Raw genomic sequence first — 113797 nt, 5'->3', positions numbered from 1 at the left:
TCGTGTCCCGGACGCGCTGCAACGCTCTCGCGTTGCGGCGCAGAGCCGGGACCCACGTTGCTCGAAAATCCTCTCCGAGGCATGGGCCCCGGCTTTGCATCGCATCGCCGAAGGGGGCGCTGCGCTGCGTCCGGGGCACGAAAGCCGCATCTTCAAAGCCGTATCCAGGTGCACGCATGGCTTCGCATTCTCGCGGCTTGTTTCGCCCGAGCCTTGCTCAACTCATCGCCCCTTCTTGGCCAAAGGGCGCAGGGAAGGCCGGGCGCCGGMGGCACCCGCAAGTCCGTGCGCKAYRGAARTGCACACGGKTTGGACCACAGGTGTTGCCGGTCGCCCGGCCTTCCCTGCGCGGATGGTTTTAACGGTGTCCTTCGTGCTCTCCCCGGGGAGCGATGCACTATTGCCCCCGTCGCCATGCGGATCGCTGATGCGCGCGCCCGGTCGGGCCGCCACATCACCGCAAGACTTGACGCACAGACCCCGGGCGTCAGGACCACACGACTTCTCCGTCCGCGGACGGTCCCGCCGGAGCGTCCGGGGCTGGCGCGTGCTCACCCCTGACGTCAACGAGGCCGCTGTTACTGCGCCGTGTCGTACCGCGTCGCGTAAGGCTCACGGTTGCCCGCCCTGCCATCACGCATCCCGCGCCGACGCTGCCGCGTCCACCGCMRCCCGGCCCGCRTCTCGTGACGGTCGCGAACGCCCCTTTGGCAGGGCCGAGGTGAGGCGTGTATGCCATAAATCCGAAATTCGGAAAAGGAAWATRTTTTTGCGGCGAGGGATTGACGRGGTGTTTTGCCCGACGGGTCGGGGGTGGTAGCCGCGCGCGGCGCGAGGGCGTAGGGCAGGGCTCTCAACCATACCGTCATTGCGAGGAGCTCTTGCGACGAAGCAGTCCAGACGGTCTGTGCGGACGCATCTCTGGATTGATTCGCTACGCTCGCAATGACGGAGAGGAGCCGGCGATCGTGATGCGGCGAGCCGCAAAGCGCAGTAGAATCCAGTTCAGACTCCTTCTCGTCCCGCAAGCTCTTGAAGAAGAACAAAATGTCCTCCTTAGCTACACTGGATCTTCCAGCCGGAAAAATAGGCTTCGCGGGATTTCCTCGCGGTTACGACGACGAGCCGCGAGACGCCTTCCGTGTCGAGCTGCCCGGACGTCCGATGATGTTCGGAGAGTGGCGGCCGAAGTTTGCGCCAAACGGCAACGAATTCGATGTTGAGATCGTCAGCTTCGGATACTTAGACAAAGGGCACTTGGGAAGCGCAAATCCGGCACACAGAGGGGCGCTTTCGATCTCAGACGGCGAGATACTTCGAGGCTTGATACGCGCGCTTTTCGCTGGTCAGACCGCTAATCCATCCGTTGTGCCGTTCACGAGCACCAAGGGACAGTTTCTTGGGGAAGTCCATCTTGTCCCGGGATGGCTTCTAAATACGCCATGACAGCAAAAATCAGCATTCAGCCAACGCGAGAGAGTTACTGATATGACCTTTGCCGACGGCTCGGCGATCAGCGGTTTGGCGAACTTCCTCTGGAAGGATAGCACGACTGGTGCCGCGGCAGACGTGACGTTTGCCTATCAAGCGGGAGGGGCGGCCAAGGCTGGGCTGCTGCCGGTTGTTGCGGATGGCGCATTCGGTGGCTGGGATCATCTCCGGTCTGCCGCAGGGCAGGACCACGGGCACGCGCCCGATGCGGCGCCGCCCCTTGACGTCGATCATCTGCTGTTCAATGCGATGAACCACCATGATTGGCACGTCTAAATGAGCCGTCGCTTGCGCTACGGTGTGCAAGCTTCATCTGGTTGTCCGGCGTCGTCGGCCTTTGGCGAGGCGCTGGTGGAGCGGCAGCGCGCGATTCTTCACCGAACGACGCCTTGATCCCGCGGCCTACGCCGACTGCGCCATCCGTCGCGTGCGATAGGCCTGCGGCGACATCAGGGTGAGCTTGCGAAAGGCCTTGCGGAAGCTGCTTTCGTCTTCATAGCCGGCCGCGCGCGCGATGGTCTTGATCGGCTGCGCGGTCGTCTCCAGCAGCGTGCGCGCGTGCTCGACGCGGCGACGGGTGATGAAGGCCTGCGGCGGCTCGCGCGTGAGCTCCTGAAACTTCCGGTTCAACGTGCGTTCGCTCAATCCGAGCGCGCCGGCGAGGCGCTTGACCGTCATCGGGCTCCTGCCGGTGCGGCGAACCAGCAGGTCGGCTCTGGTCAGCAGCGGGTCCTGCGAGAGCAGGTAGCCGACGGGCATGAAGATCGATTGGGTGCGCTGCGCCGTGTCGATGACGACATAGTCGGCGCAAAGTTTTGCGACCGCCTTGCCCTCGACCAGCTCGATCAGCTTGAGCAGAAGGTCGACCCACGACATCGGTCCGGCCGCGCAGACGATGCGGTCGGCCATGGTGATGACGGCGTCGGCGGCGAGATCGATCGTGGGATGTCGTTGCCGAAGCTCGCTTTGCAGCCACCAGGTGATGGTCGCGCGGCGGTTGTCGAGCAGGCCGGCGCCGGCCAGCAGGAAGACGCCGCTGCAAAATGCGCCGATCAGCCGGCCGTTGGCATGCTGCTGCCGGAGCCAGGCGCCGGCGCGCGCATATTGCGGTTGCAGCCGCTCCGCCGTGACATGATCGACGAGGCTGCCGGGGACAATGATCGCGTCGCAGCCGCCGCGCTTGCCGATCGCGCCATCGACCGCGAGCATCTGGCCGCCACCCGCGCGCACGGGCCTGCCGTCGAGCGAAAGCGTCTGCCAGGTGAAGCGGCATTTCGCGCCGCTCTGCTGCATCACGTGATTGGAGAGCGACAGGATGTCCGCGATCCCGGCCACCGACGAATGCATGCAGCCTTCCAGCGCCAGAATTGCTAGCTTCATGACATCTCCAGACCAATGCGGCGGATGATATCCCATCCGCGTCGGCGCCGCGTGGCGGATATTGCCCGATCTCTGTCTTATCCGCCACTGCCGGGCGGGCGGCATCCGATCCAATCTCCCGCCGTCGCCACACCACATGATTGGAGAGAACCATGCCTTACGTCACGATTTCCACCGTCCGCGGCATCCTCGACGCCGCGCAGAAGAAGCTGCTGCTCGAACGCGTCACCGACCTGCTGGTCGAGGTCGAAGGGCAGGGCAATCCCGATTTCCGCCGCAACGTCTGGGTCAGGATCGAGGAACAGGAGCCGTCGCACTGGTCGCTCGGCGGCATGCTGCCGACGCCGGAGATCATCGCCGGCACGTTCGGACCGATCGGGGCGGACGGCGTGAGGGTGGCACGGTCGAAGCCGTAGCAGCGCCTGGCGGGGCGGATCAGCCGAAGGCGTGGTCCGCCACTGCCTGCGCTCGACCGATCACGTTGCCGTCCCGCAAGGCCATTTCCATTGCGTTGCACAATCGCGACGTTGGCCGCCGCGCGCAGCATTGAGGTTGGCGCGACGAGCACCATATGCCCTGCAAGGGAGTCCTTGCCGTGCAGACCAAAAAGGCCGCCCTCGTTGCGGCGATTGGCGTCGTGGCTTTGATCTTCTGCCTTCCCGGCTCAGCGGAGGAGAGCGGCCGTCTTGCATTGACCGTCACGATTGACGGAGCCATCGGCCCTGCGTCGGCCAGCTACGTGAAGGAGGCACTGGCCAAGGCGAGCGAACGCCGCGCCGAGGTCGTGCTTCTGAGAATGAATACGCCCGGCGGTCTCAATTCCAGCATGCGCGAGATCATCGCGGATGTGCTCGCTTCGCCCATTCCCGTCATCGGTTACGTCGCTCCCTCCGGCGCCCATGCGGCGAGTGCGGGGACCTATATCCTCTATGCGACCCACATCGCGGCGATGGCGCCGGGCACCAATATCGGTGCGGCGACGCCGGTGCAGATTGGTGGACCGCTGCCGGGTCTGCCGGGCGGCACCCCCGACAAGGGCGGCAAGGACAAGAAGGACGGCGACCAGCAAAGCGAGTCCAAGGAGCAGCCCAAGGAACAGCCCAAGGATGCGATGACGGCAAAGGCGACCAATGATGCGGTCGCTTTCATCCGCAGCCTTGCGGAGCTGCGCAACCGCAATGCGGACTGGGCCGAGAAGGCGGTCCGCGAGGCTGCCACGCTCTCCGCCAATGCCGCGCTACAGGCCCATGCCATCGATCTCGTCGCGCGCGATCAGGCTGAATTGCTGAGAGAGATCGATGGCCGTGTGGTCGAGGTTGCCGGCGGCAAGACGCAACGCCTGGCGACGAAGGATGCCGTCGTCGAAGTCGTCGACCCCGGATGGATATCCCGTTTCCTGGCGGTCATCACCGATCCGAACGTGGCGTTCATTCTCCTGATGGTCGGCATCTACGGCCTGATCTTCGAGTTCATGTCTCCCGGTGCGGTCGCCCCGGGAGTCGTCGGCGCGATCTGCCTGCTGGTCGGCCTCTATGCACTCAATCTGCTACCGATCAACTATGCCGGCCTCGCCCTCATGTTGATCGGCATCGTGCTGCTCACCGTCGAAGCCTTCAATCCGACCGTGGTGATTGGTCTCGGCGGGATCATCGCGTTCCTGCTCGGCGCTCTGATGCTGTTCAGGGGCGAGGCGCCCGGCTACCACCTGTCATGGTGGGTGATCGGCACCACTGCGGCTGTGTTCATCGGCTTTGGGCTTGTCGTGCTTGGATCGCTTCGGCGCGCCGGCAATGCTCCCGCACGGGTCGGCGCGCAGGCGATGCGAGGCTTGCCTGCCGAGATTCTCGACTGGAACGGAACCGAAGGTCATGTCTTCGCCCATGGCGAGCGCTGGCAGGCGCAGGGCGCCGAAACCTTCAAGCCCGGAGACATGGCCGAGGTCGCCAACGTCGTCGACTTGACGCTGCTGATAAGGCGCGCGCCGGCCCGGACCGGCGAAGGAGGACCATCATGATGCTGGAATATCTGACCTATGCGGCACTCGCGCTGCTCGTCATCGTATTTCTATCCCAGGCCATTCGAATCCTGCGCGAATACGAGCGTGGCGTCATCTTTACGCTCGGCCGCTTCACGGGCGTGAAGGGCCCGGGCCTCATCATCCTCATTCCGGTCGTGCAGCAGCTCGTCAAGGTTGACCTGCGGGTGATGGTGCAGGTCGTGCCGCCCCAGGACGTGATTTCGCGGGACAACGTGTCCGTCAAGGTCAACGCCGTTCTGTACTTTCGCATCGTCGATCCCGAACGCGCCATCATCAAGGTCGGCGATTACATGGCCGCGACCAGCCAGCTCGCCCAGACGACGCTGCGCTCGGTGCTCGGCAAGCATGAGCTCGACGAGATGCTCGCCGAGCGCGACAGGCTGAACGCCGACATCCAGGAGATCCTCGACAAGCAGACCGACATCTGGGGCATCAAGGTCACCGGCATCGAGATCAAGGACATCGATCTCAACGAAACCATGGTGCGCGCCATCGCCAAGCAGGCCGAGGCGGAGCGGTTGCGGCGCGCCAAGGTCATCAATGCGATGGGCGAGCAGCAGGCGGCCGAAAAGCTCGTCGAGGCCGGCCGGATCCTCGCGCAGGAGCCGCAGGCGATGCAGCTGCGTTACTTCGCGGCTCTGCACGACATCGCCGGAGAACGGTCGTCGACCATCGTGTTTCCGCTGCCGACCGGCCTGCTCGATCATTTCCTGCCGCGGCGTGACAATTCGTAGCCGGGAGGTTCTGCGCTCTCAAATAAAAAAGGCGCCCCTCGCGGAGCGCCTTTTGCTTGTCGCATACAGTTCGAGCAGCTTAGCCCGAATAGTACATGTCGAACTCGATCGGGTGTGGGGTCATTTCGAAGCGCTCGACTTCGGTCATCTTCAGCTCGATGTAGCTGTCGATGAAGTCGTCGTCGAACACGCCGCCGGCCTTCAGGAAGGCGCGGTCCTTGTCGAGGTTTTCGAGCGCCTCGCGAAGCGAGCCGCACACCGTCGGGATCTGCTTCAGCTCTTCCTTCGGCAGATCGTAGAGGTCCTTGTCCATCGCCGGACCCGGATCGATCTTGTTCTTGATGCCGTCGAGGCCGGCCATCAGCATCGCGGCGAAGCCGAGATAGGGATTGGCGAGCGGATCGGGGAAGCGCACCTCGACACGCTTGGCCTTCGGCGAAGCGGTGTAGGGGATGCGGCAGGAGGCCGAGCGGTTGCGCGCGGAGTAGGCGAGCAGCACGGGGGCCTCATAGCCCGGGACCAGGCGCTTGTAGGAGTTGGTCGACGGGTTGGTGAAGGCGTTGATCGCCTTGGCGTGCTTGATGATGCCGCCGATGTAGTGGAGGCAGGTCTCCGACAGGTCGGCGTACTTGTTGCCGGCGAACACCGGCTTGCCGTCCTTCCAGATCGACTGGTGCACGTGCATGCCCGAGCCGTTGTCGCCATAGACCGGCTTCGGCATGAAGGTGGCGGTCTTGCCGTAGATGTGGGCGACCTGGTGGATGCAGTATTTGTAGATCTGCAGATGGTCGGCCATCAGCGTCAGCGTGTCGAACTTCATGCCGAGCTCGTGCTGGGCGGAGGCGACCTCGTGGTGATGCTTCTCGACCTTGACGCCCATCTTGGCCATGGCGCCGAGCATCTCCGAACGCATGTCCTGCACGGAATCCTGCGGCGGGACCGGGAAGTAGCCGCCCTTGGTGCGGACGCGGTGGCCGAGATTGCCGCCTTCATATTCGGTGTCGGAGTTGGTCGGCAGCTCCGAGGAGTCGAGCCTGAAGCCGGTGTTGTAGGGGCTGGAGGAGAAGCGCACGTCGTCGAACACGAAGAACTCGGCTTCGGGACCGACGAAGACGGTGTCGCCCACGCCCATCGACTTCACCATCGCCTCGGCCTTCTTGGCGATGCCGCGGGGGTCGCGGTTGTAGGGCTCGCCCGTGGTCGGCTCGAGCACGTCGCAGGTGATGACCATGGTGGTCTCGGCGAAGAACGGATCGATCGTCGCGGTCACCGGATCGGGCATCAGGCACATGTCGGACTCGTTGATCGCCTTCCAGCCGGCGATCGAGGAGCCGTCGAACATCGTCCCTTCGGCGAAAATGTCGTCATCGATCATGCCGACGTCGAACGTCACGTGCTGCCACTTGCCGCGCGGATCGGTGAAGCGCAGGTCGACGTATTTGACGTCGTTGTCCTTGATCGATTTCAGGACGTCTTTGGCGGTCTTCATGCATACCCCTTTTGGCTCTGCGGGTCGGTTTCCAGATGAGCAAAATTATTCTCGCTTTTCGGCGAGTTTTGCGCGACCGCACAAACGAAATCAGGCCGCCGAAGCAGCCTTATTTCCTGTCAGAGTGTCGCAAAATGCGGGATAGCACCCGGCTCAGATAGCGTCCAGCCCGGATTCGCCGGTCCGGATGCGGATCGCCTCTTCGATGTTGGAGACGAAAATCTTGCCGTCGCCGATGCGGCCGGTCTGTGCGGCCCGCCGGATCGCGTCGATGGCACGCTCGACCAGATCGTCGCCGATCACGATCTCGATCTTCACCTTGGGCAGGAAATCCACGATGTATTCTGCGCCGCGGTACAGCTCGGCATGGCCCTTCTGGCGGCCGAAACCCTTGGCCTCCGTCACGGTGATGCCCTGAAGGCCGACTTCCTGAAGCGCTTCCTTCACCTCGTCGAGCTTGAACGGCTTGATGATGGCTTCGATTTTCTTCACTGCGCGCCTCCCGGCCTTTCGATCAAATAGCAACGTCTTCGTCAGGATGCGCTTTTATCACGCACGAACTTGTCTTCGCTGTACCGGGATGCCTGACCAACCCGGCGGCGGCCGGCCACACCCTCATGAAATGCCAGTGAGCACGACGAACCGAAGTGGCTTCCTCGAAAGCAGGGTCTATGCCAAGTTGCAAATACCCTGATTATTGGAGCGTTATCAGCCTATTAACGAGCATCTCTGATAGGTGGTGCCGACCGGCCCAAAATACCGAAGACTACGAAATAGGCAAACGGTCAATGTGTGTGCAGGTATCTCTTCCGTGTATGGGATCGGCATGGAAGATGCCTCTCGAACAGGCGTTTGTACCAGGGAAGTGGCATGGAAGTACTGACCAACGCTGAAATGCAGCGGGCCGACCAGCTCAGCATCGCGGCCGGCACGCCCGGCTTCAAGCTGATGCTGAGCGCCGGGCAGGCGGTCGCTGAGGCCGCCAACGCGCTGGTGGAGGAGGGCCCGATCCTGATCGTGGCCGGTCCGGGCAACAATGGCGGCGACGGTTTTGTCGCAGCCGCCGAACTCGCCGCCCAGGGCCGCGAGGTGTCGGTGATCCTGATGTGCGAGCGCGATCAGCTCCAGGGCGATGCCGCCTCCGCGGCGCGCGGCTGGAAGCATCCGGTGCTCCCGTTCAATCCGCAGGCGATCGGGAGGCCGGCGCTGATCATCGACGCATTGTTCGGCGCGGGCTTGAGCCGGCCCGTCGACGGCGAGGCGCGCGAGATGATCGCGGCGATCAACGCCAACGGCGCGCCGGTGCTCGCCGTCGACCTGCCGAGCGGGATCAACGGCACCAGCGCAGCCGTGATGGGCGTGGCGGTGAACGCCACCGAGACCGTCACCTTCTTCCGCAAGAAGCCGGCGCATCTGCTGCTGCCGGGGCGGGTGCATTGCGGCGCCGTCCGCGTCGCCGACATCGGCATTGACGCCCAGGTGCTGGACGAGATCGGGCCGCGGATCTTCGAGAACGATCCGGATTTCTGGAGCGCAGCCTTTCCGGTGCCCCGGATCGACGGCCATAAATACGCGCGAGGCCACGTGCTGGCCGTCTCGGGCGACGCGGCTGCCACCGGCGCGGCGCGGCTCGCCGCGCGCGGTGCGCTGCGCGCCGGCGCCGGCCTGGTGACGCTGGCGAGCCCGCGCGATGCGCTCGCGATCAACGCAAGCGCGTTGACCGCGGTGATGGTCCGTCCCGTCGATACCGCGGTCGAGTTCGCCGAGCTCCTCGGCGACAAGCGCTACAACACCTGCATGATCGGCCCCGGCGCGGGCATCGGCGAGCGGACCTGCGACTTTGTCCACACCGCGCTCACGGCACAGCGGCATCTGGTGCTCGATGCCGATGCGCTGACGAGCTTTGCCGCAAACCCCGAGCGCCTGTTTGAATCGATCAAGTCCTCGCACGACAATGCGGTGGTGCTGACGCCGCATGAGGGCGAGTTTCCGCGGCTGTTCTCCGATCTCAGCAACAAGCATCCCGGCCGCTCCAAGCTCGAGCGCGTTCGCGCCGCCGCCGAACGTTCCGGCGCCGTGGTGCTGCTGAAGGGGCCGGATACCACCATCGCCGCGCCCGACGGCCGCGCCACCATCGCCGCCAACGCGCCGCCCTGGCTGGCCACAGCCGGTGCCGGCGACGTGCTCTCCGGCGTCATCGCAGGGCTTTTGGCGCAGGGTGTGCCGGCGTTCGAAGCCGCCAGCATCGGCGTGTGGATGCACGGCGAGGCGGCAAGCGAGGCGGGGCCGGGGCTGATCGCGGAAGATCTCACCGAGACCCTGCCGGCCGTGCACCGGCGGATTTATGGTGCGCTGGGGATCGAGTACTGAGCACTTGCTTCACGTGCGCCACGTAGGGTGGGCAAAGCGAAGCGTGCCCACCATGCCTACCAACGTCAGGAAAATGGTGGGCACGGCGCGAAGAGCGCCTTTGCCCACCCTACAGAGCGGAGCGCTCACTCCACCGCGTACCAGCGCACCAGCCGCGGCGCGGCCCAGTCGGTCACGACGGATTCGATCAGCCATCGCCCGGGCGAGGTTGCGGCGAACGCGATGCGCTGGGTCTGGCCGGGCTCGATCGCGAGCGTGTCGAGCCAGTAGGGCTTCCAGCCATCGTCGAGCCGGTCGAGCAGGCGGAAATGGTGGGCGTGCAGGTGGAAGACGGTGGTGACGGGGGCGGGGTTCTTCAGGGCCAGTACGACGGTGCGGCCGGTCTTGGCGCGGAAAGCCGGTTCGGAGGCGGTGGAGAAATTTGCCGGCCGTGTCCAAGCGGCGTCGGGTGCGCCGAGCGCGACATCGAACCGCAGGGCGCCTCTCAGATCGAGCTTCTCTGGCAGGTCGTTCGAAGGGAGCGGTGGTGGGGGCAACAGCGGTGCGCGCCGTTCTCGATTGCCTGAGATCGTCAGGCTCCCGACCCGGCGTGCCGCTTTGCCGTCATGCAGAACGAACGCTGCCGAGGTGGTGGTATCCACGAAGGCGTCGGCACGGGCGCCGGGGGCCAACACCAGGGCACCGTTGCGCGCCGGGAACGGCTCGGCCGGCTGGCCGTCCAGCGCCATCATCTGGACCTCGTGGTTATCCAATTTGATCGCCAGAACAGAACGTTGCGAGCCGTTGATGAAGCGTAGCCGCAGCCGCTCATTGGCCGCGGCTGAGAGTTCGAATGAAGTCTGCCCGTTGATTGTATAAAGCGGGGTCGTGTCCTTCGGGTCCTGGCCCGGGGGAAGCGCGGTCCCATCGGGCCGCAGGCGCCATTCCTCGATCAAGAGGACCACGTCACGATCGACGGCGACCCGGTTGGTCTCGGCGGCGATGACCGGAAGCGGGCGCGCGGGCTGCTTCTGACCATCCTCGAAGAGCCGAAAGTCGGCCAGCAGGGTTCCCGCGTAGGGTACTGAAATAATTGATGTTTCGGTCGCGTCGGGCGCCGTCGGCGCGCGTCCCCGCAACGGGTCGGCGGCGGCCGGGCCATTGAGGCCGTACCAGGCTGGCGCAAGCGGCACAGGCAGGTCGTTCCGGAAGACCACTTCGCAGCGGTCAAAACGCTTGAGACGGACGTCGCCGAGATGGCTTACGGCGGCCAGCTCCCAGATTGGTGTGGCCGGCTGCCCCGGCCTGAGAGCCAGCGTGGCCGGCCTGGCTTGAAGGGCGAGCTGGGCGGTCACGAGCGGGCCTGCGCCGCCCGCCATCAACCCGGCGGCAGAGGCTCCAAGGCCGGCCAGAACCTCACGCCGAGTCGGGTCAAAAATCCGCAGTTTCATGGCTCGATCCGGACCATGCCGCGCTGGATAAGTCCAGCCGTCGTGCCTACGTCAAGCGTGCCTCCAGGCGGCCATTTTTTTGCTGCGAACAGTCAGGCACATGCTATAAGCCCGGCCGCCCGCAGCATCGCGGCCGGTCTTGATGCAAATTCACGCGGGCGTGGCGGAACTGGTAGACGCGCTGGATTTAGGTTCCAGTGACGAAAGTTGTGGGGGTTCGAGTCCCTCCGCCCGCACCAAGCGCTTTCAGCGTTTGCACGGATTACCGAAGGGCCTGCTCCGCACGGATGTTTTTCCGTCTGGAGCCGGGTCTGATGAACCCACCGGCGCAAGGGCATTGGCCTCGCGCGCCGGACCGATTGATGACAGCGTCCCGACGCATGCGTGCCGGGGCCGAACGAGAAGAAGATTGGACGCCATGCAGGTCACAGAAACCCTCTCGGAAGGTTTGAAGCACGAGTTCAAGATCAGCGTTCCCGCGTCTGATCTGGACGCCAAGGCCGGCGCCAAGCTCGTCGACCTCAAGGACAAGGTGCGCATCAACGGCTTCCGTCCCGGCAAGGTGCCGGTCGGCCACCTGAAGAAGGTCTATGGCCGCTCGGTGATGGCCGAGACCATCGACCAGACCATCCGCGACACCAACACGCAGCTGTTCTCCGAGCGCGGCTTCCGCCTCGCGACCGAGCCGAAGATCACGATGCCGACCGAGCAGAGCGAGGTCGAGGAGCTGCTTTCGGGCAAGACCGATCTGACCTACACGGTCGCGATCGAGGTGGTGCCGTCGATTGCGCTCGCCGACTTCAAGAGTTTCCAGGTCGAGAAGCCGGTCGCGGACGTCTCCGACGCCGATGTCGACGAGGCGATCAAGCGCATTGCCGATTCGAACCGCGGCTATGCCGCGAAGGCCGAGGGCGCCAAGGCCGAATCCGGCGACCGCGTCACCATCAGCTTCAAGGGCACCATCAACGGCGAAGCCTTCGAGGGCGGCGCCGGCGAAGGCATCCAGGTCGTGATCGGCTCCAACACCTTCATCCCCGGCTTCGAGGAGCAGCTCACCGGTATCGGCGCGGGCGAGACCCGCACGCTGAAGGTCGCGTTCCCGAAGAACTACATGAACGACAAGCTCGCCGGCCAGCCGGCCGAGTTCGAGACCACCGCGACGCTGATCGAGGCGCCGCAGGACGTCGCGATCGACGACGAGTTCGCCAAGACGCTCGGCCTCGAATCGCTGGACAAGCTGAAGGAAGCCGCGCGCGAGCGTCTGGTCGCCGAGTTCGCGACCGCGACGCGCCAGCGCGTCAAGCGCACGCTGCTCGACCGCCTCGACGAGGCGCATCGCTTCGAGGCGCCGCCGTCGCTGGTCGACGAGGAGTTCAATCTGATGTGGAACTCGGTCAAGGCCGAGATGGACTCCGCCGGCAAGACCTTCGCCGACGAGGACACCACCGAGGATGCCGCGAAGGAGGAGTACCGCAAGATCGCCGACCGCCGCGTGCGGCTCGGCCTCGTGCTGTCGGAGATCGGCGAGAAGAACAAGATCACCGTGACCGACGACGAGGTCGGCCGCGCCGTGATCGAGCGGGCCCGCCAGATGCCGGGCCGCGAGAAGGAAGTCTGGGACTATTACCGCAGCAATGCCCAGGCGCTGGCCCAGCTTCGTGCACCGATCTACGAGGACAAGGTCGTCGACTTCATCCTCGAGCTCGCCAACGTGACCGAGAAGAAGGTTTCGCGCGAGGACCTCTACAAGGACGAGGAGGCGGAAAAGACCGCCGCCTGAAGGCATTGAGAAAGCCTTCTATTAAGGATGATCTGCCTAAGAAGCCCAGCTAGCCAGGTGGCCGGCTGGGCCAGTTCGCGCGAATCAGATTCAACTGCCGCGTGGATTAAGCGTTAATTCGGTCCGCACTTGTCTGGCGCGAATTGGGCTATATCTGTCGGTACACCCTGTACCCAAAAGTCTTCTATCAAAGTCCTGCATCACGGGCGTCCATCGGCCTTCCGGCAAACCCAGCCAAGAAATTGGCAGCCAGGACCGGCAATGTCCGCCTCCGAAAACCCTAGGTGACTCATGCGCGATCCGGTTGAAACCTACATGAACCTCGTGCCCATGGTGGTCGAGCAGACCAACCGTGGCGAGCGCGCCTACGACATCTTCTCGCGCCTGTTGAAGGAACGCATCATCTTCCTGACCGGGCCGGTCGAGGACGGCATGTCGACGCTGGTCGTCGCGCAGCTCCTGTTCCTCGAGGCGGAAAATCCGAAGAAGGAAATCTCGATGTACATCAACTCGCCGGGCGGCGTGGTGACGTCGGGCCTTGCGATCTACGACACCATGCAGTTCATCCGCCCGCCGGTGTCGACGCTGTGCACGGGGCAGGCCGCCTCGATGGGCTCGCTGCTGCTCGCCGCCGGCGAGAAGGACATGCGCTTCTCGCTGCCGAACGCGCGCATCATGGTGCACCAGCCTTCCGGCGGCTTTCAGGGCCAGGCCACCGACATCATGCTGCACGCCCAGGAAATCCTGAACCTGAAGAAGCGGCTCAACGAGATCTACGTCAAGCACACCGGCCAGACCTACAAGGCGATCGAGGACGCGCTGGAACGCGACAAGTTCCTGACCGCGTCCGACGCCAAGGAGTTCGGCCTCGTCGACAAGGTCATCGACAAGCGCGCCGAGGAACCGGCAGCGAAGCCCCAATAACGCGACCGGGGCAGCAACGTCGCTCCTGGGGTACCTCTTGGGGATTCCCTGGGGATCGGCAAGGCGCGACGTTGACGTTAACGGCGCACTTCGCACGGGCGCAAAATGCAATTTTGCGCCCCGCGGCAGGCAGAAAGTTCCGCTTTCGTGCTTGTTTTTCGTGGCAATCCAGCAACGCCGGGGTGATTTCGATCACTTCGCCCGTGCCAAGACGTGAAATCACGGTATTGTCACGGGTAGCCGGCGGCCCCCCGATTAGCGAATTCTTGATAGTCGGGTGACAGCATGGTTGGCTACGATTGATCGGCTAAGATCGCGGAGAATCGAGTGACCGTGATTCGCACGGGATGTAACGCGTAGGGTCTTTTTTGGTACGGAATTTGCTCTATTTGAACCTTGTGCCGGCCGCGTGCCGGAATGGGGCGATCGAGCGGACGAGATCGAACCGCGGACGGAGACATGAATGAGTAAAGTCGGCACGAGCGACTCCAAGAACACGCTGTATTGCTCGTTCTGCGGCAAGAGCCAGCACGAAGTCCGTAAACTGATCGCGGGTCCCACGGTCTTCATTTGCGACGAGTGCGTCGAGCTCTGCATGGACATCATCCGCGAGGAAAACAAATCCTCGCTGGTCAAGTCGCGCGACGGCATTCCGACGCCGAAGGAAATCTGCAAGGTCCTGGACGATTACGTGATCGGCCAGAGCCATGCCAAGAAGGTCCTGTCGGTCGCGGTGCACAACCACTACAAGCGCCTCAACCACCAGACCAAGCACAACGACGTCGAGCTCGCGAAGTCGAACATCCTGCTGATCGGTCCGACCGGCTCGGGCAAGACGCTGCTCGCGCAGACGCTCGCCCGCATCCTGGACGTGCCGTTCACGATGGCGGACGCGACGACGCTGACCGAAGCCGGCTATGTCGGCGAGGACGTCGAGAACATCATCCTGAAGCTGCTCCAGGCCGCCGACTACAACGTCGAGCGCGCTCAGCGCGGCATCGTCTATATCGACGAAATCGACAAGATCAGCCGCAAGTCCGACAACCCCTCGATCACGCGCGACGTGTCGGGTGAGGGCGTGCAGCAGGCGCTGTTGAAGATCATGGAAGGCACGGTGGCTTCGGTCCCGCCGCAGGGCGGCCGCAAGCATCCGCAGCAGGAGTTCCTGCAGGTGGATACCACCAACATCCTGTTCATCTGCGGCGGTGCCTTCTCGGGCCTCGAGAAGATCATCTCGGCGCGCGGACGTTCGACCTCGATCGGTTTCGCCGCTCAGGTGCTGGCGCCGGAAGATCGCCGCACCGGCGAGATCTTCCGTCACGTCGAGCCCGAGGATCTCTTGAAGTACGGCCTGATCCCCGAGTTCGTCGGCCGCCTGCCGGTGGTCGCGACGCTGGAGGATCTCGACGAGACCTCGCTCAAGAAGATCCTGGTCGAGCCGAAGAACGCGCTGGTGAAGCAGTATCAGCGCCTGTTCGAGATGGAGAACATCGAGCTGACCTTCGCCGACGAGGCGCTTGGCGCGGTCGCCCGCAAGGCGATCGAGCGCAAGACCGGCGCACGTGGCCTGCGTTCGATCCTCGAGGCGATCCTGCTCGAGACCATGTTCGACCTTCCGGGCCTCGAAGGTGTGGAAGAAGTCGTGATCTCGCGCGAAGTGGTGGAAGGCACGGCCCGTCCGCTCTACATCTACGCCGATCGCTCGGATCGCGCGGTCGAGAACGCCAGCGCCTGAACCACGGCGCTGGGGGCTCAAATCGTCCTGTCAGAATGACGGCTGCGGATTGTATTTCCGCAGCCGGTGTTGCGTCGCTTATCCGCGTGCGTAAGCGCCTGATGGCGCGCGTTTTTCAATGACTTGACACCCCCCCGGTCGATAGCCACCTAATGTCGGCGGCGAGCGAAAATTCTCTTCAAAGATTCGCCTCAGTTCCGATCCGGCAAGCCCGGTCCAACCTACCAATGGTAGACCGGTTTTGTGGATCACCTCGGCACCTTGTGGCGGTTGCGCATGAGCATGGCGGGCTGCGTGCAAGGGGGCAAAGCAAAAGGAAAAGGCCATGACTAATCCCAAACCCAGGCCAACCATCGTCCATGGCGAAACGCACGCTTATCCCGTGTTGCCGCTGCGCGATATCGTCGTCTTCCCGCACATGATCGTGCCGCTCTTCGTTGGCCGCGAGAAGTCGATCCGCGCGCTCGAAGAGGTGATGAAGAACGATGCGCTGATCATGCTCGCGACGCAGAAGAACGCGTCCGACGATGATCCGGCGCCCGATGCCATTTACGAGACCGGTACGCTTGCCAGCGTGCTCCAGCTCTTGAAGCTTCCCGACGGCACCGTGAAGGTGCTGGTCGAAGGGCTCGAGCGTGCGCGCGTGCAGAAGTACACCGATCGCGCCGACTATTATGAAGCGACCGCGATTGCGCTCGCCGACACCGATGCGAAGTCGGTCGAGGCCGAGGCCATGGCGCGCTCGGTCGTGTCCGACTTCGAGAGCTATGTGAAGCTCAACAAGAAGATCTCGGCCGAGGTCGTCGGCGTCGTGCAGGCGATCACCGATTTCGCCAAGCTCGCCGACACGGTCGCCTCGCATCTCGCCGTCAAGATCGCCGACCGGCAGGGCATCCTGGAGACGCTGTCGGTCACGCAGCGCCTGGAGAAGGTGCTCGGCCTGATGGAGAGCGAGATCTCGGTGCTCCAGGTCGAGAAGCGCATCCGCTCGCGCGTCAAGCGCCAGATGGAGAAGACCCAGCGCGAGTATTATCTCAACGAGCAGATGAAGGCGATCCAGAAGGAACTCGGCGACGACGACGGTCGCGACGAGCTCGCCGATCTCGAGGAGAAGATCTCCAAGACCAAGCTCAGCAAGGAAGCGCGCGAGAAGGCGCAGCACGAGCTGAAGAAGCTGCGCCAGATGTCGCCGATGTCCGCGGAAGCGACGGTGGTGCGCAACTATCTGGATTGGCTGTTGTCGATCCCGTGGAACAAGAAGTCCAAGGTGAAGAAGGATCTGGAAGCCGCCCAGGCGGTGCTGGATGCCGATCACTACGGGCTGGAAAAGGTCAAGGACCGTATCGTCGAGTATCTCGCGGTGCAGTCGCGCGCCAACAAGCTGACCGGACCGATCCTGTGCCTCGTCGGGCCTCCCGGCGTCGGCAAGACCTCGCTCGGCAAGTCGATCGCGAAGGCGACGGGGCGCGAATTCGTGCGCGTCTCGCTCGGCGGCGTGCGCGACGAGGCCGAGATCCGCGGTCACCGCCGCACCTATATCGGCTCGATGCCCGGCAAGATCATCCAGTCGATGCGCAAGGCGAAGTCGTCCAATCCGCTGTTCCTGCTGGACGAGATCGACAAGATGGGCGCCGATTTCCGCGGCGACCCGTCCTCGGCGCTGCTCGAGGTCCTGGACCCCGAGCAGAACGGGACCTTCAACGACCACTATCTCGAGGTCGACTACGATCTCTCCAACGTGATGTTCATCACGACCGCGAATACGCTCAATATTCCGGGCCCGCTGATGGACCGCATGGAGATCATCCGGATCGCGGGCTACACCGAGAACGAGAAGGTCGAGATCGCGCGCAAGCACCTCATCCCGAACGCGGTGTCCAAGCACGGCCTGGACTCCAAGGAGTTCTCGATCGACGACGACGCGCTGCTGCTGTTGATCCGCCGCTACACCCGCGAAGCGGGCGTGCGTAACCTGGAGCGTGAGCTTTCGACACTCGCCCGCAAGGCGGTGAAGGAGCTGATGATCTCCAAGAAGAAGTCGGTCAAGGTCACCGAGAAGACTCTCGAAGAGTTTCTGGGCGTGCCGAAGTACCGCTTCGGCGAGATCGAGAGCGAGCCGCAGGTCGGCATCGTCACCGGCCTTGCCTGGACCGATGTCGGCGGCGAGCTCTTGACCATCGAAGGCGTCATGATGCCGGGCAAGGGCAAGATGACGGTCACCGGCAATCTGCGCGACGTGATGAAGGAATCGATCTCGGCGGCGGCGTCCTACGTCCGCTCGCGCGCGATCGTCTACGGCATCGAGCCGCCGCTGTTCGACCGGCGCGACATCCACGTGCACGTGCCGGAGGGCGCAACCCCGAAGGACGGTCCGTCCGCGGGCGTGGCGATGGCCACCGCGATCATCTCGGTCATGACCGGCATCCCGGTCCGCCATGATGTCGCGATGACCGGCGAGATCACGCTGCGCGGCCGCGTGCTGCCGATCGGCGGCCTGAAGGAGAAGCTGCTGGCTGCCGCCCGCGGCGGCATCAAGACGGTGCTGATCCCCGAGGACAACGCCAAGGATCTCACGGAGATTTCCGATGCGATCAAGGGCGGCATGGAGATCATCCCGGTCTCCCGTCTCGACGACGTCGTCGCCAAGGCGCTGGTGAAGAAGCCGGTGCCGATCGTCTGGGAAGAGGACACCAAGGTGACGGTGAAGCCGGACGGCGACGAAGCCGCCGGCGGCCTGACCGCTCACTAAGCTCCATCGAAAGATGATAAAACGGCGCCTTCGGGCGCCGTTTTTGTTTTGGGGGACGAGGGCCATGCAGATCGACGGACAATGTCATTGCGGGCAGGTCACCTACGCCGCCGAGATCGACCCCGAGGCCGTCTCGATCTGCCATTGCCGGGACTGCCAGACCCTCACCGGATCGCCGTTTCGGGTGACGGCGGTCTGTTCCGGTGCCGACGTCCGGCTGACCGGCGGAACGCCAAAGATCTACGGCAAGCGTGGCGACAATGGCCGGATGCGCTTCCAGCATTTTTGCGCCGACTGCGGTTCCCCGCTGTTCACCAGCGGCGAGGGCGACCAGGCCGACGATTGGGGCATCCGCTGGGGCTCAATCCGCCAGCGCGACGCGCTGCGGCCGAGCCGCCAGATCTGGTGCCAGTCGGCGGCGGTGTGGATCGACGCGGTGCCGGGGCTGCCGGGGCGGCCGGGGGATTGAGACCGGAGGATTGACGTTCCGTACTTGCCCGCACGGGGCGGGTGGGGATAAAGAGGCGGCGAGGGCGATTAGCTCAGCTGGTTAGAGCATCTCGTTTACACCGAGAGGGTCCGCGGTTCGAATCCGTGATCGCCCACCATTCCCAGAGACATGTCGGCTTGGCGACCTGCGCGCCCGGCTGAATGCGGCAGAGCTGGACGCTACCGGCATGGGGCAATCCGGCCATGTTTGTCATCGAGGACGAATTACATGCCGAGCCGCAAGGTCAATTTCAGACGCGTCAGCAGGCCGTCGCAGAGTTGCGGCGACTAGCTGCGATTCCCTGGGACGAAGAGCCCAATTGTGCGCCGTGCACCAATTGGCGCAATTGTGGTCGCCGATATGAGTTGATCGAGTACGATGACAGTGTCAGGCCCTGGGCCGAGCTGTCCCGTACGCTCCTCCTTGAGATTTCTGCTGCTGGCGTGCAGTGGGTTACCGAGACGTAGAATAGCAGCGATCAAGAGGCCCCGATGCAACAGCCAAGCGGACACGAGCAGAACGCCGACCAGATCGCCTATTGGAACGGCCCGGGCGGGCAGCGCTGGGCCGATCGCCACGGGGCGCAGGAGCGGCTGCTCGGGCCGATCGCCGACGCTCTGCTCGACCGCGCCAAGCCGAAGCCGGGCGAGCGCGTGATCGACGTCGGCTGCGGCTCGGGTGCGACCACATTCGCGTTCGCGAAGGCGGTGGCGCCGAACGGTTTTGCGCTCGGCCTCGACGTCTCCGACCCGATGCTGTCGCAGGCGCGTGCGCTGGCGCCGAAAGATCTGCCGCTGGATTTCGTGCTGGCGGATGCGACGGTGCATCCGTTCGAGCCGGCAAGCTTTGACCTGCTGGCCTCACGCTTCGGCGTGATGTTCTTTGCCGATCCGATCGCGTCCTTCACCAACCTTCGTCGCGCGCTAAAACCGTCGGGACGGCTGGCATTTGCCTGCTGGCGCGAGCCGAAGGAAAATCCCTGGATGATGGCGCCGCTGATGGCGGTCTACAAGCACGTGCCGAAAATGCCGCCGGTCGGGCCGGAGGAGCCGGGCCCGTTCGCCTTCGCATCCGAAGAGCGTGTGACGCGCATCCTGAAAGGGGCGGGCTTCGTCGACGTGGCGATGGAGCCGCACAATCTCGCGATGGATGTCGCCATCGGCGGCGGGCTCGAGGCGGCGGTCGACGGTGCCTTGCAGATCGGCCCGGCCAGCCGCGCACTCCAGGGCCATCCACCGGAAACCTATGAAGCCGCAAAAGCCTCGATCCGCGAGATGCTCGCGCCGTTCCTGAAGGGGCAGAGCGTGGCGTTGCAGGGTGCGATCTGGATCGTGACGGCGAAGGCGGCGTAGGTGCGGCTGTTCATACATCGCCACATACTCAGTGTCGTCCCGGCGAAGGCCGGGACCCATACCCCCACGGAGCGGTTGTAGCGCAACGCCGACAACCACGAGTCTTCGCCAAACGATGTTCTGTGGTTATGGGTCCCGGCCTTCGCCGGGACGACATCTCAAGATTGGGCGGCACCGAAGACTCCTCACACCACATCATCCGGCGCCAGCGCGCAGCCATTGTCGGGATGCGTTTCCACCTGAAGCGTGGTGTGGCCGATGCGGAATGATGCTTTCAGCGCCTGCGCCGTCTCCATCAGAAAATCGTCGCCGGCGCTGCCGGGCATGACGAGGTGACAGGTCAGCGCCGTTTCGGTGGTCGAGATCGGCCAGACGTGGAGATCGTGGATCCCTGAGACGCCCGGTCGCGCCAGCAGAAACGCCCTGATCGCGGCGAGGTCGGTGCCCTTTGGTGCTGCCGCCATCGACATGTCGATGGAGCCGCGCAGCAGGCTGGTGGTGCTCCAGAGGATGGTGGCGCAGATGACGAGGCTGGTGACGGGATCGAGCCAGAGCCAGCCGGTCCAGATGATCAGCGCCGCCGAGACCACGACGCCGAGCGACACGGCGGCGTCGGCCGCCATGTGCAGGTAAGCGCCCTCGATGTTGATGTCGTCCTTGCGTCCGCGCGCGAACAGCAGGGCGGTGAAGCCGTTGACGAGGATGCCGATGCCGGCGACCACCATCACGGTGACGCCCGCGACCGGCTCGGGCTCGCGCAGCCGCAGGATTGCCTCCCAGCCGATCGCGCCGGTCGCGACCAGCAGGAACACCGCGTTCGCGAGCGCCGCCAGGATGGTGGATGCGCGCAGGCCGTAGGTGAAGCGGCCGCTCGGTGCCCGCCTGGCCGCGATCGATGCGCCCCAGGCCACGACCAGGCCGAGCACATCGGACAGGTTATGGCCGGCATCGGCAAGCAGCGCGGTGGAGTTGCCGATATAGCCGTAAATGGCTTCGGCTACGACCAGCGCGATGTTGAGCGAAATGCCGATCGCGAATGCCCTGCCGAAATCGGCGGGCGCATGGACATGCGCGTGGCCAAGACCATGATCGTGGCCATGATCGTGACTATGGGCATGGCTGTGGTCGTGACCATGGCCATGATCATCCGCGTGGCCGCCATGATCATGGTGGTGGCCGTGATGGTCGTGCCCGCCCACCGCTAGCGCTCCCCGGAAGCTGCCAAATCAGGCCGCATTGTAGGCGTTTCGCGCGCTCCGTCACGCCGGAACAGCATATAGAGCGCCGGCAGCACCAGCAGCGTCAGCACGGTCGAGGAGATGATGCCGCCGATCACGACGGTCGCAAGCGGCCGCTGCACCTCGGCGCCGGCGCCGGTGGCGAGCGCCATCGGCACGAAACCGAGGGAGGCGACCAGCGCGGTCATCAGCACCGGGCGCAGGCGGGTCAGCGCGCCCTCGCGCACGGCATCGGCCATGGGCCGGCCCTCGCTGCGCAGCCGCTCGATGAAGGCGATGATGACGAGCCCGTTGAGCACGGCGACGCCGGACAGCGCGATGAAGCCGACGCCGGCGCTGATCGACAGCGGGATGCCGCGCAGCAGCAGCGCCGCGACCCCGCCGGTCAGTGCCAGCGGCACGCCGGAGAACACCAGAGCCGCGTCGGCCACCGATCCCATGCTCATGAACAGCAGCAGGAACACCAGCAGCAGCGCCACCGGCACCACGATCGTGAGCCGCTTGGTCGCGGACACCAATTGCTCGAACTGTCCGCCCCAGCCGATCCAGTAGCCCGGCGGCAGCTTGACCTTCTCTGCGACGGCCTCCTGGGCCTCGGCGACGAAGGAGCGCAGGTCACGTCCGCGGACATTGGCCATCACCACCACCCGGCGCTTGCCGTTCTCGCGGCTGATCTGGTTGGGGCCGGGCGCGATCTCGATCGCGGCGACGGAGGACAATGGGACGTAGCGCAGCGTTGGACTCGCGGTCCCCGGCCATGCGGTCTTGGTGACGGCCGCCGTGTCCTCGCCCGGCGGCAGCGGGATCGGCAGCGACTTGATCGCATCCGGGTTGGCGCGCAGGCTTTCCGGCAGGCGCACGACGATGTCGAAGCGGCGATCGCCCTCGAACAGCTTTCCGACCGGTTTGCCCCCGATCGCGATCTCGACGAGGTTTTGCACCTCACTGAGGCTGAGGCCGTAACGCGACAGCGCCTGGCGGTCGAGCTTCACCGTGAGGATCGGCAGGCCGGCGATCTGCTCGGTCTTGACGTCGGCGGCGCCTTCGATGCCGCGAACGACGCCGTGGACCTGCTGGGCGATGCCCGCGAGCACGTCGAGATCGTCGCCGAAGATCTTGACGCCGACATCACTGCGGATGCCGGCGATGAGCTCGTTGAACCGCATCTGGATCGGCTGGGTCATGCCATAGGCGGTGCCGGGCAGGGTGTTGGCGGTACGTTCGAGCTCGGCGACCACTTCGTCCTTCGGCCTCGCAGGATCTGGCCATTCCTCGCGCGGCTTCAGCGTGACATAGGTGTCGGCCACGTTCGGCGGCATCGGGTCGTTGGCGATCTCGGCGGTGCCGACCTTGGAGAAGATGGTCGCCACCTCCGGAACCTGCTTGATGGCCTTCTCCAGCCGAAGCTGCATGTCGACGCTCTGGGTGAGGCTGGTGCCGGGAATCCGGATGGTCTCGATGGTGATGTCGCCTTCGTCGAGGCTCGGAATGAATTCGCCGCCCATGCGGGTTGCGGCGAACAGGCTCCCGGCGACGATCAGGACGGCGCAAGCTGCGACGCTGCCGCGGTAGCGGATGGCGCGGTCGAGCAGGGGGACGTAGAGCCGCTTGGCGGCGCGCATGAAGATGTTCTCCGTCTCCGAGACCTTGCCGGTGACGAGGATCGCGACAGCGGCCGGGACAAAAGTCACCGACAGCAATGCGGCGCCCGCCAGCGCCATCAGCACGGTGAGCGCCATCGGGGTGAACATCTTGCCCTCGGTCCCCGTCAGGGTCAGGACCGGGAGATAGACGACGGCAATGATGAGCGTGCCGAACAGGCTCGGCTTGATGACCTCGCTGGCGCCCGCGAGGATGGTCTGCATCCGCTCATCCGGCGAGAGCAGGCGCCCGCGCCGGTGCTGCTCGGCGGCGAGCAGCCTGAGGCAGTTCTCGACGATGATGACGGCGCCATCGATGATGATGCCGAAATCGATCGCCCCCAGGCTCATCAGATTGGCGCTGACCTTGCTCCCGACCATGCCTGATATCGTGAACAGCATGGAGAGGGGAATGACGCAGGCGGTGATCAGCGCGGCGCGGATGTTGCCGAGAATCAGGAACAGCACCGCAATCACCAGCGCCGCGCCCTCGACGAGGTTCTTCTCGACCGTCTGGATGGTCGCTTCCACCAGATGCGTGCGGTCGTAGACCGCTTTCGCGATCACGCCCTCGGGAAGCGATTTCGCGATATCCTTGAGCCTTGCGGCCACGCGCTGGGCCACGGTGCGGCTGTTCTCGCCGATCAGCAGCATGGCCGTGCCGAGCACGGTCTCCTTGCCGTTCGCCGACGCCGCGCCCGTGCGGAGGTCCTGGCCCTCCTGCACGTCGGCGACGTCGCGGACGCGCACCGGCACGCCGCCGCGCGAGCCGATCACGATATCCTTGATGTCCTGGATATTGGCGACCTGGCCGGGGGCGCGGACGAGATATTGCTCGCCGTTGCGCTCGATATAACCGGCGCCGACATTGGCGTTGTTGGCGGCAAGCGCCGTCATGATGTCGCGGAAGCCGAGCCGGTAGGCCATCAGCCGGCCGGGGATCGGCAGGACGTGGAATTGCCGCTCGTAGCCGCCGATCGAGTTGACCTCGATCACGCCGGGAATGGTGCGGAGCTGCGGCTTGATGATCCAGTCCTGGATGGTCCGCAGCTCGGTCGGGGTGAAATCGGCCCCGGTCGCCGATTTCGCGCCGGGCCTGGCTTCGACGGAATAGACGTAGATCTCGCCGAGGCCGGTCGAGATCGGCCCCATCGCGACCTCGGTGCCTGCAGGCAGCTGGTCGCGGGCCTGCTGGATGCGTTCGTTGACGAGCTGGCGCGCGAAATAGATGTCGGTGCCGTCCTGGAACACGACGGTGACCTGGCTCAGGCCGTAGCGCGAGATCGAGCGGGTGTAGTCGAGCTTCGGCAGGCCGCCCATCGCAGTCTCGATCGGGAAGGTGATGCGCTGCTCGGCTTCGAGCGGCGACAGGCCGGGTGCGCGGGTGTTGATCTGGACCTGGACGTTGGTGACGTCGGGCACGGCGTCGATCGGCAGGCGCGTGAAATTCCAGGCGCCGAAGGCGCCGGCTGCGAGCGCGAACAGGATCACGAGCCATCGTTGACGAATGGACGCGGCGAGGATGCGCTCAATCATGATCGGCGTCTCCCTTGCCCATCTCCGCCTTGACCACAAAGCTGTTCTCCGCGACGTAGCGCTCGCCGGCCGCAAGCCCCGCGCGGATCTCCACGAAGGTCGGGTCGGCATCGCCAAGCTCGACCGGGCGCGCCTCGATCTTGTCGCCGTCCTCGCGGACGAACACGATGGTCCTGTTCTCCAGCGTCTGGATCGCGCTCCTGCGCACGGCAACGGCAACGTTGCGTGCGGTCAGGATCAGCCGCGCGGTGACGAACAGGCCGGGGCGGAGCCGGCCGTCGGGATTTTGCAGCACGACGCGCGCGAGCGCGGTCTGGGTCTCGCTACTGCCGATCGGCGCCATATAGGAGATCGTGCCCTTGATCTCGCCGCGGCCGTCGTCGGGATCGATCAGCACCTCGTCACTGATGCGAACACGCCTGAGATCCTGGCGGTAGATCGAGAGGTCGACCCAGATGCTCGAGAGATCGGCGACCACGAAGGCCGGCTTCTGCTCGGAGGCATATTCGCCGAGCGAGATCTGGCGGTCGATGATGGTGCCGCCGATCGGCGCCTTGAGCTCGTAAACGGTGAGGCTCTGGTTGCTCTCGATCGCGGCGAGCAGCTCGTCCTTGCCGACCTTGTCGCCGATCCGCTTCAGGATCGACTTGGCGACGCCCGGAAAGCGCGGCGTCACCTGCACCACGGCTTCCTGGTTGGCGCGCAAGATGCCGTTGAAGGCGAGCGTGTCGGTCAGGGTGGCGCTCGCAGCCTCCGCCAGCGTCACGCCTGCCGCGGCGAGCTTGACGTCGGAGATGCGGATGCGATCGGCGCCGTGCTCGTCCTGCTCGACGTGGTCGTTCGGCTTCTCCGGCTTCTTGTCCGCGGCATGCTCGGATGGCGCAACGCGGGCCGGCGCCAACATCGCGTAACCGTAGGCGCCGAGTGCGGCCGTGACGATCGCCACGAGGATGGTGGAGGATGTCTTCATCTTGCGCCCTCCCGGGCGAGCGAGAATGGATTGCCGACAAGGCCTTCGATGGTGGCGACACCTGCGTGGAAGTTCTGGAGCGCCTCCTGCTCGCGCAGCCGGGCCTGAGCGACGCTCGCCTGGGCATCGAGCACTTCGAGCAGGGTGAAGCGGCCCTGGCCGTAGCCCTGCGAAATCGCCTCGGCCGCCTCCTGTGCCTTCGGAATCGCGGTCTCGCGCAATACCGCGAGCTCGCGCAGCGAGCCCTGGAGCGAGTCGTAGGCGCGCCCGGCGATCACGATCAGCGTGTTGCGGTTGGCCTCGCGCTCGGCCCTGGTCTTGGCCAGGCTTTCCTGCGCCGAGAGGATGTTGCCCTGGTTCCGGTCGAACACGGGAATCGGGACCGAGACTGTGAGGCGCACCGCGTCGTCATTGGTCTCGTTGAAATGGCGCCAGCCGGCCGCGATCCGCACATCCGGATAAGGCTTGAGCCGGGCCAGCAACAGCTCGGCATTGCGCTGGGCGTAGACGGCGGTCCAGCGCACCAATTGCGGATTGGCATCGATGGCGGCGACCACCGCCTGGAAGGAGGGCGGCCGTCCGGTGGTGTCGAGCCGGCCGGAGACCTCTCCGAATTTCGCCGCTGGATCGCCCATCAGCACCGCCAGCTCGCGCCGGGCACTCGCCAGCGTCGCCTTGAGGCGTTCGCGATCGGCCTTGACCAGCGCGGAGGCGACCTCGGCGCGGCCGGTTTCGGCCGGCGAGGAGGCGCCGGCCTCGACCCGGCGGCGCAGCAGCGGCGTCAGCCGGTCGATCGCGGCGATCTGCTCTTCCATGATCTGGATTCTGCGCTGCGCGCCGAGCACGCTCAGGAAGGCGATAGCGGTTTCCGACAGCACCTCGAGCCGGATCGCCTTGCGCTGGATCGCGGCGACCTCGATGCCGGCTTCGCCCGCCGCGATCCGCGCGTCGCGCTTGCCGAAGAGCTCGAAGGCCTGGCTGATCTGAAGCGTGGTTTCAGCCGATTTGGTGCCGCGGTAGATGCCGGACCCGAACGAATTGTCCTGTTCGTACGACAGTTCCGGATTGAGCAGAGCGCCCGCCTGGATGCGTTGACCCGTGGCGATGCCGACATCGCGCTCCGCTGCCGTCAGGCGCGGGCTCGCGGCGAGCGCGCGCGAGAGCGCAGCGCGCATCGTCAGCGTTTGGGCGTGTGAAGCCAGCACCAGGGGTGGGCCGATGAGAATAGCCAGCGCGCACGCGATGCGCGCAGCTAGTCGCCTGCAAAACATGAACAGAACCTGTGAAGGAGAACCGATGGGCGCGATGGGGCGCGCCCGGCTGATCCGTTCAGGTCAGGTGCTTGGGGGGCGGGGAGTCCGTATCGGGCGCGATGCCGACAAGGGCGGGCTGCCGATGTGGAATCGGCGTGGCAACGATGTCGGCCGCGGCGTCGGGCTGCACCGGCAGTGCGACGGCGACGGAGAAGCAGCCGTGGCAGTGGTGGCCGGCGAACGCCTTGTGATCGCCATGGCCGGTCGAACCGTCGTCGAGGATCGAGGCGATCTCCGAGCCGCCGGACGGGGAGGTGACATCGATGTCGTGAGCGCCATGCAGCGCACCCGACAGGAGGTACATCACCGCGACGAGCACAGCCACCAGCCCACGCCAGTTGCGCGGATGGCGAAGTCTCGAAGGCCGTCGGTTCGGAAGCACGAAATCATTCTCGCTATCGGTCCGGCTGGCCTAGCATGACGGCGGGAACAGTGTCGACCTGCAATAGTGTAACGTGTGGGGAACTCAACGTCGCAGCCTTGCGTCCCCGCGCGACTGCGACCAACTCGCAACACACCGCGGCCTCATTCGGCGGCCTCCGAAATCCGCTCAGGCACGATCGCGTCATCGGCCGAGCGCAGCCCGAACCCTTTCACCAGTCCGAAGATCGCGGGGATCACGATCAGCGTCAACAAAGTCGATGAAATCATGCCCCCGATCATCGGGACCGCGATGCGCTGCATGATCTCGGATCCCGTGCCGGTGCTCCACATGATCGGCAGCAGGCCGGCCATGATCGCGACCACCGTCATCATCTTCGGGCGAACGCGTTCCACGGCGCCGTGCATGATTGCGTCGCGCAGTTCGACGCGAGTCACGGCGCGGCCCGCCAGGGCACAGCGCGCGCGGGTCTCGGCCAGCGCCTGGTTGAGGTAGATCAGCATCACCACGCCGGTCTCGGCGGCCACGCCCGCGAGCGCGATGAAGCCGACAGCGACCGCGACCGACAGGTTGAAGCCGAGCCACCACATCAGCCACAGCCCGCCGACCAGGGCGAACGGCAACGAGAGCATGACGATCAGGGTTTCGGTGATCGAGCGGAAGTTGAGGTAGAGTAGCAGGAAGATGATCAGCAGCGTCACCGGAACCACGATTTTCAGCCGTGCGGTGGCGCGCTCCAGATACTCGTACTGTCCGCTCCAGACCACATAATAGCCCGGCGGGAACTGGATGCTGGCCTGCACCGCGCGCTGCGCATCGGCGACGTAGCCGCCGAGGTCGCGATCGCGAATGTCGACATAGATGTAGGTCGCGAGCTGTCCGTTCTCGGTTCGGATCGAGCTCGGTCCGCGTGCTGGGGTGACGGTGGCGACCTCGCCGAGGGGAACGGCACCGCCGCCCGGCATCGGGACCAGGATGTCGCTGGCGATTGCCTTCGGATTGTCGCGCAGATCGCGCGGATAGCGCATGTTGACGGTGAAGCGCTGGCGGCCCTCGACGGTCGTCGTCACCGTCTGGCCGCCGAGCGCCGTCGCGATCGTATCCTGTACGTCCTGCACCATGACGCCGTAGCGCGACAACGCCTCGCGGTCCGGCGTGATCTCGAGGTAGTAGCCGCCGAGGCCGCGCTCGGCGTAAGCCGAGGAGGTGCCGGGCACCGCTTTGAGCACCGGCTCGATTTGCCGGGCAAGCTTGTCGATGCCAGCAAGGTCGGGGCCGATGACCTTGACGCCGACGGGGGTGCGGATGCCGGTCGAGAGCATGTCGATGCGCGCCTTGATCGGCATGGTCCAGGCGTTGGAGACGCCGGGAAACTGCAGCGCCTTGTCCATTTCCGCGATCAGGCTGTCGACGGTCACGCCCGCACGCCACTCTTGCTTCGGCTTGAGGTTGACGATGGTCTCGAACATCTCCGACGGCGCCGGATCGGTCGCGGTGGATGCACGGCCGGCCTTGCCGTAGACCGAGGCGACCTCGGGAAACGAGTGGATGATGCGATCCTGGGTCTGCATCAGCTCGGCGGCCTTGGTCACGGAAATGCCGGGCAGGGTGGTCGGCATGTAGAGCAGGGTGCCTTCGTTGAGGTTCGGCATGAACTCGGTGCCGAGCTGCCGTGCCGGCCAGACCGAGCCGGCGAGCACGCCGAGGGCAAGCAGGATCACCAGGGTCTTGGCGCGCAGCACGCCTGATATCACCGGGCGATAAATCCAGATCAGGAAGCGGTTGATCGGATTCCTGTGTTCCGGGATGATCCTGCCGCGGACGAAGATCACCATCAGCGCCGGCACCAGCGTGACCGACAATAGCGCCGCCGCCGCCATCGCAAACGTCTTGGTGAAGGCGAGCGGGCTGAACAGCCGTCCCTCCTGCGATTCCAGCGTGAAGATCGGCATGAACGAGACGGTGATGATCAGCAGGCTGAAGAACAGCGCCGGGCCGACTTCCGATGCTGCCTCGATCAGGATCGCGACCCGCGAGCGGCCGGGTTCCGCCCGCTCGAGATGCTTGTGCGCGTTCTCGATCATGACGATCGCGGCGTCGATCATGGCGCCGATCGCAATCGCGATGCCGCCGAGACTCATGATGTTGGAGCCGATCCCGAGCAGCTTCATGGCCCCGAAGGCCATCAGCACCCCGACCGGCAGCATCAGGATCGCCACCAAAGCGCTACGGACGTGGAGAAGAAACACGATGCAGACCAGCGCGACCACGACGCTTTCCTCGAACAGGGTGTGCTTGAGGGTGTCGATGGCTGCGTAGATCAGGTTCGAGCGGTCGTATACCGGCACGATCTCGACCGATTTCGGCAAGCTGGAGGCGATCTCCTTGAACCGCTTCTTGACGTTCTCGATGACGTCGAGCGCATTGACGCCGAAGCGCTGCAGCACGATGCCGCTCGCGACCTCGCCTTCGCCGTTGAGCTCGGTGGTGCCGCGGCGTTCGTCGGGCCCGAGTTCGACCCGGGCGACGTCCCGCAGCAGAACCGGCGTGCCGTTGCTCGTCTTCAGCACGATGTTGCCGAGGTCGTTGATGGACTTGATGTAGCCCTTTCCACGGATCACGTACTCGAACTCGGAGAGCTCTACGGTCCGCCCGCCGACGTCGGCGTTGCTGGCGCGGATCGCGTCCCGCATCTTCTGCATGGTGATGCCGAGGTCGCGCATCCGCTGCGGATCGAGGATCACGTTGTACTGCTTGACGAAGCCGCCGACGCTCGCCACCTCGGCGACGCCTTCGGCCTTGGCCAGCGCGAACTTCAGATTCCAATCCTGGATCGTACGCGTGTCGGCGAGATTCAATTCCTTCGACATGACGGCGTACTGGTAGACCCAGCCGACGCCGGTCGCGTCGGGGCCGATCGTCGGCGTGACCCCGGCGGGCAGCCGCGACGAAGCTCCGTTGAGGAATTCCAGCACGCGCGAGCGCGCCCAGTAGATGTCGGTGCCGTCCTCGAAGATGACGTAGACGAAGGAGACGCCGAAGAAGGAGAACCCGCGAACGACCTTCGACTTCGGCACCGTCAGCATCGCCGTGGTGAGTGGGTAGGTCACCTGGTCCTCGATGACCTGCGGTGCCTGGCCGGGATACTCCGTGTAGACGATGACCTGGGTGTCGGAGAGGTCCGGAATGGCGTCGAGCGGCAGATGGACAAGCGCGTAGATGCCGGCCGCCGCGGCGAAACCGGCGCCGAACAGCACCAGCAGCAGATTGCGGGCCGACCAGGCGATCAGGCGGGCGATCATTGCTGGGCTCCTTCGGCAAAACCCTTGAGCGCCGCCTTCAGGTTGCTCTCCGCGTCGATCAGGAAGTTGGCGGACACGACGACGCGCTCGCCATCGGCGACACCCTGCCTGACCTCCACGTATCCCGAGCCGCGATGGCCGGTCTTGACCTCGCGCGGCTCGAACCGGCCCTCTCCTTTGTCGACGAAGACGGCCTGCCGACTGCCGGTATCCATCACCGCGCTCTCTGGGACGGTCAGGACCGGCTCGCCCGTCCCGGTGTCGATCTCGGCGTCGACGTACATGTCGTGCAGCAGCGCGAGGTCTGGGTTCGGCAATTCGACGCGGATGCGCGCGGTTCGGGTCTCCTTGTTGATCTCGGGATAGATCACTTCGACCTTCCCCGAGAATTCGTGGCCCGGAAAACTCCGGGCCCGCACGGTAGCCAACTGACCTTTGGAGATCATGCCCAGATCGCGTTCCGCTACGTCGATCAACGCCCACATCACCGAGTGATCCGCGATCCGGAACAGCACGCCGCCCGGCTGCACGCGCATTCCCTCGATCGCGCTACGCTCCAGGACGATGCCATCGCGTGGCGCAGTCCACTCGACGGAGGTCGGCACGTTCCGGCTTTTCTCGATCGCCGCTATGGCGGCCTCCGGTACGTCGAGGTTGATCAGTCGCTGACGGGAACCGCGGCCGTAGGTCTGGTCACCGCCCGTCGTCTTGGACGTGATGGTGGCGAGATATTCGGCGGCCGCCGACACGACGGCGGGGCTGTAGACCTCCATCAAAGGCTGCCCCTTCACGACGTGGGAGCCGGTCGTCACGTTGGCGACTTTCAGGATGAAGCTTTCGGACCGCATCGAGATGACGGAGACTCGCCGCTCGTCGAGTTGAATGACGCCGGGGGCACGGACCCTCGTGCGGATCGTGCGGAGCGCAGCGGGCTCGGACCTGACGCCCGTACGCTGGATCCTGCCCGGAGATAGCCGGACGGAACCGTCGTCACTATCGTCGCCTTCGTAGACAGGGATATAGTCCATCCCCATGGAGTCCTTCTTCGGCACCGGCGAGGTGTCCGGCAGACCCATTGGGTTGCGGTAGTATTTGACCTTGCGATCGCCCCTGGCCTCGGCCGCAGCCATCACCGCGGGCTGCTCGGGCTCATCAAAGCTTATGTCCGCGCCCGCAGGCACGGCACGATAGTCGCGGCCGTCCGCCGTCTTCTTCGATGTCAGCGAATAGAGCGGCTTGCCGTCCGGGTCCTGATAATAGATGGGCGTGCCCGTATCCGCGGCGTTCGCGGCGGATACGAATTGGCCGACGTCGGGCTGTGGCCGCAGGACGCCGGCGGCGAACAGCGCGAGACCTGCCGCTGCGACGATCGCAGCGGCAGTGCCGATGAGGCGAGTGCGGGTCATTTCTCGGCCGTGACGACGAGCTTGTTTTCGACCGTGCCGGTCTCGCCCTGCACCTTGGCACCGAGCGAGAGCTGCCAGCGCCCGGCCATGCCGAAGGTGGCCTTGAAACGGTAGGTGCCGGGTTCGGTGCCGGGCATCGGCGTGACCTTGGTGGCCATCTCCTGCATGCCGTCGGGCGCCATGTCGAGCCGGCTGGCGAAGATCACCGCATCGGGCACCGCCTTGCCGTTAGTCTTGTTGACCAGTCGCACCGTCACGATGCGATCGGCGCCGGCCTTGACGGTCGGCTGCACGAGCTGGAATTCGTAGTTCTTGATTTCGGCGCGTGCGGAGGTCGCAAACGCGGCGGCGATCAGCGCGGCCATGGCGGCGCGCGCGGCGTTGGACGTTTTCATGATTTCAATTCCTCGATTGGTCTGATGGTGCCGCCGGAGCCACACACGAAAATCCGGGATGCAGCGAGGCGGCAGGTAATGGTGCGCGATTGCGGCGCGCACGATCATCAGGCGCGTGAGCGCCGATCAGACGAGGGTTCGAGGGGGATGGTCGGGGGGCTTTGCGCCGAGGCCGTCGGTCAAGAGATCATCGCTCAGCGCGAGCGAATTGTGCCGGGCGTGACGCTCGATCAACGCCATGGCGCCGGACGGTGCGGGGAGAGAGATGCTGAGCAGGCACAGCGCCACGAACGGGCACGACCCGCAATCCTTGATCCCGGCGTCGCCCGGGCAGCAGGGCATGTCGTCAGCCATGGCCTGAGCGTCATCCGACATGGTTTGCAAGTCGCCGGACATCGCCGGGGTGTCGTCCGACTTCGCCAGCACGTCGTCATGCTGAGCGGCGCCCGAAGCAGGTCCGGTAAGCACGGGGGTTGCCAGCGGTGCGAGCAAGAGCCCGGACGCGACCAGCAGCATCACCACAGCATTGGCAAACCGTTTCAGGAGCATCTGCCATTGTCGCACGTCATGGCGGAGCCCGCAAACCGGGCCGCTATCACGATTTGGCCAGGGGCGGGATATCACCGGCTTGCTCCGGGAGAGAGATCGTTAACGACGAGCAAATCGCCGGCGCTAAAAGCCTCGAGACGGCGCGATCGAGGATTTGGGTCCGCCCACGTAGCGCGTCGTTGGCGCGCCAATATCGCGCGGTGCGGACATCGCGGGTGAGATGCCCGGTTCGGCCGCAGCGAAGGAATCGCGCGTGGGACGTTGGGCGATGACGGTATGATACGACCCGGGGCCGACCTCGCTCGGCCAGTATCGCCGATCGGAAATCGTCACGCCCGCATTGGCGGTTGCCGACATCGCCACCAGCGATGCGAGCAAGGAAAATGCAAGAACGGGCTTGGTGAATCGTCTGGTCATTGTCTGCTCCATGTTCGTCGAAGCGCGCTCCGCGCGGGCTTCTGAAAACGAGTTCGGAGCCTTTCGTCATCGGGTTACATTCTCACGCCGAGGTGAAGCGAGACCGCCGCGATGGTTTGGGTCGCGGCGGTCGAGTAGCGCAGGAAAGACGAGGCGATGGAAATCAGTCCCGCCTTGCAACGAGAGCAGCCAACGCTTTCAGGCCACGATGGATGCTGATCTTGACGTTCGATTCCGACATGCCATAGCGCGTCGCGGTCTCGGACACGCTCTTGCCTTCGAGCTTTACGGCCTCGATCGCCAGCCGCATCCGCCTTGGAAGCCGGTCGAGCAATGTAGCCATGTCGCGCGTGCCCTCGATGGTAACTTGATCATCGGCGGCCATGAGCTCGGGATGTTCGTCGATCGGCACCTCGCGTGCTGACACCCCGCCTCGGCGAAGGTGGTCGATGAGCTTGTAGCGCGCGATGGCATGAAGCCAGGGTGTGAACAGGGCATCGGCATCGTAGGTGTGACGCTTGAGGTGAATGGCCAGCAGAGTTTCCTGCACCAGATCCTCCGCTTCCTCGGCGCCACGCCTGGCCATCGCCAGCTTGCGCTTGTAGTAGGCGCGCAGACGCGGAGCCAGCCTGGAGAGAAGGGTCCGGTAGGCGGCCGGGTCGCCATTCCGGCTGCGCAGCATCAAGGCCTTGAGCTCGGCTTCCTGGGATGCAGTCATGCCTTGCCGACCTCCAGGCGGAGGTGCGGGTCGCGGCCGTGACGGCACGCGACGTCAAGCGTCGTCATGATGTAATTTCCTCGATCGAATCTGATGGAGCCGTCGGGACGGCACGAGACAGCGCGCGCCGCCTTCAGCCGCGCGTCGCCGGTCAGGCGCGGATGCGCCGATCAGACGAGGATTCGAGGAGGATGGTCTGGCGGATTGGCGCCCAGTCCGTCGATCCGGAGGTCATCGCTTACGGCGGGCGCATGTCGCAGCGAATTGCGGGCGATCAGTGATGCGGCGCCGGAAGGAACTGGCGGAGAGATGCTCAGCAGGCACAACGCAAGGACAGGGCAGGACTGGCAATCCTTGCTCTGGTCCGGGCAGCACGGCATGGCCATCGCGCCGTCGTCCATCGCCACCGCGGCGGATGTGTTCTGCGCGGCGGCAGGCGCAGCCAGCGGCGCGGTGGCCAGGGAGACCATCACGAGGACCGCAAGCAGACAGCGAAGGGCGTATGCAATTTTCACGACGTGGTTCTCGCACAGGCGATCCCGCCTGGAAAGGCAAGGAACTTCACGAGATCGCCATCGTTGCGGGCTCGTGGTAAGATCGCACGCCCGAGAGGAGCCTGGAATGTCTGAAGAGACGTGCTGCTCACACGACGCGTGCTGCGAGAAGGCCGCCAAACCCCGGGTGGAGGAAGTCGCCACGTCGGGCTGCGCCGACTGCTGCTCGGCAGGCGTTCCGGTCTTCGACGGGCTTGATCCACGATACAAGCGCGTATTGTGGACCGTCATCGCCATCAACGCGGCGATGTTCGTAACCGAAATGGCGGCGGGCCATCTGGCCGGCTCGCAGGCTCTCAAGGCCGACGCTCTCGACTTCCTGGCCGATACAGTCACCTACGGCTTGAGCCTTTCGGTCATCGGCGCGAGCCTCAAGACACGGGCCACCGCCGCACTGTTCAAGGGGTTGTCGCTTAGCGCGATGGCAGCCTGGGTGTTCGGATCAACGGTCTATCAGACCCTGATCCTGGGGCTTCCCCGTGCGGAGCTGATGGGAGCGATGAGCTTGGCCGCGCTGGCGGCGAATCTGACTTCGGTTCTCTTGCTCGCGCGCTACAAGGACGGCGACGCCAACGTGCGGTCGGTATGGCTCTGCTCGCGCAACGACGCGGTCGGCAACGTCATCGTGATGATTGCTGCCGTTGGCGTGTTCGGTACCGGGACGGCATGGCCTGATCTGGCCGTTGCCGCGGCGATGGCGGGAATCTTCCTCACTTCATCGCTGCAAATCCTGCGGCAAGCGTGGGCGGAGTATCGCGGCGGCCAAGCTGCTGCGACCGCCTGAGGGGAGGCCAGTCCCGGGCGCAATTGAGACGCGGAAAGGCCCCAGCCCGGGGCTGACCGGCTGAGGCCTTTTGTGCTCACAATCTCATCCTTGGGACTTGAACGTCCAACGTGCCTATTGCTGGATCGTTCCGTTGACGGCAGCGATTATTTCGCGTGTCGCCGGGGGTCCCTACGCCTTCTCCTCCCAGATCATGGCAAGGTGCACGATCGTCTGCACCGCCTTCTCCATGTCCTGACGGCTGACCCATTCGAGCCGCGAGTGGAAGGCGTGCTCGCCGGCAAAGATGTTGGGGCAGGGCAGGCCCATGAACGACAGGCGCGAGCCGTCGGTGCCGCCGCGGATCGCGGTGCGCATCGGGCGCAGCCCGGCGCGGCGGATCGCTTCGATGGCGTATTCGAGGATGTGCGGGTGACGGTCGATCACCTGCTTCATGTTGCGGTACTGCTCCCGCACGTCGAACTTGTAGGTCGAGCGCGGATAGTCCTTCATCACGTCCTTGACGATGCCCTCGAGCAGGACCTCCTTCTCCTTCAACCCTTCCTCGGTGAAGTCGCGCACGATGAAGGCGAGCGTCGCCTGCTCCAGCGCACCGGTGATGCCGATCGGATGCAGGAAGCCCTGCTTGCCCGAGGTCGTCTCGGGCGAGCAGCCTTCCTTGGGCAGGCGCTCGACGATCGCGGCTGCGATCTTGATCGCGTGCTCCATCTTGCCCTTGGCATAGCCGGGATGGGCGCTGACGCCGTGGATGGTGATGGTGGCGCCGTCGGCCGAGAAGGTCTCGTCCTCGACACTGCCGGCACTCTCGCCGTCCATGGTGTAGCCGAAATCCGCGCCCAGCTTCTTCAGGTCGACATTGTCGACGCCGCGGCCGATTTCCTCGTCGGGCGTGAACAGGATCTTGATGGTGCCGTGCTTCACGTCGGGATTGTTGATGAAGAAATGCGCGGCATCCATGATCTCGGCGACGCCGGCCTTGTTGTCGGCGCCCAGCAGCGTGGTGCCGTCGGTGGTGATGATGTCGTTGCCGATCTGGTTCTTCAGCGCGGGGTGCTCGGCGAAGCGGATCACCTGGCTGGTATCGCCCGGCAAGGTGATGTCGCCGCCGCGATAGTTCTTCACGACCTGTGGCTTGACGTTCTTGCCGGTCAAGTCGGGCGAGGTGTCCATGTGCGAGCAGAAGCAGATCACCGGCACCTTCTTAGGTGTGTTGGCCGGGATCGTTCCATAGACGTAGCCGTAATCGTCGAGATGGGCGTCCGCGACGCCCATGGCTTTCAGCTCGGCGGCGAGCACGCGGCCGAGGTCTTTCTGCTTTTCGGTCGAAGGCGAGGCCGGGGATTCCGGATCGGACTGGGTGTCGATGGTGACGTAGCGCAGGAAGCGCTCGGTCACGGTGTGCGCGAAGGTGAGGGAGGACATTTCTGGTCAAACCGCCGGGGTCAGGGGAAGTAGGCGATATACCAGAAAGCGGGCGGCGTTGCGGCCGGAACGACGTCGGATCAGGCTTAATGAAACGTAGCGGCCATAGCGTTTTCGAGCGAAGTGGATCCCGGTTCGCATAAAGAAAACGCGTCCAAACAAGAATCTAGAGCCCCGTTCCGATGCAATCGGAACGGAAATGGCTCTAGATCGCCTCCTTGAGCTCCTTGACCGGGCGGAACGAGACCTTCTTGCTGGCCTTGATATGGATCGGCTCGCCAGTGGCGGGATTGCGACCGGTGCGGGCGGCGCGCTTGCGGACCTGGAGGATGCCGAGACCCACGATTCGGACGCGGTCGCCTTTCTTCAGGTGTCTTGCGATCAGATCGACCATGTCGGTGAGGACGGCCTCGGCATGCTTCTTCGAGAGGTCCTGGCTTTCCGCGATATCCGCGGCGAGATGTTTGAGGGTGATGGTGGCGGGAGCGGCTGCCTTCTTTGCCATGTCTGGCCTCCTCGATTGTCCAATGGCAGGGAATCCCTGGAAAAGTCGAGAAGCGTGAGGGGATTCTCTAAGTCCTGGCAGGCCTAGACGATTCGGGCGCAGGCTGACTACGCCGCGGTTCCATCTGGACGCAGGTCATCGACCGCCGCCGCAATGGGCGTCGAAGAGTTCGGGCTAAGGCTATGAAGGGATTGCCAAAATGGCGCGAGAGACGGGGCTCGAACCCGCGACCTCCGGCGTGACAGGCCGGCGCTCTAACCAACTGAGCTACTCCCGCGTGCTGCGTAAACGCTCGCGGAACGAGGGGGGACTTAAAGGGGGGACATGTTGAAGTCAAGGACGTTGCGCTTCGCCAGGGCGTCTCGGCTAAGTATTGCTCAGGAAAACGAAAAGGCCGCCCGGAGGCGGCCATCGATCTGCCCGGAACAGGGCCCGTCAGCGAATCTCGGACGTGCCCGCGCTGGTGACCACCACCGGCTTGCCGGCCTTGATCACATGGGTCGACTGGGCGGTCTGGCTGTAATCGGCATTGGTGCGGGCCGCGATCCCGAAGCCGGCCACCGCAATGCCGGCCACCAGCGCCACCACCACGATCTTCAGGTGGGTCGCACGATCAGCAGAGTGAATGGAGTGGTTCATCTGAGCCTCCCGACGGGCTTTGCCGCCGTCTATGGCTCTTCTTCTAAGGACCGACTGTTTCCGGATGGTTTCGCGGGTTCCGCAAAATGGTTTCATTAATGCGCCCGGTTGGTTTCGCCGGGCTTGCGGCGCGGCGCCGCCCTCAGGCGGCCGCCCGGCCGATATCGTCCCGGATCGACCGCGCGGCCCAGACGAACAGCAGGGCGCCCAGCGTGGTCGTGACCGCCGCCGAGAGCAGCGAGTAGCGCACGGCATCAGTGCCAAAACTGCCCTTCAGGGCGTCGTTGACCATGCCCACCGCGAGCGGGCCGACGCCCTGGCCGAAGCAGGTGGCGGTCAGCGCGATCAGGGCGGAGGCCAGCGCCCGCATGCTGGGCTTTGCCACGGTCTGCGCGATCGCGAAGATCGGCCCGAGATGGAAGCCGACCAGGAACGAGGTCAGCGCGAGCATCGCGACCATCATCGCGAAATCCTGCGTCAGCATGCACAGCGCGAACACCGGGCCGGCGAGGCCAGAGGTGATCGCGGGCGCCCACAGCTTCCACCGGTCGTCGCGGCGGCTCACTTGCGCCACCACGAAGCCGCCGAGCAGGGTGCCGGCCATGCCGGCCAGCCCCTTGAAGGTGCCGGCATAGGTGCCGATCTCGGCGCTCGACAGATGGTGCACGCGCGCGAGGAACGGCGGGATCCAGGCCGCGGTGGCGTAGTTCGTGTAGGTCGTGAGGCAGAAGCCGATCAGCACGATGATGAAGCTCCGCTGCGAGGCCAGGAAGCGCAGCGTCGGCCCGAGCGGCTCGGGCACGAAGCTCTCCTGCATCGCGCCGCGCTTCGGCTCGGAGATCGTCAGCCACAGCACCAGGGCAAGCAGGATGCCGGGCAGGCCGGCGACATAGAACGCCATCCGCCAGCCATAGTGCTGATTGACGTAGCCGCCGACGAAATAGCCGAGGAAGACGCCGAGATAGGTGCCGATGGCGTAGATGCCGAGCGCGCGCGGGCGCTCGTTCTTGGCAAAGAGGTCGGCGACGATCGACTGCGAGGCTGGCGAGCCCGCGGATTCGCCGATGCCGACGCCGATTCTGGCCAGCGCCAGCGAGGTCACGCTCGAGGCCATGCCGCACAGCGCCGTCATCGCGCTCCAGAACGCCAGGGCCACGGCCACGATGTTGCGCCGGTTGAGCCGGTCGGCGACGCGCGCGATGGGGATGCCGAGCAGCGAATAGAACAGCGCGAAGCCGAAGCCCGCGAGCAGGCCCATCATGGTGTCGCTGAGCTGAAACTCCTTCTTGATCGGCTCGATCAGGACGTTGAAGATGGTGCGGTCGAGGAAATTCAGCGCGTAGATGATGGTGAGCAGGCCCAGCACGTAATAGCGCCGCGCCGACGGCGTTGCCGCAGCAGTCGTTTGCACCGACATTTGTGACGTCACATCGACCATCGCTTCCCCCAATTAGTCTTTGTTATCGTTGTCGGTCCAGCCCTGATTGGAGCTGGCTGCTTCACGCGTCGCGGATGTAATTCCCCGCTTCGAATTCGACCGGCGCTGCGCTTGCGTCGAACGAGACGCCGATCGGGTCGCGGTCTGCGGCCATCGCCTCGAGCTGGTCGCCCAGCATGCGCCGGATCATCAGGATGCCGCGGTCGCTCTGGCCGAAATGCTCCTCGGAATGAATGGTCGTCGGGCCCTGGCCGACCTGGGCCTCGTAATCGCCCGGGAATTGCTGGTGCTCTTCCTCGGTCATGTCCCACCAGAATTTTCCGTTGAACTTGGAGCGCATGCGGCCGATGTCGCCGGCATTCTTGACGCGGCCGGCGACGTAGATGCGGAACGAGGTGTCGTCGATCGGCAGCGTCCAGCCGATCGACTCGACACGGGCGAATTGCGCCACACGCGGGTTCGGCACCACGCGCAAGGTCGGCAGGGCGGCTTCGGTGACGCGGTAGAATACCTTGCCGTCGTCCTGCCTGCGGATCGAGCGCACGGCGATCCCGCGCGGCGTCCTGTCGAACGTCACCTCCGGCATCGAGGCCATCATGTTGGTGAATTGCGGCCCCGAGAACGAGCCGTGCAGCACCGGCACGTGATAGGGATCGACCACGTTCTCGAAATGCTGGAGCCAGTTGCAGGGGATGATCGCAGGGCCGCCGCCGCCGATCGAGGAATCGTCGGCTTCGACGAACTCGCCGTCGTCCATGGTCTCCAGGCATTGGTAAGCCGGCAGGACGGGGCGTTTCTCGGCCGGCCCCATATAGGCGAAGATCAACCCGTAGCGCTCTTCGACCGGATACCAGGGCTGGCGCACCTTGTCCTTGAACTGGCCGCCGTCGGGCTCGCAGGGCTGCTCCAGGCAGTGACCCTCGGTGTCGAACTTCCAGCCGTGATAGCAGCAGCGGATGCCATCCTCCTCGACCTTGCCGTAATAGAGCGTGGTGCCGCGGTGGCRGCAGCGGGCGTGCAAAAGGCCAACGCGGCCGTGCTTGTCGCGGAACAGGATGAGATCCTCGCCGAGCGCGCGCACTTTCTTCGGTGTGTCGGTGGCGTCACCGGCGAGGCCGACCGGATGCCAGTAGCGGCGGAGCAGCTCGCCCATCGGTGTGCCGCGCACGACCGAGGTGAGCTCGGTGCGCGTATGTGCCGGCTTCATCGCATAGGCCGTACCGAGATCGCGATCCCGCTGAGTGATGCTCATGCTGGTCCTCCCGCCGCCAGGCCTCGTGGGCCGGGTCGTTCTTGATGATTGGATCCAGTCAAATGCCGATCGATGACAATGTCAACGACTTTCCAAGTGCCTCTTAATCGCATTTCGATGCGGCTGGGGGAGGTTGCGCTACCAACACTTGGCACGCCTCGGCTTTCTTGGCAGAGGTGGATCATGAGCCAGACATCGAGCAGGGACGGGCGCGCGTCGTCCGATGCGGACGAAAGTCACTCGCCGGCGCCGATCACCGAGATGCTGTCGTCGCGGTTGATGGTGCTGGCCAATCTGCTCAAGCGCGGCGCGATCCTGCGCTACAAGCGTCTTGCCGGGTTGTCCTCGGTCGAGTTCGGTCTCGTCGCCTCGCTCGGCCGGCGGCCGCCGATGAGCGTGGCGCGGCTCGCCGAAGCGGTCGGCCAGGACAAGGGCCAGATCAGCCGCGCGCTTGCGGAACTCGTGTCGCGCAAGCTGATCGCGAAATCGGCGAACCCAAAAGACAGCCGCGAGGTGCTGGTCTCGCTGACGCCTGCGGGCCTTGCCGCCCATGATGCGATCGTTGCCGGCGCGCAGGAGCGCAATCGGCGTCTGCTGGAACATTTGAGCCAGGAAGAATTCGAAACATTGCTCGCGCAGATCGAGCAGCTCACGGCGACCGCCGCCGAGATGCTCGAAGCAGAGAAAATTCCGCGCTGATCTCTCAGCAATGTTCTGAAATGTTGGATCGCTTCTAAGAGTCTCTCTAAGAAGTTTTCAATTAGCGAAATCGCGTTCCCTCACGTAAGCGTCAGCGCTGCGCAGGCCGTCACGGGACTGACGGCGTGACGCAATAAATACGCAGTTTTGGGGTGCGCGTTGAACAGTCTTGGAATGCTGCGGTCGGCCGTGTTGGCGACCGCATCCGCTTGGGTCTTGATGCCGCAAGCGTCGTTCGCACAATCTTCGCCGCAATCCGGCGCGACGAACCTGCCGCCGGTGACGGTCGCCGCGCCGGAACAACGCCGCCGCGCAGCCACGACCGCGCCGCGCCGTGCGCAGCGCTCGGCACAGAGCGCCAACAGCCAGAAGCCGCAGCCGCAGCGCAACGTCGGCTTCGTCGAGACGCCGCGCGGCCCGGTGCACGGCTACGTCGCCAATCGCAGCTCGTCGGGCACCAAGACCAACACGCCGATCATGGAGACGCCGCAGTCGGTGTCGGTGATCGGCGCCGAGCAGATCCGCGACCAGAAGCCCAACAAGCTCGACGAGGTTCTGCGCTACGCCGCCGGCGTGCGCGCCGGCACCTTCGGCGTAGACACGCGCAACGACTGGTGGCTGATCCGCGGCTTCAAGTCCGACGACATCGGACTGTTCCTCGACGGCATGCAGCTGTTCTACACGTCCTATGCGAGTTGGAAGCTCCAGCCATTCAACATGGAGCGCGTCGAGGTGCTGCGCGGTCCATCCGCGGTGCTCTACGGCGGATCGAGCCCGAGCGGCATCGTCAACGTCATCAGCAAGCTGCCGCCGGCCGAGCCGATCCGCTACATCGAGACCGGCGTCAACAATTTCGGCAACGCCTATGTCGGCTTCGATGTCGGTGGTCCAGTCGCGACACAGCCCGAAAACGGCAAGCTGTTCTACCGCGTCGTCGGCCAGGTCCAGAACGGCCCCACCCAGGTCAACTTCACGCCCGACAACAACTACTTCATCGCGCCGTCGGTGACCTGGAAGCCGGATGCCGACACGACGTTCACGGTGCTGGCCTCTGCTTCCCGGCAGGAAACCCGCGGCATCAACTTCCTGCCCTATCAGGGCACGGTGACCAACGCTCCGTTCGGCAAGATCCCGACCAGCTTTTTCACCGGCGATCCCAGCGTCGACAAGTTCACGCGCGAGCAAGAGATGCTCGGTTACCAGTTCGAGCGAAATCTCACCGACGATTTGACGTTCCGGCAGAATGCGCGCTTCGCCCATGTCGACGTGACCTATCGCGGTTACGTCGGCAACAATTGGGGCGACGTCAACACCGCCACTCTCAATCGCTACAATTGGTATGCGAAGAACACCGCCAATCAGGCCGATCTCGACAACCAGCTGGAGTACCGCTTCGACACTGGTCCGGTGAAGCACACGATGCTGTTCGGGGTGGATCTGAAGGGCTATCAGATCGACGACTACGAGCTTTTCGGCTTCGGCGTCCCCTCGATCAACGTCCTGAATCCGGTGTACGGTCTAAACGACATTCCGTTCGGCGGCGATCCGTTCCGAAACTTTCTCATTACGCAGAAGCAGGCCGGCACCTATCTCCAGGATCAGATGAAGCTCGGCAACTTCACGCTGGTGCTGAGCGGCCGCAACGATTGGGTCGAGACCACCCAGGAGAACCGCTCCACCGGAGCCACGGTCGGCAGCCGCGACGACAGCAAGTTCAGCGGGCGCGCCGGGCTGATCTACAATTTCGACAACGGCATCGCGCCCTACGTCTCCTATTCGACGAGCTACAATCCGATCATCGGCCTGAACGCCCAGAACCAACTGTTTCTGCCGGAGACCGGCAAGCAGGCCGAAATCGGTGTGAAGGTCGCGCCAAAGGGGTTCGACGGCTATTTCACCGTTTCGGCCTTCGACTTGGTTCGTCAAAATGTGGCGACGACGGCGCCGGGCATAGTCCCGGTACTGCAGAACCAGACCGGCGAGGTGACCTCGCGCGGCATCGAGCTCGAAGCGGTGGCCAACGCCACCAAGGAGCTGAAACTGATCGGTTCCTTCACCGCCTATCATCTCTTCACCAGCAAGGACCTCGATCCGGCGCTGGTCGGCAAGACGCCGACCAACACGCCTGAGCTGCTGGTCTCGGGCTGGGCGGACTACACGTTCAAGGACGGGCCGCTCGAAGGATTTGGGTTCGGCGGCGGCGTGCGCTACGTCGGCTCGTCCTGGGCGGACGCTGCGAACACGCTCGAAGTTCCCGCGGTCGTGCTCGGCGATCTCGTGCTCCACTACGAATGGCAGAACTGGCGCACGGCAATCAACGTGATCAACCTGACCGACAAGATCTACGTCGCGAGCTGCGCGGCGGCCTCGTCCTGCTTCTACGGCGATCGCCGGCGCGTCACCGCCAGCGTCTCCTACAAATGGTGAGGCAAATGATGAGGAGAGGCGAGGGAGGACAAGCGTGAAGGCGCGCACGGTCAGGCTCTGGTCGGTGGTCCACACCTGGACCAGCCTGATCTCGACCGTCTTCCTGCTTTTGCTCTGCCTGACCGGCCTGCCGCTGGTCTTCCATCACGAGATCGATGAGCTCCTGGGCTATGCCCCCCAGCCCGAAGCTCATGCGAGCGCGGCGCGCGCGACGCCTCAGCAAGTCGCCAACGCCGCGCTCGCCGCCGATCCCGACGAGCCCGGGATCGTGACGGCCTTCACCAACAGTGCTGTCGACGGGTTCCCGGACAACGCGACCGTCCGCGCCTTCGACGCCGTCTCGGCCAAGCTGCTCGGGCCGGTCGGTGTCGGGCCGATGCTGATCGTGCTCAAGCTGCACACCGACATGTTCGCCGGCCAGGCCGGAAAGCTGTTTCTTGGCGGGATGGGACTGCTGTTCGCCGTCGCAATCGTCTCCGGCGTCGTGCTGTACTGGCCGTTCACCCGCCGCCTGCGCTTTGCCACCATTCGCGATCACGCCTCGCGCCGCGTGATCTGGCTCGACTGGCACAATCTGATCGGCGTGGTGACGGTGGCCTGGGCGCTGGTGGTCGGGCTCACCGGCGTCGTCAACACCTGGGCCGAACTGATGCTCAACCGGTGGAAGGCGACCGAGCTCGCCAGCATGGTCGCGCCCTATGCCGGCAAGCCGCCGCCGTCGCAGCTCGCCTCGCTCGACGGCGTCGTTGCGCGCGCCAAGACGGCGGCGCCCGGCATGGAGATCGCCTTCATCGCGTTTCCGGGCACGCCGTTCACGTCCTCGCACCACTTCGCCGCCTTCATGCGCGGCGATACGGCCCTGACGTCGCGGCTCTTGAAGCCGGTGCTGCTCGACGGCGAGACCGGGGAGGTCGCCGACAGCCGGGCGCTTCCGGTCTATCTCCAGGCGCTGCTGATCTCGCAGCCGCTGCATTTCGGCGACTACGGCGGCATGCCGCTGAAGCTGATCTGGGCCGCACTCGACGTGCTCACGATGGTCGTGATCGGCAGCGGCCTCTATCTCTGGCTGGTGCGGCGGCGGAAGCGGATGCCCGCCCGTCATGACGCATTCGCCAGACGAGCCCCGGTCCCGTCGTGATGCATGGCTCCCGGGACAGCTCGCGCCTGTGGATACGTGTCTTTGCTGCACCTATCCTGCTCGCGGCTGTGACCGTCACCGGTCTCATGGCCGCACTGCTCTGGGGGCCGGTCGGCCAATATGTCGCCTGGGTGACGGTGGGGGCTCCCGTGCTGGTGATCGCCGGGGTCTGGGTGCGCCGCCGCACCAAAAAAACGCAGCAATTTGGCCGGACGCTCCACGGCAAGTAGTTGCCGGGACCTGTGCGCGGCAATCTCAGAGCGGCTGCCGTGCAAAACTGCGGCCACTCTTGCTGGGTTTGGCGATCTGCTCCATACCAGCGCGGGGTGATTCCGGGATTTCCGCCGTTCGGGGAGCGGTAAAGGGCCTAAAAAGAGCGTGTCTTGCGCCCATTGGTGCACTGCGCTAAGGCTCAGAATAATTCCAAATCGGACGAATCCGTGGCTGTCCCGAGGCTGCGGGAAAAAGGGCTCGTCAATGAGCGGCATTCTACAGAACTATCTTCCACTCGTCGTCTTTATAGGGGTAGCGGGCCTCATCGGCCTGGTGCTGCTGATCGCGCCCTTCATCGTCGCGTTCCAGCAACCCGACCCGGAAAAACTCTCGGCGTATGAGTGCGGCTTCAACGCCTTCGACGACGCCCGCATGAAGTTCGACGTCCGCTTCTACCTGGTCGCCATCCTCTTCATCATCTTCGACCTCGAGGTGGCGTTCCTGTTTCCCTGGGCGGTGGCGTTCGGCAAGCTTGGCGCGACCGGCTTCTGGTCCATGGTGGTGTTCCTCGCCGTGCTGACGGTCGGGTTCGCCTATGAATGGAAGAAAGGGGCACTGGAATGGGATTGAACCCTGCACCGTCCGCCGGTCCGGTCATCACGCCGGCCCCCAAGGGCATCCTGGATCCGTCGACCGGCAAGCCGGTCGGGGCCAATGATCCGTTCTTCCTCGAGGTCAATTCGGAGCTGTCCGACAAGGGCTTCTTCGTCGCGGCGACCGACGACCTCATCACCTGGGCGCGCACCGGCTCGCTGATGTGGATGACCTTCGGTCTCGCCTGCTGCGCGGTCGAGATGATGCAGGTGTCGATGCCGCGCTACGACGTCGAGCGTTTCGGCTTCGCGCCGCGGGCCTCGCCGCGCCAGTCCGACGTGATGATCGTGGCGGGAACGCTCACCAACAAGATGGCGCCGGCGCTGCGCAAGGTCTACGACCAGATGCCCGAGCCGCGCTACGTCATCTCGATGGGCTCCTGCGCCAACGGCGGCGGCTACTATCACTATTCCTACTCGGTCGTGCGTGGCTGCGACCGTATCGTGCCGATCGATATCTACGTGCCGGGCTGCCCGCCCACCGCGGAAGCGCTGCTCTACGGCGTGCTGCTGCTTCAGAAGAAGATCCGGCGCACCGGCACCATCGAACGCTAAGGTTTTACGTCATGGACGATGGCAAGCTCGACGCCCTTGGGCAAACGATCGTTGGCGCGCTTCCGGGCGCCGCCACCGGTCATTCGGTCGCCTTCAATCAGCTCACGGTGGATGTCGAGGCCGCCAGGATCGTCGAGGTCGTCAAGTACCTTCGCGACGATCCGAATTGCCGCTTCATCAACTTCACCGACATCACGGCAGTCGATTATCCGGACCGCGAGAAGCGTTTCGACGTGATCTATCACTTCCTGTCGCCGACGCTGAACGCGCGAATCCGGCTCAGGGCCCAGGCCGACGAGACCACGCAGGTGCCGTCGCTGATCGAGGTGTTTCCCGGCGCCGACTGGTTCGAGCGCGAGGCCTACGATCTCTACGGCGTCTTCTTCGTCGGTCATCCCGACATGCGCCGCATCCTCACCGATTACGGTTTCGAGGGGCATCCGCTGCGCAAGGATTTCCCGACCACCGGTTTCGTCGAGGTCCGCTACGACGACCAGGAGAAGCGGGTGGTGTACGAGCCGGTGCGGCTCAACCAGGAATTCCGCAAGTTCGACTTTTTGTCGCCGTGGGAGGGAGCCGACTATCCGGTCCTTCCGGGTGATGAAAAAGCAGGGCCGAAGGTCTGATCATGAACGAGCAACCCGAACAGCTTCGCAATTTCACCATCAACTTCGGGCCGCAGCATCCGGCCGCGCACGGCGTGCTGCGTCTGGTGCTGGAGCTCGACGGTGAAGTCGTCGCCCGTGTCGACCCGCATATCGGCCTGCTTCACCGCGGCACCGAAAAGCTGATCGAGCAGAAGACCTATCTCCAGGCGATCCCTTATTTCGACCGGCTCGACTACGTCGCGCCGATGAACCAGGAGCACGCCTTCTGCCTCGCCGCCGAAAAGCTGCTCGGCATCGAGGTGCCGCGCCGCGGCCAGCTGATCCGCGTGCTTTATTGCGAGATCGGCCGCATCCTGTCGCATCTGCTCAACGTCACCACGCAGGCGATGGACGTCGGCGCGCTGACCCCGCCGCTGTGGGGTTTTGAAGAGCGCGAAAAGCTGATGGTGTTCTACGAGCGCGCCTCCGGCAGCCGCATGCATGCGGCCTTCTTCCGCGTCGGCGGCGTGCATCAGGACCTGCCGCAGAAGCTGGTCGACGACATCGAGGCCTGGTGCGATCCGTTCCTGAAGGTGGTGGAGGACCTCGACCGCCTGCTCACCGCCAACCGCATCTTCAAGCAGCGCAACGTCGATATCGGCGTGGTGCCGCTGAAGGAAGCCTGGGAGTGGGGCTTCTCGGGCGTCATGGTGCGCGGCTCCGGCGCGGCCTGGGACCTGCGCAAGTCGCAGCCCTATGAATGCTACGCCGAGATGGATTTCGACATCCCGATCGGCAAGAACGGCGACTGCTACGATCGCTACCTGATCCGCATGGAAGAAATGCGCCAGTCGGTGCGCATCATGAAGCAGTGCATCCAGAAACTGAACGCGCCTGACGGCAAGGGCCCCGTCGTGGTCGAGGACAACAAGGTCGCGCCGCCCCGCCGCGGCGAGATGAAGCGCTCGATGGAAGCGCTGATCCACCACTTCAAGCTCTATACCGAGGGCGTCCGCGTGCCGGCCGGCGAGGTCTATGCCGCGGTCGAGGCGCCGAAGGGCGAGTTCGGCGTCTATCTCGTCTCCGACGGCACCAACAAGCCCTACAAGTGCAAGATCCGCGCGCCGGGTTTCGCCCACCTCCAGGCCATGGATCACATCTGCCGCGGGCATCTGCTCGCCGACGTCTCGGCGATCCTGGGTTCGCTCGACATCGTGTTCGGAGAGGTCGATCGGTGATGGCGCAGGCGCCAATCCAGTTTGACCGTGCCTCGGGGGCCCTTGAAGGGGCCAACCTGTGGGAGCGGACGGCTGCCTTGGCGCTGGTGACGGGATCGAAGATCTCGTCGCATTTTTCGCACATGGGCTACATCGCCTGCGCCAACCTGCTGCGGAAAACGCTGCCCGAGCGCAACATCGCGATCAAGCTCAACCCGGACGCGGTGTTCGAATTTCCCTACGGCGACGGCTATTGGAGCAAGCTGCTCAACCGCTCCTACAACTACGAGGACGAGCTGGAGCTCCTGTTCGCCGACTCCATCGACGTCGACTACACGCTGCTCGATTGCGGCGCCAATTACGGCTACTGGTCGGTGCTGGTCTCGAGCAAGCCGTTCGGCTCGCACAAGGCGATCGCGATCGAGCCGTCGGGGCAGAACCATCCGAAGCTCGCCAACAACGCGCGCATCAACGGCAACCGCTTCGAGACCATGAAATGTGCGATCGGCGCATCGCGTGGCACCGCGCGGCTGTCCGGGACCAAGCACGAGGCCTTCAGCATCGCCGGCGACGCGTCGGCGGGCGGCGAGGACGTGCCGGTCATCGCGCTCGATAACCTCATCGACGACGGCAAGGTCGCAAGCGCCGGCAAATATTTGATCAAGCTCGACGTCGAGGGCGTCGAGATCGAGGCGATCAAGGGCGGCGCCCGGCTGCTCGAGGCCGACAGCGTCGTCATGTGCGAGGAGCACGGCAGCGATCGCAGCCACGCGGTGTCGCGCTTCATCCTCGAACAGACCCCGCTGAAGCTGATCGTCTATGATCCCAGCACCAGGCGTATGGAAACGGTGACCGAGCTGTCGATCCTCGATCGCATCAAGGTCTCCACCCACGTCGGCTACAATGTTTTCGGCACCGCAAGCGCATTCTGGCAGGACAGGATCAATGCCCTGAATGCGAAAACCGCGCGCCGCATGCAGTGAGAGATTGAAGAGATGTCCGTCCGCCGATTAGCACCGAAGGAAGTCCAGCCCGCGAGCTTTGCGTTCACGGACGAGAACCTCGCGTTCGCCAAGCAGCAGATCGCGAAATATCCTGCCGGCCGCCAGGCCTCGGCCGTGATCGCGATCCTCTGGCGGGCGCAGGAGCAGCACGAGGGCTGGGTGTCGGAAGCCGCGATCCGCGTCATCGCCGACATGCTCGACATGCCCTATATCCGCGTGCTCGAGGTCGCGACCTTCTACACGATGTTCCAGCTCGCCCCCGTCGGCAAGAAGGCCCATGTCCAGGTCTGCGGCACCACGCCGTGCCGCCTGCGCGGCGCCGAGGAGCTGATCCACGTCTGCGAGCACCGCATCCACCACGATCCCTTCCATCTCTCCAAGGACGGCAATTTCAGCTGGGAAGAGGTGGAGTGCCTCGGTGCCTGCGTGAACGCGCCGATGGTGCTGATCGGCAAGGACACCTATGAGGACCTGACCAAGGAGAGCTTTGGCAAGGTGCTCGACGGCTTTGCCTCCGGCAATCCGCCCAAGCCCGGTCCCCAGAATGGCCGCCAGTTCTCGGCGCCGACGGGCGGACCGACCACGCTGAAGGAGACCACCTGATGCGTGATCTCTCGCAGCCGGCAGTGCAGGGGAACGGTGCCATGAAGAAGTGGGGCTTCATCGCGATGCATGCCGCCGTGGCGGCCACGTTCATCTTCCTGCTGCAGCGTTTCGGCCTGAACGCGTCGCTGGAATCCAGTCTGCTCTGGGCGCTGACTTTCGCCGTCTGCGCCGCCGGGCTTGCCTACAAGCAAGCCAACCGTTGATCGGAAAGCACTGATATGCTCGAGGACAAGGACCGCATCTTCAAGAACCTCTACGGCCTCCACGACTGGGGGCTCGAGGGCGCGCGGCGTCGCGGTGCCTGGGACGGCACCAAGGCCATCATCGACAAGGGCCGCGACTGGATCATCAACGAGATGAAGGCCTCCGGCCTGCGCGGCCGCGGCGGCGCCGGCTTCCCGACCGGCCTGAAATGGTCGTTCATGCCGAAGGAATCGACCGACGGCCGGCCGAGCTACCTCGTCGTCAACGCCGACGAGTCCGAGCCCGGCACCTGCAAGGATCGCGAGATCATGCGGCACGATCCGCATCTCCTGATCGAAGGCTGCCTGATCGCGAGCTGCGCGATGAATGCGCATGCCTGCTACATCTATGTCCGCGGCGAGTTCATCCGCGAGCGCGAGCACCTCCAGGCCGCGATCGACCAGGCCTATGAGGCCAAGCTGGTCGGCAAGGACAATATCAACGGCTGGCCGTTCGACATCTACGTCGCGCACGGCGCCGGCGCCTATATCTGCGGCGAGGAAACCGCGCTGCTCGAAAGCCTCGAGGGCAAGAAGGGCCAGCCGCGGCTGAAGCCGCCGTTCCCGGCCAATGTCGGCCTGTTCGGCTGCCCGACCACCGTCAACAACGTCGAGTCGATCGCGGTTGCCCCGGACATTCTCCGTCGTGGTGCAGCCTGGTTCGCCGGCATCGGCCGTCCGAACAATGTCGGCACAAAACTGTTCTGCATCTCCGGCCATGTCGAGCGGCCCTGCAACGTCGAAGAAGCCATGGGCATTCCGTTCCGTGAGCTGATCGAGAAGCATTGCGGCGGCATCCGCGGTGGCTGGGACAACCTCAAGGCCGTGATCCCCGGCGGCTCCTCGGTGCGCATGGTGCCGGCCGAGCAGATCATCGATACGCCGATGGATTTCGACTCGTTGAGCAAGCTGCGCTCGGGCCTCGGCACCGCGGCCGTGATCGTGATGGACAAGTCGACCGACCTGATCCGCGCCATCGCCCGCATCTCCTATTTCTACAAGCATGAGAGCTGCGGCCAGTGCACGCCGTGCCGCGAGGGCACGGGCTGGATGTGGCGCGTCTTGACCCGCATGGCCGACGGCCGCGCCCACAAGCGCGAGATCGACATGCTGCTGGAGGTCACGAAACAGGTCGAAGGCCACACCATCTGCGCGCTCGGCGACGCAGCCGCCTGGCCGATCCAGGGCCTGATCGCGCATTTCCGTCATGAGATCGAAGCGCGCATCGACCAGTATTCGCACAAGTCTGACATCGACGATATCGGCGTCCGCGATCCCGTGAACATGGTCGCGGCGGAGTAGGAAGAATGACCAAGCTCATCATCGACGGCAAAGAGATCGATGTCCCGCCGGAGTACACGCTGCTCCAGGCGTGCGAGGCGGCCGGCGCCGAGATTCCGCGCTTCTGCTATCATGAACGGCTGTCGATCGCCGGTAATTGCCGGATGTGCCTCGTCGAAGTGAAGGGCGGCCCGAAGCCGGTCGCGAGCTGCGCCTGGGGCGTGCGCGATTGCCGTCCGGGCCCCAAGGGCGAGCCGCCGGAAATCTCCACCCGTTCGCCGATGGTGAAGAAGGCGCGCGAAGGCGTGATGGAATTCCTGCTCATCAACCATCCGCTGGACTGCCCGATCTGCGATCAGGGCGGCGAGTGCGACCTCCAGGACCAGGCGATGGGCTATGGTGTCGACACCAGCCGCTTCGCCGAGAACAAGCGCGCGGTCGAGGACAAATATCTCGGCGCGCTGGTCAAGACCTCGATGAACCGCTGCATCCAGTGCACGCGCTGCGTCCGCTTCTCGGCGGAGGTCGCCGGCGCGCCTGAGATGGGCGCGACCGGCCGCGGCGAGGACATGGAGATCACGACCTATCTCCAGCACGCGCTGACGTCGGAATTGCAGGGCAACCTCGTCGACATCTGCCCGGTCGGCGCGCTGACCTCGAAGCCCTATGCCTTCGCCGCGCGTCCCTGGGAGCTCGGCAAGACCCAGTCGGTCGACGTGATGGACGGCATCGGCTCGGCGATCCGCGTCGACACCCGCGGCCGCGAGGTGATGCGCGTGCTGCCGCGCATCAACGAGGCCGTGAACGAGGAGTGGATCTCGGACAAGACCCGCCATGTCGTCGACGGCCTGCGGACCCAGCGCCTCGACCGGCCCTACATCCGTGAAGCCGGCAAGCTGCGGGCTGCGAGCTGGCCGGAGGCCTTCGCCGCGATCGCTGCGAAAGCGGCACGCACCGACGGCAAGCGGATCGGCGCGATCGCGGGCGATCTCGCCGGCGTCGAGGAGATGTTCGCGCTGAAGGACCTGCTCGCCAAATACGGCTCGAGCAATCTGGCAGTGCAGGGCGGCGACGCCTTCGATCCCGCGCTCGGCCGCGGCTCCTACATCTTCAATCCGACGCTGGTGGGCGTCGAGCAGGCCGATGCGCTGCTGATCATCGGCGCCAATCCGCGGAAAGAGGCGGCCGTGTTCAACGCCCGCATCCGCAAGCGCTGGCGCGCCGGCGGCTTCAAGGTCGGCGTGATCGGCGCCAAGGCCGATCTCACTTATGACTACGACCATCTCGGCGCGGGCACCGAGACGCTCAGCGAGCTCGCGGCCGGCAAGCACTCCTTCATGGACGTGCTGAAGAACGCCAAGCACCCGATCATCCTGGTCGGCGCGGGCGCGGCCTCGCGTCACGACGGCGCCGCCATTCTCGCCAGCGCCGCCAAGCTCGCGCTCGATGTCGGCGCGGTCAAGGACGGCTGGAACGGTTTTGCCGTGCTGCACGAGACCGCCTCGCGCGTCGGCGCGCTCGATATCGGCTTTGTCGCCGGTCAGGGAGGGCTGAACGCGGCCCAGATGACCACGTTCGGTACCCTGGACCTGCTGATCCTGCTCGGCGCCGACGAGATCAAGGCGCCGGACGGCACCTTCGTCGTCTATATCGGCACCCATGGCGACCGCGGCGCGCATCGCGCCGACGTGATCCTGCCGGCGGCCGCCTATACCGAGAAGTCCGCGATCTACGTCAACACCGAGGGCCGCGTGCAGATGACGGGACGTGCCGCATTCCCGCCGGGCGAGGCCCGCGAGGACTGGGCGATCGTCCGCGCGCTGTCGGAGGCACTCGGCAAGAAGCTCGGCTACGACTCGCTCGCAGCCCTGCGCCAGGCGATCTTCAAGGCGKTCCCGCATCTGATCCGTCTCGACCAGATCGAGGCCGGCTCCGCCGACCAGATCAAGAAGCTGGCGGGGAAGGGCGGCACGCCGGAGAAGGCGCCGTTCAAGCCGCTGGTCGAGGACTTCTATTTGACCAACCCAATCGCGCGTGCGTCTGCCGTGATGGCGGAGTGCTCGCGGCTTGCCTCCGGGCAGATGCTGACCGCAGCGGAGTGAGCTGATGGAATTCTTCGAAAGCGCATTCTGGACGGGGTTCCTCTGGCCGCTGATCATCATGGTCGCGGAGAGCGTCCTGGTGCTCGTCGTCCTGCTGGTCGCGATCGCCTACATCCTGCTCGCCGACCGCAAGATCTGGGCGGCGGTGCAGATCCGGCGCGGCCCGAACGTGGTCGGTCCCTGGGGCCTGCTGCAGTCCTTCGCCGACCTTTTGAAGTTCGTGTTGAAGGAGCCGATCATTCCGGCCGGCGCCAACAAGGGCGTCTTCCTGCTGGCGCCGCTGGTGTCCTGCGTGCTCGCGCTCGCGGCATGGGCGGTGATCCCGACCAATCTCGGCTGGGTGATCTCCGACATCAATGTCGGCGTCCTCTTCATCTTCGCGATCTCGTCGCTGTCGATCTACGGCATCATCATGGCCGGCTGGTCGTCGAACTCGAAATACCCGTTCCTGGCCGCGCTGCGCTCGGCGGCGCAGATGGTGTCCTACGAGGTCTCGATCGGCTTCGTCATCATCACCGTGCTGCTCTGCGCCGGCACGCTGAACCTGTCGGCGGTGGTCGAGGCCCAGCATGCGCGCGGCCTTGCCAGCCTGATCGGGCTGCCGCAGCTCACCGTCCTGAACTGGTATGTGTGGCCGCTGTTCCCGATGTTCGTCATCTTCTACGTCTCGGCGCTGGCGGAAACCAACCGTCCGCCGTTCGACCTTGTCGAAGCGGAGTCCGAGCTCGTCGCCGGCTTCATGGTCGAGTACGGCTCGACGCCGTATCTGCTGTTCATGCTCGGCGAGTATGTCGCCATCGTCACGATGTGCGCGCTGGCGACGATCCTGTTCCTCGGCGGCTGGCTGCCGCCGGTGGACCTACCGCCCTTCAACTGGGTGCCGGGGATCATCTGGTTCTCGCTCAAAGTCTTCTTCATGTTCTTCCTGTTCGCGATGGCGAAGGCGATCGTGCCCCGCTACCGCTACGACCAACTGATGCGGCTCGGCTGGAAGGTGTTCCTGCCGCTGTCGCTGGCGATGGTGGTCGTGGTGGCCGGTGTGCTGCACTTCGCCGGCATCGCGCCGAAGTGAGGGCCGTCATGGGTATCAACATCAACGCCACCGCACGCTCGCTTCTGCTGTCGGAATTCGTCTCGGCGTTCTTCCTCGCCATGCGTTATTTCTTCCAGCCCAAGCCGACGCTGAACTATCCGTTCGAGAAGGGCCCGATCTCGCCGCGCTTCCGCGGCGAGCATGCGCTGCGCCGCTATCCGAACGGCGAAGAGCGCTGCATCGCCTGCAAGCTGTGCGAAGCGGTCTGCCCGGCGCAGGCCATCACCATCGAGGCCGGCCCGCGCCGCAACGACGGCACCCGCCGCACCGTGCGCTACGACATCGACATGGTGAAGTGCATCTATTGCGGCCTCTGCCAGGAGGCCTGCCCGGTCGACGCCATCGTCGAAGGTCCGAACTTCGAGTTCGCGACCGAGACCCGCGAGGAACTGTTCTATGACAAGGCCAAGCTGCTCGCCAACGGCGACCGCTGGGAACGCGAGATCGCGAAGGCGATCGAGCTCGACGCGCCGTACCGGTGAGATGAGAGCATGATCCTTCCCGCGCTGTTCTTCTATCTGTTCGCCGGCGTCTGCGTCGCCTCGGCGGTGATGGTGATTGTCTCGCGCAATCCCGTGCACTCCGTGCTGTATCTGATCCTGGCCTTCGTCAACGCCTCCGGCCTGTTCGTGCTGATGGGCGCCGAGTTCCTGGCGATGATCCTGATCGTCGTCTATGTCGGCGCCGTCGCGGTGCTGTTCCTGTTCGTGATCATGATGCTCGACGTCGACTTCCTCGAGCTGCGCGAGGGCTTCATCGAGTACCTGCCGGTCGGTCTCGTGATCGGCGGCATCTTCATGTTCGAGCTGCTGCTCACCGTCGGCTTCTGGGTCATCAACCCCGGTGTCGCCAAGACCATCACGGCGGCGATCCCGACCAATGTCTCGAACACCGAGGCGCTCGGGCTCGTGCTCTATACAAAGTACATCCACTACTTCCAGCTCGCCGGCATGGTGCTGCTGGTCGCGATGATCGGCGCCATCGTGCTGACGCTGCGCCACAAGGCGAACGTGAAGCGGCAGGACATCAACGTTCAGAACGCGCGCACGCCGGAGATGGCGATGGCGATGCGCAAGGTGGCGCCGGGGCAGGGGCTCTCGGACGCCGACGCGGCGGAGTGGGTGAAATGACGATCGGGCTCGGACATTATCTGGCGGTCGGCGCGATCCTGTTCACGCTCGGCATCCTCGGCATCTTCCTGAACCGCAAGAACATCATCGTCATATTGATGTCGATCGAGCTGATCCTGCTCTCGGTCAACATCAACTTCGTGGCGTTCTCGACCTTCCTCGGCGACATCGTCGGCCAGGTCTTCGCGCTGCTGGTGCTGACGGTCGCGGCTGCCGAAGCTGCGATCGGTCTCGCCATCCTGGTGGTCTATTTCCGCAACCGCGGCTCGATCGCGGTTGAGGACGTCAATCTGATGAAGGGTTAACCCGGCTATGGTTCAGGCAATTGTCTTTCTGCCTCTGCTGGGCGCCATTCTTGCTGGCCTGATCTCGCTGTTCGGCGCGCATGCCCGCAACCCCTCAGGCGACACGGTCGAGCATCATGATGACGCGCACGGCCATGGCGACGCCCATGCGGCCGCCGCCCATGACGATCACGGCCACGACGATCATGGCCATGACGACCACCACGTCTCCGAGCCGGCAGCGGCGGGCTCGCGCGCGGCCGAGCTGATCACGACGGCATTGCTGTTCGTGTCGGCGGCGCTGTCCTGGATGACGCTGGTCGACGTCGGTTTCATGCACCACGACGCCCGGGTCCAGCTCTTGCCGTGGATCTTCTCCGGCGACCTCCAGGTCTACTGGGCGCTGCGGGTCGACACGCTCACCGCGGTGATGCTGGTGGTGGTGACGACCGTGTCCTCGCTCGTGCACCTCTATTCCATCGGCTACATGGACGAGGATCCGTACCGGCCGCGCTTCTTCGGCTATCTCTCGCTGTTCACCTTCGCCATGCTGATGCTGGTGACCGCGGACAACCTCGTGCAGCTGTTCTTCGGCTGGGAGGGCGTCGGTCTCGCCAGCTACCTGCTGATCGGGTTCTGGTATCAGAAGCCGTCGGCGAACGCGGCGGCGATCAAGGCCTTCGTGGTCAACCGCGTCGGCGATTTCGGCTTCGCGCTCGGCATCTTCGCGATCTTCGCCCTCGTCGGCTCGACCGATTTCGAGACGATCTTCCATGCCGCGCCGGACCTCACCGGCAAGACCATCGACTTCCTCGGCTGGCACGCCAATGCGTTGACCCTGACCTGCCTGCTGCTGTTCATGGGCGCGATGGGCAAGTCGGCGCAGTTCCTGCTGCACACCTGGTTGCCGGACGCGATGGAAGGCCCGACCCCGGTCTCGGCGCTGATCCATGCCGCGACCATGGTCACCGCCGGCGTGTTCATGGTGGCGCGCCTGTCGCCGCTGTTCGAGCTCGCACCGAACGCGCAGGCCGTCGTGATGTTCTTCGGCGCGACCACGGCGTTCTTCGCCGCGACCATCGGCCTCGTCCAGAACGACATCAAGCGCATCGTCGCCTATTCGACCTGTTCGCAGCTCGGCTACATGTTCGTGGCGATGGGAGCGGGGGCCTATTCGGTCGGCATGTTCCACCTGTTCACCCACGCCTTCTTCAAGGCGCTGCTGTTCTTGGGCTCCGGCTCGGTGATCTACGCGATGCACCACGAGCAGGACATCCGCAACATGGGCGGCCTCTGGCGCAAGATCCCCTACACCTATGCGGTGATGGTGGTCGGCACGCTGGCGTTGACCGGCTTCCCGCTCACCGCCGGCTATTTCTCCAAGGACGCGATCATCGAGTCAGCCTATGCGTCGCACAATCCGTTCGCGACCTACGGCTTCCTGATGACGGTCGTCGCCGCCGGCCTGACCTCGTTCTACTCCTGGCGCCTGATCTTCAAGACCTTCCACGGCGAGCCGCATGACGAGCAACACTACGAGGCGGCGCATGAGGCCCCGGTCTGGATGCTGATCCCGATCGGCGTGCTCGCGGTCGGCTCCATCGTCGCCGGTTTCCCGTTCAAGGAGCTGTTCGCCGGCCACGGCGTCGAGGAGTTCTTCCGCGACTCCGTGAAGATGAACCCGCACATCATCGAGGAGATGCACCACATCCCCGAGACCATCGCGCTCCTGCCGACGGTGATGATGGTGCTGGGCTTCCTCGTCTCGTACCTGTTCTACATCCGGCGGCCTTACCTGCCGGTCGAGCTCGCGCAGACCCAGCCGGGGCTGTACCAGTTCCTGCTCAACAAATGGTACTTCGACGAGCTCTACGACATCATCTTCGTCCGTCCGGCGAAGTGGATCGGCTATCAGCTCTGGAAGAAGGGCGACGGCTTCGTCATCKACGGCTTCGGTCCCGACGGCGTCTCGGCCCGCGTGCTGGACGTCACCCGCAACGTCGTCAAGATCCAGACCGGCTATCTCTATCACTACGCATTCGCCATGCTGATCGGCGCCGCCGGCCTGATCACCTGGTTCATGTTCGGCTTTGGAGGCCAGTAAATGACGACCTGGCCCATTCTATCCGTCACGACGTTCCTGCCGCTGGTCGGCGCGCTGATCGTCTATCTCAGCCGCGGCGATGACGAGGCCTCGCGGCGCAACTCGTGCTGGATCGCGCTGTGGACCACGCTGATCACCTTCGCGGTGTCGGTGCTCCTGGTCATGCGCTTCGATCCGTCCAACGCCGACTTCCAGTTCGTCGAGAAGGCGAACTGGCTCGCTACCGGCATCACCTACCACATGGGCGTGGACGGCATTTCGCTGCCGCTGGTGATCTTGACCACCGCCATCATGCCGTTCTGCATCATCGCGAGCTGGAAGTCGGTCACGAACCGCGTTCGCGAATACATGATGGCGTTCCTGATCCTGGAAACGCTGATGATCGGTACCTTTTCGGCGCTCGATCTCGTGCTGTTCTACCTGTTCTTCGAGGGCGGCCTGATCCCGATGTTCCTGATCATCGGCGTCTGGGGCGGCCCGCGCCGGGTCTACGCGTCCTTCAAGTTCTTCCTCTACACGCTGCTCGGCTCGGTCCTGATGCTGCTCGCCATCATGGCGCTGTACTGGAACGGCGGCACCACCGACATCCCGACCCTGATGCACACGGCCGTGCCGCGGTCGTTGCAGACCTGGGCGTGGCTGGCCTTCTTCGCCTCGTTCGCGGTGAAGATGCCGATGTGGCCGGTGCACACCTGGCTCCCCGACGCCCACGTCGAGGCGCCGACCGCGGGCTCGGTGGTCCTTGCCGCGATCCTCTTGAAGATGGGCGGCTACGGCTTCCTGCGCTTCTCGCTGCCGATGTTCCCGCTGGCCTCGCATGACTTCGCGCCGCTGATCTTCACGCTCTCGGCCATCGCCATCATCTACACCTCGCTGGTGGCCTTGATGCAGGAGGACATGAAGAAGCTGATCGCGTACTCGTCGGTCGCGCACATGGGCTTCGTCACCATGGGCATCTTCGCCGGCACCATGCAGGGCGTCGCCGGCGGCATGTTCCAGATGATCTCGCACGGCATCGTTTCCGGCGCGCTGTTCCTCTGCGTCGGCATCGTCTACGACCGCCTGCACACCCGCGAGATCGCGGCCTATGGCGGCCTCGTCAACCGGATGCCGCTCTATGCGCTGACCTTCATGGTCTTCACCATGGCCAATGTCGGCCTGCCCGGAACGAGCGGCTTCGTCGGCGAGTTCATGACGCTGCTCGGCACCTTCAAGGTCTCGATCCCGACCGCGTTCTTCGCCACCTTCGGCGTGATCCTGTCGGCCGGCTACGCGCTGTGGCTCTACCGCAAGGTCGTGTTCGGGGCGCTGGTCAAGCCGTCGCTGGCGAGCATGAAGGATCTCACCTTCCGGGAGTGCCTGACGCTGTTCCCGCTGATCGCCTTGACGATCCTGTTCGGCGTCTATCCGAAGCCGGTGCTCGACATGTCGGCCGCCTCGGTCCAGCAACTCGTCAACAACTACAACACCGCTGTGACGGCCGTGAAGGCCGCCGCACTGCTCCAGTGAGCGGGCAGGTCAGGATATCGCCATGAGCTTTGAGACTGCAGGTTATCAACTGGCGCCGGTGTTGCCCGAGCTCGTGCTCGCGGTCGGCGCCATGGCGCTCCTGATGCTGGGCGCCTATCGCGGGCAGGAGACGACCAAGACGGTCACCTCGCTCGCGGTCCTGCTCCTGGTCGTGGTCGGGGTGCTGGTCTACCTCCAGCCCGCGGGCAAGCAGGTGACCTTCGGCGGCAGCTTCATCGTCGACGATTTCGCGCGCTTCATGAAGATCCTGGCCCTGATCGGCTCGGCGGTGACGCTGGTGCTGTCGACCGAGTTCCTGTCCGATCCGTCGCGCCGTATCTTCGAATACGCGATCCTGGTGCTGCTCTCGACGCTCGGCATGATGGTGCTGATCTCGGCCGGCGATCTGATCTCGCTCTATCTCGGCCTCGAGCTGATGTCGCTCGCGCTCTACGTCGTGGCGTCCTCGAACCGCGACAACGCCAAGTCGACCGAAGCCGGTCTGAAGTATTTCGTGCTGGGCGCGCTGTCCTCCGGCATGCTGCTCTACGGCTCGTCGCTGGTCTACGGCTTCACCGGCACGGTCTCCTTCGCCGGCATCGCGGCGGCCGCGACGGCCGCCAATGTCGGCCTGGTGTTCGGCCTGGTGTTCCTGCTCGCCGGCCTCTGCTTCAAGGTCTCGGCGGTGCCGTTCCACATGTGGACGCCCGACGTCTACGAGGGCGCCCCGACGCCGGTCACCGCCTTCTTCGCCTCGGCCCCGAAGGTCGCCGCACTCGCCGTGTTCACCCGCGTCACGCTCACCGCATTCCCCGGTATCGTCTCGCAGTGGCAGCAGATCCTGGTGTTCGTGGCGATCGCCTCGATGGTGCTCGGCTCCTTCGCCGCGATCGGCCAGAGCAACATCAAGCGCCTGATGGCCTATTCCTCGATCGGCCATATGGGCTTTGCCCTGGTCGGCCTCGCCTCCGGCACGGTTGAGGGCGCGCAGGGCGTGCTGATGTACATCGTGATCTATGTCGCGATGACGCTCGGCTCGTTCTCGATCATCCTGGCCATGAAGCGCAACGGCCAGGCGGTCGAGCGGATCAGCGATTTCGCAGGGCTCTCGCGCACCAACCCGCTGCTCGCCTTCATGTTCGCGATGCTGCTGTTCTCGCTCGCCGGCATTCCGCCGCTCGCGGGCTTTTTCGCCAAATGGTACGTCTTCGTCGCCGCCATCAAGGCCAATCTGTTCACGCTCGCGGTGATCGGCGTGCTCTCCAGCGTGGTGGGCGCCTACTACTATCTCACCATCGTCAAGACGATGTATTTCGACGAGCCGGCCGGCCAGGTCGATCCGGTGCGCATCGAGGTGCGGACGGTGCTGGCGGTCGCAGGCCTTTTCAACATCCTCTTCGCGCTGTTCGCGGGCCCGGTGGTGAGCGTCGCCTCCGCCGCGGCAAAGTCACTGTTTTAGGATGGGGTTCGCGCTCGGTCCTCGCGCTCTATCGGCGGGCTACAAGCTCGCAGCCTTCGAACGGACCGGCTCGACCAATACCGAGGCGATCGAAAGCGCTCGCGCCGGCGAGCGCGGCCCGATCTGGTTCGTGACGTCGGAGCAGACGGCCGGCCGCGGCCGGCGCCAGCGCCCATGGATCGCGCCGCCCGGCAATCTGGCCGCCAGCGTCCTCGAAATCGTCGACGTCGCGCCTGCGGTTGCCGCCACGATCGGCTTTGCGGCCGGGCTGGCGGAGGAAGCCGCGCTTGAGAAGGTCAGCCTCGAGGCCGCGCTGCGGCTCGGTCCGAGCAGGCCCCGATACGCCCTGAAATGGCCGAATGACGTCCTCGCCAATGGCAGGAAGCTCGTCGGCATCGGGCTCGAGGCCGAAGCCGTCGGCGACCGTCTTGCCGTCGTCGTCGGCATCGGCACCAACGTCGTGGCTGCGCCTGAGGGCATGCCGACGCCCGCGGTGTCGCTCGCCGCGCTTGGCGTCCAGATCAGCGCGGAAGAGCTGTTTTCGGCGCTGTCTGACGCCTGGGTGGAATTCCGCGGCATCTGGGACAATGGTCGCGGCTTTGCCGAGATCCGCAAGTTGTGGCTGGCGCGTGCCGCCGGTCTTGGCGAGAGGGTCGCGATCAACACGGGAACGAAGACGCTCGAAGGCATTTTCGACACGATCGACGACACCGGTTGCCTGATCGTCCGCACCACTGACGGCCGACGCCTGCCGGTGGCGGCCGGCGAGGTGTTCTTTGGCTCGGCCGCCTCCGTGGGAGCTGCGTGATGGCGAAACCTGACGAATTGGTGTTTGCGCCGCTCGGCGGTGTCGGCGAGATCGGCATGAACCTGTCGATCTATGGCCTCGGCAACCGCCAGCAGCGGGCCTGGCTCGCGATCGATCTCGGCGTGTCCTTCGGCGACGAGGAGCATCTGCCGGGCATCGACCTGATCATGCCGGACATCAGCTTCCTGGAGAAGGAACGCAAGAACCTGATGGGGCTGGTGCTGACCCACGCCCATGAGGACCATTTTGGCGCCATCATCGACCTCTGGCCGAGGCTGAAATGCCCGATCTATGCGACGCAGTTCAGCGCCGCATTGTTCGAGGCCAAATGCGCCGCCGAGCGCAACGCGCCGAAGATCCCGGTGACGGTGGTGCCCTCGGGCGGACGCGTCGATATCGGCCCGTTCAACGTCGAGTTCATCCCGGTGGCGCATTCGATTCCGGAATCGCATGCGCTGGCGATCCACACCGAGGTCGGCACGGTGCTGCACACCGGCGACTGGAAGATCGACCCGACCCCGATCATCGGCCGCCCGACCGACGAAAAGCGGCTGCGCGAGTTGGGCGAGGAGGGCGTGCTCGCCCTGATCGGCGATTCCACCAATGCGGTCCGCGACGGCCGCTCGCCCTCGGAGGCCGAGGTCGCCAAGACCATCATCGAACTGGTCAAGGCCGCCAAGGGCCGCGTCGCGGTCACGACCTTTGCCTCCAACGTCGCACGCATCAAGGCCGTTGCCGATGCCGCGAAGGCCGCGGACCGCGAGGTGGTCGTGGTCGGCCGCGCCATGGAGCGGGTGACGCAGGTCGCGCGCGAGACCGGTTTCCTCGACGGCGTGCAGAATTTCCGCTCGCCGGAGGTCTACGGCCATCTCCCGCAGGACAAGGTGCTGGCGCTGTGCACCGGCAGCCAGGGCGAGGCCCGCGCGGCACTGGCGCGGATCGCCAATGACGATCATCCCGAGATCACGCTCAACCGCGGCGACAGCGTGATCTTCTCCTCGCGCACCATTCCCGGCAACGAGAAGGCCGTCGGCTCGATCATCAACAATCTGATCCTGCAGGGCGTCGAGGTCATCACCGACCGCACCCATCTGGTCCACGTCTCCGGCCATCCGCGCCGCGACGAGCTGCGCGACATGATCGCCTGGACCAGGCCGCAGCTCCTGATCCCCGTCCATGGCGAGGCGCTGCACCTGCACGAGCATGCCAAGCTCGCACGCGCGGCCGGCGTGCCGCGCGTCCTGGTGGTTCGCAACGGCGACCTGATCAAGCTCGGCCCGGGCGATCCCGGCATCATTGGCGAATTGCCCTCCGGCCGGCTCTACAAGGACGGCACCATCCTGGAGGATTCCAAGTCGCGCGCGGTGGTCGAGCGGCGCCGGATGGCGTTTTCCGGCTGCGCCTTCGTGGCCATCGCCATGACCGAGCAGGGCGAGCTGGCCGACGATCCCGAGGTCGATCTCGTCGGCATTCCCGACAAGAACAGGGAGGGGGAGCCCTTCGACGACCTCGTCTTCGACGCCGTGGTAACGACCGTCGAGGGCCTGCCAAAGGCGCGCCGGCGCGATCCGGACGCGCTGGCCGAGTCGGTGCGACGCGCCGTCCGGGCCGTGATCAACGAACATTGGGGCAAAAAGCCCCCCTGTCTGGTACATGTCCTGACAGTATAATTGAGGCATGGTCTTTTCGGAAAACCGCTTCGCGCTTTTCCGGATCATGCCCTGAGGGAGAAGAACGATGCTGGGCCGGCTGAACCATGTCGCGATCGCGACCAAGGATGCCGTCAAGGCTGCAAAAATCTACGGCGCGGCGTTTGGCGCCCAGATTTCCGAGGCCGTGGCGCTGCCCGAGCATGGCGTCACCACCGTGTTCGCGACGCTGCCCAACACCAAGATCGAGTTCATCGAGCCGCTCGGCGAGGGCTCGCCGATCGCAAAGTTCCTCGAGCGCAATGCCGATGGCGGCATCCATCATGTCTGCTACGAGGTGGTCGACATCATCGCCTCGCGCGACACGCTGGTGAAGGAGGGCGCGCGGGTGCTCGGTGACGGCGTGCCGAAGATCGGCGCCCACGGCAAGCCGGTGCTGTTCCTGCACCCGAAGGACTTTTCGGGCGCCCTGGTCGAAATCGAGCAGGCGTAAGGCCGGACCATGGCCATCCAGATATCGACCGCGATCGCGATCTACTTCGTCATCTGGTGGATCGCGCTGTTTCTGACGCTGCCGTTCGGCGTGCGCAGCCAGCACGAGGACGGCGTCGGCGCACCCGGCACCGACCCCGGCGCGCCGATCCTGACCCGGATGGGACCCAAGCTGATCTGGACCACGATCATCTCGGCGGTCATCTACGGGCTCGGCATGATCGCCTATCAGGCCGGCTACCTTTCGATCGAGCGCCTGTCGAAGCTGATGGGAATGCCGTTTTAGATTTTCATAGTTGCGTAGTTGTTTTGGGGGGACGGATGACTTTTCAAAGGATCGTCGTTGCGCTCTTGGTGCTGATCGTCGCCGGCCTCGGTGCCATCGGCTATTTTGAGTGGAAGATGGCCGTGCAGGTGCGGACGCTGAAGGCGTTCGTCGAGGGCTACGTCTTCAACGAGGCCGTGATGGCCTGCGAGCAGGCCAAGAGCTCGACGCCGTTCAAGTGGAACGGCGGCAAGAGCACCTCGGTGATCGGGCTGAACTCGGTCAAGCTGGACAAATACAACGTCAGCGCCAGCTACACGCTGGTAGCGGACAGCGTTTATTGTGATTACGATCCGATCAAAAGAAAGGCCGAGATCGGCTCGAGCTTCCTGGAGCGGGAGTAACGATCCGGCCATGCCAAGCATGGGATGGGATCGTCATGACCGAGGGGCGGGGGGACTACCGGATTCTGCATGAGGCGGCCTTGCGGGACTATCTCGCAGGCGTTCCGGACCTTAAGGCGCTGTACGGCGCGGAGCCGGCCGCCTGGTCGATCACCGAGGTCGGCGACGGCAATCTCAATCTGGTCTTCATCGTCAAGGGCGCAAGCGGCGGCGTCGCCGTGAAGCAGGCGCTGCCTTACGTCCGCCTCGTCGGCGAGAGCTGGCCGCTGCCACTGTCGCGGGCCCACTACGAATATCTGTCCCTGTCGAAGCAGGCCCAGCTCGCACCCGGCCTGGTACCGGCGGTGCTGCATCACAACGATGCGCTGGCGCTGACGGTGATGGAGCTGCTCGAGCCCCACATCATCATGCGCAAGGGGCTGGTCGCGGCAACGCAATATCCGCGCTTCGCGGGCGACATCACCACCTTCATGGCGCGGACGCTGTTCTTCACCTCCGACCTCGCGCTGTCCGCGGCCGAGAAGAAGGATGGCATCGCAGCCTTCGCCGGCAACCATGCGCTCTGCAAGATCACGGAAGACCTGATCTTCACCGATCCCTACCGCATCGCCGAGCAGAACCGCTGGACCGTGCCATACCTCGACGGGTTGGCCGCGAGCCTGCGCGAGGACATGGAGCTGCATGTCGCGATCTCCCGCCTGAAGCTGAAATTCATGGCAAGCCCGGAAGCGCTGCTCCACGGCGACCTCCACACCGGCTCTATCATGGTGACTGAGAGCCAGACGCGGGTGATCGACCCGGAATTCGCATTCTATGGCCCGATGGGGTTCGACGTCGGCGCCGTGCTGGCCAACCTCCTGATGGCCTATTTTGCCTCCGCCGGCCACGAGCGCTCGCCGGGCGAGCGGGCTGCGTTCGAGGGCTGGATGCTGGAGACGGTCGAGCAGGTCTGGACCGAGTTCGCCGGAAAATTCCTCGACCTCTGGCGCGCCAGTGCTTCGGGGGATGCCTATCCGGCCTCACTCTTCGCCGGCGAGAAGGGCGCCGCCCGCCTTGAGGCGGAGCGGCAGGCCTATATGCAGCGTCTCTTCACCGACACCGTCGGCTTCGCCGCCGCAAAAACCATCCGCCGCATCTTCGGTCTCGCCCACAACATCGATTTCGAGCTGATCGAGGATCCGAAGAAGCGGGCGACCAGCGAAGCCCGCGCGGTGCGGCTGGCGAGGGCGATGATGGTGGAGACGGGGGCGTTTCGGACGATCGCTGACGTCACCGGCGCCGCGCGAAAGCTGCGCGATTGGATGCCGGAGTTTGCGAACGGCTAGAGGCCGATGCGCTTCAATAAAGCCGCATCGGCAGCAGGACGCCGTCAGTGCCGGCCAGCAGACCCCAGGTCTCGTTGGCCGCGACCTCGAACTCCCGGATCTGGACCGTGCCGCCCTCGACCTTGAGGGTGACCTTGTACTTGCCGGGCGGCAGATCGATCTTTTGGCTGTCCGGTATGTCGGATGCGGCGGAGTCGGACTGTGCCAGTTTCTCGCCGGCGTGCGCCGCCAGCTTGATGGTCTGGTCGGCGACGGTGATGACCGCCCCCTCGTCCGACTTGTTGCCGAGCATCAGCCTTGCCTGGCTCGGCCTCGGCAGGAGGCCGCAATCCGCGATACCCGGCTTGCGCAGCGAAAGTTCGGCGATTGTCCTGTCGTTCTGACGGGAAAGCCGGAGCAGGACCGGTCCACGGGTCGTCGTGAAGGTGATCACGGCCCGGTCTGGTTCGACCACCGTCTCGATCCAGCCACGCTTGCCGAGCTCGGTGCGATAGAAGCCGAGCACCGCCGCGAGATCGCGCGGGGTCTCGGCGTAGACCGACGTGATGAACGGCGAATTCTTCGCCGTAGCGATGCTCCAACTCTCTGGCAGTGGCAGACCGGTGCCCTGGGAAACCCTGGCTTCGAAACCCGCACCTGCGCCCCGTGCGACCGCTCCGACGGGGATGCTGAGCAGTCGTTCGGCGAAATTATCCGGAGTGTCATGGCCCCGGACCGCCCACCACGTTTCGTCAAGATAGTCGTTCACGCCGGTGGTGCGACTCCAGCTGAACCGGATGCTGTCCGCCTCGCTGTACCGGCCGAGGCTGGCCGCGACCGGGCTTGCCAGCACAGCTGCGGCGGCGACCAGACCGCCGATAAGCAAAGCACCTAGCGTTCGGCTTTTCATGTCCGGATTCCCATCTCGACGAGATCACTGGGCTGAAGGCCCTTGTCCTGAGCTTGGTCGCATCGATCACGCCGGACGTTCACCGCTCGTAGATCGTTGTTTCCGCTTCCGATTCTCGACGGGTTGAGGGGCTCGCCGCGAACTACGGCTTCACCTGAGGGCTCGCCCCCCGGGGCGGGCGTCTCGAACGAAGTGTTGCAAGGAACTGCGGCATCCAAGGCGAAAAGAGGAGCTTGCACTCGACGTGCCGCGAGTGGTCAACTCCGTGACTGGAATATGCCTGCAGTGCCGGAGGGGACATGATGTTCAGGATTGTGGCGATCGTCGCTGGGTTGGGACTGGCGCTCGCCGGATCAGTGGAGGCTCAGACACCGCGCAAGGGCGGGACCATCCGCATGACGGCGCCTTATGGTTCCAGTTTCACAAGTTTGGACATTCACACCACTCAGCGCGCCCAGGACGAGATCTACGCCAAGGCCCTGCATCGGTCGCTCTACATTTGGGACTCCGCTGAGGGCAAGCCGGTTCCGGAACTTGCCAAGGAGGTCATCGTCTCGGGCGGCGGTCTCGTCTACACCTTCAAGCTGCGCGACGACGCCTATTTCCACCACGGCCGCAAGATGACGGCCGACGACGTCATCTGGTCCTACAACCGCATCATGGACGGCACCAAGGCCTATCCCGGCGCGCGCTTTGTCCGCGTGATCGAGGGCGCGGCCGCGGTCGAGAAGGGCCAGGCCAAGGACATCTCCGGCCTGAAGAAGATCGACGACTTCACCATCGAGATGAAGCTGACCGAGAAGGTCGATCCGGGCTTCTACTTCTTCAACGCGCTGACGTCGATCTATCCCGCCGACGAGGCCACCAAGGAGAGCTTCATTCAGAAGCCGATCGGTCTTGGTCCATTCAAATTCGTCGAGCACGTGCCGGGATCGCGCATCGTTCTGGAGCGGTGGGACCGGTTCTACAAGCCGGGCAAGCCCTACGCCGACAAGATCATCGTGTCGGTCATGGGCGAGGCCGCGGCACGCGATGTCGCCTTCCGCAACAAGGAGATCGACACCTCGGTGCTGGGACCTGCCCAGTATGTCGCCTATCAGGCCGATGCCGATCTCAAGGGCACCATCGTCGAAGTCGCCGAGGTCTTCACGCGGTACATGGGGATGAATCCGGCGTTCAAGCCGTTCGCCGACAAGCGCGTTCGGCAGGCGATCAACTATGCGATCGATACCGATCTGATCATCAACAAGCTGGTCAAGGGCAAGGCGTATCGTGCCACCAGCTGGCTGCCGCTGACGTCTCCCCTCTACGACAAGACCATGAAGCCCTATGCCTTCGATCCCGCCAAGGCGAAGCAGCTGCTCGCGGACGCCGGCTATCCCACCGGCTTCGAATTCGAATGGACCACCAGCCAGAACGAAAGCTGGGGCTTGCCGATCGTCACGGCCGTCATCCCGATGCTGGACAGGGTGGGCATCAAGGCGAAGGTCAAGCAGGTCGAGACCGCGGTGCTGGCGGAGGTGGTTCGCAGCGGCGACTACCAGGCCTTTGTCTATTCCCAGGCGACCGGGCCGGATCCCCAGGCCGCCCTCAAATGCTTCCACTCGTCGACGCCGCAATCAGCCTGCAACTACATGAACTTCAAGAATGCGGACTTCGACAAGCTAATGGACGAGGCCGGGCAGGCCGACGATGCCGCAAAGCGCGGCCAACTGCTGCAAAAGGCCAATGCGCTGCTCTATGAGGAAGCCCCGGTCTGGTTCTTCAACTACAACAAGGCGGTCATGGCGGTGCAGCCATGGCTCAAGGGGATCCAGTTGAACGCGACGGAGCTGACCCATCAGAACGTCGAAGACCTCTGGGTCGACGAGACCTCGCCCGCGAAGTGACACGCGCTCTCGCGCTCCCTCCATCGCGACGATCGGTGGGGGGAGAGAGGAAAAGCCTGGATGCTCTCGTTCCTGCTCCGCCGTCTCCTGCAAACCGTTCCGACCGTGCTTGCTGTCGTGCTGCTGGTCTTTGCGTTGTTCAGCGTCGTTCCGGGCAGCATCGTCTCGACCATGAGCGACGATGCCGATCCGCAGGTCGAGGCGCGCATGAAGAAGCAGCTCGGCCTCGACGAGCCCGTCTACATGCGTTTCGGGTCCTACATCGCCAAGCTCGCGACCGGTGATTTCGGGACGTCGTTCCGGACCCGCGAGCCGGTCACTGCCATGATCGCCAAACGGGCATGGCCGACGCTGCAACTGATATTCGCAGCCATGGCGTTTGCGATTGCGATCGGCGTCCCCCTCGGATTCGTCGCGGCGCTGCAGCCGGGCAGCATCATCGATACGGCCTCGATGGTCGTGGCGGTGTCGGGCCTTTCAATGGCCAAGTTCTGGCTCGGGCTGCTGTTGATGTACCTGTTCGCGTTGAAACTCGGCTGGCTGCCGAGTTTTGGCTATGGCGATGGCAGCCTCAAATATCTGATCCTGCCGGCCGTGACACTCGGCGTCTCGCCGATGGCGCTGCTGGCCCGGACGACGCGCGCCGCAGTCCTCGAGATCATGACCGCCGATTTTGTCCGCACGGCGCGCTCGAAGGGCATGAGCGAGACCCGGGTCGTGAAGTGGCACGTGACGCGCAATGCGCTCGTCCTGATTCTCACGACAACCGGCCTGCAATTCGGCGCGTTGATGGGACAGGCGGTCGTCGTCGAGAAATTGTTCTCCTGGCCGGGCATCGGCTCGCTGCTGGTCGACAGTGTCCTGCAGCGCGACATTCCCGCCGTCCAGGGCTCCATTCTTGTGGTGGTGATGTTCTTTCTTGCGATCAATTTGCTGATCGATCTGCTCTACGGCGTGATCGATCCCCGGATCAGATACGCATGAAGCTCCGTGCCAATCTCATCATCGGCGGGGGGTTGTTCGCGCTTGCGGTCCTTGTCGGCCTGCTCGCGCCCTGGCTGGCGCATACCGATCCCGTCCTGGACGCCAACCTGATGAATGCGGAAGAGCCACCGAGCTGGACCTGGTGGTTCGGGACCGACGGGCAGGGCCGCGACATCTATTCCCGCGTCGTGTACGGCGCGCGCGTCTCGCTGACGGTCGGCATCGTCTCGCAGCTCATCAACAGCGTCATCGGCGTGGCCCTGGGCCTGAGCGCCGGCTATTGGGGCGGCTGGTGGGACGATGTCGTCAACGGGCTGACCAATCTCATGCTCGCGATCCCCTCGCTGATCTTCGCCTTGGCCATCATGGCGGTGCTTGGACCCGGGCTGACGAGCCTGCTCATCGCACTCGGGCTGACCAACTGGTCGTTCACGTGCCGGATCGCACGGGCGTCGGCGCTGTCGCTCAAGAGCCAGGGCTATGTGCAGGCCGCAACCGTACTCGGCTACGGAGATTTGCGCATCATGATCACGCAGCTGCTGCCGAACATGCTCGGACCCATCATCGTCATCGGCACGCTGGGCATGGGCAGCGCGGTCCTGTCGGAAGCTGCATTGTCGTTCCTCGGCCTCGGCGTCCGCCCGCCTTTTCCAAGCTGGGGCAGCATGCTGTCCGAGGCCCGCGACCAGATCACGACGGCGCCGTGGCTCTCGGTCTTTCCCGGCCTCGCCATTTTSCTGACGGTGCTCGGCCTCAATTTGCTCGGCGACGGCCTGCGCGACATTCTCGATCCGCAATCGCGGAGCCGGCGCACATGACGGGCTCGCCGCTGATCGAAGTCGAGGATTTGCGCATCGATCTCGACGACGGCGCGAGGCGGGTCGCGGCGGCGGAGGGCATTTCGTTCCGGATCGATCGTGGCGAGACATTCGGGCTCGTCGGCGAATCCGGCTGCGGCAAGAGCATCACCGCACTCGCTTTGATCGGCCTGTTGCGGCAGCCGCTCTCGATCGGCGGCGGCGTCATCCGGTTTGAGGGGCAGGAGATCCAGCACCTTTCCGCGGCCAGGCAGCGGGAGTTGCGCGGCAACCGCATCGCCATGATCTTCCAGGAGCCGATGACGGCGCTGAACCCGGTCTCGCCGGTGGGCCGGCAGATCGCCGAGATGTTCGTGCTGCACAAGGGCAAGAGCTGGCGGGACGCAGACCGGCTGGCGGTCGAGGCGCTGGCGAGCGTCCGCGTCCCCGCACCCGAGCGCCGGGTGAAGGATTACCCGCACCAGCTGTCGGGCGGCATGCGTCAACGCGTGATGATCGCCATCGCGCTGGCATGCGGTCCGGATCTTCTGATCGCCGACGAGCCGACGACCGCGCTCGACGTGACCGTGCAGGCCGAAATCATCGAGCTGATGCGCAATCTATGCGCCGAGCGAGGAACGGCCATTTTGATGATCAGCCACGATCTCGGCCTGGTCGCCAATGTCTGTCGTCGCGTCGCCGTCATGTATGCCGGCCGTATTGTGGAGGAGCGCGGTTCGGCGGATATCTTCCGGGCGCCCTCGCATCCCTATACGCAAGGGCTGGTCGACTCGCTGCCGCGGCTGGGCAGCCGCGCCGCGCTCGGCCGTACCCGGCTCAAGGAGATCGCGGGTGTCGTCCCGGCCATCACGAGCTTCCCGGATGGCTGCAGGTTCAATCCGCGTTGCGCGCAGGCGACCGATATCTGCCGGGCAGTCGCGCCGGAGACGACATGGCTGGACGCGGGCGGTCTGGTGAGGTGTCACCACCATGCATGAACCGCAGGGGAGGCCGGACGACGTCATTCTCAGTGTCGAGGATCTCGCGGTGCATTTTCCGCTAGGCGGCGGCTTGCTGGGCCGCGAGCGGCGGCTGCTCCGTGCCGTCGATGGTGTCGACCTCACGCTGAAGCGCGGCGAATGTCTCGGCCTCGTCGGCGAGTCCGGCTCCGGCAAATCGACGGTCGCATTGTCGATTCTTGGCCTCTTGACGCCGACGCGCGGCCGCATCGTGCTGGACGGGCAGGTGGTGACCAACAGGCAATCCGGCGACCGAAAGTCGCTGGCCCGCACCGTGCAGATCGTCTTTCAGGATCCCTACGCCTCGCTTAATCCCCGCCAGACCGTCCGCCGCACGCTGGAAGATCCCCTGCGTGTGCATGGCGTGACGGCAAAGAGCGAGATCGAGGACCGCGTGGTGGTCATGCTGCGGCATGTGGGTCTGCGGCCCGAACAGGCCGACCGCTATCCGCATGAATTCTCCGGCGGCCAGCGCCAGCGTATCGGCATTGCGCGTGCCCTGATCCTCAATCCAAAGATCGTCATCTGCGACGAACCGGTGTCGGCGCTCGATGTCTCGATTCGCGCCCAGATCATCAATTTGCTGCTGGAATTGAAGGAGACGCTCGGCCTCTCCTACATCATGATCAGCCACGACCTCGGCGTCGTCGAACACATGAGCGACCGGGTCGCCGTGATGTATCTCGGCCGCATCGTGGAGAATGGCGACTGGCGCGAGATCTTCGAACGTCCGGCGCACCCCTATACGCAAGCCCTCATCGCCGCGATCCCCGATCCGCTGCGCCATGCACCGCTCGCCACGACAGGGGGCGACCTTCCCAATCCGCTCGATCCGCCGGATGGATGTGCGTTCAGCCCGCGCTGCCGCTATGCTGAAGCCGTGTGCCGCCAGGAGCCTGGGCCGGCGCTCGAAACGCGGGCCGACGGGCACGCGGTGCGATGCTGGCGGGCTGACGAGATTCGTCACGCGTAGTCATCGAACTCGCTCAATGCACCGTGGCGAAGTGGCGCGCCATTAATCCCCGGCGCGTCGGCTTCGATGACCCCGCCTCCTCGCAAAGCAATTTTGCCATTACTTTATTCGCTACGTTTTGCTACTGGCCCGGTTGAGCGGGTGGACTGGGCCAATCGGACCGCAGGTTGTTTGGGTTATTCCGATCGAATAGATCCTGCCTTAGGAGACCGCTCGGCCGAGGCCCAATCGAAGGCGGGAGTCTTCCGGCTTCGTAGGCTGGCGAGACGATGCCGCTCGGCCGGACGACGCAATGGGCAGGATAGCTTACATACTGACAGTAAACTACAGCACTTGCCCGTTGAGGACTGGCAGCGAAGAGTCCAACCACTAGAGATATTGGCAACGCGATTGATCGCTTCATCGTTCTGCTCCCATACCGCCGCACTCTCATAATTAGTCTACAACTCTCTTAGCTAGATCCAATACGAACGGTAGTCCGAGTCCCATCGATCACCCACAGGCTTGCGATGCTATAGAAGCGCGGCGGCCTAACAAAGTTTTGGGATAAGCCTCCGACACGCGTCCAGCGATACCGTCATGCACAGAGCATCTGGATCATTACTACTTGCCTTCGTTTTTATTCTATTTGCTCCGCAAGTGCGGGCGCAGCAAATTCCGGCCGAAACGATTCAGGGAATGCTTCCGGCCCTACCGGCGGGGGCTCGCGCCATGCTTCACGCTCGCCTCAACTTCCGATAGTGCCGACCAGACGAGGGCGGCGGTGATTGGCGAGCGAGCTCTCGGCCGGCAGGGCGCGCAGCCAGTCGCGGAAGCTGACGATCTCGGGGCAATCTGCGGTGCCTTCAGGCGCGATCAGCCAATCGCCGAGGCCTGGTCCCTCATTGAGCCGGTCGAAGCGATAGCCCGGATGGTGGCCGAGACCGCGGGCGATGAGCAGGTCAACCTTGCCCTCGACCAATTCGTGCAGGCCGGCGGGCTGCAGCACCCGCAAACCGATGTCCGCATGCGCGCCGCGAAACTCTGCCAATCCGAGGCGGCGCAGATCGCAGCTGCCATGGACGCCCAATTGCAGCAGCACCGCGCCCGCCGGTTTCAATTGCGAGGTCGCATCCGCAATATGGCGAAAGCCATCGGATACCCCGGGCAGATAGGCCTGACCGGCCGCGGTGAGAATGAGTTGCTTATGCAGCCGCTCGAATAGCTGCACGCCGAGGCGCGCTTCGAGCGCTTTCACCTGCTGCCCCACGGCCGCAGGCGTCACATGCAGCTCGTGCGCGGCCAGCTTGAAGCTGAGATGCCGGGCGGCGGCCTCAAATGCGCGGAGCGCGTTGAGAGGTGGAAGGGTGTAGGTCATTGCAGTGCAGTTTGACACCGATGGGCCGTGGCCTTGCAATAGATTTTCTTGCGCTGAACCGCAGGAATGATGCTTTGCGAAGCAGTGATGCCGCCGGATACGGTCAGCCTGCAATCCGGAGAAACCCCATGCCGCGCCGAATCGATCATCTCGTCATTTGCGTCCACGATCTGGAACAGGCTGCGCTGGATTGGCAGACGCTGGGCTTCAACCTCACGCCGACCGGTGTGCACCCATTCGGAACAAGCAACCGCCTTGCGCAGTTCGCCGACAATTTTCTGGAGTTGCTGGCCGTCACCGACGATGCGTTGGTTCCTCCGGCCGCGCCGGGCCGCTTCAGCTTCGCGGCTCACAACCGCGATTTTCTTAGCCGCGCCGAAGGAATGTCGTTGCTGGCCTTGCACAGCACCGACGCCCATGCCGATGCAGCGCGCTTCAGGGCCGATGGCATCGGGACCTCCGCTCCGTTCGATTTCGGCCGTGACGCGGTGCTCCCGGGCGGAGACACGGCGCGCGTCGCGTTTTCGCTGGCCTTTGCCACCGATCCCGCCATGCCCGGGATCGCGTTCTTCACCTGCCAGCAGCGTCACCCCCCGGAACTGTTCTGGAAGGCGCAGTATCAGCGTCATCCCAACGGCGCCCTCCGCGTGGTCGAGGTGGTGATGTCGGTCGCGGAGCCGGCGGCGCATCGCGATTTTCTCGAGCGCCTCACGGAAGGTGCGGCCGAACTTGCGCCCGGGCGGCTGACGATTGGTGAGCGCTGCGATCAGATCACCTTGCTTGACCCGTCCGAGTTGGCGCGCCGGTTGCCGGGCCTCGCGAACAGCGCTTCGCCGCGCTTTTGCGCGGCGCGTCTGGCGGTCGCTGATCTGGATGCGACGAGGCGAACGCTGCAACATCATGGCGTCGGCTTCGAGATGACCGGTGCCATGCTGTTGGTACCACCCGCCACCGTGCATGGTGTGGCGCTCGAATTCGTCGAACAGGAGGCAAACTGACATGGCTCACATTGCCAGCCACAATCCCGCAACGGTCCACCCTCCCGCCGGCGGTTACAGCATGGGACTTGAACTAAGCCAGCATCGCCGCCTGCTGTTCATCAGCGGTCAGGTGCCTGAAAGATCCGACGGCACCGTGCCCGAAGGTTTTGACGCGCAATGCGAGCAGGCCTGGCGCAACGTGATCGAGGTGCTCGCCGCCGCTGGCCTTGGCGTCGAGCATCTGGTCAAGGTCACCACGTTCCTGACTGACCGGAATCAGGTCGTGACCAACCGCACCATTCGCGGCACGGTGCTCGGCGGACATCGGCCGGCGCTGACGGTCGTGGTCGTTGAGACCGTTGACAGCAAATGGCTGCTGGAGATCGAGGCGATCGCCGCGGCATGAAACCGGCTTCGCCGGCTTTGCAATGGGGCAACTATTTCAGGTGTCCAATGGTTGAGACCGTCCATCCCTTTTACGAGTCGCATCGCGGTGCAATGGAGGCCGCCATGCGCCATCGCCTCGACTTGGCCGAAGTGATGTTACGCGAGCGCGCGCAGCTATCCGAGATTGACGGGATCAGGCGGGATGTGATGGACGAATTCGAGATCGTGCTCACCCAAATGCCCTATGTCGGAGGTGCGACAAGCCGCATGAGCGACTTCTTCATGCGTCTCATGGGTTTCATGACCATCAGCCGGGTGCTGCGCCGACACGGCGTGCCGCTGTCCGTGATCGGAGAGATCGAGCGGGAAACCTACAAGGCGCAATTGCTGACCGTATCAGAAGCGGAACGTCTCGCCGCGGGGCGTCAATTCATGTCGTTGGAAAATCAGGCTTTGCTGCGCGAGCAGGCGACGCAAAGCGCCTCGGAAAGCCATCAGACAGAGTTTCCCGAGGATTTCGTCTACGATTTCGTCGAGCCGGGCCGAGGTGACGACTTTGAATTCGGCATCAACTACAAGGCTTGCGGCTTTTGCAAATTCGCGGCCCGCCATGGCGACAAGGACATCCTGCCGAACATCTGCGGGCTCGATTTCGACGCCTATGCGACGCGAGGCATCCGCCTGGAGAGGACACAAACGCTGGCGGGCGGCGCGAGCCACTGCAATTTCCGGTTCTCGCGGCTCCCGTCGGATTAGGTCGCCTCCGTCTCCACATCGTCATTGCGAGCGCAGCGAAGCAATCCAGGATCTCATCCGCGGTGGCAGTGTGGTTTGCTTCGCTGCGCTCGCGATCCGCAAAAGGTCGTCATGGCCGGGACAAGCCCGGCCATGACGGCACGCCAATCTACTCCGCCGCCTTCTCCCTCAGTCGCTGCGCGTAGACGTTGATGACGAGCGCCGCCAGCAGGATCAGGCCGCGGATCAGGATCTTCAGGAAACTGTCGATGTTGACGTGGTCGAGGCCGTTATTCAGGACACCGAGAACGAAAAGCCCGACGATGGTGTTGCCGATGCCACCGCGGCCGCCGAACAGGCTGGTGCCGCCGACCACGACCGCGGCGATGGAATCGAGCAGATAGGTGTCGAACTCGTTCTGCTGCGCGCTGCCGAAATGGGCGACCCCCAGCATGCCGCCGATGCCGGAGCAGACCGCCGAGATCACCATGACGGCGCCGAGGATGAGCTTGACGTTGAGGCCCGAATATTCGGCCGCCTCGCGATTGCCGCCAACCATGTAGACGTAGCGGCCGAAGCGGGTGTAGGTCAGCACCAGATGGCCGCCGAGCAGCATGACGGCTGCGACGATGACGATCCATGGGATGCCGCCGATCGATCCCGAGCCGAGCGTCGTGATCAGGCTCGGCACCTTGTAGGCGATCTGGCCGCGCACCAGCAGCGCCGAGATGCCGGCCGCAATCTGCATCATCGCCAAGGTCATGATGAAGGAGGGGATGCCGATCACGGTCAGCCCCAGCGCGTTGACGAGGCCGAGCAGGGCGCAAAGCAGGATGGCCAGCACGATCGCGACAGCGCCGGGCAGGGGCACATTGGCGATGTTGACGTAGGACTCTTGCAGGGTGAAGTAGGCGACCGCGATGCCGGTGACGTTGGCGATGCTGGCGATCGAGAGGTCGATCTCCGCGCAGAGGATCACGAAGGTGAGGCCGACGGCGATGATGCCGGTGACCGACACCTGGGTCAGGATGTTGCCGAGATTGTCCAGCGTGGCGAAGGAGGGGCTGGCAAGAGCGAAGAAGGCGGACAGGAAGATCAGTGTCAGGAACGGCGCGATGTTGCGCATCTGCGAGCGCAGGAAGGGCGCAACGCCACGCGGCCGCCGACCCGCCGCCAAAGCCGTCTCACTGCTCGCCATGGTGCTTCTCCGTCACGCCGCTTCCAGCAGGCGGTCCTTGCTGACCGGCTCGTTCGAAAATTCCCGCACCACCGCGCCGCGCTTGAGCACGAGGATGCGGTCGGCCAGCGACAGCACCGTTTCCGGCTCGGTCGACAGCACGATGATGGCGAGCCCCCTGGCGCGGAGGTCGCGGACGATGTTGATGACGTCGTTCTTGGCGCCGACATCCATGCCGCGGGTCGGCTCGCACAGCACCAGCAGCTTTGGCGGATAGGTCAGCCATTTTGCGAGCGCGACCTTCTGCTGGTTGCCGCCGGAGAGCATGCCGAGGTCGAGGCCGACCACCGGCGGCCTGATCTGCAACTGTTCGACCTGCCGCTTGGCGATGTCGCGCTCCTGCGCCGGCTTGAGCAGCAGGGCCGAGATGCGGTCCAAAATGCTGATCGAGATGTTCTTGTAGACCGGCTCCTGGTGGAACAGCATGGCGCGCCGGCTCTCCGGGACCAGCGCCACGCCGGCGCGCCGTGCCGCCGCCGTGCTCGCAAAGGTTCTTGCCCTGCCGTCGACGGCCAGCGTGCCGCCGTCCGGCTTCAGCTTGCCGAACAGGACGCGGGACAGTTCCTGCTGGCCGCAGCCCATGAAACCGTAGATGCCGAGCACCTCGCCGGCGCGGGCCTCGAAGGAGATGTCCTTCAGGCTGCGGGCCAGCGAAAGCTGATCAACTTTCAGCACCACCGAGCTCTCGCTCGGCCGCGGCAGCATGAGGTCATCCGTGTAGCTGTGCTCGAGCGCTTCGCCGGCGCGGCCGATCATGGCCTCGATCAGCGCGCCCTTGCTGGTGGCCGATGCCGTGGTCTCGGCGACCTTCCGCCCGTTGCGGAACACCGTCACGGTGTCGGATACAAGCAGGATGTCCTCGATGAAATGTGAGATGAAGACGATGCTGGTGCCTTGCTCGCGCAAGCGTCGGAGTGTGGAAAAGAGCCGCTCGACCTCGGGCGGAGAGAGCGCGGAGGTCGGCTCGTCCAGGATGACGATGCGCGCGCCGGAGAACAGCACGCGCGCGATCTCGATCAACTGCTGGAGCCCGATCGGGAGATCGCCGAGCCGCGACATCGGATCGACGTCGATGCCGAAACGGGCGAGCTGCTCGCCGGCCTCCCGCGCCATGCGCCGCCATTGCACCAGACCAAGCCGGTTGGTCGGCTGGTTGCCCAGGAACACGTTCTCGGCGACCGTCAGGTCGGGCGCGACAGAGAGCTCCTGATGCACCATGGCGATGCCGGCGGCGTGCGCATCGCGCGCCGAGCGGAAATGCGTCTCCTGTCCGTCGATCAGGAAACGGCCGGAGAATTCGGTGTGCACGCCGGCGATGATCTTCATCAGCGTGCTTTTTCCGGCGCCGTTCTCGCCGACGAGACCATGGATCTCGCCGGGAAGAAGCGCGAAGTCGACACCACGAAGCGCTTCGACGCCGCCGAAGCTCTTCGTGATGCCCTGGAGTTCCAGGATGGGCGAACGGACCTCAGGCATGGAGCCTCAGATCAGGAAATGATCCTGCATCCACTGCATTCCGGCGGCGTTGGCCTTGGTCACGACCGGGCCGTCGGTGACGACGTTCTTGGGGATGCCCTGTCCGCTCTTCTCGCCGCCGACCACGGCGGAAACGCCCGCGATGATCGCGCCGCCATGGATGCGGCAGGACGGATTGCGCACGGTCGCGAACATGCGCCCCTCGCTCACCGCCTGGATCGCCGGGGGCATGGCGTCGACGCCGCCGATCAGGATGTTGGTGCGGCCTCGCGCCTTCATGATGTTGGCGGCGGCGAGCGCCATGTCGTCATTGTGGAAGAACGCGGCGTCGATCTGCGGATATTTGGTCAGGTAGGTCTCCCAGAGCCGCGCGGTCTTGGAGACGTCCCAGTCGGCGGGCTGGGTGTCGAGCACCTCGATGCCGGGGAATTGCTTGACGACGTTGTTGAAGCCTTTCGCACGTCCCTGCGCGCCGGTATGGCCGAGCGCACCTTGCGTCATGATGATCTTGCCCTTGCCGCCCATCGCGTTGCACAGCGCCTGCGTCACCGAAGCGCCCATGAACTCGTTGTCGGGAGCGAGGAAAGAGTGGACGTTGATCTGGTCGAGCGGCGCGATCAACGTGTCCATGTCGATCACGGGCGTGCCGGCGTCGATCATCTTCTGCACGGGCTGGGTGAGGGTGCCGATGCCGAACGCCTGGATCGCGACGAAATCCCATTTCTGCGAGGCCATGTTGTCGATCGCCGCGCGCTGCTTGACCGCATCGAGCTGGCCGTCGAACCAGGTCACCTCGACATTGAACAGCTTGCCCCAGAATTCCGCGGCCTGCTTGCCCTGCGCGCACCAGGTCGCCTGGAGGCCCGCATTGGAGAACGCCGCCTTCAGCGGCTTCTCGGATCGTCCGACCTCGGCTGCCAATGCGGGGTTTATGCCCATGCTGCCGAGGATGGCAGTTGCGGCGCCGGCGGTCGCTGCCGCCTGAAGAAGATCGCGCCTCGTCGTCGAGAAATCTTTCGTCCCGGACATCGCTCGCTCCCATAAATTTTTCGTCGGCGCGTCATTGATTGCGCGACCGATGCGGAAAGTCTCTCACAATCGAGAAGTTCACGCCACCCAATCTGCAATCACGCGGGAAATCGCCGCGGGCCGCGTTGGTGCAGCGCAAAGCGTCAGGCCGGAATGCCGGCGAAGGCGTCGATATCGGCGAGCAGTCGATCCCAAGCGCGCGCGAGCTCCGGCGACCATTCATCTCCGAGGAGATCGCGCAGCGTATCCCTGATGACGGCGAAGAAGGCGATGAACAGGTCGCGCGGCGTGCCATAGCCATCGTGCGAGGCGGCTTCGCAGGCGATCAGCCGGAAATGCCCGCGACGCTCGCCTGCGAAGTCGAGGATCGCCTCGACCGTGAGCGCGAGCATTGATCCCTTCACGAGATCGCTGCCTTGCGAGCGGAACATCGCCTGGGTTTCGGGATGCTCTCTGAACAGACGTTGGTAAATGTGCGGCGTGAGATCCGTGCAGCGCGCCGCCGCGAGTTCAAAACTCTGTTCGATCGGATTGGAGGAGGGATTCATCGGCGTTGTCGCCACGCGCGCAAAAAAAGAGCGGGGCCCTAGCCCCGCTCGAAAATTGTGTCGACCCTATTATCCCCGATTCTAAGATTTGCTCTTGATTGACGGGGCGACGCTGCGTTTTGCGCGCCAGGGGCTCCTCCCGAGACTTGGACCACCAGACTTCGACCTCGCGGCGAGCCTGAGCAAGAGGGATGCTAGATCAACTTTTCTCACTTGTCATCATTTTCGGCAACGATTGTTCAAAATTAGAGCAGCTGACGAAATGATCGGGCTGCTTACCGTGTAACTATATGACAAATATAAGAAATCTGTGGAAAGCCGAGGCGGTTCGGCTGCCTCAAATGCCGGATGTCCTCCCGGGTGGGGCGCCCCGAGCACAGTTTTCCGGTCATTTGTTCCGGGCCAAGAAGGCGGCGGAACGGACCTCGACTCAGCCCCGGCGCGGTGTTTAGTTAGCAGACGAACGAACGGTTCGGCGGATGCGCGCAAGGCTGCAAAAATTCCTACCCATCGTCCTGCTCGCCCTGGTGATGCAGGTGCTGGCGCCGATTGCCGCCTGCCTCGCGGCGGGCCAGACCGTTGCCGATCCGCTCCAGACCGCCATCATCTGTCACAGCGCGAGCGACCAGGGCGGCCAGACCGATCCGACGGGCACGCCGACCGCGCATGCCGGTGCGTGCGCGCTATGTTGCCTGGCGCAGGCCAACGCGTCCTTCGATTCGCCGCCGCAGGCCGCACTCTCGATTCCCTTCCGCCACGCCGAACAAGTGGTGTGGCATGCGGCCGATGTATCCGTAGCCGCCACCCATAAGGGCTCAAGCGCCCAGGCGCGCGGGCCTCCCCACTTTTCCTGACGACCCTCGGTGTCGCCGCGGCACGTCCGCCGGCGATTGATGCTGTCAATTGGCCGGCGATGATGCCGGCGTCAGGGATGCCCCATGTTACGTTGTCATGCCCGCCGTGGCGTGAGCGTCGTTGCCGTCCAGGCCGCGCTGCTCGCGTCGTCGAGCGGCGTTTTCGCACAAACCAGCGACCGAGCGCTGCCGCCGGTGACGGTCGATGCGCCCGCGGCGGCCAAGCCGAAGCCGGTAATCCGGCCATCGCGACCTCGCTCTGCTTCCGCGGGTCACTCGACCAGGCCCGTTGCACGGAACGCAACCGTCAGCGCTCCGACCCAAAACAGGACAGCGACGGCGAGCGCAGCAAGGGACGATCTCAATCGGTCGCCGGCTGGTCAGACCTCGACGACCATCGATCGCAGTCAGTTCGACAACCGCCCCGCGTTTTCGGTCGGTGACGTCTTGCGGGACAGTCCGGGTATTTCGGTCAAGCAGGGGAACGGCCCCCGCGATTTCGGCATCTCGATTCGTGGATCCAACGCCCGGAACAGCTTTGGCATCCGTAATCTCGTGATCTTCGACGACGGCTTTCCGGTGACCCAGCCGGACGGCCTGTCGCGGAGCGACCTGATCGATCCGCACGCCTATGGCGCCATCGACGTGATCCGCGGCCCCTCGTCGGCGCTCTACGGCAACTATGCGACCGGCGGCGCACTCAATTTTCGAACGCGCCCGGGCGGCACGATCGACGGCGTCGAATACGGCGTCGATGGCGGCAGCTACGGCTACCTCAACAATTATCTGGCGGCCGGCAAGAAGGTCGGGAACTTCGAGGGCTCACTATTCGCAAGCGACGTGCGGGGCGACGGCTATATCGGCAACAGCTGGTTCAACACACAGACCGTCAACTTCCTCGGCACATTCAAGGCGACGCCGGACGACCGCTTCACGGTCAAGATCATCAACAATGACCTGAGCACGCGGTTGCCGATCCGGCAGTCGCTGAACCAGTACTATCAAAACCCGTTCCAGCAGGGCTGCGCGACCGGTGCCACGGCCGCCGCCGGGTGCGGAACGGTCACGCTGTTCAACAACGGCTTCAATGCAACCGCCGGAACCGACAAGGAGACGGCCGTGCAGGCTGGGCTCGGCCGCAACGACCGCCGAACCATCGTCGGTGGCCGGTGGGAGCACGATTTCGACAACACCACGACCTGGCGCAACCAGTTCGTCTTCGACGACAGGAACATCAACCAGCCGACTGGCACGACCAGCGCGATCGGAGATTTTCCGTCGTACAATTACATGAGCGATCTGACCAAGCGTGGTGAGATTCTCGGGATGGAATCGACCGCGTTCTTCGGCGCCTTCTACAATACGCTGACGGCGTCGAGCGACACGCGAAACGTGATGCCGGGCGGCAACGCGACGCTCGGCAGGCTGTCGAGCAATCTCTACAGCGAAACGACCAATTACGGTGTTCGCGCCCGGGAAGAGCTCAAGCTGACCACTTCGTTGACGGCCGTCGCCGGCGTCGGTTGGGAGACAACCCTCCTCAAGGGCATCAATACGGCTTATTCGTACGCCGGCCCCACTGGCATCACCACGACAACGCCAACGACCGCGGACCGGCAGTTTCAAAATACCGCACCAGAGCTGGCGCTGCTCTACAATCTCAACAACGAGTGGCTGTTCCGGGGACGGGTCGCCACGGGATACGGCACGCCGCAGGTTTCGAACCTGTTTGTCCTGGCGAATGGGCTGTCGGGCAACAATACACAGCTCCAGGCCCAGAAAAATCTGGGCTACGATCTCGGTTTCGACTGGACACCGAACAACACGCTCAAGGTCAGCGCGACCGGCTTCTACGAGTTCTTCCGCGACGAACTCGTATCGCAGGCAACGCCTGTCAATTCACCCAACACGAGCTATACGTTCAACGCACCGCGCTCGGAGCATCGCGGCATCGAGCTCGCGGCTGACTGGAAGTTCTATCCGGGCTGGCGGTTCACGGCGGCGTACACCTATCTCGACGAGGTCTACACCGAGTATGTCGAGAACATCACCAATGGCGCGGTGTTCAGCTTCAATCGGGCCGGCAACAAGATCCCCGGCATCTCGCCCAACGAGCTGACGGCCCGGGTCGGTTACGACGAGTTTGCCGGGCCGCTGGCTGGCCTTGGAGGCTTCGTGGAGGTCCAGTGGAAGGACTCCTTCTACATGGACAATGCAAATCTGCTGAAGGCGCCGGGTTACGAACTGGTCAATGTGAACGTCCACTACAAGACCGACCTGGTGTCCGACACCTTTAGATCCCTGAACCTGTTTCTCGAAGTCAGGAACGTGTTCGACCGCACCTATGTTGCCTCGGCAAACAACATCGCCAATACGGTGACGGCGGCCGGCCTTCAAAATCCTGCGAGCGTGCTCGCAAACACGACTGGATCGATCTACGCGGGCTCGCCGCGCCTGTTCGTTGCAGGTATGAAGGTGGCGTTCAGATGATGCGGGCTCTCGAAGGGAGTAGGGCCATGGTCCGAACTGGCTTGCTCGGGATAGTCGCTTTCGCGCTCCTGCCGGGCCTGGCGCTGGCGCAGATGCATGGTCAGCATGCATCCGAAGCCGCGTGCGAAGAGCCGACGCTGCGTTGTGCAAGCAAGGTGACGCCGGCCTTCGGTCCGGACGGGACGCTGTGGCTTGTCTGGATGGCGGGCGGGCAGGTCTCCGTCGCAAGTTCGCAGGATGCAGGGCGCAGCTTCTCGACGCCCAGCCAGGTTACGACGAAGAGGCTGAATCTTGATTGGGGGCCGGATGCGCGGCCGAAGATCGTGGTCGATCGCAAGGGCGGCATCGCCGTCGCATTCTCGATCTTCAGGGATGAGGCCTTCAACGGCCAGGTGCTCTATACGCGCTCGGCTAATAATGGGAAGAGCTTTGCGGAGCTGAAGCCCATCACCGCCAACAATGAGAGCCAGCGGTTTGAGGCGCTGGCGCTCGATCAGGACGGAACGGTGTTCGCGGCTTGGCTCGACAAGCGCAATCGTGTTCCTGCGAAGGAGGCGGGACGGAAGTACGAGGGAGCAGGGCTGTTCTTCGCCTCGTCGCGCGATGGCGGCGCCACCTACGCCGAGGCCAGTCTCGCGCGTGACAACACCTGCGAATGCTGCCGATTGGGGCTGACATTCGCGGCGCCGGGGCGGCCGGCCGTGATCTTCAGAAACATTTTTGACGGCGGCGTGCGCGATCACGCGGTCATGACCTTCACCGACGTCTCGACGCCGGCCGAAATCCATCGGGTCAGCGATGACGACTGGCAGATCAACGCCTGCCCGCATCACGGGCCGAGCCTGACGGTTGCGCCGAACGGGACCTATCACGTCGCCTGGTACACGAACGGGAAGGCGCGGAAGGGACTGTTCTACGCCCACTCGCGCGACGAAGGTCGCACCTTCTCTGCGCCCATGGCGCTGGGGCAGCCGGGCCGCAATCCGACGCGTCCTTACGTGCTCGCAGGCGCGGCGGGAACGGTGATGGTCTGGAAGGAGTTCGACGGCGAGAAGACCTCGGTCCAGATGACGATCTCCCGCGACGATGGCGAGACGTGGTCGCCGACGAAGACGATATCGAGCACGACCGACACATCCGATCATCCCATGCTCGTTTCCGATGGCCGACGGGTCTATTTGTCATGGATGACGAAGGCGGATGGCTATCGGCTCACAGCAATCGAGGACCAGCCATGAGACATCGATTTGCAGGCATTCTGGGTCTGGGTATCCTGATCGCGTCAGCGGCTACGCTGGGAGCAGCGTCGCCGGCCCTGAAACCGTTCGAGCGCGGCACCTGGCAAGGCGTTCTCAAGGGGCATGCGGGCCGCCCAACGCTCGTGCATTTCTGGGGCGTGACCTGCGGACCCTGCAAGGTTGAGCTGCCATTGCTGGGGCAGTTTGCGAAGGACCATCCCGGGATCGACGTGGTCACGATCAGCGCCGATCTCGTGCCGAACCTGCCGGCAGCAACGCAATCGATGCTCGACAAGGCGGGGCTGTCGTCGACCGAGAACTTCATCTTCAGCGACGGTTTTGTCGAGCGTTTGCGATTCGAGATCGATCCTGCCTGGCAGGGCGACATTCCAAGGACGATGCTCATCTCGCGGGACGGGACCATCACGACGATCGAAGGCTCGGCCGAGATAGCCGATCTCGAAAAATGGTCGGGCCAACAGCTCGCCACACACTGAAATTCAATCTGCAAACGGGAATACCGATATGAAGACCATGTTGAAAGATGTGCTGCTCGCAGCGTTCGCTCTCGCGCTCTGCGCAGCACCAGCGGTGGCCGAGGACGTCAAGGCCGGCGATCTCGTCATCTCGCAGGCGTGGAGCCGGGCAACGCCGGGCGGCGCCAAGGTCGCCGGCGGTTATCTGACCATCGAGAACAAGGGGACGGCGGCCGACAGGCTGGTCAGCGTTTCCGCCGAGATCGCGGGGAAGGCCGAGGTTCACGAGATGGCGATGGACAACGGTGTGATGAAGATGCGTGCGCTCGACAAGGGGCTTGCGATCGATCCCGGCAAGACGGTGAAGCTCGCACCCGGCGGCAATCATTTGATGCTTCAGGAACTGAAAGGTCCGTTCAAGCAGGGCGACAAGGTGCCGGTGACGCTGGAGTTCGAGAAGGCCGGCAAGGTCGCCGTCTCCCTCGACGTCCAGGGCGTCGGTGCGCAGGCGCCCGGCGACGCCGGACACATGATGAAGAAAATGCCGGATCATTCGGGAATGAAGATGTGATGAAGCGGATCAAGTCTCACATGACCTCGCCTCGAATCCTCGCCGGCCTTGCGCTCGCAGTGGTCGCCTTGCTGTCGGTTGCCGTCACACCGCTTGCGGCGGCGACCGACGACGACAGCTTCTTCACCCATCTGCACACCGAGAAGGCGATGGCCAACGTCACGGTCTCGCCGGGCCGCGCCGGCCCGGTGGAGATCGCCATCCAGCTGGAAACGACGGACGAGACGCCGCTCTCGGCCAAGGCCGTGTCGGTGACGCTCGTGGATACGCAGACCGGCAGGAAGCTGGCGCCGGTCGAGGCCTCGCGCGACGGCGAGGACAGCTGGCATGTGAAGGTCGCGCAATTAACGCCTGGACGCTGGATGCTAGGTCTCGGAATTTCGATCTCCGAGGCCGATCATGTCAGCGTGGAATCGCCGATCCTGATCAAATGATGATGTCGAAGGGGCCGAACATGTCGAAGAGATCCTGCCTGATCCTGATCGCGGCGCTCGCCGCATCGCCGGCCGCGGCGCATATCACGCTTGAGACCAAACAGGCGACAGTCGGATCGTACTACAAGGCCGTCTTCGCCGTGCCGCACGGCTGCGCGGGTTCGCCCACGGTGAAGATCAGGGTGCAGATTCCGGAAGGCGTGATCGCGGTGAAGCCGATGCCGAAGGCGGGCTGGAGCGTCGATGTCGTCGAAGGCAAATATGCCAATGAGTACGATTATCACGGCAACAAGCTCTCTTCCGGCGTCAAGGAGGTGGCCTGGTCCGGCGGCAAGCTGCCGGATCACAATTACGACGAGTTCGTCATCAGCAGCTTCCTCACCGGCGGCCTGAAGCCGAACACGACGCTGTATTTCCCCGTCGTCCAGGAGTGCGAGACCGGCGTCAGCCGGTGGATCGAAATCCCGGTGGAAGGGGCAGGGCATTCGCACGAGGGCAAGTCCGAGGGCAAGTCGCCGGCACCGGGCGTGAAGCTCCTGCCAAAGCCCTGATGCGCCTTCTCGCCGCGCTCGCGACACTCCTCTGCGTTGTCGGCTTCACGACCGGCGCGTCGGCGCACGCCGCGCTCGTCGCAGTCGAGCCGGCGAGCGGCAGCATGCTTGCGAGCGCGCCGAAGGCGGTGGAGCTGCGCTTCAACGAGGCGGTGACGCCGGGCGCAATCCAGTTGATCGACGGCGCGGGCAGGGCGCGGGACGATGCGCGCGTCAGCGCGTCGGGCGAGACCATCTCGGTCGTGATGCCGCCGGATCTGCCGCAGGGCACGGCGGTCGTCAGCTATCGCGTGATCTCGCAGGACGGGCATCCCGTCGCGGGATCGGTGATCTTCTCGATCGGCACGCCGACGGGGACGCAACCTCCTGCCAATGCGGATCGCGGGTTGAACGTGCTGATCTGGCTGGCGCGGGTTGGTCTTTATCTCGGGCTGTTCGTCGGTGTCGGCGGCGTGTTCTTTGCGCGCTGGATTGCGTGGTCGACGACGGGCATGACCGTGCCGCGTGTAGCGCTCGCCATCGGCATTCCGAGCGCCGCTGTCTCTCTCGGGGTGTTGGGCCTCGATCTTCTCGGGCTGCCGCCAGTTGCACTCGCGACGGCCGCCCCCTGGAAGGTCGCGTTCGCGACCAGCGCCGGCCCCGCGCTGCTGGTTGCGATTGCTGCGATGCTGCTCGGGTTGATGGCGCTGCGCAGCGCATGGTATGCGCGCGCCCTTGCGATCATCGCGCTCGTCGGCGTCGGTCTGTCGCTTGCCATGACCGGGCACGCTGCAACGGCCCCGCCGGAGGCGTTGACCCGGCCGGCGATCTTTCTCCACGGCCTCGGCGTCACCATCTGGATCGGTGCTCTCGCGCCGCTGGTCGCGCTGGTGTCGAGGCCGACGATCGCGGCGCTTCCCGTCGTGAACCGCTTTTCCCGCATCGCTGCGCTGGCGGTCGGCGTGCTGGCCTTGACCGGCCTCGCACTCGCGACCGTTCAGCTCGAAAAGCCGGTCGCGCTGGTCGAGACCCGCTACGGACTGATCCTCTCGATCAAACTTGTATTGGTCACAGGATTGCTGGCGCTTGCCGCGCTCAATCGGTTCAGGCTGACACCGGCGCTGGCCCGGGACGAGAAGGGGACGCCCGCGCTCAAGCGCTCGATCCTGCTGGAAGGTGCGATTGCGCTGGTCATCCTTGCCGTCGTCGCCGGCTGGCGTTTCACGCCGCCGCCGCGGACCATCGTTCCCGAGACGCCTTTGGCGATCCACATCCATTCCGACAAGGCGATGTTCCAGGTTCTGGTGTCTCCTGGGAAAGCCGGCGTCGACGATTTCGTGCTCCAGCTCATGACCGGCGAGGCGACGCCGCTGATCGCGAAGGAGGTCACGCTGACCCTGAGCCTGCCGGAGCGCGGCATCGAGCCGATGGAGCGGGGCGCCTCGCTCGGGCCGGACGGCTACTGGCACGTGCGGAAGGTCGAGCTTCCTTTTGCGGGGCGGTGGCATGTGCGGATCGACGCGCTGGTGACCGATTTCGAGAAGGTCACGCTGGAGGACGAACTCGATGTGGGGCTGCCTTAAGGCGCGCCGGTGCGGTTCACGTTGAACGTGAAGGCAGCGGAAAAATGACAGGAATTCCGCCGCCTTAGCGGCTTTTCCTCATTCCCGGTCTTGTGTTTTCGCTCCCAATCCGCTTTCACTGCAGGCGATCACTGATTCCCAGAGTGTTGCCATGCGGTTGTCGCGGTTCTTTCTGCCCATCCTGAAGGAAAATCCGAAAGAGGCGGAGATCGTCTCGCATCGGCTGATGCTGCGCGCCGGCATGATCCGGCAGGAGGCGGCCGGCATCTATGCCTGGCTGCCGCTCGGCTTCCGCGTCTTGAAGAAGATCGAGCAGATCGTGCGCGAGGAGCAGGACCGCTCCGGCGCGCTGGAACTGTTGATGCCGACGCTCCAGCTCGCCGACCTCTGGCGCGAAAGCGGCCGCTACGACGCCTACGGCCCGGAGATGCTGCGTATCGCCGACCGCCACAAGCGCGAGCTCCTGTACGGGCCGACCAACGAGGAAATGATCACCGAGATCTTCCGCGCCTATGTGAAGTCCTACAAGAGCCTGCCGCTCAATCTCTATCACATTCAATGGAAATTCCGTGACGAGCAGCGTCCGCGCTTCGGCGTGATGCGCGGCCGCGAATTCCTGATGAAGGACGCCTATTCGTTCGATCTCAACGAAGCGGCCGCGCGCGTTGCCTACAACAAGATGTTCGTCGCGTACCTGCGCACCTTCGCGCGGATGGGGCTGAAGGCGATCCCGATGCGGGCCGAGACCGGGCCGATCGGCGGTGACCTCAGCCACGAATTCATCGTGCTCGCCGAGACCGGCGAATCCGGCGTCTTCATCAATCGCGACGTGCTGGACCTGCCGGTGCCGGGCGAGGATGTCGACTATGACGGCGATCTGACCCCGATCATCAAGCAGTGGACGTCGGTCTATGCCGCCACCGAGGACGTTCACGACGCCGCGCGCTTCGCGCAGGAAGTGCCCGAAGACAAGCGGCTGAACACCCGCGGTATCGAGGTTGGCCAGATCTTCTATTTCGGCACCAGATATTCCGAGGCGATGAAGGCGCTGGTGGCCGGCCCCGACGGCGTCGACGTGCCGATCCATGGCGGCTCCTACGGTGTCGGCGTCTCGCGCCTGCTCGGCGCCATCATCGAAGCCTGTCACGACGATGCCGGCATCAAATGGCCGGAGGCGGTGGCGCCGTTCCGCGCGGTGGTGCTGAACCTCAAGCAGGGCGATGCCGCGGTCGATGCGGCCTGCGAGAAGCTCTATGCCGAGCTCGGCGCCAAGGGCGTCGACGTGCTCTATGACGACACCGACCAGCGGGCCGGCGCCAAATTCGCCGCCGCCGACCTGATCGGCATCCCCTGGCAGATTATGATCGGGCCGAAGGGCCTCGCCGACGGCAAGGTCGAGCTCAAGCGGCGCAGCGACGGCTCGCGCGAGACGATGTCGCCTGCGGATGCGGTCGCCCGCCTGCTCGGCTGAATATTGTTCATCGCGCGATGTCGAGGCCGCCAATCCGGCCACAATTGACCCCGAATCATGGGATTATCGAGCGATGGATGAAACCATGACCGAGACCGTGCAGACCGCGCCTTTTGCGCCCTTCGAGTGGATGCTGTCGGCGCGCTATTTGCGGGCGCGCCGCAAGGAGGGATTCATCTCGGTCATCGCCGGGTTCTCCTTTCTCGGCATCATGCTGGGCGTGGCCACGCTGATCATCGTGATGGCCGTGATGAACGGTTTCCGCAAAGAGCTGCTCGACAAGATTTTGGGCCTCAACGGCCATATCCTGGTTCAGCCGCTGGAGTCGCCCCTGACCGACTGGAAGGACGTCGCCGAGCGCATCAGCCAGGTCCAGGGCATCCGCCTTGCCGCGCCCGTGGTCGACGGCCAGGCGCTGGCGTCCTCGCCCTGGAATGCCTCGGGCGTGCTGGTTCGGGGCATCCGGGCCGATGACCTCAACAACCTCACCTCGATCGCCAAGAACATCAAGCAGGGCTCGCTCGACGGGTTTGACGACGGGCAGGGCGTGGCGATCGGTCGGCGCCTGGCCGATCAGTTGTCGTTGCACGCCGGCGACAGCATCACGCTGGTGGCGCCCAAGGGCGCGGTGACGCCGATGGGCACGACGCCGCGCATAAAACCCTACAAGATCGTCGCGGTGTTCGAGATCGGCATGTCCGAGTATGATCTCGGCTTCGTCTTCATGCCGCTCGCGGAAGCCCAGGCCTATTTCAACCGCAGCAGCGACGTCACCTCGATCGAGGTGTTCACCACCAATCCCGACAAGATCGACGCCTTCCGCAAGGCGGTGACGGAGGCCGCGGGCCGCCCGGTGTTCCTGGTCGATTGGCGGCAGCGCAACTCGACCTTCTTCAACGCGCTCCAGGTCGAGCGCAACGTGATGTTCCTGATCCTGACCATGATCGTGCTGGTCGCCGCCCTCAACATCGTCTCCGGCCTGATCATGCTGGTGAAGGACAAGGGCAGCGACATCGCGATCCTGCGCACGATGGGCGCCTCGCAGGGCTCGATCATGCGGATCTTCCTGATCACGGGTGCTTCGATCGGCGTGGTCGGTACGCTGGTTGGCTTCTTCGTCGGCCTGGTGATCTGTCTCAATATCGAATCGATCCGGCAATTCCTGTCCTGGCTCACCAGCACGGAGCTGTTCTCGCCGGAGCTTTATTTCCTGTCGAAACTGCCCGCGGAGATCGACGTCGGCGAGACCACGGCGGTCGTCATCATGGCGCTGACGCTGTCGTTCCTCGCGACGCTGTATCCGTCCTGGCGCGCCGCGCGCCTCGATCCCGTCGAAGCGCTGCGGTATGAGTGAGGGGCTGATGGAGCAGCAGCAGGGGGCGGAAGATGTACCGGTCATTTATCTCCACGAGATAAGGCGGCAGTACCTGCAGGGCGAGGCGGCGCTGACGATCCTCGACAACGCCAAGCTCGCGCTGTGGGCGGGCCAATCGGTCGCGCTGGTCGCGCCGTCGGGCTCCGGCAAATCGACGCTGCTGCACATCGCAGGCCTGCTCGAGGCGCCCGATTCCGGCGAGGTCTACGTCAATGGCGCGCCGACATCGCAACTGCCCGACATCGAACGCACCCAGCTGCGCCGCACCGATATCGGCTTCGTCTACCAGTCGCACCGGCTGTTGCCGGAGTTCTCGGCGCTCGAGAACGTCATGATGCCGCAGATGATCCGAGGCCTGAAGAAGTCCGAGAGCGTCAAGCGCGCCAAGGAGATCCTGGGCTATCTCGGGCTCGGCGACCGCATCACGCATCGTCCCGCCGAGCTGTCGGGCGGCGAGCAGCAGCGCGTCGCGATCGCGCGCGCGGTCGCCAATGCGCCGCGGGTGCTGTTCGCAGACGAGCCGACCGGCAATCTCGATCCGCACACCGCCGACCACGTCTTCCAGGCCCTGATGCAGCTCGTCAAGGCGACCCGGGTCTCGATGCTGATCGCGACCCACAACATGGAACTCGCAGGCCGCATGGACCGGCGCGTCTCGCTGTCGAACGGCCAGGTGGTCGAGCTCGACTAAAAAAATGCGAAAACAACCCCATGCACAGTAGCCGGCCCCTGCCGGCTACGATCGGGGTGACGCGTTCCAGCTATTTGATATATCCAGCAAATCCGCTGCGGCGGCGCATCGCCGCAGCGGAGCGGTGTTACGGCCGGATCACCGTCAATTTGAACGGCCCGCCATTGGCCGCCGCGTGCGCCACCGCCTCGTTGGCGTGGTCGAGGTCGAAGGCCGTCGTCTCGTATTCGTCGAGCCGCAACAGTCCGGATCGTACCAGCGCGATCAGGCGGCTCGCCGCATCCGGCGGATACATCCAGACGCCGTGGATGGAGATGCAGTTGCGCATGATCCAGGGGTAGGGCAGGTCGAGGCCGGCGCCGCCGGCCATGCCGACGCCGCCCATCAGCACGACGCGGCCGTAGGCGCGCACGGTCATGATGGCCGCACGCACGACGGTCGTGCTCACCGACGGCGGCATGATGTCGAACACGCAGTCGATCGGCCCGGATGCCGCGCGCATCATGCTCTCGCGGTCGTCATTCTCATTGCCGGAGAGCTTCACCGGCTTTACCCGTTCGCCGAAGCGGCGGACGAGGTCGGCGAGGATCTTGTCGTTGCGGCCGGGTGCCACCACGCAGGCGGCGCCCATCGCGAGCGCGACCGACACGGCCGCGCTGCCGAAATTGCCGGTGGCCCCGCTCACCAGCACGGTTTCGCCCGGTTGGAGGTTGGCGGCGAGGAAGCCGCCATAGGGCACCAGCAGCGTCCCCAGCGCGCACCATTGCGTGGCTTCCTCGGACGTGATCGCTCCGAGGGGTTTGACGTTCTCGGTCGGCACCCGCATCTGCTCGGCAAACGAGCCATGGCGAAAATGCTTTTGCAGCAGCATGCCGCCGGGACCGGCGGCCGTTAATCCTTGCAGGGCGATGTCGGGCGCAACCGCATCGTCGCGCGACCGCACCGTCGGGTCGCAGAACACCCAGTCGCCGATCGCGAGCTTGGTCGCATCCGGACCGATCGCGCGCACCCGGCCGATGCCGCCCGGGCCGGGGATGATCGGCAGATCCAGCGCATAGTTGCGCTCGCCGCTGAAAACTTCGTTCATGTAGGACAGCACCCGGGTCGCGACGACGTCGACGATCACCTCGCCGGTGCCAAGCACGGGGGCAGGGACGGTCTCGATCGCAAGCGTCGATCCGAAGGATTTGAGTACGGCGGCTTTCATGGCGGTCACCTCATATTGCGGTGAATGGCATATGCATCCACTTTGAAGGCGCATGAAGGCCTGGTATTATCCTAGTATTCCGTGGACCCTCCATCAGGGCATTCATCATGGCCGACCCCCGTCGCGTCGAATTCGGCGACTTCCTCAGGTCCCGCCGCGAAAAGCTGTCGCCGAAAACCGTCGGGCTGCCCGCGGGCCGGCGGCGGCGCACCGCGGGCCTGCGGCGCGAAGAGGTCGCGCAGCTCGCCGGCATCGGCGTCGACTGGTACATCCGGCTCGAGCAGGGCCGCACCGTCAGCCCGTCGGTCACCACCGTCGATGCGCTGGCCCGCGCGCTGCGGCTGAGCAAGACCGAGCATGCGCATCTCAAGGCACTGGCCCGTGACGGCGACAAGCGCGCGTTCACGCGCGAGATCGTGCCGCCGCCGATCCGGCGGATGATCGAGAGCCTCGATCATCCGGCCTACATCGTCGGGCGCCGCTGGGACGTGCTGGCCTGGAACGCCGCGGCCGAGCAGGTGTTTGCATTCGGCCGGTTGGCCGAGGAGGATCGCAACACGCTGCTCCTGATGATGACCAACAAGCAGACACGAAAAGCTTACGGCGCGGGCTGGGCGGATGTCGCCAAGGGCATGGTAGCGATGTTCCGCGCCACCCACGACGTCTGGGCGGGTGATCCCGCTTTCGCGGAATTGCTGACGCGGCTGCGGCAGGGCAGCCCGGAATTCGTCAAATGGTGGGAGGCGCACGAAATCCGCAGCACCGCCTCGGGCCGCAAGACCATGTCCCATCCCACCCTGGGCGTGCTGCATTTCGAGCACACGAGCTTTCAGGCCAACGACGATCCGGCGCTGAAGCTCGTGATCTACACGCCGGTGTGAGCTGGTCTCGCCCTTCTGACGCGTACCTTATAGGTGATTGCGCGTGTGTCGTATCTACGATGCTCTTGTTAATTGAGTTGGTGCTGATAGAGTTTGAGGAGCCCGCATCGCAAGGACGTCGCCATGAGGTTTTCGTCGAACCTGGTTCTCGCTTGCTCAAGCATTGCGCTGTCGACGTGCGGCCTTAGCGGCACCGCGTTTTCGGCAACCGCACCATCCTCTGGCGGCGCCGCCGTACTTCCGAGCATCACAGTCGAAGCGCCGAGCCAAACACCCAGGCACAGGCATCCGACGCAGCGCGCGACTGTCCGCGTGACAGCGCCGCACCGGACATCACCGACCAGTGAACCCTCACTGACAACAACATTGGCGGCACCGACGTCGGTCATGGCGAAGCTTGCGAGCCTCGAACGGATCTCGGGCAGTTGTGTCGACGGCTGCCAAACGAGCTTCAGGACCGGCAATGCGCCTTGGCGCGGATGCTCGTCTTCCGGCTGGCCCGCGTTGTCGTCAACGTGCAGGAACATCTACCATTTCAAGACCTACGCCGAGTGTACGGGGACCGGAATGTTGCTAGGGTGGCAAAGCCGCGAACTCACTTGGTACTGCACCAGCTTGGCCTTGAAGTAACCGCCCGCTTCCTGGGCGGGCGATCCCGCTTTCGCGGAATTGTTGACGCTGCTGCGGCAGCGCAGTCCGGAATTCGCAGATCCGGCGTTGAAGCTCGTGATCTATACGCCGGTGAAGGAGAGACTGACAAATCGCGGCACGAGAGAGAGGGTCGCGGAGGAGCCGGAATGACGGATCGGCTAAAGCTTGGGGCTCTTCATCGGATTGGTCGCGGTGAACCTCAGAAGCGAGAGCGGCACTCGTTTGATTTCGTAGTCAACGGAGTATCCCTCTTCGAAGCCACTCAAGCTTTCAAATACGACATGTCCGGCTCTCTCTCTGACCCGCAATTCGAACGCGAAGTAGCTCGGCAAATCAATGGAAGTGTGCTTGCTGCGTTGACTTCGGACGTCCCTTTCGGCGGCCACCGTGTAGCTCTGTTCGTCTGCCCGGAGTGCGGCGACTTCGCTTGCGGCGCCATCACCGCTCGTGTTTCTCGAACCGAGCTTGGCGTGCAGTGGTCTGATTTTGCGTACGAAAATGGATATGATGCAGCTTCCAAGCTCGCGCTTGGGCCATTTGAGTTCGCGTGGGCCGCTTACCTAGGCGAAATCGAACGTTCGAAAGCTGATTAAGCGGCAGATGGATACGGCGCTGCAGCGTCCTCGATAGGGGGCTTAAAACCGTGATCGGATTGGGAAGGCCGCCGGCACATGTCCTGCGGCCCCCGCGCTTGATGTGGTTTGCGGGGCGGCGCCCCGACTAGAGATCGATGCTCACGGCGATATTACGGCCCTGTAGTTCGGCAATCTTCATTCCGTCAGCCTGCACTTGCGCAAACTCCGGGTCCTTTGCCACCGCCTCCTGCACTTTGCCGTAAACCTCCCAGCTGGAGTAGCGCGTCGTAACCAGCAATTCTCCTGCCCAGTGACCAGTGTGGAAGCGGGAGAGCCGAAGAAATTCGGCACCATGTTTTTCAAAGATTTTCTTCGCCCGCCGGATAGTCTGGATCAATTCCTCGGGTTTGTCGGTTTTGAAGCGAGTAAATTGAACGATCGGCATGGGGCTACCTCCATATTTGTGTAAAATGTCCAAGAAGCATGCATCGAGCACCGCTTGAGAAGCGATCCTCCAGTTCAATCTCGATGACGGTTCGTCTTCAGTGGCTTGATCTATCGCAAGCGGAAGCAACTCTGCCCTTTCTCGGTGGATGCGCTCGCATCGTCACTGGCAGGCAATGTCTCGCGCGGAATTGCGGCGAAGCGCGATATGGCCGGTCGCTGCGCCCGCTGGCGGGCGTAGTTGCAAATTGAACCGACGGACTCGTGGTGCTATGCTTCAGCTACATCATTCCCATTTTGGTTTGATGCGGCGGGCGATCGGGCTTACGGACTGCCGCCCGTTCATTTGAATTTGGAATACTTGAGCCAATAGCGCCCCGCCTCCGGCTCCGCTTTTTGAGGCCGGTTGGACAATGTTTTTCATTGGCCTCCGTTCTTCCCATTGACTCGGAGGCGGGTTCTTTCGGCCGAAGTTTTGCAACAAGTTGATCTTAGAAATGTCAATTCTGTCGAGCCAAGCGGCTCGCGCCGCACTCAATCACCATCCGAACATGGGGCGGGTCAGCCGTTGCCTGATAGTTGCATTCCTCTGTGCCGCTTCCTTGTTTCAGTTCACGCTTGAGGCGTGGGGACAATGCTCGGCTCGCGACGTCCTGCAGAATCAACTGAAGCTCGGCAAAGTTCGCGCCGTTGATTTGCCGCGGAAATTCATCAGGTCCGCCCGCGATGCTCCGACATGGAAGACGATTGCGATCGGCACCTATGCCAACTCAATTGCGCTGCGCAACAGATTGGATGCCGTGGGTTGCAGCATCGGCGGGCTGGCCGCGGAAGTTCTCGCCCGACCGGCCTTCACCGTCAGTTCCAAGAAGACGGACGTGGAGCTTGTGGCAGTATCCGCGGTCGAGCTTGGCTTCAACACCGATAGCGTGCCTCTGGCCGTCATTTACGCGCGGGCTCGGCAACTCGGCTTTGAACTTGCGGCAGCGGAGGTCGGTCCGCAATTGCGCCTTCAATATCTTGATCAGCCCATGGGTGAATTTCTCATCGTGGGAATGGCGCCAATCAAGACGTGGAGCGGAGAGCCAGTGGTGCTCAACGTGGCCAATGGCGGAGCCGGATTGATCCTGATCGGCCAGGACGGCAGGGATGACGCGGAAATACCGGCGATCTCTCGTTTCCTTTTCGTGCGGTCGCCGGAACGCGTCGACGGACTCGATACGGCAGCCGCTTTCCTGCCACCATGAAGAGAACCACCACATTCGAAACAGACCTGCGCCGATCGTCTTCAAGCACGCGCCGGTTCACCGAACGTTGACTTCCGTCATGCCACCGGATCCTTGGGACGGTTCGAACGGCTTCGGTGATCCGGCGCCAGCGGTGGCGCCGGTCTCACGGGAGCGTTTTGCGGTGGAGCAACGTTGCTTCCTGAGGTGACTTCAGGCGGTGTGCGCCCGGCGTCGCGATAGGCGACGATCCAGATCAGGAAGCCGGCAAGCGCCAGCGCGGCGCCGACCGGACCGGTGGAGGTCCAGCCAAACCCTTCGCGAATGGCAACGCCGCCCAGGAAAGGGCCGAGCGCATTGGCGGTATTGAACGCCGAATGGTTGAGGGCGGCAGCGAGCGCCTGCGCGTCTCCGGCGACATCCATCAGCCGCGTCTGCAGGACGGCTCCGAGCGAAACGCTGGCGCCGATCGCGAAGACGTCGGCCGCAAGCGCCCACGGATTGCCGGCGGCCAGCGGAAAGACCAGCAGCGCGCCCGCTGAAAACAGCAGGATGACGCCCGCCGTCGGCATCAGCGCGCGGTCCGCGAACCGCGGCACGAACAGGTTTCCGAGCGTGGCTCCGATACCGAACACGGCCAGGAAGAACGGAATGACCGCGGTGCTGACCTTGGTGACTTCGATCAGGGTCGTCGCAAGATAGGTGTAGACGGCGAACATGCCGCCGAAGCCGATTGCGCCGATCGCCAGCGTGATCCAGACGCGTCCGCTCCTCAAGGCGGCGAGCTCCCGCAGCGGATCGGACCTGCCGGCCTGGTCGCGCGGCGCGAACAGGGCGCACAGCAGAACCGTGAGCAACGCCAGCAACGACACCAGGGCGAAGCTCGCGCGCCAGCCGACGGCTTGCCCAACCAGATTGGCCAGCGGCACACCGACGATCGTGGCGCAGGTCAGGCCGAGCATCAGGCGGCCGACTGCCTGGGAACGGCGATGTTGTGGAACGAGCGACGCTGCGACCAGCGCGGCGATGCCGAAATAGGCGCCATGCGGCAATCCCGAGACAAAGCGGGCCGCGATCATCCAGCCATAGCCTGGAGCAAGGGCGGTGAGCGCATTGCCGAGCGCAAACACGGCCATCAGAACCAGCAACTGCGTGCGCCGGGCGAACCGCGCGCCCAGCACGGCGATCAGCGGCGCGCCCAGCACCACACCGAGAGCGTACGCGCTGATCGCGTGTCCCGCGGTCGGCTCGTCGACCCGGAGGTCGGCGGCGAAAAACGGCAGCAGGCTCATCGATGCGAACTCGGTGGTTCCGATCGCAAAGCCGCCCATCGCGAGCGAGAACAGGATGATGCCGAGGTGAGGGGGAGCCGAGGTCGAGTTCGCGCGGGGTGAGGTCGCTTGGGGCGAGTTCGTCATGTGTCCTGCATTGGTGGCGTCAACGGGAACCAGCCCAGCGAACGCCGCCACCCCTGCAAGATTTGTCCGTTGTACTTAAACCCGGATCAGGTCGCGTCAACACCGAAACCCCAGCGCAAGGCAGGCCGCATATCAGCCTCCCGATTTGCGTGTGGGGGCGCGGGAGCGTGCAGCCTTTGGGTACGCGATCGTCTTGGGGGCCGCGACCGTCTCGACCGGCTTCAAGCGATCGCTGCTGCGCCCCGGAGCGCGCCGCTTGCGCTTACGGCACCAGCGCGGCCGGAGGCGTTGCGCTGGCGTTCGGCGGCGGAATGGCCGGCCAGGGACCTTTCGGCTTGGCCGCGACCGACGAGCACGCCGCCGCAAGCTGAGTTCGCATCGACGCCAGGCCCGTCAGGTCGATGTCAAATTTCGTGACATCCACCTTTTCGTCCGGCATCGGCGTGGTCCGCCGGACATGGAGGGAGCGGGACGCCATGATCGCCTTGACCATGTCAGGGTCGATACTGCCGCTCCACATCTCGTACTTCGCGGCTCGCACCGGAAAACCTCCGGCTTCCTGGTCCTTGTCGGCGTCCGCGGTCATCATGATCGTACTTTTGCCGACGCTCGCCTCGTCGATCTCGCCCGCGAACATCAGGGGCACACGATTCCTGGTGTCGCAAAACATGCGCCACTCCATCGTCCGGAACGAAGAGCCGCTCTCCTGCTTCATCACCGCAATCTTGCTGATGAACGGCCGCGTTGCCTTTTCCAGCCTCCACATCCCTTCGGCAAACGCTCGCGTGTCGATTCCGAAACGATAGAGCTCGGCTCGCGTCAGCATATGCAGGTTTTCGAACTTCACCGTCCGGATGAGATTGTCGAGCTCGCGGCTGATCCCCATCGCTGCGATGAATGCGGCGCGGTCGCGTTCGGCATTCGCGATCCGGCGCTGCCTGTATTCCGCGACCGCCTGCGGAGCTGGATGCCCGTGAAAGACGAGGACCAGCCTGGAGTTATGGACCGCCAGCGCGGCGTCGGGAGCCACCTCGCGTGATGTCGCCCCGAGAAACAGGTAACCGCAGGCCGAGTTGCACATCGCATGGTAGGTCGTGAGCTCCGCCTCGACCTCGCCGCTTGCGGCCTTCGTCTTCAGGCACGCGGCGTCCACCTGCGTGCCCGCGGCGCATGCCGTCGCAATGGTCCGGCCAACCCGGGCGACCGCCTTGCGACTGCGCAGCAACCGCCCGATGACGTAGGATTGTTCCACGTTTCCGCCGGGCGAGTGGAGGTAGATCGGACGCTGCGTGTCCTTGACGCCGGCGAGGAAGCGGCGAATGCGCGGCGCCGCGTCCTGATCGATCTCGCCCTCGATGGCGATCCAGCGGTCGCAGCCCGGCCCGCACGCGTCAGCTGCCCCCTTGGCAAGATAGATCGTCAGCCTGGACGCAAATCCGGCTTTCTCCGCCGGCGCTCCCTCTGCACGCAATGCGCCCGGGATCGACAGCAAGGCCACGAGAAACAAAATACGGGCGAGCATGAAACGATGGACCGGTGAATAATCGGTACGGACGTTACACGATCATTGGGGCGGTCACAACTTTCGGTGGCACGGCGGAGCGCCGCTTATTTCGCAATGCCGGCTGGCGCGGCTGCGGCGGGGCAGTCCCGGAATTCGTCAAATGGTGGGAAGCGCACGAAATCCGCAGCACCGCCTCGGGCCGCAAGACCATGTCGCACCCCACCAAGGGCGTGCTGCATTTCGAGCACACGAGATTCCAGGCCAATGACGACCCGGTGCTGAAACTCGTGATCTACCTTCCGGTCTCGGGCGGAGACTCACGAGGGCTAGGCACTAGCGTCTGACGGCCACGTTGAAGCAACCCGATGACGCGGCGGCAAAATGCGCCCGCCGCGTCATAGTCGCACCAGCTAATGCGTTGCCAGTTCGAGGTGCCGGCGCAGGCCGGCATTGATCTGGTCGATCGCGGCCTCGGTCGAGGGCACATGGCGCAACGCGTTCAGCGCCACGAAATCGTGAATCGTGCCGTTGTAGCGGACCGCATCGACGCTGACACCCGCCTCCTTCAGCTTGCGGGCATAGGCTTCCCCTTCGTCGCGCAGCGGATCGTTCTCCGCGGTGATGACAAGCGCCGGCGGCAACCCCTTGAGTTCGCTGGTGCTGGCGCGAAGCGGCGACACATAAGGATTGTCGCGGGTTTTCGCGTCGGGCGCGTAGAGGTCCCAGCCGTATTTCATGAATGCGCGCGTCAGGAAGCGGCCGGTCCCGTAAGCGTGGTAGGACGGCGTATCGACGCTCGCGTCGGTCGCCGGAATCAGCAGCACCTGGTAGCTGATTCTGGGGCCGCTGCGATCCTTGGTCATCAAGGAGAGCGCGGCACTCATGTTGCCGCCGACCGAGTTACCGGCAATCGCGATCCGGCTACCGTCCGCGCCAAGCTCCTGTGCATGGCCGCCGACCCACTTCAATGCCGCGTAGCATTCTTCCAGCTGGGTCGGGAATTTGGCCTGCGGCAGCGGCGTATATTCGACGAACACGCCGACCAGTCCGGTGCCGGCCACGAGATCGCGCAGCAGGCGCTGATGGTTCTGGAAATTGCCGACGATCCAGACACCGCCATGGATGAAGAACAACACGCCGGGATTGCTGCTCATTTGCGCGGGCTTCATAATGTAGAGCTTCACCTTGCGGCCTTCCTGGTCGATCGTTCGCTCGCTGGTTGTCACGCCGGTCATGTCGACATCCGTCTGCGATTGCAGCGCGGTGAGAATTTCCTGCGGCTTCGGCTGAGGAAGCTCCCAGAACGGTTTGGAGTCCTTGTTTATGCTGGCGAGGAAGGCGCGAACCTGCGGATCGATCCGCGGGTCGGTGGCGGCGTTGGGCTCTGCGGCGAGGGCTGCCTGTGTCATCATGCTTGCTCCGAGTGTGAGGGCTGCGAGTTTTCGAATTCGGTTCATGGGAATGGATCCTTGTCTGACGGCAATTGTCCGCGATGTTCGGGGCCGTCGACGCACCCGGCTGTGCGACCGCGCAACGGCCCTTCTCACCGCCAGGACGAGCGTTTAAGCTGGTTTGGTGCGTCAATTCCCTGAGTCAGAACTGAGAAGTTCTGAGGATTGCGCGAGCCCGCGGAGACGGCGATGGCAGAACAGGGCCCACGCGCCGTGTACGCGGCGAACGAGTGGGAAATCGATCTTGGCCGGCGCGAGTTGCGGTGCCGAGGTGTCTCCGTTCCCATTGGCAGCCGCGCATTCGAGATATTTGAGATTCTCGTCGAGGCGGGTGGAGAGCTCGTCAGCAAATACCACCTCATCGATCGCGTGTGGCCGGGCGCGGTGGTCGAGGAAAACACTCTCCACTTCCACATCTCCGCCATTCGCAAGGCGTTGGGCGTTGACCGGGCGCTGCTCAACACGGTCTCCGGCCGCGGCTATCGCATGCTCGGCAATTGGACTATCCGGCAGGCAAGCAAGCCGGAGCATCGGACCGATCATTCGGAACGCAAGCCGAGGCAGGCGTTTCGATCCAACGTGCCGATGGCCGGATCGGCCCTGATCGGCCGGAGCGCAGCCACGCAGCATCTGCTCAATGTCTTGTCGGCCTATCGCCTCGTCACGTTGACCGGGCCCGGTGGGATCGGAAAGAGTGCGCTGGCGCTGGAGGTCGCGCGCAGCCTGTTTCCGACATTCGAGGGTGACTGCTGGCTTGTCGAACTGGCTTCACTGTCCGACCCTGGGCTGGTTCCGTCCGCGGTCGTGCCCGTCCTGGGGCTGAAGATCGGCGGCACCGTGATTTCCGCCGAAGCTGTCGCCCGGGCCATCGGCGGCGAGAAACTCCTGCTTGTGCTCGACAATTGCGAGCATCTCGCTGACGCGGCGGCGAGCCTCGCGGAAGCCTTGGTCCGCATGTGCCCGAATGCGTCCGTGCTGGCGACGAGCCGGGAGATCCTGCGGAGCGAGGGCGAGTATGTCTATCGCGTTCCACCGCTGGATGTGCCGCCGCCACGTCTCGAGAGCGCGGTCAATGTCGACGAATACAGCTCCGTCCAGCTCTTCACCACCCGGTTGATGGCGCTCCACTCCGGCTTTTCGGCGAGCGCGGAAAACCTGCCGCTGATTGCCTCGATCTGCCGGCGGCTCGACGGCATCCCGCTTGCCATCGAGTTTGCGGCGGCGCGTGTCGCGGTGCTGGGACTTCAGCAGGTCGCCGAGCGCCTGAACAACCGCTTCAGCCTGCTGACGGCCGGCCGCCGCACGGCGCTGCCGCGGCACCAGACCCTGCGTGCGACGCTGGACTGGAGCTACGAACTGTTGCCGGACGCGGAGCGGACGCTGCTGCAGCGGCTTTCGATTTTCGTGGGCGGATTCACGTTCGAGGCGGCGACCGCCGTGATGGGCGACACCGGCGCGACCGACTCCGCGGTTGCCGAAGGCATTGCGAGCCTGGCGGCCAAATCGCTGGTGTCGCTGGACACGTCGGTGGCGTCGGGCCGCTGGCGATTGCTTGAAACCACCCGGGCCTACGGGCTCGACAAGCTGGACGAGACCGGTGCAACGGACCAGGTGGCTCGTCGCCACACCGAGTTCTTCCGCAGTCTGTTCGCGCCGGCCGCGGTGAGTCCGCGTGTGGCCCTCGACGATCTGCCCCACTACATCAGGGACATCGACAATCTGCGCGCCGCGCTCGATTGGGCGTTCTCCCGCGGTAATAGCGATGGCGGCTTGCGCATCGGACTTGCCGTGGCCGCCGCGCCCGTTCTGCTCGCGACGTCGATGCTGCCCGAATGTCATCGCTGGTCGGAGCGGGCGATTCTCGTTCTTGGCGATGACAGGCGCGGCACCGCTGAAGAAATGCGGCTTCAGGCAGGCCTCGGCTATTCGCTGATGTTTATCCAGGGCGGAAGCGACGCGGCGCGTGCCGCACTGGACCGAAGCCTCCTCATCGCCGAAGAACGTGGCGACATCCTCTACCAGATGTGGCTGATGGTTTCGCTGAACATCTTTCACTCGCGCAAGGGCAACTTCACGATAGCGCTGCAATACGCAAGACGCGGTTCGGCCACGGCCACAATCTTGGGCGACCCGGCGGCAATCGCGCTGGCCCAATTCGGCCTCGGAAATTCACTCCACTTTATCGGCGACCTCGGCGGCGCCAGCGCCGAGCTGGAGGCGGCGCTTCTTCATCGGCCGCGCTCACCGCAGAGCGGCACGACCTATCTCGGCTATGACTACGATATTCTGGCTGCGATCGCCCTGGCAAATACGCTGTGCCTGCAGGGCCATCCGGATCAGGCCGTCGAGCGCGCACGCCGGACAATCAAAGACGCCGAGCGGATCGACGATCCGATCGTTCTGTCCATCGTGTTGCGGCATGCCGTGCTGCTGTTCCTCTGGATCGGCGACCTGCCCTACGCCGAGGAGCTCATCGACTGGTACATCTCGAACGCCCGCTCGCATTCCCTGGCGCCGCAGATCGCGGCCGGGCGCGGCCTCAAGGGGGAGCTGACCATCCGCCGCGGCAACGCACAGGGTGGAGTCGATTTCCTGCAAGGCTGCCTGGAGGAGCTTCGCGCAACGCATTATGGACTGATGATCTCGGCCTTCCACATTTCGCTCGCGGAAGGACTGGCCGCGACCGGACGATTTGCCGAGAGCATGAGAACGGCCGACGACGGCATCAATCTGGTCGAGACCAACGGGGACATGATCAACATGCCCGAGTTGCTGCGCGTAAAGGGTACCGTTCTCTTCTCGATGCCAAAGCCGCGCGTCGACGAGGCTGAAGCGAGCCTCATCCATTCGCTCGAGCTGAGCCGCAAGCAGGGCGCGCGCGCCAGTGAGCTGCGCGCCGCCATCGATCTGGCAAGGCTGATGGAGGCACAAGGCCGGCGCGAGGATGCTCGCGCGCTGCTGCAACCGGTCTACGACCAGTTCGATGAGGGCCTGGACACCGCAGACCTGAAGTCTGCGGCACGCCTGTTGGCGACGTTGCGGTAGCGTCGAACGGGGGGGCTGGCCGTCATTTCAGACTGCGGACAAGATCCGCGATAACGCTGCTATTCAGGGGGCAGCGGATCTTGCGCGAGCCTGATGGGGAGGCGCTAGTCGGCGCGCCTCGCCCGCCGTCCGCCCGTCGGTTTCCCGTGCGCAAAATACGGGTTCACGACACAGGTCGCGGAGCGGCCGACGGCGAGATATCTGCATTGCTCCAGCGAGGCGTAGCGGCAGTCGAAATAGCCGACTTGGCCGTAGATCTGCATGCAGACGGGATAGCTCGGATCATAGGTCTGCGCGCGCGCAGGGACGCTCGCGACGGCCACGCCGATCGCGACGAGGGCGAGGCGAGCGCCGCGCATCTCAGCGCGTCCAATAGCCGGCCGAATAGCCGGGCGTCTGCGCGCGCGGACGATTCTGGTAGGCGTAGGGATCGTCGCTCTGGCCTGCGAAATATGGATTCGCGATGCAGGTCAGCGCGCGGCCCGACGAACTCGCCTGACACTGCGCGTAACTGTCGAACGTGCAGTTGCTCAGCCCCGGCCATTCATCGCCCGTGAGGCAGAACGCATGATGGGTGCCGAAGGCGCGCGCCGGCGTGCTTGCGCTCAGCGCGAGCGCAAATGTGGCGACAATGGGGAGGGCAAACAGTCCACGCATCTTCTTCGATTCTCCAATCACACGATCGTGCGCGCTTCGTTGTCTGGGCGCTTATGTCGCGAATGTGTGTAGAAGACATTGGATACGCTGAAAACTCTTGTTTCAAAGGGTTTCCAGCGCGCGCTGCTAAACGTTCGTTAATGTTGCGCGGCCCTTTGGACCGCACTGTTGCGTCGAGGTTACAGCAATTCCGTCGATCGCTGCTAAGACGACGCCACGGCCCGGGGGCCTACTGAAGAACTGGAACGGGAAAAAAATGAAGAAGAGTTTGTTGCTTGTCACTGCGAGCCTTGTCGCGATCAGCGCGGCTGCTCCGGCGATGGCTGCTGATCTCGCGGCGCGGCCTTACACCAAGGCGCCTGCGATGGTCGCGACGATTTACGACTGGAGCGGCTTCTACATCGGCATCAACGGCGGTGGCGGTTCCGCGCATTCGACCTGGGATCTGGTCGGCGGTGGCCGCGAGGGTTCGCACGACGCGACCGGTGGCACGGTCGGTGGTCAGATCGGCTATCGCTTCCAGTCCGGCCAGTGGGTGTTCGGCGTGGAAGGCCAGGGCAACTGGGCCGACTTCTCCGGCGACAACACCAGCGCGCTGTTCGCGACCCGCAACCGCTCCAAGATCGACTCGTTCGGTCTGATCACCGGTCAGGTCGGTTACGCCTGGAACAACGTGCTCGTCTACGTCAAGGGCGGTGCGGCTGTGGCTGGCGGCAAGTACGAAGTCTTGACCACGGGCGGCGCGCTGCTGTCCTCGAACGACCAGACCCGTTGGGGTGGCACGGTCGGCGCCGGCATCGAGTACGGCTTCGCGCCGAACTGGTCGGTTGGTGTCGAGTACAACCACATCTTCCTGCAGGACAAGGATGTCACCTTCGCGCTGGTGCCCTCGACCGACCGTATCCGTCAGGACGTCGACATGGGCCTCGTCCGCCTGAACTACAAGTTCGGCGGCCCGATGATCGCCCGCTACTGAGACCGATCGCTCCTTTCGAGCGGTTGAGCAAAGCCCCGGCTTCGGCCGGGGCTTTTTTGTTGTGATCATTCAGCGAGTTAACCATCGCGCGTCGAGATCGCCGAGACGGCTTGACTCCCGAGAACGAAATGAGAACAATGTTCTTCATACGTTCTAGCGAGGGAGTAAGCCATGTTCAGGATTTTCGTGGAAGAAGCCGCCGCACTGGCGTCGATCACGTTGTTCGTCGGGATGATCGCGATCTGGGCCCAGGTGATACCCCAGCTCTGATTCCCGCAACTCTGGGTGCGGGCGCCTCTGTCCGCCTTGGGGAAAAGCGGGACGACGCGGCCGATCGGCCGCTCCGGCGTGGACTCCGGCAGCGCGACGCCCCACCATTGTGAGGCGAGTCGGCCCACGCGAGTGCAGGATGCCTCCGGTGCCGGTAACCGCTCCATCCCATCAGCAAGAGGCCGTCACGCGACCATGCCGAGCGCCGGATTTGTCCACCTTCACGTTCACTCGGCCTATTCGCTGCTCAAGGGCTCGATCAAGATCGCCAAGCTCGCCGAGCTTGCCAAGAAGGACCACCAGCCGGCCTTAGCGCTGACCGACACCGACAACATGTTCGGTGCGCTGGAGTTCTCCGACAAGATGGCGGGCTCCGGCATCCAGCCGATCGTCGGCTGCGAGCTCGCGATCGATTTCGGCGACCAGGATCCCAATGCGCGCAACGCGCTGCTGCCGTCGCGCGTGGTGCTGCTGGCGGCGCAGGAGCGCGGCTATCGCAGCCTGATGCGGCTGAACTCGCGCGCGTTCCTGGAGACGCCCGACACCCATGCCTCCCACATCAAGTTCGACTGGCTCGAGGGCGAGACCGAGGGCCTGATCGCGCTTACCGGCGGACCGGACGGGCCGGTCTCGCTGGCGCTTGCCGCCGGCCATTCCGAGCTTGCGGCCGCGCGCTGCGAGCGTCTCGCCAGCCTGTTCGGCGATCGCCTTTATGTCGAGCTGCAGCGCCACGGCCTCGACAAGGAGCGCCGCATCGAGAGCGGGCTGATCGACATCGCCTATGCCAAGGGCCTGGCGCTGGTCGCGACCAACGAGCCGTATTTCGCCGCGACCGACGATTACGAGGCGCATGACGCGCTTTTGTGTATCGCCGGCGGGCGGCTGATCGCCGAGACCGACCGCGTTCAGCTCACCCCCGATCACCGCTTCAAGACCCGCGCCGAGATGGCGGTGCTGTTCGCCGACATTCCGGAGGCTCTCGCTTCGACGGTGGAGATCGCCGAGCGCTGCTCGTTCCGCCCGATGACGCGGAAGCCGATTCTGCCGTTCTTCACGGTCGGCGCCGCCGCCAGCTCCGATGCGGCCTCGGTCGAGGCCGCCGAGTTGAAGCGGCAGGCGGAGGAGGGGCTTGCGAACCGCCTGCGCGTGCACGGCCTGTCGCAGGGCACCACCGAGGAGGACTACAATAAGCGCCTGGCGTTCGAGCTCGACGTCATCATGCGCATGAAGTACGCGGGTTACTTCCTGATCGTCTCCGACTTCATCAAATGGGCGAAGGGCCAGGGCATTCCGGTCGGGCCGGGCCGCGGCTCCGGCGCAGGCTCGCTGGTCGCCTGGGCGCTGACCATCACCGACCTCGATCCGATCAAGTTCGGCCTGCTGTTTGAGCGCTTCCTCAATCCTGAGCGCGTCTCGATGCCGGACTTCGACATCGACTTCTGCCAGGACCGCCGCGGCGAGGTGATCAGGTACGTCCAGGAGCGCTACGGCCGCGACCAGGTCGCGCAGATCATCACCTTCGGTACGCTGCAGGCGCGCGGCGTGCTCCGCGACGTCGGCCGCGTGTTGCAGATGCCCTATGGCCAGGTCGACAAGCTGACGAAGCTGGTGCCGCAGAATCCGGCGGCGCCGGTGACGCTTGCAGCCGCAATCGAGAGCGAGCCGAAGCTCCAGGCGTTCCGCGATGAAGATCCGATCGTGGCGCGCGCCTTCGACATCGCGCAGCGCCTCGAGGGCCTGACGCGCCACGCCTCGACCCACGCGGCCGGCATCGTGATCGGCGATCGGCCCCTGAGCGAACTCGTGCCGATGTACCGCGATCCGAAGTCGGACATGCCGGTGACCCAGTTCAACATGAAATGGGTCGAGCCGGCGGGCCTCGTCAAGTTCGACTTCCTCGGCCTGAAGACGCTGACCGTGCTCGACGTCGCCTGCAAGCTGCTCAAGCCGCGAGACATCCATGTCGATCTCGCCACGCTGCCGATCGACGATGCCGAAAGCTACCAGATGCTGGCGCGCGGCGACGTGGTCGGCGTGTTCCAGGTTGAAAGCCAGGGCATGCGGCGGGCGCTGATCGACATGCGCCCCGACCGCTTCGAGGACATCATCGCGCTGGTCGCGCTGTATCGCCCGGGTCCGATGGCGAACATCCCGACCTATTGCGCGCGCAAGCACGGCGACGAGGAGCCGGAATATCTCCACCCCGTGCTGGAGCCGATCCTCAAAGAAACGTTCGGCGTCATCATCTACCAGGAACAGGTGATGCAGATCGCGCAGGTGATGTCGGGCTACTCGCTCGGCGACGCCGACCTGTTGCGCCGCGCCATGGGCAAGAAGATCCGCGCCGAGATGGACAAGCAGCGCGACATCTTCGTCGCCGGCGCGGTGAAAAACGGCGTGCCGAAGGGGCAGGCCGAGACCATCTTCGAGCTGTTGGCGAAATTCGCCGACTACGGCTTCAACAAGAGCCACGCGGCGGCCTATGCGCTGGTGTCCTACCACACCGCCTACATGAAGGCGCATTATCCGGTGGAGTTCATCGCGGCGTCGATGACGCTCGATCTCAACAACACCGACAAGCTCTCCGAATTCCGCTCCGAGGCGCAGCGCCTCGGCATCAAGGTCGAGCCGCCGAACATCAACCGCTCCGGGGCGACCTTCGAGGTCGGCGACAAGACCATCTACTACGCGCTCGCCGCGCTGAAGGGCGTCGGCCTCCAGGCGGTCGAGCAGATCATCGCGGAGCGGACCAGGAACGGGCTGTTCACGTCGCTTGCCGACTTCGCCGCACGGGTCAATCCGCGCGCGATCAACAAGCGCATCATCGAGAGTCTCGCGGCCGCCGGTGCCTTCGACACGCTGGAGCCCAGCCGCGCGCGCGTCTTTGCTGGCGCGGATGCAGTGCTCGCGGCCTGTCAGCGCTCCCATGAGGCGGCGACCATCGGGCAGAACGACATGTTCGGCGGCGCCGCGGACGCGCCGACCATCATGCTGCCGCAGATCGAGCCCTGGCTGCCGGCCGAGCGGCTGCGCCGAGAATATGACGCGATCGGATTCTTCCTGTCGGGCCATCCGCTCGACGATTACGCCACCGTGCTGAAGCGGCTGCGGGTGCAGAGCTGGGCCGAGTTTTCGCGCGCGGTGAAGACCGGCGCCACCGCCGGCAAGGTCGCGGCCACCGTGGTGTCGCGCATGGAGCGGCGCACCAAGACCGGCAACAAGATGGGCATCATGGGGCTCTCTGATCCCACGGGCCACTTCGAGGCGGTGCTGTTCTCCGAGGGGCTCGCGCAATATCGCGACGTGCTGGAGCCGGGCGCCGCCGTGCTGCTCCAGCTCGGCGCCGAGCTTCAGGGCGAGGACGTCCGCGCCCGCGTGCTGCACGCCGAGCCGCTCGATGACGCCGCCGCCAAGACGCAGAAGGGCCTGCGCATCTTCGTGCGCGACACCAAGCCGCTCGAGTCGATCGCCAAGCGTCTCGCCGGACCCGACATGGCGGCTTCGAACGGCGCGGCGCCAAAAGTCGGCAGTCCCGGCATCGCGCCGCGCGCCAACGGCGACGGCGAGGTCTCGCTGGTGATGATGCTCGACCTCGAGACCGAGGTCGAGATGAAGCTGCCCGGCCGCTTCAAGGTCTCGCCGCAGATCGCGGGCGCCATCAAGGCGGTCGCGGGCGTCGTGGACGTGCAGCAGCTCTAGCAACACGCACGAAGTTGCAGCCGGTTGCATGTTTTGCGCAGGTGATGCTTCGGTGCTGTTGCAACCTGCCGCTGATTCCAGCTAGCATGCTCCTGGGGAAGATCTTGGGGACGTGATGTTACTGCGTGGGCTGGTGTTGCTCATCGCCGCCGCATTGCTGTGCGGCTGCGAGACGGCGAGAAGTGGGCTTGGTTATTCGGAGACGGTGCGAAAGATCGGTCCGCCGAAAGCGGGGCAGGCGCGCGTCGTCGTGTTTCGCGAGAAGGGCTTTGGCGGCATCGGCGATCCGGACTGGGTATTTTCCCTCGACGGTACGCCGATCAAGGGCCTGAAGACCGGGACATATGTTTATGTCGATCGCCCGGCGGGCCAACACCAGTTCGTGGCCGAAGAGGTGGCGCTCGGCGTCACACGCGTCGACTTCTCGGCTCAATCCGGCCAGACCGTGTTCTTCGTCGCGCGCCTCAGTGAGCGCAAGACCGCCATGATCGCAAACGCGAGCACCGGATTGCTCGGCTGGGGTCTCACCCTTGCGATGACCTCCGGTTATAAAAATCAGGGGCCGCTGGATTTCCTCGCCCTGGACGAACCGGCCGCGAGGACGACGATCGCTGAGCTCCGGCTGGCGCAATAGGCGGCGCGCGCAAGTCTTGCCCGCAAAGTCTTGCCCACAAGTCTTGGCGAACACATCGTTCCGGCTACGCCTAGAAGTTTAGGTGCCGAGCGCGCCATCATTTGTGGTTTAGTCACATCACCGCGGCTATGATCGCGGCGATACTGATCGTCCACCGCCGGGAGGAAACGTGAATGTGCGACAAATGCTCTGAAAATCTGCAGCACCAAATCGGGCCATCGCGGCGGTCCGCGATGCTGCTTGCCGCCTCTGCGCTGAGCGTAGCCTTCGCCGGCAGGGCCTTCGCCAAGGAGGCCAAGGCGCCGCCCAAGCCGCAGAACGTGCTGGCGCCGGATGCCGCATTGAAGCGGCTGATGGAGGGCAATGCGCGCTACGTCGACGGCGTGTCGCGGCGCCATGATTTCAAGCACGAGCGCGAGGCGCTGGCCGGCGGCCAGAACCCGTTCGCGGCGGTGCTGAGCTGCGCCGATTCCCGCATCGCGCCGGAATACGCCTTCGACAGCGGCCGTGGCGATCTCTTCGTCTGCCGCGTCGCCGGAAACTTTGCCGGCGTTGAGACCATTGCCAGCATGGAATATGCGGTCGCCGTGCTCAACGCACCGCTGATCCTGGTGCTGGGTCATGACAGTTGCGGCGCCGTCGATGCGACGCTGAAGGCGATCAAGGACAACACGTCGCCGCCCGGCCACATCCCTTCGCTGGTCGATGCGATCGCGCCTGCCGCAAAAGCTGCGATGCAGCAGGGCGGGGACGTGCTCAACAAGGCGATCCGGCAGAACGTGATCGACAATGTCGCCAAGCTGAAGTCGGCCGCGCCGATCCTCAATGCGGCCGTGGAGCAGGGCAAGGTGAAGGTCGTGGGCGGCATCTACCGGCTCACGACGGGGACGGTCGATCTGATCGCGCAGGGCTGAAGCACCTGCCTGAACCTCGCGCCGGTTCGCGCGGCGCGAGGCTGACGTGGCGCTGACGGCAGGCGTGACCCGGCCATGCCGCCGCCTCAATCCAAGCTTCTCGTTCAAGCGCCGTTCAGGCAGCCGCGCGTCTCATGGGCGGTGAATCTCAACAGCAAGAGCGGGCAAGCAAGCCATGCGTGGGACACACAAGGTCTTCATCTGCTTTCTCCTGCCGATCCTGCTCGTCGCGGGTGCGCTCGTTCCGGCGCGCGCGCAGCAGCCGGAAAAGCGCATCGCGCTCGTGGTCGGCAACGGCGCCTATGCCAAGTCGCCGCTGGCGACGACCGCGAACGATGCCGGCCTGATCGCGCAGACCCTGCAAGCGGCGGGCTTCGACGTGGTCGGCGCGCGCGATCTCGACGCCGACACGCTGCGCAAGAGTTTTCGCGATTTCATCCAGAAGGCGCAGGCCTCGGGGCCGGGGACCGTCGCGATGGTCTATCTGGCCGGCTATGGCGTCCAGCTCGCCGGTGAGAACTATTTCATCCCGGTCGATTCCAACATCACCCGCGACACCGACGTTCCGACCGAAGCCCTGCGCGTCGGCGACTATCTGCGCCAGCTCGCCGCCATTCCGCTTAAGGCCAATATCGTCGTGCTCGACGCTGGCCGCGCGCAGCCGTTCATCGAGGGCGGCCAGCCGATCGCGAGCGGACTTGCGCTGGTCGAGCCCGACGCCAACGCGCTGATCGCGTTCAACGCCGCGCCCGGCACGGTGGCCCCCGAGGAGCCCGGACCTTACGGCATCTATGCGCAGTCGCTGGCCGAGATGATCCGCACCGGCGGCCTGTCGCTGCCGGAGGTGTTCGACCGCGTCCGCCTGCGCGTCAACGAAGCCAGCAAGGGCGCGCAGGTGCCTTGGGACGAGCAGAAGATCAGCGCGCAATTCTCGTTCTTCGATCGCGCGCCCGACGCGCCGCCGCCGCAGTCGACGCCGGACCAGGTCGCCGCGATCCGCAACAAGCCGATCCGCGATCTCGGCGCACAGGATGCCTACGCGGCCGCGCTCGAGCGCGACACGCTGCCGGCCTATGAGGAGTTTCTCGGCGCCTATCCGAATGATCCGATGTCCAGGCGCGTGATGGCGATCGTGGCGGCGCGCCGCGAGGCGATCACGTGGCGGCGCACCTATCGGAACGACACGCCGGAGGCTTACTGGTCGTATCTGCGCCGCTATCCGCGCGGGCCGCATGCGGGCGATGCGCGCCGCCGCCTCGCGATCCTGACGGCGCCGGTCGAGCCGCCGCCGAGCTTTGCGATGATCGACTACGACGTGCCGCCTCCGCCGCCGGAAGAGGTGGTCTATGTCGACCGTCCCGTGCTGTATTTCAGCGACCCTGATTTTGGCTTCGCGCCGCCACCGCCGCCGCCGGTCTATTATCTGCCGCCGCCGCCGCCGGATTTCGTCGTGCTCGAGCCGCCGCTGCCCGTGGTCGGCCTGTTCGTGCTGCCGCAGCCGATGTTCGTGCCGATCCCGGTGTTCGTCAGGCCGCCGCTCTATGTCGCGCCGCCGCCGAACAACATCATCTACGCCAACATCCACAACACCACGGTCATCAACACGGTGATCAACCGGCCGCCGGCACCACCGCCCCCGGCCGTGGGAGGAGGGCCGGCAGGACCCGGGCAGGGCATCCTGGCGCCGGCCGTTGCCGGCCGCGCCAACCCGGTGGGCCCGGCCGTACCGCTGGCGGTCACGCAGCGCGCCGCGCTGATCCAGCAGGGCAAGGCGCCGATGCCGCAGAGCGCGACGATCCAGCCGACGGCGAGGCCGGGGATACCTCCCGGGACGCCGGCCAATGTCGCGCCGACCGGAACGCCCCCCGTCGCACCGCCGACCAAGCTGCCGCAGGCCAACACGCTGCCGGCGCCCGGTACGCCGCCTCTGGCTCCGGGGGTAGGGCCGACATCACCTTCGGCCGCAGCTCCGAATGGCAAGCCGGCGCCGACCGCAACCGCTCCTGCGGCCAATGCGCCGCCGGCGCAGGCCAACGCGCCCACAGCGGCTCCAGCGCCAGGGCAGCCGAAGCAGCCGGACGCGCACGCGCTTCCGGTTCCCGGTACCCTTGGAACGCCGCCTGTGCCCGGTCGAAACGGTCCGCCGTCCGCCGCCCAGACGCCCGGTAGCCTGACGCCTGGCGGCAAGCCTGCGCCAAATGCGCCGGCGCCGACCGCTGCGGCGCCGGCCACGGCAACCCCGCCGACTCCTGGAACGCCGCCCGTGCCCGGTCGAACCGGTCCGCCGTCCGCCGCCCAGACGCCCGGTAGCCTGGCGCCTGGCGGCAAGCCTGGGCCAAATGCGCCGGCGCCGACCGCTGCGGTGCCACCCACCGCAACCCCGCCGGCCCCTGGAAGGCCGCCCGGACCGGGCCACGCCGCTGTGCCGCCGCCGGCGCCCGCGGCCACCAGGCCGGCCGCACCCTCGGTCAGACCGGCGGCTCCGCCGCCACCGCCGGTGGCCCGGCAGCAGCCGAGGCCCGAGCCGCCGCGCGCCGCCGCGCCGGCGCCGCATCCGCAGGTCA

The 113797-nt window shown here is 64.6% G+C and carries 103 protein-coding genes and 3 tRNA genes; 70 read left to right on the top strand and 36 right to left on the bottom strand.

Going from position 1 to position 113797, the window contains the following annotated elements; all coding sequences use genetic code 11:
- The first annotated feature begins 1488 nt into the window (after window positions 1-1488).
- A complete protein-coding gene (locus tag ACXJMY_RS15390; protein WP_456620185.1) occupies window positions 1489-1767 on the top strand; it encodes a hypothetical protein in 279 nt (92 codons plus the stop codon).
- A gap of 126 nt (window positions 1768-1893) precedes the next feature.
- Here ACXJMY_RS15390 and ACXJMY_RS15385 read toward each other — a convergent pair whose 3' ends face one another.
- Entirely contained in the window at window positions 1894-2871 is a 978-nt protein-coding gene (locus ACXJMY_RS15385) for a GlxA family transcriptional regulator (protein ID WP_456620184.1), read from the bottom strand.
- Between the two features lie 152 nt (window positions 2872-3023).
- Here ACXJMY_RS15385 and ACXJMY_RS15380 point away from each other — a divergent pair, with 152 nt between their 5' ends.
- The 3 genes from ACXJMY_RS15380 (at window position 3024) to ACXJMY_RS15370 (ending at window position 5643) form a co-directional block, all read left to right on the top strand.
- Window positions 3024-3287: a tautomerase family protein gene (locus ACXJMY_RS15380; RefSeq protein ID WP_456620183.1), complete on the top strand. Its 264-nt coding sequence runs from the start codon at window positions 3024-3026 to the stop codon at window positions 3285-3287.
- Between the two features lie 179 nt (window positions 3288-3466).
- Window positions 3467-4885, top strand: coding sequence for an NfeD family protein (locus ACXJMY_RS15375; RefSeq protein WP_456620182.1), 1419 nt, complete (start codon window positions 3467-3469; stop codon window positions 4883-4885).
- Entirely contained in the window at window positions 4882-5643 is a 762-nt protein-coding gene (locus tag ACXJMY_RS15370; RefSeq protein WP_456620181.1) for a slipin family protein, read from the top strand. The genes ACXJMY_RS15375 and ACXJMY_RS15370 overlap by 4 nt, the downstream gene beginning before the upstream one ends.
- Window positions 5644-5722: 79 nt before the next feature.
- Here ACXJMY_RS15370 and glnA read toward each other — a convergent pair whose 3' ends face one another.
- Both glnA and ACXJMY_RS15360 read right to left on the bottom strand, forming a co-directional pair.
- Window positions 5723-7132 carry a type I glutamate--ammonia ligase gene (gene glnA / locus ACXJMY_RS15365; protein WP_456620180.1) on the bottom strand — a complete coding sequence of 470 codons (1410 nt, stop codon included), beginning with the start codon at window positions 7130-7132 and terminating at the stop codon, window positions 5723-5725.
- A gap of 153 nt (window positions 7133-7285) precedes the next feature.
- Complete coding sequence (locus ACXJMY_RS15360; protein ID WP_007603495.1) at window positions 7286-7624, bottom strand: P-II family nitrogen regulator; 339 nt, start codon at window positions 7622-7624, stop codon at window positions 7286-7288.
- Window positions 7625-8002: 378 nt separating this feature from the next.
- Between ACXJMY_RS15360 and ACXJMY_RS15355 the strand changes: the two genes are divergently transcribed.
- On the top strand, window positions 8003-9502 hold the full coding sequence (locus ACXJMY_RS15355) for an NAD(P)H-hydrate dehydratase (RefSeq protein WP_456620179.1): 1500 nt from the start codon (window positions 8003-8005) through the stop codon (window positions 9500-9502).
- 125 nt (window positions 9503-9627) lie between these two features.
- Here ACXJMY_RS15355 and ACXJMY_RS15350 read toward each other — a convergent pair whose 3' ends face one another.
- A complete protein-coding gene (locus tag ACXJMY_RS15350; RefSeq protein ID WP_456620178.1) occupies window positions 9628-10932 on the bottom strand; it encodes a multicopper oxidase family protein in 1305 nt (434 codons plus the stop codon).
- Between the two features lie 154 nt (window positions 10933-11086).
- On the opposite strand from ACXJMY_RS15350, the gene ACXJMY_RS15345 reads away from it, so the two are divergent.
- The 9 genes from ACXJMY_RS15345 to ACXJMY_RS15305 all read left to right on the top strand — a co-directional run bounded on the left by ACXJMY_RS15345 (window position 11087) and on the right by ACXJMY_RS15305 (window position 19962).
- A tRNA-Leu gene (locus ACXJMY_RS15345) sits at window positions 11087-11171 on the top strand.
- 179 nt (window positions 11172-11350) lie between these two features.
- Window positions 11351-12712 (top strand): trigger factor, encoded by a 1362-nt coding sequence (gene tig, locus ACXJMY_RS15340; protein WP_456620177.1) that lies wholly within the window; start codon window positions 11351-11353, stop codon window positions 12710-12712.
- Between the two features lie 291 nt (window positions 12713-13003).
- Window positions 13004-13636, top strand: a complete 633-nt coding sequence (locus tag ACXJMY_RS15335) for an ATP-dependent Clp protease proteolytic subunit (protein WP_456620176.1) — start codon at window positions 13004-13006, stop codon at window positions 13634-13636.
- A gap of 463 nt (window positions 13637-14099) precedes the next feature.
- Window positions 14100-15371 carry an ATP-dependent Clp protease ATP-binding subunit ClpX gene (gene clpX, locus ACXJMY_RS15330; protein WP_211386005.1) on the top strand — a complete coding sequence of 424 codons (1272 nt, stop codon included), beginning with the start codon at window positions 14100-14102 and terminating at the stop codon, window positions 15369-15371.
- 325 nt (window positions 15372-15696) lie between these two features.
- Window positions 15697-18120 carry an endopeptidase La gene (gene lon, locus ACXJMY_RS15325; RefSeq protein WP_456620175.1) on the top strand — a complete coding sequence of 808 codons (2424 nt, stop codon included), beginning with the start codon at window positions 15697-15699 and terminating at the stop codon, window positions 18118-18120.
- A gap of 64 nt (window positions 18121-18184) precedes the next feature.
- A complete protein-coding gene (locus ACXJMY_RS15320) occupies window positions 18185-18589 on the top strand; it encodes a GFA family protein (protein WP_456620174.1) in 405 nt (134 codons plus the stop codon).
- A gap of 62 nt (window positions 18590-18651) precedes the next feature.
- Window positions 18652-18728, top strand: a tRNA-Val gene (locus ACXJMY_RS15315).
- An 85-nt stretch (window positions 18729-18813) separates the two neighbouring features.
- Window positions 18814-19077: a hypothetical protein gene (locus tag ACXJMY_RS15310; protein WP_456620173.1), complete on the top strand. Its 264-nt coding sequence runs from the start codon at window positions 18814-18816 to the stop codon at window positions 19075-19077.
- Window positions 19078-19101: 24 nt separating this feature from the next.
- Complete coding sequence (locus ACXJMY_RS15305; RefSeq protein WP_456620172.1) at window positions 19102-19962, top strand: class I SAM-dependent methyltransferase; 861 nt, start codon at window positions 19102-19104, stop codon at window positions 19960-19962.
- Window positions 19963-20147: 185 nt separating this feature from the next.
- On the opposite strand, the gene ACXJMY_RS15300 is transcribed toward ACXJMY_RS15305, so the two are convergent.
- The 12 genes from ACXJMY_RS15300 to ACXJMY_RS15245 all read right to left on the bottom strand — a co-directional run bounded on the left by ACXJMY_RS15300 (window position 20148) and on the right by ACXJMY_RS15245 (window position 34298).
- On the bottom strand, window positions 20148-21161 hold the full coding sequence (locus ACXJMY_RS15300; protein ID WP_456620171.1) for a cation diffusion facilitator family transporter: 1014 nt from the start codon (window positions 21159-21161) through the stop codon (window positions 20148-20150).
- 2 nt (window positions 21162-21163) lie between these two features.
- Complete coding sequence (locus tag ACXJMY_RS15295; RefSeq protein WP_456620170.1) at window positions 21164-24376, bottom strand: efflux RND transporter permease subunit; 3213 nt, start codon at window positions 24374-24376, stop codon at window positions 21164-21166.
- Complete coding sequence (gene ihpB / locus ACXJMY_RS15290; RefSeq protein ID WP_456620169.1) at window positions 24369-25346, bottom strand: divalent metal ion exporter adaptor subunit IhpB; 978 nt, start codon at window positions 25344-25346, stop codon at window positions 24369-24371. The genes ACXJMY_RS15295 and ihpB overlap by 8 nt, the downstream gene beginning before the upstream one ends.
- The gene (ihpA, locus tag ACXJMY_RS15285) at window positions 25343-26617 is read right to left on the bottom strand and encodes a divalent metal ion exporter subunit IhpA (protein WP_456620168.1); all 1275 of its coding nucleotides are present in this window, start codon (window positions 26615-26617) and stop codon (window positions 25343-25345) included. The genes ihpB and ihpA overlap by 4 nt, the downstream gene beginning before the upstream one ends.
- Window positions 26618-26675: 58 nt before the next feature.
- On the bottom strand, window positions 26676-27041 hold the full coding sequence (locus ACXJMY_RS15280; protein WP_456620167.1) for a hypothetical protein: 366 nt from the start codon (window positions 27039-27041) through the stop codon (window positions 26676-26678).
- 143 nt (window positions 27042-27184) lie between these two features.
- The gene (locus ACXJMY_RS15275) at window positions 27185-30343 is read right to left on the bottom strand and encodes an efflux RND transporter permease subunit (protein WP_456620166.1); all 3159 of its coding nucleotides are present in this window, start codon (window positions 30341-30343) and stop codon (window positions 27185-27187) included.
- Entirely contained in the window at window positions 30340-31749 is a 1410-nt protein-coding gene (locus tag ACXJMY_RS15270; RefSeq protein WP_456620165.1) for an efflux RND transporter periplasmic adaptor subunit, read from the bottom strand. Before ACXJMY_RS15270 ends, ACXJMY_RS15275 begins: the two co-directional genes overlap by 4 nt.
- On the bottom strand, window positions 31746-32144 hold the full coding sequence (locus ACXJMY_RS15265; RefSeq protein ID WP_456620164.1) for a FixH family protein: 399 nt from the start codon (window positions 32142-32144) through the stop codon (window positions 31746-31748). Before ACXJMY_RS15265 ends, ACXJMY_RS15270 begins: the two co-directional genes overlap by 4 nt.
- Before the next feature lie 126 nt (window positions 32145-32270).
- A complete protein-coding gene (locus ACXJMY_RS15260) occupies window positions 32271-32693 on the bottom strand; it encodes a hypothetical protein (protein WP_456620163.1) in 423 nt (140 codons plus the stop codon).
- Window positions 32694-32816: 123 nt separating this feature from the next.
- A complete protein-coding gene (locus ACXJMY_RS15255; protein ID WP_456620162.1) occupies window positions 32817-33122 on the bottom strand; it encodes a hypothetical protein in 306 nt (101 codons plus the stop codon).
- 151 nt (window positions 33123-33273) lie between these two features.
- On the bottom strand, window positions 33274-33828 hold the full coding sequence (locus ACXJMY_RS15250) for a sigma-70 family RNA polymerase sigma factor (RefSeq protein ID WP_456620161.1): 555 nt from the start codon (window positions 33826-33828) through the stop codon (window positions 33274-33276).
- A gap of 170 nt (window positions 33829-33998) precedes the next feature.
- A complete protein-coding gene (locus tag ACXJMY_RS15245; RefSeq protein ID WP_456620160.1) occupies window positions 33999-34298 on the bottom strand; it encodes a hypothetical protein in 300 nt (99 codons plus the stop codon).
- 151 nt (window positions 34299-34449) lie between these two features.
- Here ACXJMY_RS15245 and ACXJMY_RS15240 point away from each other — a divergent pair, with 151 nt between their 5' ends.
- Complete coding sequence (locus ACXJMY_RS15240) at window positions 34450-35166, top strand: cation transporter (protein WP_456620159.1); 717 nt, start codon at window positions 34450-34452, stop codon at window positions 35164-35166.
- Between the two features lie 171 nt (window positions 35167-35337).
- Here ACXJMY_RS15240 and pepT read toward each other — a convergent pair whose 3' ends face one another.
- The 6 genes from pepT to ACXJMY_RS15210 form a co-directional block, all read right to left on the bottom strand.
- Window positions 35338-36588 (bottom strand): peptidase T, encoded by a 1251-nt coding sequence (gene pepT, locus ACXJMY_RS15235; RefSeq protein ID WP_456620158.1) that lies wholly within the window; start codon window positions 36586-36588, stop codon window positions 35338-35340.
- A 205-nt stretch (window positions 36589-36793) separates the two neighbouring features.
- Window positions 36794-37093 (bottom strand): HU family DNA-binding protein, encoded by a 300-nt coding sequence (locus ACXJMY_RS15230; RefSeq protein ID WP_456620157.1) that lies wholly within the window; start codon window positions 37091-37093, stop codon window positions 36794-36796.
- Between the two features lie 200 nt (window positions 37094-37293).
- A tRNA-Asp gene (locus ACXJMY_RS15225) sits at window positions 37294-37370 on the bottom strand.
- A 158-nt stretch (window positions 37371-37528) separates the two neighbouring features.
- On the bottom strand, window positions 37529-37732 hold the full coding sequence (locus ACXJMY_RS15220) for a hypothetical protein (RefSeq protein ID WP_015685754.1): 204 nt from the start codon (window positions 37730-37732) through the stop codon (window positions 37529-37531).
- 142 nt (window positions 37733-37874) lie between these two features.
- Entirely contained in the window at window positions 37875-39170 is a 1296-nt protein-coding gene (locus ACXJMY_RS15215) for a spinster family MFS transporter (protein WP_456620156.1), read from the bottom strand.
- Window positions 39171-39231: 61 nt separating this feature from the next.
- Window positions 39232-40422, bottom strand: a complete 1191-nt coding sequence (locus ACXJMY_RS15210) for a Rieske 2Fe-2S domain-containing protein (RefSeq protein ID WP_456620155.1) — start codon at window positions 40420-40422, stop codon at window positions 39232-39234.
- Between the two features lie 183 nt (window positions 40423-40605).
- Here ACXJMY_RS15210 and ACXJMY_RS15205 point away from each other — a divergent pair, with 183 nt between their 5' ends.
- The 26 genes from ACXJMY_RS15205 (at window position 40606) to mtnK (ending at window position 65668) form a co-directional block, all read left to right on the top strand.
- Window positions 40606-41121, top strand: a complete 516-nt coding sequence (locus ACXJMY_RS15205) for a MarR family winged helix-turn-helix transcriptional regulator (RefSeq protein ID WP_456620154.1) — start codon at window positions 40606-40608, stop codon at window positions 41119-41121.
- A 174-nt stretch (window positions 41122-41295) separates the two neighbouring features.
- The gene (locus ACXJMY_RS15200) at window positions 41296-43548 is read left to right on the top strand and encodes a TonB-dependent siderophore receptor (RefSeq protein ID WP_456620228.1); all 2253 of its coding nucleotides are present in this window, start codon (window positions 41296-41298) and stop codon (window positions 43546-43548) included.
- A 34-nt stretch (window positions 43549-43582) separates the two neighbouring features.
- Window positions 43583-44686 (top strand): PepSY-associated TM helix domain-containing protein, encoded by a 1104-nt coding sequence (locus ACXJMY_RS15195; protein WP_456620153.1) that lies wholly within the window; start codon window positions 43583-43585, stop codon window positions 44684-44686.
- Complete coding sequence (locus ACXJMY_RS15190; protein ID WP_456620152.1) at window positions 44686-44916, top strand: hypothetical protein; 231 nt, start codon at window positions 44686-44688, stop codon at window positions 44914-44916. The genes ACXJMY_RS15195 and ACXJMY_RS15190 overlap by 1 nt, the downstream gene beginning before the upstream one ends.
- 247 nt (window positions 44917-45163) lie before the next feature.
- Window positions 45164-45529, top strand: coding sequence for an NADH-quinone oxidoreductase subunit A (locus tag ACXJMY_RS15185; RefSeq protein WP_008136158.1), 366 nt, complete (start codon window positions 45164-45166; stop codon window positions 45527-45529).
- Window positions 45526-46107 carry a NuoB/complex I 20 kDa subunit family protein gene (locus ACXJMY_RS15180; RefSeq protein ID WP_456620151.1) on the top strand — a complete coding sequence of 194 codons (582 nt, stop codon included), beginning with the start codon at window positions 45526-45528 and terminating at the stop codon, window positions 46105-46107. Before ACXJMY_RS15185 ends, ACXJMY_RS15180 begins: the two co-directional genes overlap by 4 nt.
- A gap of 11 nt (window positions 46108-46118) precedes the next feature.
- Window positions 46119-46733 (top strand): NADH-quinone oxidoreductase subunit C, encoded by a 615-nt coding sequence (locus ACXJMY_RS15175; protein WP_456620150.1) that lies wholly within the window; start codon window positions 46119-46121, stop codon window positions 46731-46733.
- Between the two features lie 2 nt (window positions 46734-46735).
- A complete protein-coding gene (locus ACXJMY_RS15170; protein ID WP_456620149.1) occupies window positions 46736-47932 on the top strand; it encodes an NADH-quinone oxidoreductase subunit D in 1197 nt (398 codons plus the stop codon).
- Window positions 47932-48894 carry an FkbM family methyltransferase gene (locus ACXJMY_RS15165; RefSeq protein ID WP_456620148.1) on the top strand — a complete coding sequence of 321 codons (963 nt, stop codon included), beginning with the start codon at window positions 47932-47934 and terminating at the stop codon, window positions 48892-48894. The genes ACXJMY_RS15170 and ACXJMY_RS15165 overlap by 1 nt, the downstream gene beginning before the upstream one ends.
- A gap of 12 nt (window positions 48895-48906) precedes the next feature.
- On the top strand, window positions 48907-49518 hold the full coding sequence (gene nuoE / locus ACXJMY_RS15160) for an NADH-quinone oxidoreductase subunit NuoE (RefSeq protein WP_456620147.1): 612 nt from the start codon (window positions 48907-48909) through the stop codon (window positions 49516-49518).
- Window positions 49518-49724, top strand: a complete 207-nt coding sequence (locus ACXJMY_RS15155) for a hypothetical protein (protein WP_456620146.1) — start codon at window positions 49518-49520, stop codon at window positions 49722-49724. The genes nuoE and ACXJMY_RS15155 overlap by 1 nt, the downstream gene beginning before the upstream one ends.
- Window positions 49725-49739: 15 nt before the next feature.
- Entirely contained in the window at window positions 49740-51065 is a 1326-nt protein-coding gene (nuoF, locus tag ACXJMY_RS15150) for an NADH-quinone oxidoreductase subunit NuoF (protein WP_456620145.1), read from the top strand.
- A gap of 5 nt (window positions 51066-51070) precedes the next feature.
- Entirely contained in the window at window positions 51071-53146 is a 2076-nt protein-coding gene (gene nuoG / locus ACXJMY_RS15145) for an NADH-quinone oxidoreductase subunit NuoG (RefSeq protein WP_456620144.1), read from the top strand.
- Window positions 53147-53150: 4 nt separating this feature from the next.
- The gene (gene nuoH, locus ACXJMY_RS15140) at window positions 53151-54218 is read left to right on the top strand and encodes an NADH-quinone oxidoreductase subunit NuoH (RefSeq protein WP_456620143.1); all 1068 of its coding nucleotides are present in this window, start codon (window positions 53151-53153) and stop codon (window positions 54216-54218) included.
- 14 nt (window positions 54219-54232) lie between these two features.
- The gene (nuoI, locus tag ACXJMY_RS15135; RefSeq protein ID WP_026232873.1) at window positions 54233-54721 is read left to right on the top strand and encodes an NADH-quinone oxidoreductase subunit NuoI; all 489 of its coding nucleotides are present in this window, start codon (window positions 54233-54235) and stop codon (window positions 54719-54721) included.
- 9 nt (window positions 54722-54730) lie between these two features.
- The gene (locus tag ACXJMY_RS15130) at window positions 54731-55369 is read left to right on the top strand and encodes an NADH-quinone oxidoreductase subunit J (RefSeq protein WP_456620142.1); all 639 of its coding nucleotides are present in this window, start codon (window positions 54731-54733) and stop codon (window positions 55367-55369) included.
- Window positions 55366-55674 (top strand): NADH-quinone oxidoreductase subunit NuoK, encoded by a 309-nt coding sequence (nuoK, locus tag ACXJMY_RS15125; RefSeq protein ID WP_027523804.1) that lies wholly within the window; start codon window positions 55366-55368, stop codon window positions 55672-55674. Before ACXJMY_RS15130 ends, nuoK begins: the two co-directional genes overlap by 4 nt.
- A gap of 7 nt (window positions 55675-55681) precedes the next feature.
- Entirely contained in the window at window positions 55682-57757 is a 2076-nt protein-coding gene (gene nuoL, locus ACXJMY_RS15120) for an NADH-quinone oxidoreductase subunit L (RefSeq protein ID WP_456620141.1), read from the top strand.
- Complete coding sequence (locus ACXJMY_RS15115) at window positions 57758-59266, top strand: NADH-quinone oxidoreductase subunit M (protein ID WP_456620140.1); 1509 nt, start codon at window positions 57758-57760, stop codon at window positions 59264-59266.
- Window positions 59267-59288: 22 nt separating this feature from the next.
- Window positions 59289-60725, top strand: a complete 1437-nt coding sequence (gene nuoN, locus ACXJMY_RS15110) for an NADH-quinone oxidoreductase subunit NuoN (protein ID WP_456620139.1) — start codon at window positions 59289-59291, stop codon at window positions 60723-60725.
- A gap of 1 nt (window position 60726) precedes the next feature.
- Entirely contained in the window at window positions 60727-61533 is an 807-nt protein-coding gene (locus ACXJMY_RS15105; RefSeq protein ID WP_456620138.1) for a biotin--[acetyl-CoA-carboxylase] ligase, read from the top strand.
- A complete protein-coding gene (locus ACXJMY_RS15100) occupies window positions 61533-63203 on the top strand; it encodes a ribonuclease J (RefSeq protein ID WP_456620137.1) in 1671 nt (556 codons plus the stop codon). The genes ACXJMY_RS15105 and ACXJMY_RS15100 overlap by 1 nt, the downstream gene beginning before the upstream one ends.
- A 67-nt stretch (window positions 63204-63270) precedes the next feature.
- Window positions 63271-63675: a methylmalonyl-CoA epimerase gene (gene mce / locus ACXJMY_RS15095; RefSeq protein ID WP_456620136.1), complete on the top strand. Its 405-nt coding sequence runs from the start codon at window positions 63271-63273 to the stop codon at window positions 63673-63675.
- A 9-nt stretch (window positions 63676-63684) separates the two neighbouring features.
- A complete protein-coding gene (locus ACXJMY_RS15090) occupies window positions 63685-63960 on the top strand; it encodes a DUF1467 family protein (protein ID WP_456620135.1) in 276 nt (91 codons plus the stop codon).
- 35 nt (window positions 63961-63995) lie between these two features.
- Complete coding sequence (locus ACXJMY_RS15085; protein ID WP_456620134.1) at window positions 63996-64343, top strand: hypothetical protein; 348 nt, start codon at window positions 63996-63998, stop codon at window positions 64341-64343.
- A 35-nt stretch (window positions 64344-64378) separates the two neighbouring features.
- Window positions 64379-65668 (top strand): S-methyl-5-thioribose kinase, encoded by a 1290-nt coding sequence (gene mtnK / locus ACXJMY_RS15080; RefSeq protein WP_456620133.1) that lies wholly within the window; start codon window positions 64379-64381, stop codon window positions 65666-65668.
- Between the two features lie 13 nt (window positions 65669-65681).
- On the opposite strand, the gene ACXJMY_RS15075 is transcribed toward mtnK, so the two are convergent.
- Window positions 65682-66557, bottom strand: coding sequence for a hypothetical protein (locus ACXJMY_RS15075; protein ID WP_456620132.1), 876 nt, complete (start codon window positions 66555-66557; stop codon window positions 65682-65684).
- A gap of 299 nt (window positions 66558-66856) precedes the next feature.
- Between ACXJMY_RS15075 and ACXJMY_RS15070 the strand changes: the two genes are divergently transcribed.
- From ACXJMY_RS15070 to ACXJMY_RS15050, 5 genes are read left to right on the top strand one after another with little or no spacing between them, the layout of a single operon-like run.
- Window positions 66857-68446: an ABC transporter substrate-binding protein gene (locus ACXJMY_RS15070; RefSeq protein WP_456620131.1), complete on the top strand. Its 1590-nt coding sequence runs from the start codon at window positions 66857-66859 to the stop codon at window positions 68444-68446.
- Window positions 68447-68506: 60 nt separating this feature from the next.
- Window positions 68507-69430, top strand: a complete 924-nt coding sequence (locus tag ACXJMY_RS15065) for an ABC transporter permease (protein ID WP_456620130.1) — start codon at window positions 68507-68509, stop codon at window positions 69428-69430.
- Window positions 69427-70248, top strand: a complete 822-nt coding sequence (locus tag ACXJMY_RS15060) for an ABC transporter permease (RefSeq protein ID WP_456620129.1) — start codon at window positions 69427-69429, stop codon at window positions 70246-70248. The genes ACXJMY_RS15065 and ACXJMY_RS15060 overlap by 4 nt, the downstream gene beginning before the upstream one ends.
- A complete protein-coding gene (locus ACXJMY_RS15055) occupies window positions 70245-71225 on the top strand; it encodes an ABC transporter ATP-binding protein (protein ID WP_456620128.1) in 981 nt (326 codons plus the stop codon). The genes ACXJMY_RS15060 and ACXJMY_RS15055 overlap by 4 nt, the downstream gene beginning before the upstream one ends.
- Entirely contained in the window at window positions 71218-72219 is a 1002-nt protein-coding gene (locus ACXJMY_RS15050; RefSeq protein WP_456620127.1) for an ABC transporter ATP-binding protein, read from the top strand. The genes ACXJMY_RS15055 and ACXJMY_RS15050 overlap by 8 nt, the downstream gene beginning before the upstream one ends.
- A 727-nt stretch (window positions 72220-72946) precedes the next feature.
- Here ACXJMY_RS15050 and ACXJMY_RS15045 read toward each other — a convergent pair.
- Window positions 72947-73576: a LysR family transcriptional regulator gene (locus ACXJMY_RS15045; RefSeq protein ID WP_456620126.1), complete on the bottom strand. Its 630-nt coding sequence runs from the start codon at window positions 73574-73576 to the stop codon at window positions 72947-72949.
- Window positions 73577-73704: 128 nt separating this feature from the next.
- On the opposite strand from ACXJMY_RS15045, the gene ACXJMY_RS15040 reads away from it, so the two are divergent.
- Genes ACXJMY_RS15040 through ACXJMY_RS15030 form a run of 3 tightly spaced genes read left to right on the top strand, consistent with a single transcriptional unit; the run spans window position 73705 to window position 75699 of the window.
- Window positions 73705-74574, top strand: coding sequence for a VOC family protein (locus ACXJMY_RS15040; protein ID WP_456620125.1), 870 nt, complete (start codon window positions 73705-73707; stop codon window positions 74572-74574).
- A gap of 1 nt (window position 74575) precedes the next feature.
- Entirely contained in the window at window positions 74576-74962 is a 387-nt protein-coding gene (locus ACXJMY_RS15035) for a RidA family protein (RefSeq protein ID WP_456620124.1), read from the top strand.
- A gap of 47 nt (window positions 74963-75009) precedes the next feature.
- Window positions 75010-75699, top strand: a complete 690-nt coding sequence (locus ACXJMY_RS15030) for an L-2-amino-thiazoline-4-carboxylic acid hydrolase (protein WP_456620123.1) — start codon at window positions 75010-75012, stop codon at window positions 75697-75699.
- A gap of 148 nt (window positions 75700-75847) precedes the next feature.
- Here ACXJMY_RS15030 and ACXJMY_RS15025 read toward each other — a convergent pair whose 3' ends face one another.
- The 4 genes from ACXJMY_RS15025 to ACXJMY_RS15010 form a co-directional block, all read right to left on the bottom strand.
- Entirely contained in the window at window positions 75848-76876 is a 1029-nt protein-coding gene (locus ACXJMY_RS15025; RefSeq protein ID WP_456620122.1) for an ABC transporter permease, read from the bottom strand.
- A gap of 12 nt (window positions 76877-76888) precedes the next feature.
- Entirely contained in the window at window positions 76889-78391 is a 1503-nt protein-coding gene (locus ACXJMY_RS15020; RefSeq protein ID WP_456620121.1) for a sugar ABC transporter ATP-binding protein, read from the bottom strand.
- A 6-nt stretch (window positions 78392-78397) separates the two neighbouring features.
- Complete coding sequence (locus ACXJMY_RS15015) at window positions 78398-79420, bottom strand: sugar ABC transporter substrate-binding protein (RefSeq protein ID WP_007610940.1); 1023 nt, start codon at window positions 79418-79420, stop codon at window positions 78398-78400.
- 143 nt (window positions 79421-79563) lie between these two features.
- Window positions 79564-79968, bottom strand: coding sequence for a globin (locus tag ACXJMY_RS15010; RefSeq protein ID WP_456620120.1), 405 nt, complete (start codon window positions 79966-79968; stop codon window positions 79564-79566).
- Window positions 79969-80447: 479 nt separating this feature from the next.
- Here ACXJMY_RS15010 and ACXJMY_RS15005 point away from each other — a divergent pair, with 479 nt between their 5' ends.
- The 11 genes from ACXJMY_RS15005 to ACXJMY_RS14955 all read left to right on the top strand — a co-directional run bounded on the left by ACXJMY_RS15005 (window position 80448) and on the right by ACXJMY_RS14955 (window position 91681).
- Window positions 80448-80822 (top strand): DUF2946 domain-containing protein, encoded by a 375-nt coding sequence (locus ACXJMY_RS15005; protein ID WP_456620119.1) that lies wholly within the window; start codon window positions 80448-80450, stop codon window positions 80820-80822.
- Window positions 80823-80906: 84 nt separating this feature from the next.
- Complete coding sequence (locus tag ACXJMY_RS15000) at window positions 80907-83312, top strand: TonB-dependent receptor family protein (protein WP_456620118.1); 2406 nt, start codon at window positions 80907-80909, stop codon at window positions 83310-83312.
- A gap of 26 nt (window positions 83313-83338) precedes the next feature.
- The gene (locus ACXJMY_RS14995; RefSeq protein ID WP_456620117.1) at window positions 83339-84550 is read left to right on the top strand and encodes an exo-alpha-sialidase; all 1212 of its coding nucleotides are present in this window, start codon (window positions 83339-83341) and stop codon (window positions 84548-84550) included.
- The gene (locus ACXJMY_RS14990) at window positions 84547-85047 is read left to right on the top strand and encodes a TlpA family protein disulfide reductase (RefSeq protein ID WP_456620227.1); all 501 of its coding nucleotides are present in this window, start codon (window positions 84547-84549) and stop codon (window positions 85045-85047) included. Before ACXJMY_RS14995 ends, ACXJMY_RS14990 begins: the two co-directional genes overlap by 4 nt.
- Window positions 85048-85075: 28 nt before the next feature.
- Window positions 85076-85597, top strand: a complete 522-nt coding sequence (locus ACXJMY_RS14985; RefSeq protein ID WP_456620116.1) for a copper chaperone PCu(A)C — start codon at window positions 85076-85078, stop codon at window positions 85595-85597.
- Window positions 85598-85617: 20 nt separating this feature from the next.
- A complete protein-coding gene (locus ACXJMY_RS14980; RefSeq protein WP_456620115.1) occupies window positions 85618-86031 on the top strand; it encodes a hypothetical protein in 414 nt (137 codons plus the stop codon).
- Window positions 86032-86051: 20 nt separating this feature from the next.
- Window positions 86052-86582, top strand: a complete 531-nt coding sequence (locus ACXJMY_RS14975) for a YcnI family copper-binding membrane protein (RefSeq protein WP_456620114.1) — start codon at window positions 86052-86054, stop codon at window positions 86580-86582.
- Window positions 86582-88144, top strand: a complete 1563-nt coding sequence (locus ACXJMY_RS14970; protein WP_456620113.1) for a copper resistance CopC/CopD family protein — start codon at window positions 86582-86584, stop codon at window positions 88142-88144. The genes ACXJMY_RS14975 and ACXJMY_RS14970 overlap by 1 nt, the downstream gene beginning before the upstream one ends.
- Window positions 88145-88295: 151 nt before the next feature.
- Window positions 88296-89615 carry a proline--tRNA ligase gene (gene proS / locus ACXJMY_RS14965; RefSeq protein ID WP_456620112.1) on the top strand — a complete coding sequence of 440 codons (1320 nt, stop codon included), beginning with the start codon at window positions 88296-88298 and terminating at the stop codon, window positions 89613-89615.
- A 73-nt stretch (window positions 89616-89688) separates the two neighbouring features.
- Window positions 89689-90969, top strand: coding sequence for a lipoprotein-releasing ABC transporter permease subunit (locus tag ACXJMY_RS14960; protein ID WP_456620111.1), 1281 nt, complete (start codon window positions 89689-89691; stop codon window positions 90967-90969).
- A gap of 7 nt (window positions 90970-90976) precedes the next feature.
- Window positions 90977-91681, top strand: a complete 705-nt coding sequence (locus ACXJMY_RS14955) for an ABC transporter ATP-binding protein (RefSeq protein WP_456620226.1) — start codon at window positions 90977-90979, stop codon at window positions 91679-91681.
- A 127-nt stretch (window positions 91682-91808) separates the two neighbouring features.
- On the opposite strand, the gene ACXJMY_RS14950 is transcribed toward ACXJMY_RS14955, so the two are convergent.
- The gene (locus ACXJMY_RS14950) at window positions 91809-92888 is read right to left on the bottom strand and encodes an alcohol dehydrogenase catalytic domain-containing protein (RefSeq protein WP_456620110.1); all 1080 of its coding nucleotides are present in this window, start codon (window positions 92886-92888) and stop codon (window positions 91809-91811) included.
- 107 nt (window positions 92889-92995) lie between these two features.
- Between ACXJMY_RS14950 and ACXJMY_RS14945 the strand changes: the two genes are divergently transcribed.
- A complete protein-coding gene (locus ACXJMY_RS14945) occupies window positions 92996-93769 on the top strand; it encodes a helix-turn-helix transcriptional regulator (protein ID WP_456620109.1) in 774 nt (257 codons plus the stop codon).
- A 68-nt stretch (window positions 93770-93837) separates the two neighbouring features.
- On the opposite strand, the gene ACXJMY_RS14940 is transcribed toward ACXJMY_RS14945, so the two are convergent.
- Window positions 93838-94296 (bottom strand): hypothetical protein, encoded by a 459-nt coding sequence (locus ACXJMY_RS14940; protein ID WP_456620108.1) that lies wholly within the window; start codon window positions 94294-94296, stop codon window positions 93838-93840.
- A 270-nt stretch (window positions 94297-94566) separates the two neighbouring features.
- On the opposite strand from ACXJMY_RS14940, the gene ACXJMY_RS14935 reads away from it, so the two are divergent.
- Complete coding sequence (locus ACXJMY_RS14935) at window positions 94567-95013, top strand: hypothetical protein (RefSeq protein ID WP_456620107.1); 447 nt, start codon at window positions 94567-94569, stop codon at window positions 95011-95013.
- Between the two features lie 127 nt (window positions 95014-95140).
- On the opposite strand, the gene ACXJMY_RS14930 is transcribed toward ACXJMY_RS14935, so the two are convergent.
- A complete protein-coding gene (locus tag ACXJMY_RS14930) occupies window positions 95141-95440 on the bottom strand; it encodes a hypothetical protein (protein ID WP_456620106.1) in 300 nt (99 codons plus the stop codon).
- A gap of 496 nt (window positions 95441-95936) precedes the next feature.
- Between ACXJMY_RS14930 and ACXJMY_RS14925 the strand changes: the two genes are divergently transcribed.
- Window positions 95937-96686 carry a hypothetical protein gene (locus tag ACXJMY_RS14925; protein ID WP_456620105.1) on the top strand — a complete coding sequence of 250 codons (750 nt, stop codon included), beginning with the start codon at window positions 95937-95939 and terminating at the stop codon, window positions 96684-96686.
- 77 nt (window positions 96687-96763) lie between these two features.
- Here the strand turns inward: ACXJMY_RS14925 and ACXJMY_RS14920 are convergent, their stop codons facing one another.
- Window positions 96764-98083 carry an MFS transporter gene (locus ACXJMY_RS14920; RefSeq protein WP_456620104.1) on the bottom strand — a complete coding sequence of 440 codons (1320 nt, stop codon included), beginning with the start codon at window positions 98081-98083 and terminating at the stop codon, window positions 96764-96766.
- Window positions 98084-98345: 262 nt separating this feature from the next.
- A complete protein-coding gene (locus tag ACXJMY_RS14915; protein WP_456620103.1) occupies window positions 98346-99605 on the bottom strand; it encodes a hypothetical protein in 1260 nt (419 codons plus the stop codon).
- Window positions 99606-99619: 14 nt separating this feature from the next.
- On the opposite strand from ACXJMY_RS14915, the gene ACXJMY_RS14910 reads away from it, so the two are divergent.
- The gene (locus tag ACXJMY_RS14910; protein WP_456620102.1) at window positions 99620-99931 is read left to right on the top strand and encodes an MmyB family transcriptional regulator; all 312 of its coding nucleotides are present in this window, start codon (window positions 99620-99622) and stop codon (window positions 99929-99931) included.
- A 66-nt stretch (window positions 99932-99997) separates the two neighbouring features.
- Here the strand turns inward: ACXJMY_RS14910 and ACXJMY_RS14905 are convergent, their stop codons facing one another.
- Entirely contained in the window at window positions 99998-100996 is a 999-nt protein-coding gene (locus ACXJMY_RS14905) for an alpha/beta hydrolase (protein WP_456620101.1), read from the bottom strand.
- 231 nt (window positions 100997-101227) lie between these two features.
- Here ACXJMY_RS14905 and ACXJMY_RS14900 point away from each other — a divergent pair, with 231 nt between their 5' ends.
- A complete protein-coding gene (locus ACXJMY_RS14900) occupies window positions 101228-104083 on the top strand; it encodes an ATP-binding protein (protein ID WP_456620100.1) in 2856 nt (951 codons plus the stop codon).
- Between the two features lie 104 nt (window positions 104084-104187).
- On the opposite strand, the gene ACXJMY_RS14895 is transcribed toward ACXJMY_RS14900, so the two are convergent.
- Window positions 104188-104442 carry a DUF3551 domain-containing protein gene (locus tag ACXJMY_RS14895; RefSeq protein ID WP_456620099.1) on the bottom strand — a complete coding sequence of 85 codons (255 nt, stop codon included), beginning with the start codon at window positions 104440-104442 and terminating at the stop codon, window positions 104188-104190.
- 1 nt (window position 104443) lies between these two features.
- Window positions 104444-104740, bottom strand: a complete 297-nt coding sequence (locus ACXJMY_RS14890; RefSeq protein WP_456620098.1) for a DUF3551 domain-containing protein — start codon at window positions 104738-104740, stop codon at window positions 104444-104446.
- 256 nt (window positions 104741-104996) lie between these two features.
- Between ACXJMY_RS14890 and ACXJMY_RS14885 the strand changes: the two genes are divergently transcribed.
- The 5 genes from ACXJMY_RS14885 to ACXJMY_RS14865 form a co-directional block, all read left to right on the top strand.
- Window positions 104997-105716, top strand: a complete 720-nt coding sequence (locus ACXJMY_RS14885) for an outer membrane protein (RefSeq protein ID WP_456620097.1) — start codon at window positions 104997-104999, stop codon at window positions 105714-105716.
- A gap of 465 nt (window positions 105717-106181) precedes the next feature.
- On the top strand, window positions 106182-109685 hold the full coding sequence (gene dnaE / locus ACXJMY_RS14880; protein ID WP_456620096.1) for a DNA polymerase III subunit alpha: 3504 nt from the start codon (window positions 106182-106184) through the stop codon (window positions 109683-109685).
- Between the two features lie 133 nt (window positions 109686-109818).
- Window positions 109819-110319, top strand: coding sequence for a hypothetical protein (locus ACXJMY_RS14875; protein WP_456620225.1), 501 nt, complete (start codon window positions 109819-109821; stop codon window positions 110317-110319).
- Between the two features lie 173 nt (window positions 110320-110492).
- A complete protein-coding gene (locus tag ACXJMY_RS14870; protein WP_456620095.1) occupies window positions 110493-111233 on the top strand; it encodes a carbonic anhydrase in 741 nt (246 codons plus the stop codon).
- A gap of 175 nt (window positions 111234-111408) precedes the next feature.
- Window positions 111409-113797 (top strand): caspase family protein (locus ACXJMY_RS14865; RefSeq protein ID WP_456620094.1); only part of this gene is annotated, 2389 nt, incomplete at its 3' end.

This window comes from Bradyrhizobium sp. P5_C12, from assembly GCF_054049735.1.
Note: the sequence above shows the minus strand (reverse complement) of the source record. Positions and strands in the feature narration are given on the sequence as shown.

Bases quoted from the DNA above. Each gene is read 5' to 3' on its own strand.
- ACXJMY_RS15390 (WP_456620185.1), top strand. From the start codon at position 1,489: ATGACCTTTGCCGACGGCTCGGCGATCAGCGGTTTGGCGAACTTCCTC.
- ACXJMY_RS15385 (WP_456620184.1), bottom strand. From the start codon at position 2,871: ATGAAGCTAGCAATTCTGGCGCTGGAAGGCTGCATGCATTCGTCGGTG.
- ACXJMY_RS15380 (WP_456620183.1), top strand. From the start codon at position 3,024: ATGCCTTACGTCACGATTTCCACCGTCCGCGGCATCCTCGACGCCGCG.
- ACXJMY_RS15370 (WP_456620181.1), top strand. From the start codon at position 4,882: ATGATGCTGGAATATCTGACCTATGCGGCACTCGCGCTGCTCGTCATC.
- glnA (WP_456620180.1), bottom strand. From the start codon at position 7,132: ATGAAGACCGCCAAAGACGTCCTGAAATCGATCAAGGACAACGACGTC.
- ACXJMY_RS15355 (WP_456620179.1), top strand. From the start codon at position 8,003: ATGGAAGTACTGACCAACGCTGAAATGCAGCGGGCCGACCAGCTCAGC.
- ACXJMY_RS15350 (WP_456620178.1), bottom strand. From the start codon at position 10,932: ATGAAACTGCGGATTTTTGACCCGACTCGGCGTGAGGTTCTGGCCGGC.
- tig (WP_456620177.1), top strand. From the start codon at position 11,351: ATGCAGGTCACAGAAACCCTCTCGGAAGGTTTGAAGCACGAGTTCAAG.
- ACXJMY_RS15335 (WP_456620176.1), top strand. From the start codon at position 13,004: ATGCGCGATCCGGTTGAAACCTACATGAACCTCGTGCCCATGGTGGTC.
- clpX (WP_211386005.1), top strand. From the start codon at position 14,100: ATGAGTAAAGTCGGCACGAGCGACTCCAAGAACACGCTGTATTGCTCG.
- lon (WP_456620175.1), top strand. From the start codon at position 15,697: ATGACTAATCCCAAACCCAGGCCAACCATCGTCCATGGCGAAACGCAC.
- ACXJMY_RS15320 (WP_456620174.1), top strand. From the start codon at position 18,185: ATGCAGATCGACGGACAATGTCATTGCGGGCAGGTCACCTACGCCGCC.
- ACXJMY_RS15310 (WP_456620173.1), top strand. From the start codon at position 18,814: ATGTTTGTCATCGAGGACGAATTACATGCCGAGCCGCAAGGTCAATTT.
- ACXJMY_RS15305 (WP_456620172.1), top strand. From the start codon at position 19,102: ATGCAACAGCCAAGCGGACACGAGCAGAACGCCGACCAGATCGCCTAT.
- ACXJMY_RS15295 (WP_456620170.1), bottom strand. From the start codon at position 24,376: ATGATTGAGCGCATCCTCGCCGCGTCCATTCGTCAACGATGGCTCGTG.
- ihpB (WP_456620169.1), bottom strand. From the start codon at position 25,346: ATGAAGACATCCTCCACCATCCTCGTGGCGATCGTCACGGCCGCACTC.
- ihpA (WP_456620168.1), bottom strand. From the start codon at position 26,617: ATGTTTTGCAGGCGACTAGCTGCGCGCATCGCGTGCGCGCTGGCTATT.
- ACXJMY_RS15275 (WP_456620166.1), bottom strand. From the start codon at position 30,343: ATGATCGCCCGCCTGATCGCCTGGTCGGCCCGCAATCTGCTGCTGGTG.
- ACXJMY_RS15270 (WP_456620165.1), bottom strand. From the start codon at position 31,749: ATGACCCGCACTCGCCTCATCGGCACTGCCGCTGCGATCGTCGCAGCG.
- ACXJMY_RS15265 (WP_456620164.1), bottom strand. From the start codon at position 32,144: ATGAAAACGTCCAACGCCGCGCGCGCCGCCATGGCCGCGCTGATCGCC.
- ACXJMY_RS15260 (WP_456620163.1), bottom strand. From the start codon at position 32,693: ATGCTCCTGAAACGGTTTGCCAATGCTGTGGTGATGCTGCTGGTCGCG.
- ACXJMY_RS15255 (WP_456620162.1), bottom strand. From the start codon at position 33,122: ATGGAGCAGACAATGACCAGACGATTCACCAAGCCCGTTCTTGCATTT.
- ACXJMY_RS15250 (WP_456620161.1), bottom strand. From the start codon at position 33,828: ATGACTGCATCCCAGGAAGCCGAGCTCAAGGCCTTGATGCTGCGCAGC.
- ACXJMY_RS15245 (WP_456620160.1), bottom strand. From the start codon at position 34,298: ATGGTCTCCCTGGCCACCGCGCCGCTGGCTGCGCCTGCCGCCGCGCAG.
- ACXJMY_RS15240 (WP_456620159.1), top strand. From the start codon at position 34,450: ATGTCTGAAGAGACGTGCTGCTCACACGACGCGTGCTGCGAGAAGGCC.
- pepT (WP_456620158.1), bottom strand. From the start codon at position 36,588: ATGTCCTCCCTCACCTTCGCGCACACCGTGACCGAGCGCTTCCTGCGC.
- ACXJMY_RS15230 (WP_456620157.1), bottom strand. From the start codon at position 37,093: ATGGCAAAGAAGGCAGCCGCTCCCGCCACCATCACCCTCAAACATCTC.
- ACXJMY_RS15220 (WP_015685754.1), bottom strand. From the start codon at position 37,732: ATGAACCACTCCATTCACTCTGCTGATCGTGCGACCCACCTGAAGATC.
- ACXJMY_RS15215 (WP_456620156.1), bottom strand. From the start codon at position 39,170: ATGGTCGATGTGACGTCACAAATGTCGGTGCAAACGACTGCTGCGGCA.
- ACXJMY_RS15205 (WP_456620154.1), top strand. From the start codon at position 40,606: ATGAGCCAGACATCGAGCAGGGACGGGCGCGCGTCGTCCGATGCGGAC.
- ACXJMY_RS15200 (WP_456620228.1), top strand. From the start codon at position 41,296: ATGCTGCGGTCGGCCGTGTTGGCGACCGCATCCGCTTGGGTCTTGATG.
- ACXJMY_RS15190 (WP_456620152.1), top strand. From the start codon at position 44,686: ATGCATGGCTCCCGGGACAGCTCGCGCCTGTGGATACGTGTCTTTGCT.
- ACXJMY_RS15185 (WP_008136158.1), top strand. From the start codon at position 45,164: ATGAGCGGCATTCTACAGAACTATCTTCCACTCGTCGTCTTTATAGGG.
- ACXJMY_RS15175 (WP_456620150.1), top strand. From the start codon at position 46,119: ATGGACGATGGCAAGCTCGACGCCCTTGGGCAAACGATCGTTGGCGCG.
- ACXJMY_RS15170 (WP_456620149.1), top strand. From the start codon at position 46,736: ATGAACGAGCAACCCGAACAGCTTCGCAATTTCACCATCAACTTCGGG.
- ACXJMY_RS15165 (WP_456620148.1), top strand. From the start codon at position 47,932: ATGGCGCAGGCGCCAATCCAGTTTGACCGTGCCTCGGGGGCCCTTGAA.
- nuoE (WP_456620147.1), top strand. From the start codon at position 48,907: ATGTCCGTCCGCCGATTAGCACCGAAGGAAGTCCAGCCCGCGAGCTTT.
- ACXJMY_RS15155 (WP_456620146.1), top strand. From the start codon at position 49,518: ATGCGTGATCTCTCGCAGCCGGCAGTGCAGGGGAACGGTGCCATGAAG.
- nuoF (WP_456620145.1), top strand. From the start codon at position 49,740: ATGCTCGAGGACAAGGACCGCATCTTCAAGAACCTCTACGGCCTCCAC.
- nuoH (WP_456620143.1), top strand. From the start codon at position 53,151: ATGGAATTCTTCGAAAGCGCATTCTGGACGGGGTTCCTCTGGCCGCTG.
- ACXJMY_RS15130 (WP_456620142.1), top strand. From the start codon at position 54,731: ATGATCCTTCCCGCGCTGTTCTTCTATCTGTTCGCCGGCGTCTGCGTC.
- nuoK (WP_027523804.1), top strand. From the start codon at position 55,366: ATGACGATCGGGCTCGGACATTATCTGGCGGTCGGCGCGATCCTGTTC.
- ACXJMY_RS15115 (WP_456620140.1), top strand. From the start codon at position 57,758: ATGACGACCTGGCCCATTCTATCCGTCACGACGTTCCTGCCGCTGGTC.
- nuoN (WP_456620139.1), top strand. From the start codon at position 59,289: ATGAGCTTTGAGACTGCAGGTTATCAACTGGCGCCGGTGTTGCCCGAG.
- ACXJMY_RS15105 (WP_456620138.1), top strand. From the start codon at position 60,727: ATGGGGTTCGCGCTCGGTCCTCGCGCTCTATCGGCGGGCTACAAGCTC.
- ACXJMY_RS15100 (WP_456620137.1), top strand. From the start codon at position 61,533: ATGGCGAAACCTGACGAATTGGTGTTTGCGCCGCTCGGCGGTGTCGGC.
- mce (WP_456620136.1), top strand. From the start codon at position 63,271: ATGCTGGGCCGGCTGAACCATGTCGCGATCGCGACCAAGGATGCCGTC.
- ACXJMY_RS15090 (WP_456620135.1), top strand. From the start codon at position 63,685: ATGGCCATCCAGATATCGACCGCGATCGCGATCTACTTCGTCATCTGG.
- ACXJMY_RS15085 (WP_456620134.1), top strand. From the start codon at position 63,996: ATGACTTTTCAAAGGATCGTCGTTGCGCTCTTGGTGCTGATCGTCGCC.
- mtnK (WP_456620133.1), top strand. From the start codon at position 64,379: ATGACCGAGGGGCGGGGGGACTACCGGATTCTGCATGAGGCGGCCTTG.
- ACXJMY_RS15075 (WP_456620132.1), bottom strand. From the start codon at position 66,557: ATGAAAAGCCGAACGCTAGGTGCTTTGCTTATCGGCGGTCTGGTCGCC.
- ACXJMY_RS15070 (WP_456620131.1), top strand. From the start codon at position 66,857: ATGATGTTCAGGATTGTGGCGATCGTCGCTGGGTTGGGACTGGCGCTC.
- ACXJMY_RS15065 (WP_456620130.1), top strand. From the start codon at position 68,507: ATGCTCTCGTTCCTGCTCCGCCGTCTCCTGCAAACCGTTCCGACCGTG.
- ACXJMY_RS15055 (WP_456620128.1), top strand. From the start codon at position 70,245: ATGACGGGCTCGCCGCTGATCGAAGTCGAGGATTTGCGCATCGATCTC.
- ACXJMY_RS15050 (WP_456620127.1), top strand. From the start codon at position 71,218: ATGCATGAACCGCAGGGGAGGCCGGACGACGTCATTCTCAGTGTCGAG.
- ACXJMY_RS15045 (WP_456620126.1), bottom strand. From the start codon at position 73,576: ATGACCTACACCCTTCCACCTCTCAACGCGCTCCGCGCATTTGAGGCC.
- ACXJMY_RS15040 (WP_456620125.1), top strand. From the start codon at position 73,705: ATGCCGCGCCGAATCGATCATCTCGTCATTTGCGTCCACGATCTGGAA.
- ACXJMY_RS15035 (WP_456620124.1), top strand. From the start codon at position 74,576: ATGGCTCACATTGCCAGCCACAATCCCGCAACGGTCCACCCTCCCGCC.
- ACXJMY_RS15030 (WP_456620123.1), top strand. From the start codon at position 75,010: ATGGTTGAGACCGTCCATCCCTTTTACGAGTCGCATCGCGGTGCAATG.
- ACXJMY_RS15025 (WP_456620122.1), bottom strand. From the start codon at position 76,876: ATGGCGAGCAGTGAGACGGCTTTGGCGGCGGGTCGGCGGCCGCGTGGC.
- ACXJMY_RS15020 (WP_456620121.1), bottom strand. From the start codon at position 78,391: ATGCCTGAGGTCCGTTCGCCCATCCTGGAACTCCAGGGCATCACGAAG.
- ACXJMY_RS15015 (WP_007610940.1), bottom strand. From the start codon at position 79,420: ATGTCCGGGACGAAAGATTTCTCGACGACGAGGCGCGATCTTCTTCAG.
- ACXJMY_RS15010 (WP_456620120.1), bottom strand. From the start codon at position 79,968: ATGAATCCCTCCTCCAATCCGATCGAACAGAGTTTTGAACTCGCGGCG.
- ACXJMY_RS15005 (WP_456620119.1), top strand. From the start codon at position 80,448: ATGCGCGCAAGGCTGCAAAAATTCCTACCCATCGTCCTGCTCGCCCTG.
- ACXJMY_RS15000 (WP_456620118.1), top strand. From the start codon at position 80,907: ATGTTACGTTGTCATGCCCGCCGTGGCGTGAGCGTCGTTGCCGTCCAG.
- ACXJMY_RS14995 (WP_456620117.1), top strand. From the start codon at position 83,339: ATGGTCCGAACTGGCTTGCTCGGGATAGTCGCTTTCGCGCTCCTGCCG.
- ACXJMY_RS14990 (WP_456620227.1), top strand. From the start codon at position 84,547: ATGAGACATCGATTTGCAGGCATTCTGGGTCTGGGTATCCTGATCGCG.
- ACXJMY_RS14985 (WP_456620116.1), top strand. From the start codon at position 85,076: ATGAAGACCATGTTGAAAGATGTGCTGCTCGCAGCGTTCGCTCTCGCG.
- ACXJMY_RS14980 (WP_456620115.1), top strand. From the start codon at position 85,618: ATGACCTCGCCTCGAATCCTCGCCGGCCTTGCGCTCGCAGTGGTCGCC.
- ACXJMY_RS14975 (WP_456620114.1), top strand. From the start codon at position 86,052: ATGTCGAAGAGATCCTGCCTGATCCTGATCGCGGCGCTCGCCGCATCG.
- ACXJMY_RS14970 (WP_456620113.1), top strand. From the start codon at position 86,582: ATGCGCCTTCTCGCCGCGCTCGCGACACTCCTCTGCGTTGTCGGCTTC.
- proS (WP_456620112.1), top strand. From the start codon at position 88,296: ATGCGGTTGTCGCGGTTCTTTCTGCCCATCCTGAAGGAAAATCCGAAA.
- ACXJMY_RS14960 (WP_456620111.1), top strand. From the start codon at position 89,689: ATGGATGAAACCATGACCGAGACCGTGCAGACCGCGCCTTTTGCGCCC.
- ACXJMY_RS14955 (WP_456620226.1), top strand. From the start codon at position 90,977: ATGGAGCAGCAGCAGGGGGCGGAAGATGTACCGGTCATTTATCTCCAC.
- ACXJMY_RS14950 (WP_456620110.1), bottom strand. From the start codon at position 92,888: ATGAAAGCCGCCGTACTCAAATCCTTCGGATCGACGCTTGCGATCGAG.
- ACXJMY_RS14945 (WP_456620109.1), top strand. From the start codon at position 92,996: ATGGCCGACCCCCGTCGCGTCGAATTCGGCGACTTCCTCAGGTCCCGC.
- ACXJMY_RS14940 (WP_456620108.1), bottom strand. From the start codon at position 94,296: ATGTTCCTGCACGTTGACGACAACGCGGGCCAGCCGGAAGACGAGCAT.
- ACXJMY_RS14935 (WP_456620107.1), top strand. From the start codon at position 94,567: ATGACGGATCGGCTAAAGCTTGGGGCTCTTCATCGGATTGGTCGCGGT.
- ACXJMY_RS14930 (WP_456620106.1), bottom strand. From the start codon at position 95,440: ATGCCGATCGTTCAATTTACTCGCTTCAAAACCGACAAACCCGAGGAA.
- ACXJMY_RS14925 (WP_456620105.1), top strand. From the start codon at position 95,937: ATGTCAATTCTGTCGAGCCAAGCGGCTCGCGCCGCACTCAATCACCAT.
- ACXJMY_RS14920 (WP_456620104.1), bottom strand. From the start codon at position 98,083: ATGACGAACTCGCCCCAAGCGACCTCACCCCGCGCGAACTCGACCTCG.
- ACXJMY_RS14915 (WP_456620103.1), bottom strand. From the start codon at position 99,605: ATGCTCGCCCGTATTTTGTTTCTCGTGGCCTTGCTGTCGATCCCGGGC.
- ACXJMY_RS14905 (WP_456620101.1), bottom strand. From the start codon at position 100,996: ATGACACAGGCAGCCCTCGCCGCAGAGCCCAACGCCGCCACCGACCCG.
- ACXJMY_RS14900 (WP_456620100.1), top strand. From the start codon at position 101,228: ATGGCAGAACAGGGCCCACGCGCCGTGTACGCGGCGAACGAGTGGGAA.
- ACXJMY_RS14895 (WP_456620099.1), bottom strand. From the start codon at position 104,442: ATGCGCGGCGCTCGCCTCGCCCTCGTCGCGATCGGCGTGGCCGTCGCG.
- ACXJMY_RS14890 (WP_456620098.1), bottom strand. From the start codon at position 104,740: ATGCGTGGACTGTTTGCCCTCCCCATTGTCGCCACATTTGCGCTCGCG.
- ACXJMY_RS14885 (WP_456620097.1), top strand. From the start codon at position 104,997: ATGAAGAAGAGTTTGTTGCTTGTCACTGCGAGCCTTGTCGCGATCAGC.
- dnaE (WP_456620096.1), top strand. From the start codon at position 106,182: ATGCCGAGCGCCGGATTTGTCCACCTTCACGTTCACTCGGCCTATTCG.
- ACXJMY_RS14870 (WP_456620095.1), top strand. From the start codon at position 110,493: ATGTGCGACAAATGCTCTGAAAATCTGCAGCACCAAATCGGGCCATCG.